A 115,343-nucleotide genomic window follows, 5' to 3' on the forward strand; every position below is an offset into this window, starting at 1 on the left:
CCGGTAAGGGGGGTTCTAAGGTTTGTTCCAAATACCCGCAACCCCTTTTTTCGGAATATTGCACTTTTTCTTCATTTCCTGAATTTTGACTTAAAATCAGCATGTTGATTGGCAAATGATGCGTTGTCTTTGGGTGTTTGGGTACGATTATTGCTCTTACCAAAGGTAAGGGTCGGGATCTTTCTGGGAACCTTTTGAGTTATCCACAGATCGCGCCGCGACTCGACCCTTCTGGGCGACCGTTTGCGCCAACATTCCGGCCTCGATTCCGGTGAATCGGCTTGGAATCGCCCCGGCCCGCCAGAATCAAATCAGATTGCCTGCCGTTTTCGGCGTTTTGGCAGCCGCAGCGCCAGCAAACCCAGAATCACAGCCATGTAGAGCAACGGTTCAACCTGAAACCCTTTGACCAGCCAGATGAAGTGCACCCCGCCTAGGATCACAGCCAGATAGGTTAGCTTGTGAAGGCTGCGCCACGTCGGCCCCAGCTTGCGGATCGAATAGCTGTTCGATGTCACAGCCAATGGTACCAGACACAGAAAGCCGGCCATTCCGATGGTGATATAAGGACGCTTGATAATGTCCGCCCAGATCTGGCTGAGGATGCCGATATCGAGAACCAGCCAGACCAGCAAATGCAGCGATACATATAGAAAGGTCATCAAGCCGATGCAGCGGCGAAACTTGATCAGGTTCAAACCTGCATATCTGCGCAAAGGTGTGATCGTCAGCCCGACAATAAGAAGTTGAAGGGCAATCTCCCCCAGCTCATGTTCCAGCGCCTTGATGGGCTCAACGCCCAAACCGCCGGTCTGCGCCTGGTACAGCAGCCACGGCACCGGCAGAACACATAGTATATAGACAGGCCATGTCGGGACCTTGCGGACAAATCCGTTTACCTGATCCACGATATGCGCCACGCCGCCTGCCTTGCCTTAAGTGTCTTTGGTCAGGTCCATGCCAGCATAGAGCGCTGCCACGTCTTCTTCGTACCCGTTGAACATCTCGGTCGGGATGCGTTTGGAGAACAGCCCGCTGCCAATTGCCCGTTCGGTCGCCTGCGACCAGCGCGGGTGATCGACCGTGGGGTTCACATTACTATAGAACCCGTATTCGCGGGCATTGGCCTTGTTCCAGCTTGTCGGGGGCTGGGTATCGGTCAAGGTGATCCGCACCACAGATTTGATCGATTTATAGCCGTACTTCCACGGCACGACCAAACGCAGCGGTGCGCCGTTCTGTTTCAGGATGTCTTTGCCATAGACGCCTGTCGCCATAATCGTCAGCGGGTGCATTGCCTCGTCCAGCCGCAGGCCTTCGACATAGGGCCAATCCAGAACCGGATAGGCGACGCCGGGCATCTCATCCGGGCGCAATGCGGTTTCAAAGGCCACATATTTCGCGCCAGACTGGACGCCCGCCATATTCAACAGATCGGCCAGTTCGAAGCCGCTCCACGGGATCACCATCGACCACGCCTCGACACAGCGGAATTTATAAAGCCGCTCTTCGATGGTCATCGCCTTCATAATGTCTTCGAACGCGTAGGCACCGGGTTTGTCGACCATGCCGTCAATTTCGACCGTCCACGGATCAATGGTCAGCGCATCTGCGTATTTTGCCGGATCATCCTTGCCGGTGCCGAACTCGTAATAGTTATTGTAGGATGTGATCTCCTCGTAGGTGTTCGGTTCCAACCCTTCGGGGGCTGCGCTGGCGCTGCTGCTGATCCCGGCCAAACCGATCCCTGCCAATGCGCCGCCCATGATCTGCCGTCGGTTCATGAACAGCCCCTCGGGGGTCACGTCTTTTTCTTTCAGCGTATTGATCCAGCGGTTGGCCATTCGGGCGCTCCTTACATCTATATATATAGTAGATAGTCCGCAGATCAGGATCGACCAAACGGTAAGCGGCGACATTTCAGCAATCACACCTTATTGTCACCAAAACGCAAAAGGGCCGCAGCAAATGCCACGGCCCTTTTATACTGTATATTATATAGTGTCGCTTAGTGAACGGTCGCGTCATCCGGTTTTGGCCGGTTGCTGGCCGCCACCCGATCACCGATGATCAGACCGTCGGCACCTGCCGACACGGGGATCAGATCACCGTCCATCACATCCCCGGCGAGGATCATCTCGGCCAGCGGATCCTGAAGCGCGCGTTGGATCACCCGCTTCAACGGCCGCGCACCGAACACCGGATCATAGCCTTCATCCGCGAGCCATTGCCGCGCACCGTCGTCCAGCTGAAGCTCGATCTTGCGACCTGCAAGACGTTTCAGCAAACGGCTGATCTGGATATCGACGATCCCGTTCATGTCAGCACGCGCCAACCGGTCAAAGATAATCGTTTCATCCAGACGGTTCAGGAACTCGGGCCGGAAGTGCCCGCGCACTGCGTCCATCACATCGCGTTTGGCCTGATCCATATCCCCGCCTTCGGGCAATTGGCTTAGCGCTTGGGCACCAAGGTTGCTGGTCAACACGATCAGCGTTTGCTTGAAATCGACCTTGCGACCCTGACCATCCGTCAGCACACCATCGTCGAGAACCTGCAACAGCACGTTGAACACATCAGGGTGCGCCTTTTCGACCTCGTCGAACAGCACAACCTGATAGGGTCTGCGCCGCACGGCTTCGGTCAGAACGCCGCCTTCGTCATAGCCGACATAGCCGGGAGGGGCACCGATCAGGCGAGACACGGCGTGTTTCTCCATGAATTCGGACATGTCGATCCGCACCATCGCGTTTTCATCGTCGAACAGGAACTCGGCCACGGCTTTGGTCAGCTCGGTTTTACCCACGCCGGTTGGCCCAAGGAACAAGAAGCTGCCCAAAGGCCGCGCCTCGTCGTTCAGACCGGCCCGCGCACGGCGCACCGCATTTGCGACGGCTTTGACCGCTTGGTTTTGGCCAATCACACGATTGTGCAACTGATCTTCCATGCGCAACAGCTTATCACGTTCGCCTTCCAGCATCCGGCCCGCAGGAATACCTGTCCAGCGTTCAACCACGCTTGCGATCTGGTCGGGGCGCACGGCCTCTTCCACCATCACGTCGGTTTCGCTTTCCTCGGCCTCGCCCAGCTTACGCTCCAGATCAGGGATCACGCCATAAGAAAGCTCCCCGGCCTTGGCCAGATTGCCTTCGCGCTTGGCGATGTCCAGCTCGGCCCGCGCACGGTCCAGCTTTTCCTTCAGCTCGCGCGCGCCCTCAAGACGGTCACGTTCGCCCTGCCATTGCGCGGTCATCGCATCGGCTTTTTCCTGAAGATCGCTCAGCTCTTTTTCCAGCTTTTCCAGACGGTCTTTGCTCGCGGCGTCATCTTCTTTCTTCAACGCCTCGGCTTCGATCTGCAGCTGCATGATCTGACGGTCCAGCGCGTCCAGTTCTTCGGGTTTGCTGTCGACCTGCATCCGCAAACGGCTGGCCGCTTCGTCCATCAGGTCAATTGCCTTGTCCGGCAGGAAGCGGTCGGTGATATAGCGATGCGACAGCGTTGCCGCCGCCACCAGCGCAGAGTCGCTGATCCGCACACCGTGGTGCAGTTCGTACTTCTCTTTAATACCGCGCAGGATCGAAATGGTATCTTCGACCGTAGGTTCCTCGACCATGACAGGCTGGAACCGGCGGGCAAGTGCCGCATCTTTTTCGACATATTTGCGATATTCATCAAGCGTGGTGGCACCGATACAATGCAGCTCCCCGCGTGCAAGCGCTGGCTTGATCAGGTTGGCCGCGTCCATCGCGCCCTCGCCTTTGCCCGCGCCAACAAGGGTGTGCATTTCATCGATGAACAAGATCACTTCGCCAGCCGCCTCGGTCACTTCGGTCAGAACGGCCTTTAGGCGTTCCTCGAACTCACCGCGGTATTTTGCGCCGGCGATCAAAGCCCCCATGTCCAGCGCCAACAAACGTTTGTTGCGCAGGCTTTCAGGCACATCGCCATCGACGATCCGCAAGGCCAAGCCTTCGGCGATCGCTGTTTTACCAACGCCGGGCTCACCGATCAGAACCGGGTTGTTCTTTGTGCGACGGCTCAGCACCTGCATGGCGCGGCGAATTTCTTCGTCCCGGCCAATAATAGGGTCGATTTTGCCTTCGCGGGCACGTTCGGTCAGATCAAGGCTGTATTTCTTCAGCGCTTCATAGCCTTCTTCGGCACTGGCTGTGTCTGCCGTCCGACCCTTGCGCACATCATTAATGGCAGCGTTCAGCGCTTGCGCCGTCACCTTACCACTGTCCAATGCATCTTTTGCACCGGATTTCACCATGCACAGCGCCATCAAAACGCGCTCAACGGGCACAAAGCTGTCACCGGCCTTCTTGGCCAGCTCTTCTGCCTCGGCCAAAACCTTGGCTGTTGTATTGTCCAGATATACTTGGGCCGCGTCGCCCGACACTTTGGGCATCTTGCCCATCGACAGGGTTAAAGCTTGGACAACTGCAGGTGCATTACCGCCAGATGCGGTAATCAGATTGGTTGCCAGTCCCTGATCGTCATCCATCAACGCTTTGAGAAGATGCTCTGGCATCAGCCGTTGGTGGCTCTCTCTGGTCGCGATGGTCTGCGCTGCCTGAATAAAGCCACGCGATCTCTCCGTGAACTTGCTCAAGTCCATGGTTCTCTCCTTTTCAGTTAAGCGCCCTATGATTTTGACGCCTGAATATCAGCACGTCAGTGTGTGGGCCTTGACCTAAATCAAGTATCGCAAGCCGATGGTTTCAAGAGGCTCGTTGTATAATACGAAGTTTTTAGTCGCAGATTCGAATTCGCGGCTTTCCGCCGGTGTGGATTGGGCGATTGGAACCCTTTGGGCCGAAGTACCGTTTTTATCGCAGAAGACAACGGACCATCCCATCGCACTGATGACAGGTGCTGGAACCAAAAAGGTACGAGACATGCAGACCCGACCAGTTCAAATGACCGATGTAATCTATAACGCAGCCGAGCAAAGCTTTGAGGCGTTGGTAACTGTCCACGACACCGACGGCTCTCGCAAATACGCCTGTTCGATCAACGCGCCGATTTCGACATCCTTCGCGGATGCCGCAGCGGGCTTGCGCAAACAGGCCGAGCGGCGTCACGCGACCCGCAGCGGAATGTTCAGCGAATTGCAGTTTCAATCCACCCCGCCGCGTGGTGGACGGCAGCGATTTGACCCAAAAACATGGCTTGCGCATATTGCCAGCCTGTCAGGCCTGCGCGCTGCCTGAAACACTTGATGGGCGGCGTGATACCTGCACCGCCAAAACTGTACCTGCCTTTTCCGGCTTGCATTATAATGGACATGAGCAGCCTGACACCGTAAAGCACAACCGTTTGCCCCTGCCCAACAACCGGAGTGTCCCCCATGTCAGATGATCGCCTTATCGTTGCCCTTGATGTTCCTCACGCTGTCGCGGGGTTGGAGCTGGCGCAAAAGCTGGGCGATAGCGTCGGGTTTTATAAGATCGGTCTGGGGATGTTGACCACGGGCGGTCTTGGCCTTGCCAACGAGTTGATCCAAGAGCACGGCAAACGCGTCTTTCTGGATATGAAGCTGTTCGATATTGGCGCAACCGTCGAAGCGGCGGTACGCGGGCTGGCCCAGTTCGATCTGGATTTCCTGACCGTCCATGGTGACCCCCACGTCGTGCGCGCCGCGATGGAAGGGGCCGCAGGATCGCGGACCAAAATCCTTGCCGTGACTGTTCTGACATCGCTGGACCGCGCAGACCTTGATGCGGCATTGATCCAGCAAGGCGACATTCCCGATCTGGTCGCGACCCGCGCCGGTCGCGCGTTCGAGGCCGGTGCCGATGGTATCATCGCTTCGCCGCAAGAAGCGGCGCTGATCCGGGCGCTGCCTCAATCGCAGGGCAAGCTGATTGTCACCCCCGGTGTGCGCCCCCAAGGTGCGGCCTTGGGCGACCAAAAACGTGTCGCCACCCCGCATCAGGCGATCAAAGACGGCGCGGACCATATCGTAGTGGGCAGACCGATCTGGCAAGCAAGCGATCCAAGCGCCGCAGCCCGCGCTGTACTGGCCGAATTGCCTTAATCCCGCCACCTTTAATCGTTGACTGTGCTTAATGGGTAACAGACCCGGCTTTACTGTCGTAATACGGGAATTCTACCTTTGTGTCCCGGCAATGGTATGGCAACCTTACTTTGGTGATACTCCCCGACGAACTGGTTCTTCCTGATGTTCGTCACCTCCCCCCGCTGGTTGCGGGGGGCTCTTTTCCTCCCCCCTCCCCGCGCGTCTTTAAACGGCCCCCTCAGATCATCTGAGGCATGCCGACGAAAGCGCCGTCGCACGTCGCAAGAACCTGCGGCCGAAGTATACCTCAGCGCACATGGGGACCCTTCCGCCCGTGTCGCATTACACTATATACTTAAGTATAAGGCCAACGCGCATGTCCCGACGCGCCATGTTCAATCCCGACGGCCTGCGGTATGTTGCCAGCACCGTCCCTAAGCCCATATATCCCTTATGCCCGCAGTTTGCCGCGATTGCCTGACCCAGATATCACCCGCGCGCCGATGTTCGGCTTGCGGCAGCCCCCGTGTGATGTCTCATCCGGAACTGTTTGACCTGTCCATCGCGCATATGGATTGCGATGCCTTCTATGCGTCCGTCGAAAAGCGCGACAACCCTGCGTTGAACGGGAAACCTGTTATTATTGGCGGTGGACGGCGCGGCGTCGTCTCGACCGCGTGTTATATTGCGCGGATCAAAGGCGTTAAGTCCGCCATGCCGATGTTTCAGGCGCTCAAGCTTTGCCCCGAGGCCGTAATCATCAAGCCGCGTATGGAAGCCTATGTCGAAGCATCCCGCGCCATCCGCGCGATGATGGAGGAACTGACCCCCGCCATCCAACCGCTGTCGCTGGACGAGGCATTTCTTGATATGACCGGCACGACTAAGCTGCACGGCGCACCGCCTGCCGTGATGCTGGCCAAGCTGGTCCGGCGCATGAAGACCGAGTTGGGGCTGACGGGATCAATCGGGCTGTCCCATAACAAGTTCCTGGCCAAGGTCGCGTCTGATCTGGATAAACCGCATGGTTTTTCAATCATCGGCCAAGACGAAACGATGGCATTTTTGCACGACAAACCGGTGAGCATGATCTGGGGTGTCGGCGCCGCCACGCTGGCATCGTTGAACAAGGCGGGCATTCAAACATTTTCCGACCTGTTGCGGTGGGAACAAACCGATCTGATCGCGCGGTTTGGCGGCATGGGCGACCGCCTGTGGCATCTTGCGCGCGGCCAAGACAAACGCCGCGTTTCATCCCATGAGCCGATGAAATCAATCAGTAATGAGACCACCTTTCACGACGACACAGCGGACCCAGAGCTGCTGGATGGCCATCTGTGGCGCATGGCGCAGAAGGTGGCGGATCGGGCCAAGGCCAAAAATCTGGCGGGGCGTGTTGTGGTCCTCAAGCTTAAACGCGCGGATTTTTCGCTGATCACACGGCGCGTATCGCTGTATGATCCGACGCAATTGGCCGACCGCATTTACCGCACCGCACGTGGACTATTTGACCAGTTGAATGATCCCGGCCCCTATCGCCTGCTGGGTTGCGGGATTTCGGACCTTAGCGATGCGGATGGCGCGGATCTGTCTGGTGACCTGCTGGACCCCGACGCCAGCCGTCGCGGCAAGGCGGAACGGGCGACGGATGCGATTCGCAACCGCTTCGGCGACAAGGCCATCGTCAAAGGCCGCGCGCTGCGCTGATTACTCCGCTGCCAAGGGAATACGGCCCTGCCCGATCAACGCAATTTCGGCCACAACCGTTTGCAGCGCCTTTTGCACATCCTCGAAATTGTCATTCGGCTGCACGAGGGCCTCGTTCATGTACAGTGACCGATCCAATTCGATCTGAACCGCATGCTGCCCGCGCAACGGCCGACCGTAAGCTTGGGTGATATAGGCCCCTGCGAAGGGCGTGTTGCGCGTGACATTGAACCCCGCGCTGGTAAATGCGGCCTCGATCCGGTCCACCACGTCACTGCCTGCCGCCGCCCCGAAACGATCGCCCAGCACGACATCTGGCCGCTTCATCCCTTGTCGTGCCACACTATCTACCGCCTCGTGGGGCATGGAATGACAATCAACCAACACGGCCTGCCCATGATGCTGATGTGCATCATTCAGCAGCCGCTGCAACATCGCATGGTAGGGCCGCCAATAGGTATCGATACGTTTTTCCGCCTCTTCCAGCGTGATCTTGCCACGGTAAATCGCACGACCATTCGCAACGACACGCGGAATCACCCCAAGGCCGGATGCCACGCGCGGGTTATGCCCCTGCCGGCGCACCCCCTCGATCAGCGCGGGGTCCAGCTCCTCGCTCGCGCGGTTCAGATCAATATAGGCGCGCGGTGCACCGGCCATCAAAAACGGCGCACCATAATGCGGGGCTGCGTTGAACAGTACATCGACGAAAGCATCCTCGGACGAGCGGATCGTATGATCGTCTAAAACGGTGGATTTCAGGAAAGAAGCACTGTAATTGCGCCCCGAATGCGGGGATGCAAACACCACACAAGACAGGTTCTGCTCGGGGTGAATGACGTCGTATGAGGGGTGTGGCATGAAGGGACCTTTCAAAAACCATACTAGCGCATGTTTTTACAAAGCCAAAACCCCTTGATCATACCTGCGACTCTATTTATAGCCCCCCTATCGGCGCGGAAATTTCGCGCCCCGTTTTTGTTTGGGGCGTCGGTTTTCGTGTTACATAGGGGGTGATTAGCTCAGCGGTAGAGCACTTCGTTGACATCGAAGGGGTCACTGGTTCGATCCCAGTATCGCCCACCACCTAATTCATTGGCCTCGCAATCGCGGGGCTGCCCGCAACCCGGCGCTGGCCCGCGCCACGACACAGGAGAACGACCATGAAGGTTCGCAATTCGCTCCGCTCGCTCAAGAACCGGCACCGTGACTGCCGCGTTGTGCGTCGCAAAGGCCGCGTTTACGTGATCAACAAAACGCAGCGCCGGTTCAAAGCCCGTCAGGGTTAAGAACTGCTTGCAGACAATTAGAAAAGGCCGCTCCTTCTGGGGCGGCTTTTTTTGTTTGGGGGGGGTGGCTTTCAGGCTGCCCTGTCCTTCAGTCAGCCCCCCACACCAAAGTCAGGCGCATGTGACCGAACCGAAGCGGGCAAACATACCGTTTCGCCTTATTTGTGGTAAAATGTTTCTGTCAAATTTATGGAGCATTCCAGATGAACGACGTGAGCGTGCGAAGAATTGATATCTTGGTATTGCTGCTTATCGGGGCGGTTCTTGCCTACTCAGCCTGGATTTTCATGTCCGCCTATCTGTCCGGATCGGACATGGGCGCATGGGTGTGGAACCGTCACCAAAACCTATTTTCGTGGTATTCCCGCCCTGTATTCATCGTTCCCGCCGCCTATTATGCGTATCGGCGAAAACTCTGGCATATCCTTGGGTTCATGGCACTTCTTCTGACCAGCTTATTCTGGTTCGATGCGCCAACCACGGTATCCCCAGCGGTGAGCGAATACCTGAAATGGGAAGAGCAGCTGTTTTTCACCAACGACAACAAATTGCCTTTGATCGCGCTGACCGTGGGTGCCACGCTCTTTCTGTTCTTGCTGTTCTACGCGTTTTGGCAACGGAACGTTTGGTATGGTCTTGCGCTCATCAATGCCGGAACGCTTCTTAAAATCGTGGTCAGTATCAGCTTGGGGCAAGAGGCGGGTTCGGCGGCCATCGCACCATCACTCAGCAGTTTACTGGTAATCAATCTGATCGCGTGGGGCGTTTATCGACGTACACGCGGCAGTGAACGCCCCTTGCGCTCCCCCCCACACAGCCTAGGTTCTGCACCAGACATAAATGACTGAACCGAGAGGGACCTCCATGACTGATCTGCCCGACTATACACCCCCTGCCGTCTGGGAATGGGAACAAGGCAACGGCGGAAAATTCGCCAATATCAACCGCCCCGTTGCTGGCCCAACCTCCGAGAAAGAGCTGCCCGTGGGCAAGCATCCGATCCAGCTGTATTCGCTGGCCACGCCCAACGGCGTCAAGGTCACTGTCCTGCTGGAAGAGCTGCTGGCCGCAGGTCACAAGGGTGCGGAATATGACGCATGGTTGATCAACATCGGCGAAGGTGACCAGTTCGGGTCGGGTTTCGTTGACGTGAACCCGAACTCCAAAATCCCTGCGATGATGGACCATTCCGGCGACAAACCGCAGCGCATTTTCGAATCCGCATCGATGATGTTGCATCTGGCTGAGAAGTTTGGTGCGTTCCTGCCCAAAGACCCAAGCCAGCGCACCGAATGTATGTCCTGGCTGTTCTGGCAGATGGGCAGCGCGCCTTATCTGGGCGGTGGTTTCGGGCATTTCTATGCCTATGCACCGGTCAAAATCAAATATTGCATCGACCGTTTTGCGATGGAAACCAAGCGCCAGTTGGACGTTCTTGACCGCCACTTGGCCGACAATGAATATATGGCGGGCGAATACTCAATCGCTGATATGGCGATCTGGGCATGGTATGGCCAGCTGGTGCTGGGGCGTCTTTACGAAGCCGCCGAGTTCCTTGACGTCGCGTCGTATAAGAACGTCATGAAATGGGCCGAAAAGATCGATGCGCGCCCCGCCGTCACACGTGGCCGCATGGTGAACCGACCCTTTGGGGAGCCTGAAATGCAGTTGCATGAGCGTCATGACGCCAGCGATTTCGACACCAAAACCCAAGACAAAATCGGGTCTGATTCCTAAGAATACTGCGTTTTGCCGCCCCTGCGGCGGCAAAACGCGCCCTACTGTTTTACTCAAGAATGCTTGATTGTAGAGGCCAAATCTGTTTCTTACTTAAATTGTAAATTTACTAAAACAGATGGATATACTCATGACCCTGACAAAAACCGCTTTTACAGCCGTGCTTTTGGCCTCAGTCGCCATGCCCGCTTTTGCCGAGGGACAGTTGAACCTGTATTCCTCGCGTCACTACGACACAGATGAAAAACTGTATTCCGACTTTACCGACCAAACCGGTATCACCATCAACCGGATCGAAGGCAAAGCCGACGAACTGCTTGCCCGTATGGAAGCCGAGGGCGCGAATTCCCCCGCAGATGTTATGATCACGGTGGATACAAGCCGTCTGGCCCGCGCCAAAAACATGGGTCTGCTGCAATCCGTCGATAGCGACATTCTTGAGGATCGCATTCCTGCCAACCTGCAAGACACCGACAACAACTGGTTCGGCTTTTCGCAGCGTTCGCGGATCATCTTCTATGCCAAAGACACGGTAGATACGCCGCCAATGAACTACCTCGATCTGGCCGATCCTGCGTATAAGGGCAAAATCTGCATCCGGTCGTCCACCAACTCGTACAACCAGACGCTGCTGGCGGCGCTTGTCACCCACCACGGTGAAGAAAAAGCAACCGAATGGGCGCAGGGCGTTGTCGACAACATGGCGCGTGCACCTCAGGGCGGTGATACCGACCAGCTGCGCGGCATTGTGTCGGGCGAATGCGAAATCGCTGTGTCCAACTCCTATTACTTTGCCCGCGCGATCCGCACCGACGTTTCAGGCGTCAGCGCCGATATCGCTAAAATCGGCTGGGTCTTTCCTGACCAAGACGGCACAGGCGCACACATGAACCTGTCCGGTGCAGGTGTTGCGGCCAACGCGCCAAACCGTGACAACGCGGTGAAGTTCCTTGAATACCTGTCCTCCGACAGCGCGCAGTCCTATTTCTCGGCCGGGAATGACGAATTCCCAGCGGTCGAAGGTGTGGAACTGGCTGACTCAGTCGCCAAGCTGGGCGAGTTCAAAGCAGATGAGGTGAACCTGTCGGAAGTGGCAGAGAACATTCCGACCGCACAGAAAATCTTTAACGCGGTTGGCTGGGAATAACCCACGCCGCCTACGGATAAAGAACAAAAGACCGCGTCGAAGCATTTTCGGCGCGGTCTTTTATTTATCAGCCCCGAAATGGCGTAACCCGTCCGTTGTTTACGAAGTTTAACGCTGCCGTCCGACCTGCCGGCAGATCAGGATCACCGGCAGCAAGCCCATCGCCACGATCACCAACGACGGCACCGCAGCACCCTCTAGGCGTTCGTCACTGGCCAGACGATATGCCTGCACCGCAAGCGTGTCATAGTTGAACGGCCGCATGATCAGCGTCGCAGGCAATTCTTTCATCACATCGACAAAGACGATCAACAGCGCGGTCAGCAGGCTGGGCGTCAGGATCGGCAAATGCACCCTGCGCAAGGTGCCAATCGGCGTTTCGCCCAGCGACCGTGCCGCCGAATCCATGTTGGCATGCACCATCGCCTGCCCGCCCTCATACGCGCCCAAGGCTGCCGCCAAAAAGCGCACCATATAGGCCGCGACCAGCAGCCAGATCGACCCTGTCACCAATAGCCCCGTCGAGATGTCAAAGGTGCTGCGCATCCACGCGTCCAACATGTTGTCAAACGCCGCAAACGGCACCAACAGCCCCACAGCGATCACCCCGCCCGGCACGGCATAGCCCAACCGCGCCACATAGGCCGCGCCGTTGGAAAGCGTGCCGGGGCGCAGCCGCTGAAAGAACCCCACGCAAACCGCCGCCGCCACAGTGACCACCGCCGCAACCCCTGCCAATGTGGCCGAGTTGCGGATAAAGCCAAGGTAACGCGGGCTAAGCAGATCCTGTTCTGACCCCAGCCCCATGAACACCAAGATCACAACCGGCAGCACCGCGCCAAGCAGCACCGGCACACCGCAGGCCACAAATGCCACCGCCGCCCGCCATCCGGTCAATTGCACCGGCGGCATTGCCACGGCGCGGCGCGAAGGATCGTGATATTTGGCCTTGCCGCGCTGAATGCGTTCAAGCATCGCCAACAGCAGTGCAAAGCTGAGCAAACAAAGCGCAAGCTGCGCCGCGCCCGCCCTGTCAAACAGGGAAAACCAACTGGTGTAGATGCCGGTGGCAAAAGTCTGGACGCCAAAATAGGCGACCGTGCCAAAATCGGCGATCGTCTCCATCACCGTCAGCAGCACGCCGCCCGCAATGGCCGGGCGCGCCAATGGCAGGCTGACCTTATAGAACGCGGCCCATGCACTGCTACCCAAGGCACGTGCCGCCAGAAATGTCGTGGCCGACTGCTGCAAAAACGCCGCGCGGGCCAGAAGATATACGTAAGGATACAGCACCAAGATCAGCATCAGGGCGGCACCGCCCAGTGATCTGATTTCGGGGAACCAATAGTCGCGCGGGCCCCAGCCCGTCACATCGCGCAACACCGTTTGCACAATGCCCGGATGATCCAAGACATGGGTATAGGCATAGGCCAACACATAGGCCGGAAAGGCCAACGGCAGCACCAGCGCGATCTCGAGGATTTTCACGCCGGTAAAGCGGGTCATCGTGACCAGCCACGCGGCCCCCACCCCCACAGAGAACGTGCCCAAAGCGACAAAAATCACAAGAAGCAGCGTGGTCCCGACATAGCCCAGCAAAACCGTATCGACCAAGTGCCGCACAGTGTCCGTGCCCCCGACCAATGCGGCCAAGACCACGGCAAGCATCGGCAAGGCGCAGGCGGCTGCAATCATGACCGCCACCGTCGCAAGCCCCCGCAACCCGTCACGTGGGGCTTTGACGACAAATTCAGCAGGGGGTTTCTGGTGCATAGTCATGAATTCGGTTTCGACTATTCTAGTCGAGAATACCAGCGGGATGGGCAAAATTATCGTCGTGCGTGGTGCGGCGTGGTGCCGCCTTCGGCGAGGATATTTAAGAGCCAGAGAAGAAGCTGGACAGCAAGGCAAGCTGCCTGAGGTGGTGCTATCCGTGATTTGCGACGCTTTAGATCACACTTCTGGGCGCATGAGATTTCCCGTTGGAAGATCACCCTCCGAACAATAGAAGAACATCAATTATTGTGCTAAAAAATAACCGCACATCGCCAGATGTCGAAGTTTATGTATATACCTACCGTAAATACAAGATGCCCGTTATTTCGGGCACACAGCGGCCCTCAGGGCTGGTTCGGTCATTCACCGTTGCCAAATCAATATCTTGCGTGTAGAATACGAAAAGCCACAAAACCCGACCAGGGGTTTCGTGGCTTAAATCAAACGCCGCATCAGGGCGAAAGACTGCTTTAACAGGGGGGTTATACCCTCAATGTGATCTTTTTGTCAACCCTGTGCCGGCTCCATTTTGGAGAACCACATGACTAAAAGTAACCGCGAACCGAGCAAACGCCTTACGGCAAATGATGCCATGATTATTAAAAAACGCTTGAAAGATGGGGAAATGCAAAGTCGCATAGCCGCAGATTTTGACGTTAATATCGGTCGTATTAGCGAAATAAACACAGGCAAAAAATTTGCAGATGTTTAAATAAATTGGGGGGCTTCGGCTCCCCTTTTTCTTGCTATCCACTGCCAAGCCCCATTCGCAGTAATGCTGACATAGACCTTTCCATCGCTCTTTCACCAACAAAAACTGTTGCAGCCCGATAGGGTTAGTCGTAGCTGCGTTGGTCTTCGATCACGAGGCCGTCTTTGGGCAGGGTGTCGGGGGCCACGATGACGATCTTGCCTTTGAGCTTCAGCACGTTGACCACGGTTTGTGCGTAGGCATCGGCATCGCCGCCGTCGGATTCGATGTGGACGGTCATCACGTCTTGTTCACCGGCACGGCTCGCGACGACGCGGGCTTTGGTGATCTCGGGGTGGTGATCGACAAGGGCGGCGACCTGTTCGGGGCGCACGAACATGCCTTTGATCTTGGTGGTTTGATCGGCGCGGCCCATCCAGCCTTTGATACGCATATTGGTGCGGCCGCAGGGCGATGTGCCGGGCAGAATGGCGCTTAGGTCACCGGTGGCAAAGCGGATCAACGGGTAGTCGGGGTTAAGCGTGGTCACGATCACTTCGCCGACTTCGCCAGCGGGCACGGGATTTCCGGTGCCGGGGGTGACGATTTCAACGATGACATTCTCGTCGACGATCATCCCCTCCATCGCGGGGCTTTCATAGGCGATGTTACCCAGATCGGCGGTGGCATAGCTTTGCAGACAAGTGATGCCGCGGCCCGTGTAATAGTCGCGCAAGGACGGGAACAGCGCACCGCCACCCACGGCAGCCTTGGTGATGCCAAGGGTCACGCCCATTTCGTCGGCTTTCTCGAGGATGATCTTGAGGTAGTCTGGCGTGCCTGCATAGGCGGTGGTGCCCACATCGCGCGCGGCGATCACCTGTAGCTCGGTCTGGCCGGTTCCGGCGGGCAGAACAGCAGCGCCAACCGCCTGCGCACCGGATTCAAAGATCATGCCGGCGGGGGTCAGGTGATAGCCAAAGCAATTGTGCACGATATCGCCAGCCCCAATTCCAACCGCATGCAGGAACCGGCCCATGCGCCACCAGTCAGGCGCGTTGGACGACGGCTCGTAAATCGGGCCGGGGGATTGGAACACATGGGTAAAGGCATGCGCAGGCTTGGTCGTGAAGCCGCCAAAGGGGGCCGAAGCCGCCTGTGCCTTGCCAATCTCGGATTTGCGCAGCACCGGCAATGCGGCCAGCGCATCGGCGCTTGTGATGGTCGCGGGGTCAACGCCGTCCAATGATCCGGCATACCCGGTCAACGCTTTGGCGCGGGCGATTTGGGCGGGCAAAGCCTGCGCCAGATCGGCGGCGCGCGCCTCGGGGCTACGGGTTTCGAGCTGATCAAAGTGGGACGTCTGTGCCATGTTGCTTACTCGCAATTCATATGAAGTTCAGGTTGGCGGCAAAGGTCGGATCAGCTGAGCCAGCGCTTGCGGCGGCGGTAGCTGCGCACGTCGCGGAACGATTTGCGGCCTTCGTCGGACATGCCCAGATAGAATTCCTTAACGTCCTGATTTTCACGCAGATCGGCGGCAGGGCCGTCCATCACCACACGACCGGATTCAAGGATGTATCCGTAATGCGCAAACCGCAGGGCCACGTTGGTGTTCTGTTCCGCCAGCAGGAAGGTCACGCCTTCGTTTTCGTTCACCGATTTCACGATCTCGAAAATCTGCTCAACCAACTGCGGGGCAAGGCCCATTGACGGCTCGTCCAGCAGGATCGTTTCGGGGCGGGACATCAACGCGCGGCCAATCGCGCACATTTGTTGTTCGCCGCCCGAGGTATAGCCCGCTTGCGATTTACGCCGTTCGCGCAGACGTGGGAAATAATCATACACCATCTCAAGATCACGGGCGATTGCCGCCTTGCCGTCGTTGCGGGTATAGGCCCCGGTCAGCAGGTTCTCTTCGATGGTGAGGTGTTCAAAACAATGCCGGCCTTCCATGACCTGTACGACACCGCGCTTTACCATCTCGGCTGGGTCCGAGCTGTGCACTGGTTCGTTGCGGTATTTGATCGACCCTTTGGTGACCTCGCCGCGTTCGGAATGTAGCAGGTTCGAAATCGCCTTGAGCGTCGTCGTTTTGCCCGCGCCATTACCGCCAAGCAAGGCCGTGATGCCACCCTTGGGGACTTTCAGGCTCACGCCTTTGAGCACCAGAATGACCGAGTTATAGATCACTTCGATATTGTTGACCTCAAGAAGGGTCTCGACCTGCGCGTCGGGCGTTGGGGTGGCGTCCAGCATGGGTGTCTCTTTCATAGATGGCGGTTGTCGGGATGCGGCGACTGTGCCGCCGCATCCCAAGTCAAAGGCTTAACTTAGCAGCCCGGCGTGATACCGGATTCAGCTGCGAATGCAGCCGCGTCTTCTGCGATCAGCGGTGTCAGCACGTCTTGGTCGGACTGCTCGTAGCCTGTGATCAAGCTCCAGCTGTCGGCAGCGGCATCCCACTGGGATACAGCAACAAGGCCGTTACCGCCGTGGTTTTCACAAGAGACCGAGAACTCGGGACCAAAGTTCGGCAGGCCCAATCCGGCCATCTTCGCTTCGGTGATCTCCAATGCTTCCATACCGTCACGCATTTGTGCAGGTGTCAGCGCCTTGGTGTTGTGGATACCTTGGGCTGTTTTTGCAGCTTCGGCGGCCAGCATCGCAGCGTAAAGACCACGGTTGTACAAAGCTGTACCGATTTGGTCGCCTGCACCGGCCGCTTTGCCGGAATCGACAACATATTTCTGGATGTCGTCAAATACCGGGAAGTCATCGCCCACGTTGTGGAACGTCAACGCTTTGTAGCCGTTGGCCTTTTCGCCAGCAGGACGCACGTCGTTTTCAGAACCGGACCACCAGATGCCCATGAACTGGTCCATTGGGTAGCGGATGTTTGCGGCTTCCTGAACGGCAACCTGGTTCATAACGCCCCAACCGTACATGATCACATTGTCCGGCTTTTCACGACGGATCTGCAGCCACTGCGATTTCTGCTCCTGACCGGGGTGGTCAACGGGTAGCAAGGACAATTCAAAACCGTGCTTTTTGCTCAGTTCTTCCAGCGTGCGGATTGGTTCCTTGCCATAGGCAGAGTTGTGGTAAACCAATGCGATCTTTTTGCCGTCAAGGCTGCCACCGTTCACGTCCAGCAGGTGCTTGATCGCGACAGATGCGCCATCCCAATAGTTCGCAGGATAGTTAAAGACGTTCTTGAACACGGAACCGTCTTTGGCAGAGGTCCGGCCATAGCCCATCGAGTGGACAGGAATGCCATCCGCCGTCGCTTTGGGGATCAGCTGATAAGTGATGCCTGTGGACAGCGGTTGATAGACCAACGCGCCTTCGCCCTTGGTGCTTTCATAGCATTCCACACCTTTTTCGGTGTTATAGCCGGTTTCGCATTCGATCATGCGGATCGGCTCGCCGCCAATGCCGCCATCGCGCTCATTCAGCAGGGTGAAATAATCCGCGTAGCCATCCGCAAACGGAATGCCGTTAGCGGCGTAAGGACCGGTGCGATAGCTCAGCGATGGAAAGACAAGCTCTGCCATTGCGGGGCCTGCGGCCAGCGTGACGCCAAGCGCCAGTGTGGTCAGTTTCAGTTTCATGTTCATCGGTGTTTCCTCCCTTGGATATGTCCGATCGTGCCGGGTTTTCCCGGTCGTCTGCTTCGGCAAGGTTTCTCCTCCCTCGCCATGTGCCACCCCCTAGTGCGGGAAGGGCCACAATCTCAGTTTTTCCTTGGCCACGCGCCACAGTTGGGCAAGGCCGTGCGGTTCTGCGATCAGGAACACGATAATCAGGCCCCCGACGATCACAAGCTGCAAATGCGCCACGATATCTGTGGGCCAGCCCAGCCAATCCACACCAACGATTTTCAGCACCACAGGCAGCAGCACCAGAAACGCGGCACCGGCAAAACTGCCAAAGATCGATCCCAGCCCGCCGATGATGATCATGAACAGCACGAGGAATGATTTCTGAATGCCGAACACTTCGCCGACCTCGACCGCGCCCAGATAGATGGCAAAGAACAACGCGCCTGAAATACCGATAAAGAACGACGATACAGCAAAAGCGGTCAGCTTGGCGCGCAGCGGGTTCACCCCGATGATCTCGGCCGCGATGTCCATATCGCGGATCGCCATCCATTTGCGCCCCACCGACCCGCGGGTCAGGTTACGGGCCACATAGGCGCTGAAAATCACAAACATCAGACAGAACAGATATGTCGCCCAAGCTTGGGTATTCGCACCGGTGATGTTGATGCCCAAGAATGTGCGCTCAGGTGCGCTGATCTGACCCGACGCCGAATAGTTGTAAAACCACGGCACCCGGTTAAACAGCCACACAAGAAAGAACTGCGCCGCCAATGTTGCAACCGCAAGGTAAAACCCCTTGATCCGTAGTGACGGCAAACCGAACAGCACGCCAACCGCCGCTGTGATAAGGCCGGACAGCAATACATGCACCAGCATGCTAACATCCGGGAAACTGGTCATCAGCTTGTAGCAGGCATAAGCCCCCACAGCCATGAAACCACCAGTACCCAAGCTGACCTGACCGCAATATCCCACCAGAATATTCAACCCGATCGCCGCAATGGCATAGATCAGGAACGGCAGGAAAAGCGAATTTACCCAATAGTCGTTGATCATAAACGGGATCACGGCAATGGCGATGAACAGCACAAAGTAATAGCGATACCGGTCAAACTTGATCGGAAACGTCTGGCTGTCTTCTGCATAGGTGGAGCTGAAATCCCCTGATTCACGATAAAGCATCAGATGCGCCCCTCATTCCAAATGGTTTTATATCCTGGGGTCCGGGGCAACGCCCCGGTCCGACGATTGCCGTGACTACACCCGTTCAATGATCTTCTCCCCAAACAAGCCCTGCGGACGGAACACTAGGAAAATCAGCGCCAACATATAGGCAAACCAGTTCTCAGTCGCACCGCCAAGGAAAGGCGCACCGATCAGGAATTCGAACAGTTTCTCACCCACGCCGATGATCAAGCCGCCCACGATGGCACCGGGGATCGAGGTGAACCCGCCCAGCATCAACACTGGCAGCGCCTTAAGCGCGATTAGCGACAGCGAAAACTGCACACCTGATTTCGTGCCCCACATGATACCCGCCACAAGGGCAACAAACCCCGCCAGCGACCACACAAGGATCCAGATAAAGTTCAGCGACACACCGACCGACAACGCCGCCTGATGGTCATCCGCCACAGCCCGCATTGCGCGACCCTGCTTGGTGTATTGCGCAAACATCACCAAACCGACGACCAGCAACGCCGCGATGATGCTCGCTACGATATCAAGGTTATCGATAAAGAACCCGTAGCCGAGGAACTCGAACGTGGTCTCATCGATCCATGTGTTAATGCCCTGCGGCAGCCCCACATCCATCGATTTGATGTCAGACCCCCACATCAGATCGCCGACGCCTTCAAGGAAATAGGCCAAGCCGATGGTCGCCATGAACAGGATGATCGGCTCTTGCCCGACCAGATGGCGAAACACAAACCGCTGCACGGCATAGGCCAGCGCGATCATCACCACCATTGTTAGCAAAATCGCCAGAAACGCCGGAACGTTCCAACCAAAGTGATGCACATCGGTGCCAAATATGGCGTTGATCAAGTGGCTAAACGGCACCTGACCGTCAATGATACCGGCCAAGGTCAAGGCCGCAAAAAGCGCCATAACCCCTTGGGCATAGTTGAAAATGCCGGATGCTTTATAAATCAGAACAAAGCCCAACGCGACAAGCGCATAAAGCACCCCCGCCATCAAACCGTTCGCGGTTACCTCTAGGGCAAATGCCAGTTGCTCAGGCATATCAGACCCTCCAATTCGCAAAATTTAGGTCAAAATCAGTCATCATGTGCGACCCCCAAATAGGCGTCGATGACGTCTTGGTTGTTGCGCACGTCATGCGGTGTGCCGTCGCCGATCTTTTTGCCGTAATCCATCACGACCACACGGTCGCTTAGGTCCATGACCACGCCCATGTCGTGTTCGATCAGGACAATCGTTGTTCCGAATTCGTCATTCACATCCAGAATAAAGCGGCTCATGTCCTCTTTTTCCTCGACGTTCATGCCTGCCATCGGTTCATCCAACAGCAAGATCGACGGCTCGGCGGCCAAGGCGCGGGCCAGTTCGACCCGTTTCTTCAAACCATAGGACAGACGTGAAACCGGCGTTTTGCGGATCGCCTGAATCTCAAGGAAATCGATAATCTTCTCGGCGACTTCGCGGTTCGCGGTCTCTTCGCGCTCCGCCTTGCCCTTCCAAAGGGACTGCCAGAACAGGCCGGTTTCCATATGGGTCAAACGGCCGGTCATGACGTTATCAAGAACGCTCATCCCCTCGAACAGGGCGATGTTTTGAAACGTGCGGGCAATGCCCTGCTGGGCGACCTGAAACGGTTTCATCGGTGCGCGACGCGCGCCCTTGTACCAAACTTCGCCATCCTGCGGGACGTAGAACCCGCTGATCACGTTCAGCATCGAGGATTTCCCCGCGCCGTTCGGCCCGATGATTGCGCGAATTTCGCCTTCGCGAATATCCAGCGAAATATCCTTGATCGCCTCCACACCGCCGAACCGCAGGGTGATGTTTTTCATCTCCATCACCACCGGGCCGATCTGGCGACCATCCGCTGTGACGTAGCCGTCAGCCTGATCCTTCATGCTACACCCTCTTTCCAAATGGTCTTAAAATCCACTGCGCAACCATTGCGCCCGAACGCGCCGCTCATGATGTTCATGCCGCGGCCTTCTTGCGATTGTCTGCGAATACTTTGGCATCGCGCACTTCCAATGTGGCCGCAATCGACCCTTTGCGCCCGTCCTCATAGGTCACTTCCGTGACCGTACTGACCGACGGTGATCCATCATAAAGTGCGTTGATGATGTCTTCGAACTTTTCTCCGATCACCTTGCGGCGCACTTTGCGTGTGCGTGTCAGTTCGCCGTCATCAGCGTCCAGTTCCTTGTGCAGCACAACAAAGCGGTGCACCTGACAGCCCGACAGCATCTCGTCTTCGGCGATGGATGCGTTGACCTCTTCCACATGGCTTTGGATCTGGTCCATCACCTGCGGATGCCGCGCCAGTTCTTGGTAGGACGCATAGCCGATATTGTTACGCTCAGCCCAGTTCCCCACCGCCGTCAGGTCGATATTGATGAACGCCGTGCATTCGTTGCGGCCATTGCCAAAGACAACCGCCTCAAGAATATTCGGAAAGAATTTCAGCTTATTTTCAACGTATTTCGGCGCAAACAAGCTGCCGTCGGCCATCTTGCCCACATCCTTGGCACGGTCGATGATGCGCAGATGGCCTGTGCTTTCCTCGATAAAGCCCGCGTCGCCCGTGGCGACCCAGCCTTCGGCATCTTTGGTATCTGCCGTGCTTTCGGGGTTCTTGTAATACTCAACGAAAACGCCGGGGCTGCGATAAAACACCTCGCCATTATCGGCGATCTTCAGCTCGACACCTGGGCAGGTCACACCAACCGTGTCACTGCGCACTTCACCATCGGGCTGCGCCGTGATGAACACAGTCGCTTCGGTTTGACCATAAAGCTGCTTCAGGTTGATCCCAAGCGAGCGGTAGAAGTCGAAGATTTCAGGCCCGATCGCCTCACCCGCCGTATAGCCCACCCGCACGCGGCTTAGGCCAAGCGTGTTTTTCAGCGGGCCATAGATCATCAACTCGCCCAGACCGTATTTCAAACGGTCCATCAAACCGACGGGTTTGCCATCCAGAATGTCCGGGCCAACTTTGCGGGCGACCTTCATAAAGCGGTCGAACAGCCATTTCTTGAAACGGCTCGCGTCCTCCATCCGGATCATCACGCTGGTCAGCTGCGTTTCAAACACCCGCGGTGGGGCAAAGTAATAAGTCGGTCCGATTTCGCGCAGATCGACATGCATCGTGTCAGCGGATTCGGGGCAGTTGGTACAAAACCCTGTCCACATCGCCTGACCCACCGAAAAGATGAAATCGCCAACCCAAGCCATCGGCAGATAGGCGAGGATGTCGTCAGTCTGGCGCAGCTTATCGAATTCAGAGGACGACTTGGCCGTCTCGATGATATTGCGGTTGCTCAGCACAACGCCCTTGGGCTTGCCCGTGGTGCCTGACGTATACAGCATCACGCCAGTGCTGTCGTAATTCAGCTTGGCCTGACGGGCCTCAAGCTCTTTGATATGCTTGTCACGTGCCTTGCGGCCCATGTCTTGCACGGCAACGTATTGGTTCAATGCGCCGTGGTCATATTTGCGCAAACCGCGTGGATCTAGATAGATGATGCGTTCGAATTGGGTCAGCTTGTCTTGGACCTCAAGCACCTTATCGACCTGCTCTTGATCCCCTGCCACGACAAACCGCGCGCCACAATGATCCAGCACATAGGCCATTTCTTCGGCGTTGGCGTCTTGGTACAGCGGCACCGGCACCGCCCCGACCATCTCGGCGGCCATCATCGCCCAATATAGATAGGGGCGGTTGCGGCCGATGATGGCGATGAAATCACCTTCCTTGGCGCCCAGCTCAAGCAAGCCAAGGGCAAGCGCTTCGACCTCGTCGCGCGTTTGCGACCAGGTCCAGCTTTGCCAAATACCAAATTCCTTTTCGCGATACGCAGGCGCGTTCGCGAATTGCTCTGCATTGCGATGCAGCAGCGCCGGCACGGACTGTGGTCCGTCGGCGCTTACAAGCTTGTAAGCCAAATATCTTCCTCCCAAGTCCTGCTCTTTATCGGCAGGTCGATCGCTGGTGCGATTCTGATGTCGTACCATGATGTTGATCGCAGTCTGTGCGTCAACTTATTCTTAATGATTGCTCAATCCTTACGAATTGTTACAGGGTTCGTTTTGCCTGCGCGGGCTTTGCGCAGCCCCAAGGATGGTGATAGCCATTGACCGACGAAAGGGGGATCAGATGCAGTTCAACGACACGCAAACAAGCGCGATGACCGCTGCCGGGCTGAACCTGATCGCCCAAGCGTTAACCATTTACGACGCGGATTTACGGCTGGTCCTGTGCAATGCGCCGTTCCAGCAAATGTTCAATCTGCCGTCCGCGTTTGTGACACCCGGCGCGACGTTTCAGGAAACAATCACCCATCTGGCAAAGGCCGGTGAATATGGTGATGTGCCCGACGTCGACGCATTTGTGGCGGAACGTGTTGTTCAGGCCCGCGCGTTCGAGGCGCATTATATGGAACGCACCCGCGCCAATGGCCGCACGATTTCGGTCGAAGGATCACCCCTGCCCCAAGGCGGTTGGGTCACCGTCTATACCGATATTTCACGCACCAAGCAGCAAGAGGCGCTGTTGCGCGCCCGCTCGGACGCGCTGTCTGGTCAGGTCATCGCCCATGCCGAAGAGCTGGCCGCGACCAACCGCGAACTGGCCGCGATGAACAGCGCGCTGGAAGAGGCCAAGCGCCAGTTAACCCTGTCAGAGGCGCGCACCCGTCTGACCACCGAAATGATGCCCGCGCATATTGCGCATGTGGATGCCCAAGGCCGCTATACCTATTCCAACCGCCGCTTGTCTGCGGTGATGCCCGGGCGGCCCACCGAACTGGTCGGACACACAATTCGCGAGATTTTGGGCCCCCAAGCCCACGATAGCATCACCCCGTCCTTGACGCAGGCCTATGCGGGCAAGCAATCAATTGTCGAGTTTACGGATGAGGCCAGCGCCCGCCGCATCCGTGGTGCCTTTACCCCCGATCACAACGGCGGTGTTTATATTCTGTCGATGGATGTGACCGAAGAAACACAAAACCGGACCGCCCTGCAACAAACCCGGCGGCGCGAATCCGCAGCGCAGGTTATTTCCGGCCTCGCGCATGATTTCTCGAACCTGCTGACCATTATTCTGGGGCTGCAATCCCGACTGGGCCGTATAGATGCCTTGCCCGCCGCTGCCGCCCCCCTGATCGAAGGCACCTTGGCTGCCGCACGGCGCGGCGGTGCCCTGCTCAGCACGATTGCGGATATGACTGGTGCCCGCCCGCTGCGCCCTACGGCCACAATGATCGACAGCATGCTGTCTGACCTTAGCCTGTTGGCCAAACCAACGCTGCCGAAAGCCGTCGAATTGCACATCAACAATCAAATGCCCGATCACCCTGTGTTGCTGGACAGCGGATTGGTGCAAGACGGGTTGCTGAATTTGATTCTGAACGCCCGCGACGCCTGCGGTATGGCGGGTGTGATCACGCTTGAGGTGCGGCTGGTCCATGACACATGGATCGAATTCATCCTTCGGGATGACGGCCCGGGGTTTTCCGCCTCCGCGCTGGAACACGGTTTCGCGCCCTTTTTCACCACCAAAGGGGCCGAAGGGTCGGGCCTTGGGCTACCCATGGTCTATGACATGACGAAATCAGCCGGGGGTGATTTGCGGCTGTCAAACACCCCCACCGGTGCACAGGTTACCATGCGGCTGCCTTACCGCATTGCCGTGCCTGCGACGACAGGTTTGGTGCTGCTTGTCGAAGACGCCGACGATTTGCGCGCCTTGGTGCGCGATATGCTGATGGGCATGGGCCACTCCGTGATCGAGGCATCCAGCGCGGACGAAGCCACCGCCTTGCTTGCCGATTTGCCCGATATATCGCTGGTGCTGTCCGACATCCAACTGATGGGGGAAGCAACCGGCCTTGATCTGGCACAACGTTTGGGACCAGATGCACCGCCCATGGTATTGATGACATCGCTTCCCGCAGATGACCCGTTGTTTCTCAAGGCGCAAACCCTTGCCCCCGTCTTGCGCAAACCGTTTGATTTGAAAGATTTGACCGCGCTGATCACGCCCGAAGGAATGGCCGCCCAATGACCCGCCCCCTTGTCACCATTCTGGACGACGAACCAGAAATCCGCAGCCTGCTGGCAGATGTCTTGGAAGAGGCCGGGTTTGATACCCTCAGCTTTGGCCGCGCTCGCGCGTTCGAGGCCGCACTGGCGACCCATACGCCCGATGTCTGCCTTGTCGATCTGTCCTTGCCCGATACCGATGGGCTGACGCTGGTGCACCGCTTGGCGTTAGAGCGCGGTGCGATCGTCATCATTATCTCGGGCCGCGCGCAGGTACAGGATCGGGTGACCGGGCTTGAGCTTGGGGCCGATGACTATATCATAAAACCTTTCGACCCGGCCGAGGTTGTCGCGCGCATCCGCGCCCGTATGCGCAGCGTCAAACCCGCAACCAAGACAGGCAATGTCGCGACATTCAACGGCTGGACCGCCCATTTCGAGCGCTACACGCTGGAAGACGAAGCAGGCACCGAAACCACATTCTCTCACGCCGAAGGCGAGGTTTTGCGCCTGTTTCTGGACGCGCCCAAGCGCCTGATCAGCCGTGCACAGATGCAATCCAGCCTTGGCGGCGTGGCGTCAGAAAGCTTTGATCGCGCCATGGATGTCCGCATTTCCCGCCTGCGCACCAAGCTGCGCGAAGACCCCAAAAACCCGCAGCTGATCAAAACAATTTACGGTGCCGGGTATATCTTTTTAGGTGACGTGACATGGACATGACCCCCTATCAAATGGGTCCTGATGATCCGGCCTTGGCCGACCTGCTGACCCTCATGCGCGACTGCTTTGCCTATATGGAAGGGCGGATCGACCCACCCAGTTCCCTTGGAACAGTCACTCAAAGCACCTTGCAAAGAACCGCATCCGAGGCCGAGATTTGGTGCATCGGTGCCCCGCCTGTTGCCTGCATGATCCTGACCCCCAAACGCAGCAGCCTGTATCTGGGCAAAGTTTGTGTCGCACCGACCCAGCAACGCCTTGGCCTCGCGCGCCACATGATTGACCTCGCAACAGACCGCGCCCGTGATATGCGGCTCACCACGCTAGAGCTTCAGACTCGGGTCGAATTGATGGACAATCACGCGACCTTCAAGGCGCTAGGGTTCAGCGAACACGCCCGCACGGCGCATCCCGGTTATGATCACCCGACCAGCATCACCATGCGTAAACCTGTCGCCTAACCGACCAAGACATTACAATTTTTCGTTGCTTTACACGCGACATGACAGCTAGATTCACAAGATGATCGAATGCCTTCTTTACCGGAACAGTACCGCACAACGACGGTTGTTCTACCGCGTTGAAATCGCGATGAATCTGTTCAGCGAAGTATCCGTGATGCGTGAATGGGGGTTGGCCGGCGGGCGGCCCAAAGCCGTGGTGCAATGCTTTAGCAACCTACGCGAAGCATCCCGCGCCGCAGACCGTCACCGCAACCGCGCCGAACGACGCGGCTACCTCCGGGCCTGATCACTGCAGCTTTCGCAAACCCAAAAATCCCCACATCTTCTCTGGCTCAAAAATATCCTAGGGAGTTTGAGGGACAACGTCCCTCATCCCCAAAATAGATCGCATGTGCCCGAAGGGCACTCAATCAGACGACGCGCTACTCGGCCGCGACGGCCCCCGCGATCCGCTCGACCTTCACAGCCGAGTATTTGAACTCAGGGATTTTCCCGTAAGGATCCACAGCCGGATTCGTCAGGATATTTGCCGCCGCTTCGACATAGGCAAAGGGCAGGAACACCATGTCAGGCGACACCGCGCGGTCCTCGCGGGCCATAATCTCAATCGCCCCGCGCTTTGTCGACAAACGCACATATTCGCCGGGGGCCACCCCAAGCTTGCGCAAGGTGGATGGATGCAGAGAACAATTCGCCTCAGGTTCCAACCCGTCCAACACACGCGACCGACGTGTCATTGATCCGGTGTGCCAATGCTCCAACTGACGCCCAGTTGTCAGGATCATCGGATAATCTTCATCCGGCACATCATCGGGTGCAATGATGCTTGCCGGTGTGAAACGTGCCCGCCCGTCTTGGCGCGGGAAACCATCGCCAAAGACAATGTCCTGCCCCGGGTCAACCGGGCTCAGCGACGGATAGGTCACCGCGCCCTCTGTCTCCAACCGGTCCCATGTGATGTTGTTCAGCGATGTCATGTTCAGCTTCATTTCGGCAAACACCTCGCTGGGGTGCGTATAGGTCCAGTCCAGACCCAGCCGTTTGGCCAGCTCAACCTCGATCCACCAGTCTTCTTTGGCCTCACCGGGCGGTGCCACGGCGGTGCGTCCCATCTGAACCTGACGGTTGGTGTTCGTCACCGTTCCCGTCTTCTCGGCAAAGGCCGATGCCGGTAAAATCACATCCGCGAAATTGGCCGTTTCCGTCAGGAAAATATCCTGCACCACCAGATGATCCAGTTGGGCCAAGGCATCGCGGGCGTGGTCCACATCCGGGTCCGACATCGCGGGGTTTTCGCCCAGCACATACAGGCTGCGGATGTCGCCATCATGGATCGCATCCATGATCTCGATCACCGTCAGACCCTTCTTACTGCTGAAATCGTCGCTTTTCCAAACCTCGGTAAAGGCCGACCGCACACCATCATCCGAAACCGGCTGATAATCCGGCAAGAACATCGGGATCAAACCCGCGTCCGACGCCCCTTGCACGTTGTTTTGCCCGCGCAGCGGATGCAAACCCGCACCCGGCCGTCCAATTTGCCCTGTCATCAACGCAAGGCTGATCAAGCAACGCGAATTGTCTGTGCCATGAATATGCTGCGACACACCCATACCCCAGAAAATCATCGCGGCGTTGGCCCCGGCAAAGGTGCGTGCCACATCGCGCAAGACCTCGGCCTCGATCCCGCAAATCTTGGCCATCTTTTCGGGGGTAAAGGTCTTAAGATGCGCCTTCTCGATTTCCCAATTCTCGGTGTAGGCTTCGATATATTGCTGATCGAACAGCTTCTCTTCGACGATCACATGCATGATCGCATTCAGCATCGACACATCGGTGCCGGGACGGAATTGCAGCATATGCGACGCATGACGCTTCAACGCTTGGCCCCGCGGGTCCATCACAATCAGCTTGCCACCGCGCTTTGCGAATTGCTTGAAAAACGTGGCCGCCACCGGGTGGTTTTCGGTCGGGTTTGCCCCGATCACAATCGCCACATCGGCGTTTTCGATCTGGTTAAACGTGGCCGTAACGGCCCCCGATCCGACATTCTCCATCAACGCCGCAACCGATGACGCATGGCACAGCCGCGTACAGTGATCGACGTTGTTGTGACCGAACCCTTGGCGGATGATCTTTTGGAACAGATAGGCTTCCTCGTTGGTGCATTTGGCCGACCCGAACCCGGCAACACCGCGCCCGCCGATCTTCCTCATGCCATTGGCGGCAAAATCCAACGCCTCGTCCCATGACGCCTCGCGAAAATGCGTGTGCCAATTGCCGGGGTCCACATTCAAACCCTTGGCTGGCGCATCTTCCCGGCGGATCAATGGCTTGGTCAGCCGGTGCGGGTGGTGGATATAGTCAAACCCAAACCGCCCCTTTACGCACAAGCGGCCCTCGTTCGCCGGGCCGTTGATGCCTTCGACATATTTGATCTTGCCGTCTTTGACCTTCAGCGACACCTGACAGCCCACGCCACAGAACGGGCAAATGCTGTCGACTTCACTGTCGAAATCCGCGCGATCCCCGACCTGATCGGCATCGACCACCGTCGCCTCCATCAAGGCCCCGGTCGGGCAAGCCTGCACACATTCGCCGCAAGCCACACAAGACGACGCCCCCATCGGGTCTGCCATATCAAAGGTGGGATAGCTGTCATGCCCCCGCCCCGACATACCGATCACGTCGTTCACCTGAACCTCGCGACAGGCGCGGACACATAGGTTGCACTGAATGCAGGCATCCAGATTGACCCGCATCGCCACATGGCTGTCATCCAGCAGCGGAATGCGCCCCTCTTCCAACTTGGGAAAGCGGCTGACCTCAACCCCCTCAAGCGCTGCCATATCCCACAAATGGCTCGACTTATCATGGGCGACATCTTGCGGCGGCTGATCCGTCACCAGCAGCTCCATCACCATCTTGCGCGCATTCTCGGCGCGCGCGTTGTTGGTGGTCACAACCATCCCCTCGGCGGGCTCGCGCAGGCATGATGCAGCCAAAACCCGCTCGCCCTCGATCTCAACCATACAAGCGCGGCAATTGCCGTCGGGGCGATACCCCGGCTCTGGCGTATAACACAGATGCGGTATTTTCAGACCGCGCCCGTTGGCAACTTCCCAAATGGTCATCCCGGCCTCGGCCTCAACCTTTTCGCCGTCCAGCGTAAATGAAATTGTTTCAGCCATTTGGGGTTCCTCCTGCAACGCGCTTGCTTAGCATAGACCGCATCGAAAATCGACGGCAGTCACAATCCCGACGCCCCACCCCGATTTTGCGCCACGGTTGTTTCCGATACGCGTCCCCCCGCTTCTCTGGCTAAAAAATATCCTCGCCGAAGGCTCCGGCCCTTTCAACCGGTGCCAGCCTTCCCTATCAAAGCTGCAACAGCAAAAGGCGCGCCAATGTCCCACATCACCCTTATCCGCCACGGCCAAGCCAATTCAGGTGCCACAGACGAGGCAGGCTATGACAAGCTTAGCCCGCTGGGTCATCAGCAAGCCGCATGGCTGGGCGACCATCTGCGCCATTCTCAGACACATCACACCCGGCTCTATACCGGCACGTTGCGCCGCCATATTGAGACAGCCGAGGGGATGAACACAGCGCTTGAGCCCGTCCGCGACGCACGCCTGAACGAGCTTGAATACTTCACCCTAGCCACGATTATGGAACAGCAACACGGCATACCGATCCCTGAAGATCAACACGGGTTCAGCACCCACCTGCCGCTGATATTCGAGACGTGGAAGAACGACGATCTCGACAACCCTCCCGAAAGCTACGCCAACTTTGAAAGCCGCATTCAATCCGTCCTTGAGGAAATCGCCCAAGGCGACGGGCCCGCGCTTGTGGTCACCTCCGGGGGGCTAATCTCGATGGCGATGGCGCAGGCGATGGGGCTGGGGCTGCCGGCGATGTCACGCATGGCCTTGGCCATCATGAACACCTCGATGCACCGGCTTTTCCCGATTGGGGGGCACTGGTCGCCGGTGCTTTTCAACGCGGTGCCGCATCTTGACACGCCAGACCGGCGCACCGCGCAAACCCATATTTGAAAGGCCAGGCAATGCTAAAACTTTATTACGCGCCGGGCACGATTTCGATTGCCGTTGCCCTTACGCTTGAGGAAGCAGGGCTGCCTTATGAGGCGGTAAAGGTAGATTTCAAATCAGCCGAGCAAACCCAGCCCGATTATCTGGCGATCAATGCCAAGGGGCGCGTGCCCGCATTGGTGTTGTCAGATAGCACGGTCCTGACCGAAACTGGGGCGTTGCTGGAATATATCGCGGATGTGGCCCCGTCAGCAGGGCTGATCCCAACGGACCCCGCGCTTGCCGCGCATATGCGCAGTGCGATGTATTATCTGGCTTCGACCATGCATGTCGCCCATGCTCATAAAATGCGCGGGTCCAGATGGGCCAGCCAGCAATCCAGCTTTGACGACATGACAGCGATGGTGCCCCAGACCATGGCCGCCTGCGCAACATATGTGGAAACTCACCTGCTGCGCGGGGACAGCGTATTGGGGCAAAGCTTTAGCATCGCCGATCCCTATCTGTTCGTTGTCTGCACCTGGCTGGAAGGCGACGGTGTTAGCATCGCAGACTACCCGAAAATTCAACACTTCATGACAAATATGGAGGCGCGGCAGAGCGTCAAAACCATCCGTGAAAAGGCCATGCTATGACACAAACGCATCTGTGGGTCCGCGCCGAACAGCGCGACAATGAAACCCGTGTCGGTATCACCCCCGCAGGCGCGGCGAGCCTGCTAGAACGCGGCTTTGAGGTCACGGTTGAGGCATCAGATACCCGCGTGATCCCCACCGACGCCTATGCGCAGGTCGGATGCACAATTGCACCGCAGTTCAGCTGGCCTGATGCGCCATCCGACGCGATCATCTTTGGCCTAAAAGAGCTGCCCGCCGACGGCCATCCGCTGACACATCGGCACATCATGTTCGGCCATGCCTACAAAGGGCAATCTGCGGGCCGTATCCTGCTCGAACGTTTCAAAGCCGGCGGTGGCACCTTGTATGACCTTGAATACCTGACCAATGATGACGGCCGCCGCGTCGCCGCCTTTGGGTATTGGGCGGGTTTCGCAGGGGCTGCTGTTGCTGTCAAATGCTGGGCCGCTCAGGCACGTGGCGAAGTCGCCGCACCCATCACGCCATCAGCCAATGCCGATGAGCTGACCCATGAATTACGCACAGCACTTGCACCGTTAGATACGGACCATCTGGACGCGTTGGTGATCGGCGCGCTTGGCCGGGTCGGCACGGGTGCCTCGGATCTATGCAAGCGCTTGGGCATTCCTGTGACTGGTTGGGATATGGCGGAAACCGCCAGTGGCGGGCCATTTCCGGAAATCCTGAACCATACGCTGTTCTTTAACTGTATCCTTGCCGGACCGAACACGCCGGTCTTTGTCCCGAAATCAGCGCTCACCGCAGAACGCCAGCTTCGCGTGGTCGGAGATATCGCCTGTGATCCCGACAGCACGTTCAATCCCGTACCGATCTATAGCGAAGCGACAAGTTGGGAAGCCCCTGCCCTGCGGGTTCATGAAAACCCGCCATTGGACGTCACCGCGATTGATAACCTCCCGTCAATGCTGCCACTGGAAAGCTCTGAAGATTACGCTGCGCAACTGCTTCCGACGTTGCAGGGGCTTGGGGAGAACACAGCGGTTTGGCAGCGGGCGAAGCGGCTTTTCAATGAGCATCTTTTGGATATTTAAGAGCCAGAGAAGCAAGGGGCCTGCAAAAGATATAGCGTCGTCGCAAGACGACAGCTTTGGATTGGTCTAGCTGAACAGGCGGAAGTACAGCGCGTCCGGCAGCAGCCTTGAAAAGCGGAACAGCAGCGAGAATGTGAAGGGGAAGCTTTTCTTGAACCGGTCGCTGTTCATGTGATCAAAGGTCTGTTGTGCGGCGTCTTCTGGCGTCATCAGGAACGGCATCTTGAAGTCGTTTTTATCTGTTAGTTGCGTTTTTATGAAGCCGGGGTTGATCACCTGAACCTGAACGCCGGTCTTGCGCAGATCTGCGTACATGCATTCTGCCAGTGACATCGTCCCCGCTTTGGATGCCGTATATCCGATTGATTTTGGCAGCCCGCGAAAGGCGGTCAGGCTAGATGTGATGACGATGTGACCGGCATTTTTCTGCACCATACCGGGGACGACTTCGCCCATCACCCGGACGAGGCCGGTCAAATTGACATCAATCACTGTCGTGGCGTGGTCTGCTTCCCATTCTTGCGCGCCGAACGGCCAATAGGCCCCGGCCAGATACACGATGCCATCGACGTCGCCCACGTTTTGGGCCGCCGCGCGCACGCTGTCGATATCTTGCACATCGATGGTCTCAAAACTGGCTTTTCCCGGCAGCGCTTTGACCAGCTCGGCAAGCTTATCCTCTGACCGTGCAGATACAATCACCTCGGCACCGGCGCGGCTAAGCTTGTGGGCCAACGCCTCTCCCAGGCCCGCGCTTGCGCCGACCAGCCAGTACCGCTTGCCCTGCCACGATTTCATTGCGTTTCCCTTTTGCGGATTGTCGCGACCAGTTCTGCGACCTTGAACCCAAACTTGCGGAACTGGCTGCGGTTGATCAGCGTCCCTTCGGGCGTCAGGTATATCCAATCGACTGTCTGCAACGTATGCCCACCCACGTCTTCGGGCAGTGTGATCGGATAGCGGATTTGTATCGTCGCCCCTGAGTTACAGCCCTTGCCGACACCGGGCACATCGGGTGCAGTTGCGGTAAAGTTTCCGCTCTCGCCCATTTGAATAGTCCAGACGCGATCCTGGGTCGATTTATCATCATAGGTGAAATGTTCGTTGATCGTCGCGATATCGCCGTCCCAGTGCACATTGAAATCCGCGACAAAGGTGCTGGTGACCCGCCCCATCGGGCCAAAGATGACACCTTCGCAAACCATCTCTCCGTCCAGATCTTTGCGCATGTCCAGCACGTTAAGATCGTCTGCGTAATCCTCGGGCCCCTGTGCGGGAAAACCCGCAATGAAGTGGCGGGCCAGCATGACGCACATGACGCATCCGGCACCGATCAAGAAGAATACCAAATCCATTACCTCTTGCCCTTTTCAAGTTCGGTTCCGGCCAACAGCCCAATTGCAAGCAGCTTGAGGATGCAGGGAAGCCCCGCATAAAGCCAGATTAATGTCCTAATGGCGGATTGTGAATGAACTGTGGCGTCGCTGCTAAATCCGGACATCTGCAGTATTGGAAGTAGCGTCACAGCAGCAAAGGCAAGTGTGAATTTCGACACAAGCGACCAAAGTCCGAAACCTTCGGCCGCAGAGGGCGAAATTGCGGCCATGCGCGCGGCAAACATCGCGGGCAGCAGCGTCAGATCAGCACCAAGCGCCGCACCAGAGCCGATACACACCAGCGCGAACAGCGCGATATCGCCCGTGCTGAGGAACAATGCGCCGCCGAATGCCACGATCGCAAGGACCATTGCGGACAACAAAACCGGTTTTGGCCCATGCTGTTCGGCCAAAAAGCCCCACAGCGGGGCCGCGGCGGCGGCGGCCAAAAAGAACAGCAGCAACAACGGCCCTTCCCAGCCCGGTGCCTGCAATGCGCTTTCCACGTAGAACAGGAATAAAGTCGAGGATACCGCCACAGGTGCGGCGTTCAAAAGCGCGATCAGCAATAGCATTCGCGCGACAGGATCCCGCAGGACAATGGCAAAACCCGGCGCTGCTGGCGCATCAACCTGTTGCCATTCGTTGCGCATCATCACGACCGACGCCAGTGCCAGCACAGCAAACCCAACGGCAAAGCCCGCAAAGGGGGCACCCATAAATGCGCCCAACCCCACGGGCGCGACAGAGGCCGCGCAGACACCCAGCAAGCCACCGGTTTCACGCCACCGCGCCAATGACAGATGACCGGCACCCGGCAAGGATGCGGCTTTGGCCACACCTTGGGCATAAAAACAGATCATCAGAAAGCTGAAGGACGAAAACACACCTGTCAGGGTTACCGCGAACCAAACCAACGGTGGCAGCGGCGGAGACACCGCGAACAAGGCGTACATCGACACGGCCATCAGGCCGCTCGCAATGGCGACCGCCACCCCGCGATGGTTCCTAAGCCGCTCAGACAACCGCCCCAGCAACGGGTCCTGGACCACGTCCAACAGCCGCAAACCAAATAAAACAGAGCCTAATGCCGCGAGAGAAACGCCGTATTCGTCAACAAAAAACTTCGGCGCATGAATATAGATCGGCAGCCCCGCTGAGGCCAAAAGCGCCGCGAACAGCGCATAGGCTGGCAAGTTATGCGGGGCGGCTTGCGTCACCTTGATACATCCTGCCGTGGCGGCTCGGGGCGTGGTCTGTATCCGCCGCCTTTCCACCACAGCTTGACCGCTTGCCAGTGGATCAACGCCAACACACGCCGTGCACCAAAAGGTCTGCGCAACATGGCCCACATGATGCCGGCATTGGTCAGCGGCTTACGCTTACCTGTCAGCGTCGCGATCAGCCCTCCCTCGGACTGCGTGTAATCAATCCAGATGCCGACGCGATCCTCGCGGATATCAAAGCGAAAGACATAACGCCCCTCGACCGGTTGAAACGGGGACACGTGAAAGACTTTGGTCGCGTGCAGATGATCATCAGGTTTAATTTCAGACAGGTCGTCGTGATGGCAAAGATAGCTGTGCCGGTCGCCAAATGTATTCGACACCTCGGCAATCACTGTGATCAGCGCGCCATCTTGCCTGCCGCACAGCCAAAAGCTGACGGGGTTAAATACGTGCCCCAGAACCCGCGGTTGGGCCAATAGTTCGATCTTGGTGACACCCGCGATTTGATGTTGCGCCAGAACATCGCGCACCCACGCGGCACCGCGCCCTGCGCCCTTGTCCCCGCCATGGTCGATGTCTTGCAACGACGTTACCCCGCGACCATTTCGGGAAAACAACAGCGGCGTTTCTAGCTGCGCATCGGCATCGACCAAAACATAGTCCACCGAATAGCGAAATGCGTTTTCAACGCTGCCTTTGCGCCCGTGATAGGTGACCCCTGCTATATGATCGACGGCAGCCGTCACTCTGCCGCCAGCGGCACCTGGATATCACCCCGGATCGCGCGCACCACGTCGACCGCGCTAGAGAGACCATCCTCGTGGAAGCCGTTTTTCATCCATGCCCCGCAGAACCAAGTGTTGTTGGTCCCGTTAAATTCGCGCACCTGTTCTTGGGCGTTCAGGGCTGCCATATCATAAACAGGGTGGCGCAGGGTGACCTGATCATAGATCAGTTCCTCACGGATCGGACGTTTGGTATTCAGGGTCACAAAATGCAAATCATCCATGGGAATGGGTTGCAGTGAATTCATCCAATAGGTCAGGTCAATCCGGTCGGACTGCTGGCCCTTATCCTCGCAATAGACCCACGACGCCCATGTTTTGCGGCGCTTGGGCATGATGCTGGTATCTGCATGCAGCACGATATCATTCGGTTGGTATTTGACCGCCCCCAATGCCGCTTGTTCCTGCGCGCTTGGGTCAGACAGAAGGGCCAATGTGTCATCGGAATGGGTCGCAAACACCACCTCGTCAAAGGCTTCCCAATCGCCACCGTTTGATTTCACCTCGACCCCGGCGGGCGTGCGGCGCACCGACTGCACGGCGGCGCTTAGACGGATATCAACGCCCTTCGCGCCCAGTGACGTGCCCAAGCGGCTAACATATTCCTGCGACCCGCCCTTGACCGTGTACCATTGGTGCTGGCCCGTATGGCTTAGCAGAGCGTGGTTTTCGAAAAAGTCGATCATCGAATAGGCGGGAAAATCCATGATCTTTTCAACCGGCGTTGACCAGATCGCGCCGGACAAGGGCGACAGATAATATTTGCGAAAATACTCGCCCGCGCCCAGCGAGTTTAGAAAACCTGCGATGGTCAGCGACCGGTCTTGGGCGATTGTGGTGGCGGTATTATTGAACCGCAAAATATCGCTAAGCATGCGCAGGAATTTCGGGTTCGCCAGATTGCGCCGCTGCGCAAAGATCGAATCCATGGTCATCAACGCATATTCCAATCGCCCGCCGTCAATCGACGCGCCAAAGCTCATGTTGGATTTCACGACCGGCACATCCAGTTCGTCGAACAGCGCGGCCAGATGCGGATAATTGGCATAGTTGAAAACGATAAAACCGGTATCGACGGGTTGATCGCCATTTTTGCCAGCCATCTTGGTGCGGGCATGACCGCCCAGCCGTGGTTCCCCTTCGAAAATCGTGACGTGATGATCGTCTGCCAACATATGCGCCGCCCCCATTCCGGAAATCCCGGCACCGATAACAGCGATTTTACGTGGGCCTGTCAGCATGCCGTGGCGTGGCGGGTCGATGGCTTCAAACGGCATGATGGGGCAAAATCCAATATATTAGGTAACGTGCATGTAGTTCGAAAAAGACCAAGGCCAACACATAAATGAATTGCTGGTCAATTATATTGACGGGTGTCCTTATGAAGGGGCCAGCACAAAGCTAGGGCGTGCCATCGTGGCCGGGCTTGGCCAATGGCACAATCGTGCTGTCTTGGTCGGAAACTTCTTCAAAATCAAAGTTGTCCAAGCGGGCAGCACGCTTTCCAGCACGTTCTGCCGCCGTTCCCAACCCTTCTAGATCGGCCCGCGCCTGCCCGAAATGGGTGTTCAGCTTGCCCACACGTTCCACGACAATCTCAACATCGCGGTGCAGCATTTTCAGCGTTTTGCGAATGGCCCCTGCCTGTTCACGCATACGCGCGTCTTTCAAAATCGCCCGCATGGTGTTCAGCGTGGCCATGCAGGTGGTCGGTGACACGATCCAGACCCGCGCGGCAAAGCCCTCGCGCACCAGTTCTGGGAAATTCGCGTGCAGCTCGGCATAAACAGCCTCGGACGGCAGGAACATCAGCGCGCCATCTGCCGTTTCGCCTTCGATGATATACTTGCTGCTGATCGCGTTGATGTGCGCTTTGACAGCGACCCGCATGGCACGGGCCGCGTCTTTGACCTCGTAGTCGGACTTGGCCTTGCGCAGCGCCTCATAGGCTTCCAACGGGAATTTGCTATCGATCACGATGGGGCCGGGCGGGTTTGGCAGATGGATCAGACAATCGGCGCGCTTGCCCGAGGAAAGCGTCGCTTGCATCGTATAGCTGTCGCTGGGCAGCGCCTTGGACACGATGTCGTTCAGCTGGATTTCCCCAAACGCGCCGCGCGTCTGTTTGTTGCTCAGGATGTCTTGGAGCGACAGCACATCGCCCGAAAGCTTGGTGATGTTGTCCTGCGCCTTGTCGATCGCGGCCAACCGTTCTTGAAGCTGGGTAAGACTGGTCGTGGTTTGTTTTGACGACCCGTGCAGGGTTTCGGTCATGCGTTCCTGCATTTCCGCCAGACTACGGGCGGACCGCGCGGCGTTCTCGGCCAGCCGGTCCTGCATCTGCTGTTGCACATGGGCCATCCGCGCCTCGATGCTTTGCACCATTTGGGTTTGCGCATTGGCCTGCGTGTCAGACACCGTTTGCAGGCCACCGCGCAATTGTTCCTGCCCCATGCCAAGCTGCTGCACATGGCCCCCCATGACCTGCATCTGCCGCGCCAACGGCTCGACCATCCGCGCTGATCTGCCAGCCGCCCGTACCGCCATGATCAGCAAGATCACGACCAAGAGTGCGAGCACCGCCGCCCCAACCCCGATCAAAACGCGCGGATCATCCAACGCATAGCTTTGCCCGCCAATCTGGATCATGTGCGCCCGAACAGCCGTTCAATATCGCTGAGTTTCAGCTCAACATAGGTCGGGCGCCCGTGGTTGCATTGGCCGGAATGCGGGGTTGCTTCCATCTCGCGCAGCAGGGCGTTCATTTCCTCGCCGCGCATCCAGCGGCCTGATCGGATCGACCCGTGACAGGCAACACGGCTTAGGATCGCCTCGATCCGGGCCTGAACGGTGTTGCTTTCGTTTTGATCAGCGAGTTCGTCAAGGATGTCCAAGATCATCGCCTTGGCATCCACCGTGCCCAAGATCGCTGGCGTTTCGCGCACGGCGATGGCGCTGCCGCCAAAGGCCTCAATGCTCAGACCCAGTTTGGCCAGTTCCTCCGCGACATCCAGCAGTCGCGCGCAATCGGATGCCGACAGATCGACAATCTCGGGGATCAGCAACGCCTGTGCGGCGACGCCGTTTTCAGCCATCTGCCGTTTCAGTTTTTCATAGACCAAACGTTCATGCGCGGCGTGCTGATCGACGATGACCATGCCCGTCGCGGTTTGGGCGATAATGTAATTCTCGTGTACCTGACCCCGTGCCGTACCCAGTGGGTAATCAGGGGCCTCTTGCGGTTCTTCGGTCACTGGATCAGCTGGGGTTTCCACCCGGCCCCACGTGCCAGCCGTCTCGGCAAATCCGGGGGATTGCGCCTGATAGGCGGCAGTGCGCGCACCTAGCGAAGGGCGGTCCATCTGATAGACGCGCGCGCCTGTTTGCTCGGGGCGCATCGCGCTCAATGTCGCGTCCGCCACCGTGGTCGAGGCGCGGTGCCCCGCATCCGCCAAGGCGTGACGCAGGCCCGATACAATCAACCCGCGCGCAAGACCGGGGTCACGAAAACGCACCTCAGACTTGGCCGGGTGCACGTTCACGTCCACCAACGTCGGGTCGCAATCGATAAACAGTGCAGCCGCCGGATGGCGGTCACGGCTAAGTAGGTCAAAGTAAGCGCCCCGCAGCGCGCCCACCAGCAGCTTGTCCCGTACAGGGCGCCCGTTCACGAACAAATACTGCGCCACCGCCGTACCCCGCGAATAGGTCGGCAGGGCAGCAAAACCTGTCAGGTGCAGCCCCTCGCGTTCGGCATCGATGGGTAGGGAGTTATCTGCAAATTCGCGCCCCAAGACCTGCGCCAAACGCCCGTGCAGTGCGGCAAACATATCGCCTTGTTCAGCCTCGGCGCGGAACACTTCGCGGCCCGGCCCGTCGCCGGACACATCGCGCAGAGTGAAGCGCACGAAAGGTTCGGCCATGGCCAGACGTTTGATGATATCGGCGATGGCCTGCGCCTCGGCCCGGTCGGTGCGCAGGAATTTCAGACGTGCGGGCGTGGCGAAAAACAAATCGCGCAGGGTGACGACCGTGCCCCCGTTCAATGCGGCGGGGCGCACAGGGCCGGTTTGACCACCATTCACGGTAATCTCGGCCCCGTCTTGGCCCGCAACGCGGCTGGTGATGGTCAGCCGGCCAACGGCACCTAGCGACGGCAATGCCTCGCCACGGAACCCGAAGGTGTGGATGTTCAGCAGATCCGAGCCGTCAATTTTGGAGGTCGCATGGCGGGACAGCGCAAGGGTCAAATCCCCCGCTGCGATGCCGCAGCCGTCATCTGTCACGCGGATCAGCGTCTTGCCACCGTCGGCATATTCCACGGTGATCTGACGCGCGCCAGCATCAATGGCGTTCTCGACCAGCTCCTTAACGGCCGAGGCGGGGCGTTCAACCACCTCGCCCGCTGCGATGCGGTTGATTGCCGATTCATCAAGCTGCCGGATAACCGGTGCTACATCGCGTATATTGGGGTTTGGATGTGCCATAGCGCTAGAACTAGCATAGTTGCACGCGATTCTGAAAGTGGCAAAGGAGCGGCGCGTGGGTTGGCACCCACCCTACGGGCGCATTGCCGCTTGGTACCATGCAACGATCTGCGCACGTTCTTCGGCGCGCATATAGCTTAGGTTTGCAGGGGGCATCGCATGGGTCACACCCGCTTGCAGATAGATTTGTTTTGCCGCTTTGGCGATCTGGTGTTCCGTCTCGAGCCGCACGCCCTTGGGGGCCCAAAGCAGGCCATCCCAAGACGGCTCTGCCGCGTGGCACATGCTGCACCGGCCCATCACAATATCATGAACCTCATCAAACCCGTCAGCAGCGGCAAAGCGCAGCGCGGGGCCTGATGCTTCCTCGGGTTCAGCGATGCGGAACATGGGGGCTGTGGACAGCCAGATGATCGTGATGAACAACAGCGCCGTGGCCAACCATGTCCATGTGGGATTGCCCGCCCGCGAATGCAGGCTGTTGAAATAATGGCGGATCGTCACGCCCATCAAAAACACCAGTGCCGCGATTAACCAATTCATTTCAGACGCGAAGGCCAATGGGTAGTGGTTGGACAGCATCAAGAAAATCACCGGCAGCGTGAGGTAATTGTTATGCGTGCTGCGTTGTTTGGCGATCTTGCCGTATTTCGCATCCGGCGTGCGCCCGGCCTTGAGGTCGGCCACCACGATACGCTGGTTCGGCATGATGATGAAAAACACATTGGCCGACATGATCGTCGCGGTGAACGCGCCCAGATGCAGCAGGGCTGCACGGCCGGAAAACACCGAGGTGTAGAAATACGCCATGCCGACAAGGATCACATAGAGGCCGATCATCAACCGGGTGTTGTTATCGCCAAACCTGCTTTTGCAGATCAGATCATAAACGATCCAGCCGAATGCGAGCGACAGCATCGAAATGCCCACCGCTTGCCAAATGGCCAGATCGGCCACGGCAGGATCGACAAGGTAAAATTCAGCGCTCAGATAATAGACAAGGATCAACAGCGCAAAGCCCGAGAGCCATGTGGAATAGCTTTCCCATTTGAACCAGACCAGATCATCGGGCATCTGCGCCGGCGCAACGAGGTATTTCTGCACGTGGTAGAACCCGCCGCCGTGGACCTGCCATTCTTCGCCATCCGCGCCGGATTTCAAATTCCGATCCCGGTGCAGCCCCAGATCAAGGGCGATGAAATAAAACGATGAGCCAATCCAGGCGATGCCCGTGATGACATGCACCCAGCGGACAGCGAATTCGATCCAAGCGCCCATGGCGGCCATATCGTACATTTTGGAATCCTTGGTTTGGCGGTTGGAATAGGGCCGCCGGTGGCGCGCTTGGTCGAAAGCGCGGATGCCTCCGGCAGGGATATTTAAGAGCCAGAGAAGACAAGACCCCCTCTGGCAGGTTTTTTAGTGTGGCAAGCTGCCTTTGGAACTGCCTGACATCCCGCCCGAAACTTCTTCGGTCGATTCCTCGGCCAGCTCGTTGGGGAGCAGAAGGTTTAGGACGATGGCGATCAGGGCTGCGGGGAGCAGGCCGCTGGTCATCAGGATTTTGAGCGTTGCTGGCAGGTGTTGAACAGCACCCGGTTCCAATTGCAAGCCCAGACCGATGGAGATGGAGATTGCAAAGATCACCATGTTGCGCCGGTTCCAGTTCACATCAGACAGCATCGACATACCCGCCGCGACGACCATGCCGAACATGACGATCACGCCGCCGCCCAGAACCTCGATCGGGATTGTGCGGATAATCGCGCCAACCTTGGGCACAAGGCCGCAGATGATCAGGAAGATGGCACCGATTGTCACGACGTGGCGGCTCATGACGCCTGTCATCGCGATCAGGCCGACGTTCTGGCTGAACGAGGTATTTGGCAGACCGCCAAAGATGCCGGCAACGGCCGTACCCACACCATCAGCATAGGTCGCCCCCTGGATTTCTTTATCCGTCGCCTCGCGGCCCGCGCCACCTTTGGTGACGCCCGATACGTCGCCCACGGTTTCAATGGCCGAGATAAAGGCCATCAAGCAAAAGCCGATGACTGCTGCTGCCGAGAATTCAAACCCATATTTAAAGGGGTTCGGTAGGGCAAAGGCTGCGGAGCGGCCCCAGGAACCTGTAATGGCATCAACGGTCAGCATGCCCACGCCAAGCGCATAGAGATAGCCGACGATCAGGCCGATCAGTACCGCCGAGATGGACAGCATGCCCTTGGTGAAGAACTTGATCCCCAAGGTAACGACAATCACCACGAGCGCCGCAGACCAGTTCAGCAGACTGCCATATTCCGGTGTGCCAATCGCAGGAACACCGCCTGCGGCGTATTGGATACCGACCTTGACCAAGGCAAGACCGATCATTGTAACCACAAGGCCCGTGACCAGCGGCGGCAGGGCAAAACGGATTTTACCGATGAACAAACCAAGGAAGGCGTGGAAGATACCGCCGATGATAACACCACCAAACAACGCGGCAAGGCCGTCAACGCCCTTGCCCGCAACCAGCGGAATCATGATCGGAATAAAGGCGAACGATGTGCCCTGAACGATGGGCAGACCTGCGCCGATGGGTCCAAGTGTAAACGTCTGCAACAACGTCGCGACGCCCGCAAACAGCATCGACATCTGGATCAGATACAGCAGCTCCGGAAAGTCAGGTGAGTTTGACCCAAAGCCGAAACCAGCGGCCCCCGCAACGATGATCGCAGGTGTCACATTCGACACAAACATCGCCAGAACATGCTGGATACCCAGCGGAATGGCACGGCTTAGGGGTGGGGTGTAATTTGGATCGCGCAGCTGTTCTGGCGTCCCGATGGCGTTACTAGTCATATGTATTTCCCTCGTTGAAAAGTGGCCGCAATTTTGCGCGGTCCGTGTTTTTTACCTTAGGTCGTGATCGTATAGGGCGGGTCCAGCGCGAATTCGTCAAGGTTTGCGGTATTTCCAATACGGTCAATCACAGCAAATATGCCGGGCGTTGCCAGCGGAGTAAGCACACCATGCCAAGTGCCGCGGGCGAAATTTATGCCCTGATGGGGGGCCGTCATAAAGGCCCGTGGGGTGCCGGGAATACCATCTTTGTCGGGGGCCGCGATGACCAGAAACGGGGCTGCCGTCATGGGAATAAAGGCTTGTGACCCCTCGGGATGCCGTTCGAGAAGGTCCAGCGTATAGGGCAGGCTGCGGGCTTGAGCGTTAAACACGCTGATCCCCGCGCGCCCGTCTGTCCCGAAATCAAGCGTCGCCAGATCGTGGTGCCGGCCACATAGCCCGCCGTTGATCATTTTGTCTGGGCTGCCAGACGCATCCACAATGTCCCCGAACGGCGCAAAGGCGTCCGCGGTCAACGGCTCAACTTTGATAACGCGGCTCATAAGGTCAGTGGCATGTGGCGGTTCACATCCTTGTACAGCAAGTAGCGGAACGGTTCGGTTCCTGTCGCAACGCAAGCTTGGGGGCAGAACGCGCGCAGCCACATGAAATCGCCCGGCACCACGGGCACCCAGTCGCGGTTCAGCAAATAGTCAGCGGTCCCTTGCAGCACGTATAGCCCGTGCTCCATCACATGGGTTTCTGCAAAGGGGATCAGCCCGCCCGGCTGGAACGTGACAATGTTCACGTGCATGTCGTGGCGCAAATCCGACGGATCAACAAAGCGCTGCGTGGCCCATGCGCCATCCGTATCCGGCATGGCGGTTTGGGGCACGTCATTGTCGTGGGTCACGAAGGCTTGCGGTGATTGCAGCCCCTCGGCCGGGACATAGCGTTTGCGTACCCAGTGAATGCCGCAAGGCACATCGGCGCTGTTCCAAAGGGTCCAGTCCGCAGCCGGTGGCAGATAGACATAGGAACCGGGGATTAGATCAAAGGCGTCGTCGCCAATGGTCAGACGTGCCGTGCCATGGGCCACAAGAAGCACCGTTTGGGCATCGGGGTCAGGTTCGGGCGTGTCGCTGCCGCCGCCCGCGGCAAGCTCTAGCGCGTATTGCGCGAATGTTTCGGCAAAACCGCTTAGCGGGCGTGCCAAGACCCAGACGCGTGTATTGGTCCAGCCAGGCAGAAAGCTAGTGACGATATCGCGCTGCACCGACGCGGGGATCACCGCATAGGCATCCGTAAACACCGCCGTGCTTTCGGGAGATTGCGATTGGTCCGGTAATCCGCCGGGGGGGAAGGCATAGGTCATAGCATAGTTTCCAATCGCAGACGTGCGATGCGTTCGACCTGCAGGCAGGCGGTTTCAAATTCGGTTTGGCTGTCATTGGATATCCGCGCCTCAAAGTGACGCAGGATCCCGTCCTTGTCGTGGTCTTTCACGGCGATGATGAACGGAAAACCGTGCTTGGCGACATAGGCCTCGTTCAGTTCAGTGAACTTTGCGCGTTGCGCATCGGTGAGCGCATCCAGCCCAGCGCTGCCCTGCTCCGCCGTGCTTTCTGCGGTAAGGCGCTTGGCTGCGGCCAGTTTGCCCGCCAGATCAGGGTGCGCGGTCAGCACGCCCAAGCGTTCATCGTGGCTGGCCGACCGGAACATACGGGCCAACGCGTTATGAATACCCGCAACGCTGTTATGGGCCGGGCCAAGCTCCAGATCATACGCACGTTCGGCGATCCACGCGGAATGCTCAAACACGCCGCCGAATTTCGCGACAAACTCAGCGCGGTTCAATTGGTCAATCCGCAGGGGATGTTTAGGCGGATGGGTGGCGCGCCAATGGTCTGCGATATCAATGCGGCGCGGGGTCCAGACCCCCTCAAAACCTTTGATATAATCGATAAACCGTTTCAGCGCCTGAATGCGGCCCGGGCGGCCAACAAGGCGACAATGCAGGCCGACCGACATCATCTTGGCCGCGCCATCGGTGCCTTCGGCATACAGCGCGTCAAAGGTATCGCGTAGATATGTGTAAAACTGATCGCCGGAATTAAACCCCTGAGGCGTGGCGAACCGCATGTCGTTGCAGTCCAGCGTGTAGGGGATAATCAACTGGTCCCCACCGGCCACCTGCATCCAATAGGGCAGATCATCGTCATAGGTGTCCGAAATATAATCGAAGCTGCCTGTTTCGGCGGCCAAGGCGACAGTGTTGACCGAGCTGCGCCCCGTGTACCAACCGCGCGGGGCAGTACCCACAACTTCGCGATGCAGGCGAATTGCTTCGGCGATATCTGCGCTTTCGGTTTCAGCGTTGTGATCCTTGTAGTCGATCCATTTCAGACCGTGACTGGCAATTTCCCAACCCGCCTCTTTCATCGCCTCGACCTGCGCGGGGGACCGCGCCAATGCGCTGGCGACGCCGTAAACGGTTACGGGGATATCGGCACCGGTAAACAAGCGGTGCAAGCGCCAGAACCCTGCCCGCGCGCCGTAATCATAGATTGATTCCATGTTCCAATGACGTTGACCCGGCCAAGGTGCCGCACCGACGATTTCAGACAAAAACGCCTCTGATGCGGCGTCGCCGTGCAGGATGTTATTCTCGCCGCCCTCTTCGTAATTCACCACGAACTGAACTGCGATGCGGGCACCGCCGGGCCATTGCGCATCGGGCGGTGTGGGGCCATAGCCCTGAAAATCACGAGGGTAGCGGTTCATTGTCCTGTCCTTTGTTCAACGCCGTTCACAGTGCATTGCCAAGCGGACCAATTGCAAGAATCCAACCTGCAAAAAATACAAAAGGCTGACCTGTTCAAAAGGTCAGCCCGTTGCCAGATCCGCGCGTATTGGCCCTGCTCGCTTGTTCTTCGGGAATTCTCGGGCGCTGGCCGATCTGATACTCTTCAAACTGGGCGGGGCTGTGGCGCTTAATGTGGACAGGGGCCGCTGATATACACGTGGTACGATCAGTCCTGCCGGTCCCCGTCCTAAAGTCACCATTTTATCATGGCGTGCTCGAATGTCGTTATTCTGTTCCCCGGCGCACAAGCCTCGGACTTATTTGGCCCCGCTGGCATGCGGCGCATCCGATCACTTGTGACATCCATATAAGCCAAGGATGATTCGCGGGTCAAAACAAAAACGAATCAGTTTGGCATTTTCCTTGCTCAACGCGTGTAACTTGGGCGTATGACAGCCATTGACGCTGTTGGTGCGGCCCCTATCCTGCACTGCAAATAACTTAACGAAAGACCGACCTCATGGCAGACGGCTACCTAACGACCCATGTCCTTGATACTGCGCGGGGGATGCCCGCCAGCGGGCTTACCATTACGCTGTACCGTATCGACGGCGACAAACGTGCCCACCTTGCCCAGATGGTGACCAACGCCGATGGCCGAACAGACACGCCGATCCTGCCAAAAGATCAATTTGCCCCCGGCACATACGAGCTGGTGTTCGAAGCAGGTGATTATCTGGATGCCATCGGAACCCCGCCAGAAACACCACGGTTTCTGGATGTAATCCCGCTGCGTTTTGGCATCTCGGACCCCGACGCGCATTACCACGTGCCGCTTTTGCTTTCCCCGTTCGGCTATTCAACCTATCGCGGCAGCTAACAGCGGCGTGACGTTGGGGGCGTTGTGGTTGCAAAGCAAGCATCACCCATGTCATTTTGCACGTCTGATTAAACAGGAAGACGCCCATGTCCACACATGTGACAACCCCGACCGACATCGCGCAAAGCCATCTGCCCCAAGTGACAGAGCCGCGCAATCCGGGCATGCCCCTAGACATGGATTGGGTCCGGTCCGTTCAAGTCAACACATCCGCCGTGGAGCGCCGTGCCACCAGCATCGCCGCACGCAGGTCTGTGAAGAAAGATCACCAAGCCGCATGGCTGCTGCGCGCCATCACTTGTATCGATCTGACGACATTGTCCGGCGATGACACCGCACGCAGGGTGCAACGACTGTGCGCCAAAGCCCGGCAACCTGTATCCCCGCAATTGATGAAAGCCTTGGGCATGGAGCCGATCACCGTCGGTGCCGTTTGCGTCTATCATGAAATGATTGCCCCGGCGAAGGCGGCCCTTTCCGGCACCAATATCCCCATCGCCGCCGTATCAACCGGATTTCCCGCCGGCCTGTCCCCGTTCGAGCTGCGCATCAAAGAGATTGAGATGAGCGTGGCCGAAGGCGCGACAGAAATCGACATCGTCATTTCGCGCCGCCATGTTCTGTCGGGCGATTGGCAAGCACTCTATGACGAGATGCGCGCCTTTCGGGCTGCCTGCGGCGACGCACATGTAAAAGCAATTCTGGCAACAGGCGAGTTGGGCAGCCTGCGCAATGTCGCGCGCGCATCACTGGTGTGCATGATGGCAGGGGCGGATTTTATCAAAACCTCGACCGGCAAGGAAAGCGTGAACGCCACCTTGCCCGTCACGCTGGTGATGATCCGCGCCATTCGCGACTATTTTGACCGGACCGGTATCCGCGTCGGCTATAAACCTGCGGGCGGCATATCAAAGGCGAAAGACGCGATCACATATCTGGCCTTGATCAAGGAAGAGCTGGGCGATCGCTGGCTGCGGCCCGATCTGTTCCGCTTTGGCGCGTCGTCCCTGCTGGGCGATATTGAACGGCAGCTAGAGCATCACGTGACCGGCAGCTATTCCGCAAGCTATCGCCACGCCATCAGCTAAGCCGCCTGTAGCGGGTGTTGAATTTGAGTATTTGAAAAAGGGTGAAGCCATGAGCGTTTCCGAAATCTATGAGACCATGGACTATGGGGTTGCCCCGGAATCCGCTGCTGATGCCCTGGCGTGGTTGGTTGATCAGGGCAGCCGATTTGGCCATTTTATTGATGGTGAGTTCACGAAGGCCAGAGACGACTTTGAAAGCCGCAATCCGGCGAATGGCAACGTATTGGCCAACCTGGCGCAAGCGACCCAGGGCGAGGTTGATACAGCCGTGGCCGCCGCCCGCAAAGCACAGCCCAAATGGGCAAAGCTTACAGGTCATGAGCGCGCGAAATACCTGTATGCGATTGCGCGACTGCTGCAAAAACACAGCCGTCTGTTTGCAGTGCTTGAGACATTGGACAACGGCAAACCGATCCGCGAAGCCCGCGATGTGGATATCCCCTTGGCACAGCGTCATTTCTATTATCACGCCGGGATGGCGCAACTGATGGAAAGCGAATTGCCCGATGCGCAGGCGCTAGGCGTGTGCGGCCAGATTATTCCATGGAATTTCCCGCTGCTGATGTTGGCATGGAAAGTCGCACCTGCGTTGGCCATGGGTAATACCGTGGTCTTGAAACCCGCCGAATATACGTCGCTTACGGCGATGATGTTTGCCGATCTCTGCCAACAGGCAGGATTGCCCAAAGGTGTCGTGAATATCGTGACCGGTGATGGGGCCGTGGGCGAAATGATCGTGAGCGCCGAGGTAGATAAAATCGCCTTTACTGGCTCAACAGCCGTGGGCCGCCGTATCCGCGAAGCAACAGCGGGCAGCGGCAAGGCACTGACCCTCGAGTTGGGGGGCAAATCGCCCTATATCGTGTTTGACGACGCTGATCTGGATTCAGCGGTCGAGGGGCTGGTGGATGCGATCTGGTTCAATCAGGGGCAGGTCTGCTGCGCCGGTTCGCGGTTGCTCGTTCACGAACCCATTGCCGATCGTTTCTATGCCAAACTGCGCACCCGGATGACGAAACTGCGCGTTGGCAATCCCTTGGACAAATCCATCGACGTCGGCGCATTGGTCGACCCCGTGCAGGTGCAACGGGTCACTGACTTGGTCGCATCGAACGACGCTGGCGACGTCTTTACCACAAGTAATATTCCCAGCAGCGGCTGCTTTTACCCACCCACGCTTATCACGGGCCTCAACCCCGCCGACACCTTGATGCAAGAGGAAATCTTTGGCCCCGTTCTGGTGTCGACAACTTTCCGCACCCCAGAAGAGGCCATCGCGGTCGCAAATAACACCCGCTACGGCCTTGCCGCGACGATCTGGTCCGAGAACATCAACCTTGCCCTCGATATCGCGCCCAAGCTGGTTGCAGGCGTGGTCTGGATCAACGGTACCAATATGCTTGATGCCGCAGCCGGGTTCGGCGGCGTGCGCGAAAGCGGCTTTGGCCGCGAAGGCGGATGGGAAGGTCTGGCCGCCTATACCAAGCCGAAAGGCGATCCGAAGCCCCTGAAAACGCCCTCCCCGATGCAAGGGAAGGGTAGCCCAGAGGGTGGTATAGACCGCACGGCCAAGCTGTATATCGGCGGGAAACAAGCGCGCCCGGACGGCGGGCAATCCGCGCCGGTCTGGGGCAAATCCGGCGGGCCGCTGGGCCATGTATCCTTGGCAGGGCGCAAAGACGTGCGCAACGCAGTCGAAGCCGCCCATGCTGCAAAAGGCTGGAGCAAAACAACCGGACATCTGCGGGCGCAAATCCTGTATTACATCGCGGAAAACCTGGCCGCCCGAAGCGACGAATTCGCAGGCAGGATTGATGCCATGCAAGGTGGCAAGTCCGGCGCAAAGGAAGTCGCGGCATCAATCAGCCGCCTGTTTACCTATGCCGCATGGGCCGACAAGTATGATGGCCAAGTGCACGGTGTCCCCATGCGCGGCGCAGCCCTCGCCATGAAAGAACCGGTGGGCGTCATCGGCACCATCTGCCCGGATGAGGCCCCCTTACTTGGCCTAATCTCCTGCATGGCCCCCGCCATCGCCATGGGCAACCGCGTCATTCTGGCCGCCAGCACGCCATTCCCGCTATCAGCAACCGATTTCGTGCAAGTGCTGGAAACCTCTGACGTCCCGGCAGGCGTGGTCAATATCCTGACCGGCCCGCACCCGGATCTTGCCGAAACAATGGCACGCCACATGGATGTCGATGCGGTCTGGAGCTTTGGTGCAGAACCGCTCAGCCAGTTGATCGAACAGGCCTCGGCGCAAAACCTCAAACGGACATGGGTCAACAATGGCCAAGCCCGCGACTGGTCCAGCGCGTCCGGCGAAGGGCATGCATTCCTGCAGGCATCCACCGAAGTGAAAAACATCTGGATCCCCTACGGCGAATAAGTCCGGATCTCTTCTCTGGCTTTTAAATATCCTCGCCGAAGGCACGCCGGACCCCTAGGGTCCGGCCAAACATCATGCGGCGCGTCAGCGCCTCAATTGGGTCCCGTCCTAGTTGGCGGCTGTTGTCTCAAGCCCCTCGGGCTGGCCGACAACGACAAACGCCAAACCCTCGGGGTCCAGCAGCTCCCCCGCGACCCGGCGCACATCTTCTAGGGTGACTGCGTCAACTTTGTCGTTGCGGGTTGCGATGTAATCAATGGGCAGGCCCAGCATCTGCATCCCAACCAGAATCCCCGCAATCTGCTGGTTTCCGTCAAAGCGCAGCGGATATGATCCGGTGATATAGGTTTTGGCATCCTCCAACTCTTGCTGGGTCGCACCATTTTCAGCCATTTTCCTCCACTCATCCCGGATCACGCTGATCGCTTCTGCAATGCGGTCATTGGCCGAACTGACCGACCCTTGGTAGGTCTCGGCCAAATCCATCGGCACCAGATAGGAATAGACACCATAGGTCAGGCCGCGTTTTTCGCGCACTTCGGCCATCAGACGGCTTTCAAATGATCCTCCGCCTAAAATGTGGTTCATCACCGTAGCCGCGAACCAATCGTCGTCTTTCTGCGCAATCCCTTTTTGCGCAAACAGCGCTACGGATTGCGGCGTGGCGAAATCAACAACAGTGACGCCGGACGGAACATTTACTTCTGCACGCGCGGGGAGTGGTGCCCCTGTTTCAGGCAGCCCGCCCAGCAGATCATCCAGCAAAATGCCCAATGCCTGAGGGGTGATATCACCCGCTGCGCCAATAAAAATGCGATCACGGGCCAGCACATCGCGATGGGCCGCAACCAGATCATCGCGCGTCAAATTGGTCACTGTCTCAACCGTGCCATTTAACGACGAGCCATAGGGATGATCCCCATAAAGCAATTCATCCATGGTTTTACGTGCAATATCACCGGGGTCTTTCGCGCTGGACCGGATGCTCGACAAGACTTGGCCACGTACCCGTTCAATCGCGTCTGCATCAAAGCTGGGGTTTTGCAGGGCTGCTTTTAACAGCGCCACCGATGCGTCCTGATTTTCGGTCAGAAACCGCGCCGATACATTCAGCTCATCATCATCGACGCTGAACCTGAAGCTCGATGCGAGACCCTCCGCCGCCCGTGCGAATTCCCGCGCGTCCATGCTACCTGCGCCCTCCTCCAGCAAGGCTGTCATCAAATTTATCGCACCGCGTTTGTCTGCGACCTCAAGGGACGCGCCGCCGCGAAACGATATATCCAGCGCCACAAAGGGGATCGACGGTTCTTCGACCAGCCAGGCCTTCAGCCCGCCGGGGGATGTGACCTGTTGAATATTAACCTCGGCCCGGGCGGGCATGGCCACCAGCACGGTCAGGATAAATGCGTATATCAGTCTCATTGGGTCACCTCTTCGCGCATCAGCCATCCTGTAACGGATGCCGCTGGGTTAAAAACGTCGCGGGCGGCTTGCATGATGTCTTCGGCGGTGACCGCCTCAAGGACATCTGGCCAGTCGTGCACGTCCTGCACGCTCAACCCGATTGCCAAGGCGCGGCCATAGCGGTTGGCCACGCGTTCTGCACTGTCGCGTGAATATATCTGTTCGGCACGCATCTGCGCTTTGATACGCTTAAGCTGTTCAGGGTCGACGCCCTCTTTCAAAAAGGTGGAGATGGCGACATCCATCGCGTCTTCGGCGGCTTTCAACGTCACATCGGGGCGCGGCACCACGACCAAATCAAAGGTTGTGTCATCCAAAGCCTGGCCTTGGTAATAGGCCGAAGAATACGTGGCGACCTGCGTATCAAACTGCAGTTTTTCCGCCAGATAGGACGTTGTCCCACCCCCCAGTATTTCGGCCAATATCGTCAAAGCGGCTGCGGTCGTTTGGTCCCCCGGATCGCGTTCGGGTGCCAGATAGGACCGGCTGACATATTCCTGCGCGACCCGCGGATCGCGAAAGATTACGCGCCGTTCAGCAGTCTGCGGCGGCTCTTGGGTGCGCAACCGCTCTGGCAGGTCGGGGTTGGCCGGGATTACGCCGTAATATTTATCGGCCAGACGGTGAACCTCTGCTGGTTCTACGTCACCGGACACCACCAAAATTGCGTTGTTGGGTGAATAATACAGCCCGTAAAAGCCAAGCGCGTCTTCCAGATCAAGCGTGCGCATTTCATGCATCCAGCCAATCACGGGTGTGCCATATCGGTGGTTCAGATATTGCGCCGCGCTCATTTGCTCTTGGAACAATGCGCCGGGGTCGTTTTCGGTACGTTGGTTGCGTTCTTCGATGATGACATCGCGTTCGGTTTCGATGTCTTCATGGGTCAGGCGAATGTTTTTCATCCGGTCCGATTCCATTTGCATCATCAGTTCCAAACGGTCGGCGGCAACACGTTGGAAATACGCAGTGTAATCGTAGCTGGTGAATGCATTATCACGGCCGCCATTCTTAGCCACCGTTGCCGAAAACTCACCGGATTCCATTTTATCTGTCGCTTTGAACAACAGATGCTCAAGGAAATGCGCGACGCCGGATGATCCCTTGGGTTCGTCCGCAGACCCTGCCCTGTACCAGACCATTTGCTGAACCGACGGGGACCGGTGATCTTCGATGACCACCACCTCCATCCCGTTGTCCAAGGTAAAATGGGTTACGGCCTCATTCTGTGCCGCAAGCGCGAACGAGGCAGGCAGTAGAAATGAAACGAACGCGGCAAAAGCCGGAAATCTGATCATGGTTGGTCCTTTAAGCAGGGTCCTGCACGACCTTACTTACGCCACCGTGCGGGGCGATCAAGAGACCTAACAGATTTGTAATTACGCCGCAGACATAAGGCGGCAGCAGGACGCGCGTATTAGATCAATCTGCCGGAGGGGCAGAAGGCGTGCGTGCACCCGCATTGCGCCAGCGTTCAGCCTCGGCCGCGGCATCAAGGGATTGCCCGCGATAGACCTGATTGTAGCGATCCGTCGAGACGATTTTGAACTGTGTGAACCGGCCCCTGCGCTTGCGGAATTCGGCGTCTGTTTCAGCCAGCTCCTGGCGGATGGCAGGTGCCACGCCAAAGCGGCTGGCCTGTTGGACCAAGGCACCATCGCTGGCCGGAATACCGCCCGCTGCCGCCTCGGGGCGGCCACCAAAGGCAACGATACCTTCGGCTATGGCGTTGCGATCTGTCAGATTGGCCTGACCGGGCGTCGGCGGTGGCAAATCGGTATAATTGGTAGGTTCAGCCAAGGGTTTCACAGGCTGGACCATGAATTCGTCAGGGCCCATGGCCGATCCACGAATGTCACGCAAACCATCGTTGGCACAGCCAGCAAGCGCTAGCGATATCAAAACAAGAGCGGCGACAATGCGCATGACGGATCTCCTTGAGGTCTGCACATACCTAACGCAGGCAGGCGGCCAATGTCACTGGCCTTTTTTAACGGGTTTGCTGGGCGCAGTCTTGGGATCAGAGGTAAAGAATATCAACCCGATCGCGCCCGCAAAGATAAACACATCCGCGATGTTGAAGACGAACGGGTTGTTGATCCCGCAGCAGGACATATTCAGAAAATCAAGGACATAGCCATATAGCAGCCGGTCCACGACATTCGCCAAAGCACCGCCAATCAGCAAGCCTGCGCTGACTTTGGCCCAATAACCCATGGCGTGCCGGTAGGCCCAAACCAGAATACCCACACATATCGCGCAGGCCAGCGCGATCAATATCCACCGGCTGGCATCGGACCCATCACCAAACAAGCCGAAATTGATACCCCGGTTTTCGCCATAGCGAAAATTGATCAGGGGCGGCAGCACATCAATCGTGCGGATACGGCTTAGCTCCATCATGTGGATCACGATGTATTTGCTAAGCTGATCCAGAATAAAGGCAGTGAAACCCGCCCAGAAAATGATACGCATGCCGACCCTTTTAGTTGTGCTTTGACCGTTAGTGCCGGAAATGACGCATGCCGGTAAAGACCATGGCCAACCCTGCCTCGTCAGCGGCGGCAATCACTTCGTCATCGCGCATCGACCCGCCCGGCTGGATCAACGCTGTGGCACCAGCCTCGGCTGCAGTGATCAGACCGTCCGCAAAGGGGAAGAACGCATCGGATGCAACAACCGACCCTTGGGTCAATGGTGCGGGCAGGCCCATGACTTCTGCCATGTCTTGGGCCTTGCGGGCCGCGATGCGCGTGCTGTCAACGCGGCTCATCTGGCCGGCACCGACACCAACGGTTGCGCCGTCTTTGACATAGATGATCGCGTTGGATTTCACGTGTTTGGCAACGGTCCAGGCAAACATCATATCGGCAAGTTCCTGATCCGACGGCTGGCGCTTGGTCACGATTTTCAGGTCGTCCATAGTGATCCGGCCCACGTCTTTGTCCTGCACCAGATAGCCACCCGACACTTGGCGGAACGCCAGCGCCGCGACTGTCGGGTCCGCCAGACCGTTGGTGGTCAGCAAACGCAGGTTCTTTTTCTTGGCAAAGATCGCTTTGGCATCATCCGTCGCACCGGGGGCGATCACAACTTCGGTAAAAATCTCGCTGATCGCCTCGGCTGTTTCACCATCAAGCGTTTGGTTCAACGCGATAATTCCGCCAAAGGCCGATGTCCGGTCGCAGTCAAACGCACGGGAATATGCGTCCACCATCGACGTGCCACGCGCCACACCGCAAGGGTTCGCATGCTTGATAATCGCGCAGGCTGGCCCTTGGGCCGGGTCAAATTCGCTGACCAGCTCGTAAGCGGCATCTGTGTCGTTAATGTTGTTATAGGACAGTTCCTTGCCCTGATGCTGGGTCGCGGTGGCGACGCCGGGGCGTTTCGATCCATCTGTATAGAACGCCGCCGACTGATGCGGGTTTTCGCCATAACGCAGGGTCTGCGCCAAGGTGCCACCAACAGTGCGACGCCGTGGCGTGCCACCAACCTGTGCTGCCATCCAAGTGCTAACGGCCGTGTCATAGGCCGCGGTGCGGGCATAGGCCGTTTGGGCCAACCGCTGACGCAAGGCATAAGATGTCTGGCCGTTGTTTTCGCCAAGTTCCTTAATCACCACATCGTAATCTTCAACATCAACGATCACATTGACAAAGCCGTGGTTCTTCGCGGCAGAGCGGATCATCGCAGGGCCACCGATATCGATATTCTCGATCACTTCGTCGTATTCGGCACCTTTGGCGACCGTTTCTTCGAACGGGTACAGATTGACCACCACCAGATCGATTGCGCCGATGCCGTGCTGATCCATCGCGGCGACATGTTCGTCATTGTCACGCAGCGCCAGCAAACCGCCATGCACGACCGGGTGCAGCGTCTTAACGCGGCCATCCATCATTTCGGGAAAGCCCGTAACCTCGGATACGTCCTTCACCGTCAACCCTGCATCGCGCAACGCCTTGGCGGTCCCGCCGGTGCTAAGCAATTCGACCCCGTGGGACACCAGCGCCCGCCCTAGTTCGACCAATCCGGTCTTGTCAGAAACAGAAAGAAGCGCGCGGGATACGGGGTGCAGGTCGGGCATAATGGGGTTCCTTGGGTCAGTCTTGGTCATCATACGGATCGTCTAGTGACAAATCTCGCACGCCAATCGCAGTTTCCTGCGCTTTGGACAAGGACCACCTGACCCGCGTTGCATATGCTGTGGCCCGCCCGGCAAGCAAAATTTGCAAAGATGCACGGGGGCGTAAACGATTGCGTTCAAGGTAAACACTTGGTTCCAAAGACAGTTTATGGGTGCCGTCATGACGGAACACCCAAATCTCTCCGCTTTTTTGTGCCATCGAAATTGCAGCACCGCCCAGATCAAGGGTCGCGTCGACATCCGGATGCAGGTGAAAACGAATCTCGAACGGGATGCCTTTCAGTTTTACCGCGTCCATTTCACGGTCAAATTGGCGCTTTTCGGAATCTTTCATGGCCAGCAGCATGTCTTCGCCAGCGACGGCGCGACCATCATAGGTCAATTCGATCGTGCGCGCATGGGTCAGACCAAAGCCCGGGACATATCCATTGTGCCCGCCCTGAAATTTCGTGCCATCACCGACGGCCTCAATCTCGACCGGGACATATGTAGGCGCTTCAATCAGCGCCTCTTGGCCCGTGTGACGATCCGGGTCCGCCAATCGTGCACTGGAATAGCCCCCCAGTGACAATGTGGAATGCGACGGCGTCGCGCGCCCCGCCCTGCGCCATTCTGCGCCAAAGGATGCGCCCGACCCACAGTTTACGATCAAGGGCCTGCGCCCCGACGTCAGCTCAAACGCGAGGGCAGAGGCATGGGCATTCATCGATTCCGCCCCGCTGGGCGGTGTGCTTGCGTCAATGATGACGCTGGTACGTCCCGCAGACAGCCGCGCATAGCCCATCGACAATCCGTCAGGCTGCCGCGTTTTGATCTTGGCCGTCGATAGCGCGTGATCCAGCCACCCTTCGGCACCGCGCCCGCCGCCATGAAAACGGGCCAGACTGCCATCGGAGTGGCGCAGGGTCCGCAGGGTTGGGGCGATGCGCTCAATCGCGGCCATATGCGCCTTGGGCGTGCCGCGCCCTGCGTCGCTTAGCGCGGCTGCGGCCCAACTGAGCAACATAAACACCTGAAGCAGTTCTTCGGGGTTTCGCGTTGGCAGCCCGCCCTGTTCGTCGATCCGGGCATCACATTCACGCGCCAATGCTTTGATCGCCGGATCAGCCAGATGTTCCAGCCCTTCCAGCGAAAGCGCCGCGTAAATCAAACCAGTCAGCGCCTCAAACCGGGGCAAACCGGGGGCCGCTGCCTGCCAACGACGGGATAGGAAATATGTCTGCCCGGCCAAAGACCGATAGAATGCATCGCTTTCATCCTGTTCGACACCGCGCAACATAAACAGGGCATGGTTGATCCAGCGGATCAGACGCCGCCCGGTCAGATCAGGTGTCCAGCCGATACCGCGCCCTTTGCCGAATTGATCGATCCAGCCCCAAAGCCACCTTTGTGCCGTTTCGCGCGCTTTGAGATCACCAACCGCAGCCAGATCATCAAGCCATGCGAACCCGTGCAATTCCTCGGCAAATTCCTGGTCCGTGATGGCGACATCCCATAGCGATACGGCATCAGGTGCTTGGATTAATGTACCAGAAAACAGCAGATTACCGGCAATAAGTTGCCTGCCACGGGCAAAGGACCCAATCGTGCGCGGCTCGGGCGACGACACGAATCCTTTGGCTTGAACGTTCATTTTGGCCGTTGCGCGCGCGTGCCATCGATTTAAAAACTGCGTCTTTCGCGCGTGAAAACTGGTACTCATCATACTGCTGTCCCTGTACGCTCTGGTGGCGTTTGGAAAACCATACGCGCAGATTTCCCCCAAGTCACCGCATTTTGACGGACAGTTTTTACAGCCTTGCCTTTTCAGGCAAAACCATCAGCCCGCTTTGCGCAAACACGCAATATAAAAGCCGTCCATGCCGCCAAGGTCCGCCCAGTAATCAGGCCGCAACCGTAGCCCCCCTTCGGAGCTGACCCACGCTGGATCAATGCCGTCGATCTCTAAGGCCGTACGGTCGACCGACATATCGGGATGACGCTCCAGCGCTTCGTCCACCTGAACTTCGCCCTCGTCCGGCAGCAGCGAACAGGTGCAAAAGACCAAGCGCCCGCCGGGGTTCAGCAAGGACCACGCGTGGTCGATCATCTCGGATTGCAGCTCGATCAGCTCTCCGAATTCGGAGCCGTCTTTGGCGTGTGGCAAGTCGGGGTGGCGGCGGATCGTGCCGGTTGCGGAACAGGGTGCATCCAGCAGAATCGCATCAAACTGTCCCTCAAACCGGCGCGCATCCACCACGACAACCTTGGCCGGCAAATGCACACGGGCAAGGTTTTCACGCACCCGCTGCATCCGCGGTTTTGAGCTGTCAACGGCAGTGACCTGCGCCCCTGCAGCCGCCAATTGCATCGTTTTGCCGCCCGGTGCGGCGCAAAGGTCCAGCACGGCCTCGCCTTTTTGCGGGGCGAGTATTTTGACGGGCAAGGCAGCGGCGGCGTCTTGGACCCACCAGTCGCCCTCGGCAAAGCCGGGCATCGCGGTCACTTGGCCCGCATCTTTCACGCGCACCGATCCGGTGGGCAAGACCACGCCGCCAACAGCCTCGGCCAAGGCGGCTGGGTCTTTCTTGGCCGTCAGATCAAGCGGCGCACCTGCAAAATGGGCAGCTTCGATGCCTGCCATCGCCTCAGGCCCCCATGCTTCGGTCAGCGGGCCGCGCAGCCACTTGGGCAAACGGGGGGATCGCAATGCCTCCCACGCCTCGGGCCCTTCGGTGGCGATCTTGCGCAACACGGCGTTGGTCAGCCCCTTGAGGTGGCCCAGCTTTCCGTGGCTCGCGACCAGTTCAACCATCGCATTCACGACACCATGTGGCGCACCGCCTTGGCATAATTCAACCGTTCCCACGCGCAGCGCGTTGCGCACCGTCAGCGGCGGGTATTTCGACAGATGTTTTTGCAACAAGCGATCCGCACGCTCCATCCCGCGTAGGGTATCCAGCGCAAGCCGCTGTGCACGGGCGCGATCATCCGGGGGCAGCTTATCCAAGACCCCCGAGGCCAACAGCTCGGACATCAGGCTTTCTTCTCCTAAAATCATATCCAGAAGATAAACCGCACTTCTGCGGGCCTGAACGCCGGTATCTGACATGCGAAACGCCTTTTTGCTTTGACCGCCCGGGTTGTCTGAGCGCATGTACGGCGTATATCAAGGGGGCCGTAGCCTCAAGAGGATGAGATGATGACCAAAGCTGGCCAAAAACCGATGCCAAGCCCGCCCCATGATCCCCAACCCATGCCGGAACCCGGCCCGGATTTGCCGCCTCAGCCAATGCCGGGGCCAAATCCGATGGTTACCCAAGACCTGCCCCCCGCAGCGCAGCGTGCTTTGGCCGAGGCCGCAGAGCGCCGCAAAAAAGCACAAGAAATGGAACTGCCGCCCGAACTAGGCGGCAGAGACGGACCAGAGCCGGTGCGCTATGGCGATTGGGAGAAAAAGGGAATCGCTGTCGATTTCTGATCAACAGCGATTCTAGCAAAGCAAAGGTTCAAAGCGTTTAGGGTTGCTTTGAACCTAAGAGATATTTCAGTCGTTCAGACCCAAAACATCCAGCATATCATATTGACCGGGTGTCTTACCCTGCCCCCAAAGCGCCGCTTTGATTGCGCCACGCGCAAATACCGCCCGATCAGACGCGACATGCCGCAATATGATCCGCTCGCCCGCCGCTGCGAACAACACGTCATGTTCACCGACGATGTCGCCGCCGCGAATCGCTGTAAATCCGATATCGCCCCGTTTGCGCGCGCCTGTAATGCCATCGCGACCGCGGTCAGAGACATCGGCCAATGCCACGCCGCGCCCCTCGGCAGCGGCTTCGCCCAACATCAGGGCCGTGCCAGAAGGGGCATCAACTTTCTGATTGTGGTGCGCCTCGATGATTTCGATATCGAAATCTTCGTCCAGCGCGGCGGCGACACGTTTTGTAAGCTGCGTCAGCAGATTGACGCCAAGGCTCATATTGCCCGCCCGCACAATGACTGCCTGACGTGATGCCGGCTCAAGCTGGGCGATCTGGGCGTCGGTCATGCCCGTCGTGCCGATCACATGAACGGTACCCGCTTGTGCAGCAATCGCGGCAAATGCCAGCGTCGCCTCGGGCGCGGTAAAGTCGATGACAGCCTGTGCAGGGCCAACTGCGGCTTGCGCATCATCGGTCACAATCACACCCAAGGCGGCACCGCCCATGGCCACGCCCACGTCCTGGCCCACCCAAGGATGCCCCGTACGTTCCACCGCGCCCACCAAATGCACACGGTCATTGGCAGAAACCTGCCCAATCAACATCTGGCCCATGCGGCCCGAAGCGCCTGTAATCGCGATGCCTGGTGTATTGCTCATGCTGTGCTCCCTTTTCATGCTTGGTTTAGCGCGTGGCGACCTGCTTGGCAAAACCTCAGCGACCCCTTAGATGAAGCATATGGCAAAGAACAGAACACATGAGGGCTCCGGCCCCACTCAACGGCAACTCCGCGTCGGCGAAACCATTCGCCGCGCCTTGTCTGATGTATTGGCGCGCGGCGATGTCCACGACCCAGAACTCAACCGGCTGTCAATCACAGTGGGCGAGGTCCGCGCCTCGTCCGACCTAAAGGTTGCGACGGCATTCGTTTTGCCATTGGGCGGTGAAGGACGTGAGGATGTCCTCAAGCTGCTGGCCCGTAACAAAGGCGAGCTGCGGCGGCTGCTGTCAAAGAAACTGGTCCTGAAATTCGCGCCCGATCTGCGCTTTCAACTGGACGAGACCTTTGACCGGATGGACGACACCCGGCGCATGTTGGCGCAAGACGTGGTCCGCCGCGATGCAGAGGCACCCGATTCAGACCCAGACGATACGAGCCAAGACGCGTCATGACACGCCTGCTGGCCATTGCTGTACTGCTGGGGTGGACAGCATGCCAAGCTGGCGCGGAAACGTGCCGGAACGAGATCTACGAGAACAACAGGTATAGTGTCTGCGAGGTCGATATGACCCGCGATAAGCTGGGCCTGTTTCTATATGCCGCCGATGGCAGCCCCTACGGGTATTTCAGCACCTTGGATAAGGCGCTGAAAGAACAGGGCAAACGGCTGGGCTTTGCGATGAATGCAGGCATGTATCACGACAATCGCGCGCCGGTTGGCTATTATCTTGAGAACGGCGAACAGGTCCAACGGGTGATCAGCAGCGCAGGGCCGGGCAACTTTGGCTTGGTCCCCAACGGCGTTCTATGCCTGCGTGCGGGCCGGGCTGACGTGTTTGAGACCAAACGGTTCATGCGCCAAGCCCCCAAATGCACAAGCGCCACCCAATCCGGGCCCATGCTGGTGATTGACGGGAAACTGCACCCAAAGTTTCTGAAAGACGGCACCTCGCGCTATGTGCGCAATGGGGTCGGGACCAGCGCGGATGGGATGAAAGCATATTTCGTAATCTCGAACGGGGTGGTGAACTTTTATGATTTCGGCGTGTTCTTCCGCGATCGGCTAAAGCTGCCCAACGCGCTGTATTTTGATGGTAATATCTCGCGGATGCGCGCACCTGAATTGGGGCGCAACGATATCGGGTTCAGCCCGCTGGGGCCGATTATCGGCGTTGTGGTCGACCAATAGCCTCGAAAAATAAGAACTATTATGCCTTCGGCGAGGATTATTTTCCATTTGGAATGAAGTCGGGCTGGGCAAAGACGACTGCGCTTTGATAGGACGCAGCCAAATCAGATAGGGTTGAAAACATGGCGCGCAGACGCAAGGGACGGGATATTTCAGGTTGGCTGGTGGTGGATAAACCTGCCGGGCCGACATCGACCACTGTTGTGAACAAGGTGCGGTGGGCTCTGAATGCCAACAAGGCCGGGCATGCGGGAACCTTGGACCCTGATGCCACAGGGGTGTTGGCGATTGCATTGGGTGAAGCGACGAAAACCGTTCCCTACATCACGGACGCGTTGAAAGCATACGAGTTTACCGTGCGTCTCGGTGTGTCGACCAATACCGATGATGCAGAGGGCGAAGTGTTGGAAACCAGCGATCTGCGCCCCGATGACGATGCGATCAAGGCGGCATTGGCGGCTTTCGTCGGCGATATTGAACAGGTCCCGCCGCAGTTTTCAGCCGTAAAGGTCGACGGGCAACGCGCCTATAAGCTTGCCCGCGAGGGCGAAGCCATGGAGTTGGCAGCGCGGCCCCTATGGGTGGAAAGTCTGTTGCTGACGGACCGGCCTGACGCCGATCATGTGACCTTGGAAATGGTTTGTGGCAAAGGCGGCTATGTCCGGTCCATCGCACGTGATTTGGGGCAGGCCTTGGGATGTCTGGGCCATGTCCGTGAACTGCGCCGCATTTGGTCGGGGCCATTCGAGGCGAGTGACGGGCTGACGATGGAGCAAATCGAAGAGATGGCCCGCACGGATGCATTGGACGCGCATCTGCTGCCGCTAGAAAAAGGGTTGCAGGATTTGCCCGAGGTAAAAGCCACGCCGGAAGGAGCCGTGCGGATGCGCAACGGCAACCCCGGCATGGTGATTGCCCATAACGTGGAATATGGTGACGAGGTTTGGGCATCCTTTGAGGGGCGCGCCGTGGCCGTTGGTCGTTTCAAAGCCGGCGAATTGCATCCCTCCCGCGTGTTTAACCACCCCCAAGACACGTGATCACCCGCCGCCATATCAAAGGCGACGCACCATCGGTCGCTGTTTACTCGGACTGTGAAAGATACCGCTACAGCCTAAGCCGGGTATGGGATCCCGCAAGACCCAAAGTCTTGTTCGTGATGCTGAACCCGTCAAAGGCGACAGAGGTGGCAAATGACCCCACCGTGGAAAGATGCGAACGCCGCGCGCGTGCGTTGGGCTACGGTGCGTTTCAGGTCTCGAATATTTTTGCATGGCGTGAAACCAGCCCACAGCTGATGCGCAAAGCAAAAGACCCTGTGGGTGCGGATAATGATGCGATATTGCTGAAAGCGGCGGCTTGGGCGGATACAGTGATTGCAGCGTGGGGCACCCACGGCGCACATCTGGGCCGCGGCCCTGCGGTTAAGGGTTTGCTAAGAAATCAACGCATACCGATGTACCATCTGGGTCTGTCCAAAGACGGCCACCCGAAACACCCCCTATATATTTCCTATGCGCAACAACCGGTTGCCTGGCTGGATTAGGACCGGGTTAACCGTAAAGTAGTTTCGGTTTTGACCTGAGGCCAGGAATCTGGGCATTTCTTGTTGGGGTGATGCGTCTTGCGCGGGTCAATGAAATTGGAATTCTGCAATGTTGTTCTTGGCCGGTTTAATGGGTTTGGTGGCAGTTGGGGCGGCGGCCTTTGTCGACATCAGCCCCGAGGGAGATGAAGACGATGATTCCTTCTCCGACGATGCGAACGGGACAAACGGCCTGATACTCTCCGGCGGTACAGGGGCCGACCTATTGAGCGGCGGTGACGGCTATGATCAAATCGGTGGAAACGAGGGTGATGATCTGATCGCGGGCCATGGTGGCGACGATTATGCACGGGGCGACGCAGGCGATGATACCGTCAATGGCGGCGCAGGGAATGACGATTTGCATGGCAACGATGGCGGCGACCTGATCGAAGGCGGCGGTGACGATGACAACCTGACCGGCCACAATGGCAACGATACGCTGCACGGCGGTATTGGAAATGATTCGCTGATGGGGTCCGAAGGGGAGGACGTGCTGTTTGGCGATGATGGCGACGACACGCTGCTTGGTGGTTTGGACGACGACACGCTAACCGGTGGGCAAGGGGCAGACGCCTTGTTTGGCGGATGGGGTGACGATCTGATCATCGGGGTCGAGGATGACGCTGATGTGGATGGCATTACAGACGAGGATACCGGCGATTTTCTGAATGGCGGCGGGGGTGATGATACGATTGTCGCGGGCCTGAATGATGTTGTCACAGCCGGGGATGGCGCAGACAATATTATCATTGGCGATTGGATCACCGACGGAAATGCCCCCATGATTGAGGATTTCGAACCAGAGGATGATAGCCTGTTGCTGGTTTGGGATGACCGCGGCGTAGGTGATGAGGAGCCCGAGGTTTCAGTCGATCCGGACCCGGAGCAGCTGGATCAAACACTGGTTCGCATGAACGGGGTGATTGTGGCCTCTGTAAAAAGCGCGGATGTGCTGACCGCCGCTGATGTTTCGATTATCCCGCTTAGTTCGGCCATCGCAGCCGGGCTTGCCCTGAGCTGATCAGCCGCGACCAAATGGGGCAAATAGGGATTCAGCAATCTGCGAATGGCACATCGAAATAAAGTCTTTGCCAAGCATCAAAAACTTTCCTATACGCGCCCATCGCCCGCTGATTCAAAACAGTGGGGGATGCTCCATGGGCCTGTGCTGGACGACATCCCGGCCTGCGCCATTAATTTAACCTTTTGAAAAGGAGACCCCGATGTCGATTACGCTAGAAGAAAAAGCACGCGTCATGAAAGAATTCGGCACCAAAGAAGGCGACACAGGTTCGCCCGAAGTACAGGTTGCCATTCTGTCCTCGCGCATTGCAACGCTGACCGAGCACTTCAAAACCCACAAGAAAGACAACCACGGTCGCCGTGGTCTGTTGAAAATGGTTGCGACACGCCGGAAGCTTTTGGATTACGTTAAAGGTAAAGATGACGCACGTTATCAAGACCTGATCAAACGTCTGGGTCTGCGCCGCTAATTCAGCGCTGCATTCCTATTGCGAATGAAGCCGCACCTTGGTGACAAGGGGCGGTTTTTTCGTTTCAAACGCACCTGCCCGACCATTTATGCGCCCCCAAACGCCAGCACATGTATTAACCCGCCGATGATCCAGAACACCGTCCGCATCCGGCCATTGAGGCCAACCGACAGCGCCCAAGCCGCGCAGGTGTTTTTCGACGCCATTCACCGTGGCACGGCGGACGTATATTCAGCGGCGCAGCGGCAGGCCTGGGCAGGTGCCCGCCCCGACACAGACGGTTGGCGCAATAGGCTTGCCGGCGTGCAGGGATTTGCCGCCGAAACCGTCGGGCAATTGGTGGGGTTCATGACAATCGACGAAACAGGCTACATCGATTTGGCCTTTGTCATTCCCGATGCCATGGGTCAGGGCATCGGCCGTAAACTTTATGATGCGGTGGAAGACCGCGCCCGAGAGCTTGGCGTGACGACCCTAAGCACCCATGCCAGCAAAAAAGCGCGACCGTTTTTTGAACGTATGGGGTGGTCGGTTGACCATGTGCAAACGGTTGAAAAGCGCGACGTCTTGCTGGAAAATTACAGAATGCCCAAGGCGCTGGCATAAGCATCGCTCCCCTCGCGCGTGACGTTAAAACCTGCGCGCCCGCCCCTTTCGCCGATCAGGAGGGCGGTAAAAGCGGCATTTCGGCACATATACCCCCCAAATCAACGCTTCTCTTCCCATCGCATGCAAACTCCTGTATGGCCGCACAATCTGAAAGCCGGCGCCCGGACTCCAGCGCCCGACAAAGAAGATACCGGAGTCAGGGGGAATATGCCCCCTACGCAAATGGCCCAACGCGGGCCGAAACAGGAAACGTAGATGTTTAATGTAACGACAAAATCCATGCAGTGGGGCGAAGAAACGCTGACACTGGAAACAGGCAAAGTGGCACGTCAGGCAGACGGCTCGGTTATCGCGACACTGGGCGAAACCAGCGTTATGGCCAACGTCACTTTTGCACGTCAGCAAAAGCCCGGACAGGACTTTTTCCCGCTGACCGTCCACTACCAAGAGAAATACTATGCCGCCGGTAAAGTACCGGGTGGCTTTTTCAAACGTGAGGCCCGCCCCACCGAGAAAGAAACACTGACTGCCCGTCTGATCGACCGTCCGATCCGCCCGCTGTTCGTCCCCGGCTTCAAAAACGAAGTTCTGGTGATGTGTACCGTTCTGTCGCACGATCTGGTGAACGACCCCGATATGGTCGCAATGATCGCCGCATCCGCTGCGCTGACCATTTCCGGCGCACCGTTCCGTGGCCCAATTGCCGCGTGCCGCGTTGGTTTTGAAGATGGCGATTACATCCTGAACCCAACCGTTGACGACATGCAGGACCTGCGCCTGAAGCCTGAACAGCGTCTTGATCTGGTTGTTGCCGGTACCAAAGAAGCTGTGATGATGGTTGAATCCGAAGCGTATGAGCTGTCGGAAGAAGAGATGCTGGGTGCGGTTAAATTCGCCCACGAACAAATCCAACCTGTTATCGACCTGATCATCGATCTGGCCGAAGACACCGCGAAAGAGCCGTTTGATTTCCAGCCTGTTGACTATTCGGACCTGTCCGCTGCCGTCAAAGCCGCTGGCGAAAAAGAAATGCGCGCTGCCTTCGCAATTGCTGACAAGCAAGAGCGTACAACCGCTGTTGCCGCAGCCCGCGAAACAATCAAAGCAGCCCTGACAGACGAGCAAAAAGAAGATGCGAACCTCGGTTCCGCTTTGAAAAAGCTTGAAGCGTCTATCCTGCGCGGTGACGTTGTTAAGACAGGCACACGCATCGACGGTCGCAAGACTGACGAAATCCGTGAAATCGTGTCCGAGACAGGTATCCTGTCGCGGACCCACGGTTCGGCCCTGTTCACACGTGGCGAAACCCAAGGTCTGGTTGTGACCACATTGGGCACCGGCGACGACGAACAGTTCATTGATGCGCTCCACGGCAACTTCAAATCCAACTTCCTGCTGCACTATAACTTCCCTCCCTATTCGGTTGGTGAAGTTGGCCGCGTATCCGGCCCTGGCCGTCGCGAAATAGGTCACGGCAAGCTGGCTTGGCGTGCGTTGCAGGCGGTTCTGCCGGCCTCCACTGACTTCCCTTACACCATCCGCGTTGTGTCCGAGATCACTGAATCGAACGGCTCTTCCTCGATGGCGTCGGTTTGTGGTGGCTCCTTGTCCATGATGGACGCGGGCGTACCGTTGAAAGCACCAGTCGCTGGTGTTGCGATGGGTCTGATCCTCGAAGAAGATGGCTCCTACGCGATCCTGTCCGACATCTTGGGTGACGAAGACCACCTTGGCGACATGGACTTTAAAGTGGCCGGTACCGAAGCAGGTATCACGTCGCTGCAAATGGACATCAAGATCGCAGGCATCACGCCCGAGATCATGGAAAAAGCCTTGGCTCAAGCCAAAGCTGGCCGCGTTCACATCCTTGGTGAGATGAACAAAGCACTGTCCGGCGCGGGTGAATTCTCGGTCCACGCACCACGCATTGAAACGATGCAGATCCCGACCGACAAGATCCGTGAAGTAATCGGTTCCGGTGGTAAAGTGATCCGTGAAATCGTTGAAGTGTCCGGCGCCAAGGTCGACATCAACGACGAAGGCATCATCAAGATCGCATCGCCAAACGGCGACTCGATCAAGAAAGCCTATGACATGATCTGGTCCATCGTGGCCGAGCCTGAAGAGGGTGCGGTTTACACCGGTACCGTCGTCAAGATCGTTGATTTCGGTGCATTCGTGAACTTCTTTGGCAAGCGCGACGGTCTGGTCCACGTATCCCAGATCGAAAACCGCCGCCTGAACCACCCTTCGGACGTTCTGAAGGAAGGTCAGGAAGTGAAAGTAAAACTTCTGGGCTTTGACGACCGCGGCAAGGTCCGTTTGTCGATGAAAGTCGTCGATCAGGAAACTGGCGAAGAAGTTAAGAAAGAGGAAGCCGCCGAAGGTTAATCCTAGGCAGCTTTTGAATAACAAAGCCCCGGTGGAAACGCCGGGGCTTTTTGTTGTGAATGGCCAAAGATATCTGGGCTTTGAAAGCCGGCGCAAACGGTCTATTTCAACGCCATGAACAGCCTCATCATCCATATGCCCGGCAGCACAGAACGCCGCCCGAACGCTGACAGACTGCTGCAGGATTTGCCGAACGCGCAGCTTGTTGATGCCGTCGATGGCCGCGACCCTGCCCAAGTGGCCGATCTTCCTGTGTTTCCCGGCAACCTGCACAAGCCGTTCTATCCCTTTGCGCTGAAGGGCGGCGAAATGGGGTGCTTTGCCAGCCACCGGAAATGCTGGCAGCTGATCGTAGATCAGGGCTGGGACTATGCGATTGTGGCCGAGGATGACGTGGCGATTTCCCTGCCTGAAATGGCGCGCAGCCTGACGATGATCACCGCCTATATGACCCCTGAAATGTTCATCCGCCTACCGTTTAAAAACCGCGAGCAAAAGGGCGCTGTCATCGCAACCGATGGCGATAGTCGACTGTTGCTGCCACGCAGGATTGGCCTACAAACCGGTTGTCAGGTTGTCGGCCGCGCGGCCGCGAAACGACTGCTAGCCACATCCGAACAGATCGACAGGCCCGTTGATACATTTTTGCAAATGCATTGGGTGACGGGCCAGCCGGTCCATACATTGCTGCCCAACGGGCTAAGCGAAATTGCGGGGCAAATCGGCGGATCCACCATTCAACAAAAAACCCGCACCAGCCAGAAACTGATGCGGGAGATCAAACGTGCGTGGTACCGCACACAGGTCAAGCTTCGGCCGCAACGGCCCTAGGCTGCGCTTAGCTAGGCGCTTTGGTCGTGCGCAGATATGGCAGCACCGTTGTGAATTCACCAAACTTGGCCTTGGCGTCGGCGTCAGACACGGATGTCGGGATGATCACATCATCGCCCACATTCCAGTTCGCAGGCGTGGCAACGCCCTTGCCGGTCGACATCTGCAAACCATCCAAAGCGCGCAGGACTTCGGCAAAGTTCCGGCCCACAGTCATTGGGTATGTCATCGACAGCTTTAGCTTTTTGTCCGGCCCGACAATGAACACCGCGCGTACGGTCGCGCTATCGTTGGGCGTGCGGCCATCGGGCATATAGGCCTCGGCTGGCAGCATGTCGAACGCCTTGGCAACTTTCAAATCTTCGTCAGCGATGATTGGAAAACCGGCCTTGGCTTTGGCAAAGCCTTCGATGTCGTTTTTCCATTTCTTGTGCTCTTCGGCACTGTCCACGGAAATGCCCATCACCTTGGTGTCGCGCTTGGCCCATTCATCCGCCAGTTGCGCCACGGCACCGAATTCGGTTGTGCACACGGGTGTAAAGTCTTTGGGGTGCGAGAAAAGGATCGCCCAACTGTCGCCGACCCATTCATGCAGATTGATCGTTCCCTGATCGGTTTCAACAGTCATATCCGGGATAGTATCATTGATACGCAAAGCCATTTTGAAGTCTCCTGTCGTTGTTAAATTTCATATTCCATATTGTATATATGTCTTTTTCAGACCTGTGAAAGGCCTCACTTGCAGGTGCGACACTGTGGTGACATGGTGTGCGCAAATGGCAAGGGCAACCCCAAGCCAAAAGATCATAAAAGGAGCTCTCGAATGTTAGAGAAACGCGAATTCTACATCAATGGTGAATGGGTTTCCCCTGCAAAGCCAAATGATTATCATGTGATTGATCCCTCAACAGAAGAGCCCTGCGCGATTATTTCCTTGGGGGATCAAGCAGATACAGACGCAGCAGTTGCTGCGGCCAAGGCCGCCCTGCCCGGCTGGATGGCGACCCCCCCCGCAGATCGCATCGCGTTGTTGGAAAAGCTGCTAGAGGTGTATCAAGCCCGCTCCGAAGAAATGGCAACCGCGATCAGCACCGAAATGGGCGCGCCCATGGAACTGGCCCGCACATCGCAAATCGGTGCCGGCACATGGCACCTCAGCAACTTCATCAAGGCCGCGAAAGAGTTCAAATTCGAACAGCCCCTTGGCGATCACGCCCCGAACGACCGCATCATCCGCGAGGCTGTCGGAGTTGCCGGTCTGATCACCCCTTGGAACTGGCCAATGAACCAGGTCACCCTCAAGGTCGGTGCCGCCGTCGTTGCAGGTTGCACCATGGTCCTGAAGCCGTCCGAGGAAAGCCCACTGGACGCGATGATCTTTGCCGAAATGATGGACGAAGCCGGTTTCCCCAAAGGTGTATTTAACCTTGTGAACGGCGACGGCGTTGGCGTTGGCAGCCAGCTGTCCTGCCACAAAGATGTCGACATGATCAGCTTTACCGGCTCCACCCGAGCGGGCACGCTGATTTCGAAAGCCGCTGCAGATACACTGAAGAAAGTGCATCTTGAGCTGGGCGGCAAAGGCGCGAACCTGATCTTTAACGATGCAGATGACAAGGCCGTCAAACGCGGCGTTCTGCACATGATGAACAACACCGGCCAGTCGTGCAACGCGCCTAGCCGTATGTTGGTGCAGTCCGATGTCTATGACAAGGCCGTCGAAGAAGCGGGCAAAGTGGCCGCACAGGTCACCGTAGGCCCCGCATCCCAAGAAGGCCGCCACATCGGCCCCGTCGTCAACGAGACCCAGTTCAACAAGATTCAGGACCTGATCCAAAAAGGTATCGACGAAGGTGCACGCTTGGTCGCCGGTGGTACCGGTCGCCCTGATGGTCTGAACCGTGGCTTCTTTGTTAAACCCACAGTCTTTGCCGATGTTACGCCTGACATGACCATCGCGCGCGAAGAAATCTTTGGCCCGGTTCTGTCGATCATGAAGTTCGACACCGAAGAGCAAGCCGTTCAGATCGCGAATGACACGGTCTATGGCCTGACCAACTATGTCCAAAGCCAGGATGGCGCACGTCGCAACCGTTTGGCCCGCCAGTTGCGGTCCGGCATGGTCGAAATGAACGGCCAAAGCCGCGCAGCAGGGTCGCCATTCGGTGGGATGAAACAATCCGGCAACGGCCGCGAAGGCGGCCTCTATGGGATCGAGGATTTCACCGAAATCAAAGCAGTCTCCGGCTGGGCTGCCGAGTAACACGCGCATCGTTTTAGGGGGCCACCCGTAGCGGGTGGCCCTTTTTCTATTGGTCGCGCGCTATGCGGCCAGAGATTTCCTATCCAGACGTCTTTTGTTAGAAACCATCTACATCACATCAGGGGTTCGCGATGATCTACGCACGACTGCACGGCCGGTTGGGAAATCAAATGTTTCAATATGCCGCTGCCCGTGGATTAGCGGCGCGTCTGGACGTGCCATTCGCCCTTGATACTCGCCGCGCCATCCACAAGGGCGAAGGCGTCTTAACCCGTGTGTTCGATCTGGATCTGACCACACCTGAAAACCTGCCCCCCGCGCAGCATGAACGTCCGCTGGCCTATTACATCTGGCGCGGCTTTGGCCTCGCGCCCAAAATCTATCGCGAGAAAGGCTTGGGCTATAACCCCGCTTTCAACTCCCTCCCTGACGGCACCTATCTGCACGGGTATTGGCAATGTGAGCGGTATTTCGAAAACATCGCCGACGATATTCGCGCGACCTTTGTTCCGCGCCACCCGATGTCGCCACAGAATGCCGAGATGGCCCAGCGGATCGCCTCTGGCCCGTCTGTATCACTGCATGTGCGGCGTGGTGATTATCTGGCCTTGGGCGCGCATGGCGTCTGCGATCAAGCCTATTACGAGGCGGCCCTTGCTGCCGTCACTGATGGCCTGAAATCACCAACGGTTTATGTTTTCTCGGATGATCCGCAATGGGCCAAAGACAACCTGCCCCTGCCGTTTGAAAAAGTCGTGGTCGATTTCAACGGCCCCGATACCGACTATGAAGACCTGCGGTTGATGTCGCGGTGCCAGCACAATGTCATCGCAAATTCGTCGTTCAGCTGGTGGGGCGCGTGGCTCAATACCAACCCCGACAAACGCGTCGCGGGACCGGCAAAATGGTTCAACGATCCCAAACTGAACAACCCCGATATTCTGCCCAGCCGTTGGATCACGGTCTGATCGTCTCGCAGTTAGAACGGTGCCTTTGATCTGATCTTGGTCGAATGACCGCCTTGCGGATGATTAAACCGCAGCTCTTCTGAATGCAGCATCAAACGTGGGAAATCCAACGCGGCACCTGTCGCATAGAACGGGTCGCCCAGTATCGGATGCCCCATGCTTAGCATATGCACGCGCAACTGATGGCTGCGGCCCGTTTTGGGCGATAGGCGAACGCGCGCCGTCGTGCCTTCGTTTTTCAACAGCCGCCAGTCCGTTTGTGCGGATTTGCCCGTTTCATGACACACCATTTGGCGGGGCCGGTTCGGCCAATCCACGATCAACGGCAGATCGATGGTGCCGGTCTTTTCCTCGGGCACGCCCCAAACCCGCGCAACATAGGTTTTGCGGGTCATGCGTTTTTCAAACTGCAACCCCAGATGCCGCTGGGCATAGGGTGTCAGCGCAAAGATCATCACGCCAGATGTGTCGCGGTCCAATCGGTGCACCAACAATGCATCCGGAAATACCGCCTGCACCCGCGCGATCAGGCAATCGGCAAGATGCGGGCCTTTGCCCGGAACCGACAGCAAACCTGCGGGTTTGTCGACCAACAACACTTCAGCGTCTTCGTGCAAAACCACCAAAGGATCTTGCGGCGGGGAATAATCTGTTTCCATCCCTGTCCGTCTCAGATGTAGAGTGGATTTTCAACCCATCTGTCACAAAGGACCCGCAATGCATCCCACAATTACCAACATGATCGACGTGGTCGCCAAGGGAGAGGCCGATAAAATCGCGCCCTTGCTGGCCGAGGATGTCACATTCATGCCGCCCACCTATTATAAAACATGGACAGGCCGCGCGCCTGTGGCAGCCGTGCTTGGGCATGTGGGTCAAGTGTTCAGCGATTTCAAATACCGCCGCATTATGGGCGGGGGCAACGATTGGGCGCTGGAATTTCAGTGCAAGATCGGCGATCTGGATGCCGTGGGTGTCGATCTGATCACGCTGGGCGACGATGGACTGATCGCGAAATTCGAGGTCGCCATGCGCCCGCATAAATCCATCGGCGCGCTGCGCGATGCGATGAATGCACGTGTGATGAAAGACCCCAGTTTCCTCGCCTTTAAAGACGCGTTGTCATAACCGCGATGGGGGCAGTGATCTGCCCCCTTAGGCCCGCCGCATCTGGCGAAACAACGAGATCGAATAGATCACCAGCGCCGCCCAGATCATCGGAAAGGCAATCATCCGCGCGCGGCCAAAGGGTTCATCGAACACCAGCACAGCGCAGAGAAAGATCATCGTCGGCGCAATGTACTGCAGGATGCCGATTGTGGACAAACGCAATCGCTTGGCCCCGTTGGCATACAGGATCAACGGCACCGCCGTGACCAGACCGCAACCAAACAGCATCCATGTGTCAAAAGGCGTCCCTTGGAAGAAATGCGTTTGGCCCGTGGCGCTAAGATAGCCCAGATAGATCAGCGCCGGGATCAGTAGGATCAACACCTCAAGCAGGAACCCTTGGTTCGGGCCAATCGGCAGACGTTTCTTGGCCAAGGCATATAGCCCGAAAGTCAGCGTCAGGCTAAGTGCTACCCAAGGGAATTTCCCTGACTCGATTGTCAAAATCGCAACCGCAACGGCAGCCAATGCGATGGCCGCCATCTGAAGCTTTGACAGACGTTCGCCCAACAGCAGCGACGCCAGCAAGATGCTGAACAACGGGTTGATATAATACCCCAGCGACGCATCCAGCGCGTGCCCCGAATTGACCGCCCAAATGTAGATGCCCCAGTTCAGCGAAATCAGCCCCGCCGTGACGCAGGCCATCAACAAAGTACGCGGCGACCGAAACGCCTCGCGCAGGGTTTGCGTGCGGCCCAGCAGGATCAGCACCAAGGCCCCCACCGGCACCGACCAGATGATCCGGTGCACCACAATTTCAGCCGCGGGAATATGCGCAATCGCCTTCATATACAGCGGCAGAAACCCCCACAGCACATAGGCCCCAATCGCAAAGCCCAGCCCTTGTGGCGTGTCTTCTGACGTTGGTTTGTGATCGGCGGAAAGCGTATCTGGATTGCGCATTTGTGTCTCCTACGCGCCTTGCTTACGCGTCAGGGGAACAGACCGCCACCCTCAAACTTTGACGCGTTCCGACGATGGATCATACATCGGTTTTAGCGACACCTCGGCCTTGACCCGCGTCCCTGCGATGTCGATCTCATAGCTTGATGCCAACACCTGTGCCGGTGTCTCGCCTGCGCAAGGCACATAGCCCATGCCGACCGCGGCACCCAGATGATGGCCATAGGCACCCGACGACAGATAGCCGACAATCTGACCATCCCGCAAAACCGGCTCGTTATGGTAAAGCAGCGGTTCGGGGTCGGTCAGCTTGAACTGCAACAGTCGCCGTTCCAGCCCGCTCTCCCTTTTGCGCAAAACCGCATCACGCCCGATAAACGCGGGCTTGTCCGTTTTCACCGCAAAGCCAAGCCCGGCCTCTAACACGTGATCCTCGCTGGTGATGTCATGGCCGAAATGGCGGAAGCCTTTTTCGATCCGCGCGCTGTCCATCATATGCATCCCGCACAGCTTGGCCCCGATGTCCTGCCCCGCTGCCATCATCGTCTCGAACGCATGGGCGGCCATGTCGGCGCTGACGTACACCTCCCAGCCCAATTCGCCCACATAGGTCACGCGGTGCACGCGTGCGGTGCCCATCCCCAGCTCGATCTCTTGGGCGGTGCCAAAGGGGTTCACCGCGTTAGAGAAATCATTCGGGCTAACCGCCTGCATCAGCTTGCGCGCGTTTGGCCCCATCACGGCCAGCACGGCCTCGCCCGCCGTCACATCTGTGATGACTACATTAAAATCACCCTGATGGCGACGCATCCACGTCTCATCTGCCAACCGCGTCGCGGCAGGGGTCACCACCAGATAAGCCGTGTCCGACAGGCGCGTGATTGTGACATCCGCCTCGATCCCGGCGCGGTCGTTCAGGAACTGCGTATAAACGATCTTGCCCACTGGTACGTCATATTGACCGCCGCCAATATGGTTCAGAAAGGCCGTAGCATCGCGCCCTTCGACACGAATTTTACCAAAGGACGACATGTCGTAAAGGCCAACATTGCTGCGCACGGCGGCCACTTCATCCGCGACATTGCCAAAGAAGTTTTGCCGCTTCCAGCTGTACTCATACTCTGGCGTCTGTCCGGGGTTTGCGAACCAGTTGGCACGTTCCCAGCCGGCCAGTTCACCCATGACGGCACCATGCTCCAACAGCTGCGCATGAAACGGCGTGCGCCTGATCCCGCGCGCCGTCGCTTTTTGCCGGTAGGGATAGTGGTCGGCATATAGCAGGCCCAGTGTTTCTTTCGCACGTTCCACCAGATAGGTTTTATTGCCCTGAAACGGTTGCATCCGCGCGATATCCACATCGCCCAAATCAAAGGGTTTTGCGCCCTCGTCCATCCATTGGGCCAGTGCCATGCCCGCACCACCAGCCGACTGAATGCCGATTGAATTGAACCCTGCGGCGACCCAGACATTGTCCATCTCGGGGGCCAGCCCCAGATGATAGGCATCGTCGGGCGTAAAGCTTTCTGGCCCGTTAAAGAAGGTATGTATCCCCGCCTCTGCCAGCATCGGCATACGGTTCACGGCGGCTTCTAGTATCGGCTCAAAATGATCGAAATCTTCGGGCAGTTGGTCGAATTCAAAACTGTCGGGAATGCCCTGCATCCCCCATGGTTTCGACACCGGTTCAAACGCACCCAGCATGATCTTGCCTGCATCGTATTTGTAATACGCGCATTCGTCCGGCACTCGCAGCACCGGCAGTTGCTCAAGCCCTTTGATAGGCTCGGACACAATATAGAAATGCTCGCAGGCTTGTAGCGGAATGCTGGTGCCCAACATGCGGCCAACCTCGTGGCCCCACATGCCCGCGCAATTAACCACGTGATCGCAGGTGATCTCGCCTTGGGTGCCATCATCCGTTGTATAGGCGACACCCGTCACACGCCGCCCGTCGCGGAGCGCTTTGGTCACCTTGACCCGTTCGAATATCTGCGCACCGCGTTGCCGTGCGCCCTTGGCCAGCGCCAGCGCTATGTTGCCCGGATCGCCCTGCCCGTCCTTGTCCAGATACACGCCGCCCGTCACACTATCGGTGTTCAGATGTGGATAGCGGGCTTTGACGTCATCGGGGCCGATCTCCTCGACATCTACGCCAAAGGCACGCGCCATCGCGGCCGAGCGAAAGATTTCCTCGCGACGCTCCTCTGTCAGCGCCACGGTGATGGATCCGCAGCGTTTAAACCCTGTGGCGACGCCCGTTTCAGCTTCTAAATCGCCGTAAAGCTCTTGGCTGTACTTGGCCAATCGCGTCATATTCGCGCTGGCCCTGAGCTGCGCAATCAGCCCCGCCGCATGCCATGTCGTGCCCGATGTCAGCTGTTTACGTTCCAGCAGCACCACATCTTTCCACCCGAGTTTTGTCAGGTGATAGGCGACAGAGCATCCAATGATTCCTCCCCCGATGATAACAACGCGCGCATGAGAGGGAGGTGTCATAAAATAATCTCCTTAGACGATTGTGTGACCGGCGGCGCGCAGCCGGTCGGCGATTTCTTTGATGTGGGCGGGGCCGACTTCGCAGCAGCCCCCGACGATGGTGGCCCCTTGATCGATCCAGCCCATGACATGATCCGCATAAATTTCCGGCGTCAGATCGCGCCGGGCGCTTAGGGTATCGACGGTGGGTTTGTCGGCCAAAAATTCTTGGGTGATTTTTTCGAACCCGTTGGCATAGGCCCCGAAAGGCAGACCAGCGGTTTTCAGGATATCCAAAGCGGGCTTGATCGCTTCGGGCGCGGAACAGTTGATCAGCAGCGCGGCGGCTTTGCCCATATGTGGCAGAACGTCAGCCAACGGTTCACCTGACCGCAGGCGCGTGCCGTCTTGATCATCGACCGACAATGCTACCCAAACTGGCAGACCTGTTTCCAGCGACGCATCCAGAACGCTGCGCGCATGCGCGACAGACACGACCGTTTCGCACAAGATCAAGTCCGACATCGGTGCCGTCATCAATGCTTTTTCGCGGTAAATCCTAAACGCTTCATCATAGTCGGGGTGTAGGTCAGGGCGGTAGCTGGCCTTGATCGGGCCAATCGCACCGGCAACACGCGCGCCTTTAAAATCAGCCGCAGCCGCCTTGGCTTCGGCCATCGCTGCATCATTCAATTCTGCAAAGCGGCTTTCATACGGGGTGCCGTCCAACCGGTCGCGAAAAATGGCGTAGGTGTTGGTGGTCGCAATGGTGGCACCCGCGGCAAAATATTCTCGGTGCACGGCCTCGACCATACCGGGGTGGTCGATCATGACCTGCGTGCCCCAAAGCGGTGTTGCCTTGTCGCCAGCACGGTGGACCAATTCCTGCCCCATGCCACCATCAAGAAGGGTGATTTCTGTCATAACGTCTCCATGCAGCGCGGAATTTTTCAAAAATTCCGGCCCGTTTTCTTGGTAAGAAAATGTTCACGCCCGCAGGCGTTCGTTTTCTGGATCCCACAGCGGTTGATCCGCCTGAACAATTGCACGGCACTTGGTGCCGAAGATGTCCACGTAGACTTCCGTTTCGGGCACGGCAAGGTCGGCGCGCAGCATCCCGAAAGCGATCGATTTATTCACGCGGTATCCCCAATCACCTGATGTGGTTTCACCAACAACCTCCCCGTTGTGCCAAAGGGTCGACATATAGGGCGCGTCCTGATCACCTGCTTCAACCACCAGCGTGACAAAGCGTTTTGACACGCCCTGTTGCTGTTCACTTTGCAATGCCGCTTTGCCCGGAAAACCCTGTGATTTGTCCAATTTCAAGAACCGATCCAGCCCACATTCCAGCACGGTGTAATCGGTGGAAAGATCCCCCTTCCACGCGCGATAGCCTTTTTCCATCCGCAGTGAATTCAGCGCCCACATTCCAAACGGCTTTGCCCCCGCAACAATCACGGCCTCGTAAATCGCTGGCATGTCAGCGTTGGCGGCGTGGATTTCCCAACCCAGTTCCCCCGCAAAGCTGACGCGCACCAAGGTGCAGTTCACCCCTGCAACGCTCGCGGCTTGATGGGAGAGCCACGGCGCAGACAGATCAGCCTGCGTCTTTAACCCTTCAAATAAGCCACGCGATTGTGGGCCCGTAACGATCAAGGTCGAATAGTCCCGCGTGTGATCGGCCAACGTCAAACCGGCATCCAAAGCCGGGCGCAAGACGTCGAAATCGTGCCACTGCGCCGAGGCTGCTGTGATCAGCGTAAAGTCGTCGTCCCCATGGCGCAGGCAAGACATTTCAGTCACGACGCGCCCGCGATCATCGGCGAAATACGCAAGGTTCATCCGCCCCACCTTGGGCAGGCCAGCGGTGATGCGCCCTCGCAGCCATTCAGCGGCCCCCGCCCCTGACAAACTGAACCGCGAGAACCCCGGCAGGTCTAACACCCCGACATGGTCGCGCACCGCCTCGCATTCCTCGCGGATGCGCGGCACCCATGGCCCGTTGCGGTCCCATGTCTGGGTTGCCTCTTCGGATACATCATCGCCGGGGTGCGCGAACCAGTTGGCGCGCTCCCACCCGTTATAGGGACCCATCTGCCCGCCAAGGGCGACAATACGGTCATGCACGGGGGACAGCTTTTTATCGCGGCCCACAGGCCAAGCGTGGTGCGGGAAATGCATGGCGTATTCGTGGCCATAAACCTCCATCGCTTTTTGGTTGGCATAGTCCTGATCGGTGTAATCGGTATAGCGGCGCGGATCGGTCGCCCACATATCCCATTCGGTCTGACCTTGGGTGATCCATTCCGCCAGCACCTTGCCCGCGCCACCACCTTGGGTGATGCCAAAGGTGAACACGCAAGCCTCGAATGCATTGGGTACGCCGGGCATAGGCCCAATCAGCGGCAACCCATCTGGCGCATAAGGGATCGGCCCGTTGATTACGCGCGACACGCCGGCAGTTCCCAACATCGGCACGCGGGCCATCGCGTCTTCGATATACCATTCCAGCCGTTCCAGATCGTCGGGGTACAGCTGGAATGAGAAATCATCGGGCATCGGATCATCGGGCTGCATCCAATGCCCTTTGCAGTTCCGCTCATACGGGCCAAGGTTCAGGCCGTATTTGTCCTGCCGCAGATAGTAGGAGCTATCCACGTCGCGCAGCAGCGGCACCTTATGGCCGTGCGCTTGGCTCCATTCCTTAAGCTCGGGAATGTCATCTGTCAGGAAATACTGGTGGCTCATCGTGGCCATCGGGACGGTCCGTCCGCCGTAGGGTTTGAACCATTCACCAACGCGCTGCGCGTAATATCCGGCGGCGTTCACCACCTTTTCGCAGCGTATATCCCCCTTGGCCGTGTGCACGATCCATTCGCCGTTCTCGCGGCTGACGCCTGTGGCGAGGCAGAACCGTTCAATCCGCGCGCCCATATCGCGGGCACCTTTGGCCAACGCTTGGGTTAATTGAGCGGGGTCAATATCGCCGTCATCCGGGTCATAGAGGCCGCCGGCCAGATCATGGGTTTCGATGAAGGGGTATTTTTCCTTGATGGCGGCAAGGTCCATCATCTCTAGGTTTAGACCCTGATAATTGCCCATGGAACAAGCGCGCTCAAACTCCATCATCCGGTTTTTACCATGGGCCAGCCGGACCGATCCGGTGACGTGGTAATTCATCGGATAATCGACTTCTTCCGCCAAGCCTTTGTAAAGCTCCAGCGAATAGCGCTGCATGTTCATCACCGCCCATGAGGTGCTGAAACTGGGGCAGTTCCCCGCCGCGTGCCACGTCGAGCCTGCGGTTAATTCGTTCTTTTCCAGCAAGACGCAATCCGTCCAGCCCATCTTGGCCAGATGGTACAGCGATGAAACGCCGACGACGCCGCCCCCGATGATGACAACCCGTGCTGTGGTTGGAAACTCAGCCATCTGTCTTCTCCTCTTGATTGGTTCCGCGCGGGATGTCGTAGTAATCCCCCTTATCCGCGACAAAGATGTGCCGCGTCAGGTGCATGCCTGTAGGACCATCAATCGCACCAAGGGAAACGCCAGTGTCAGGATCCTTGTCCGATTTCCAAAATAGAAAGCTGCCACAGGTCGGACAGAACCCGCGCCGCACGCCAGGGGATGATGTGTACCACTTTGGCGACCCTGATACGTTCAATCCGTCATCCATCACCTGCACCGATGCCCAGTGATGGCCTGATTGCTTGCGACACTGGCTGCAATGACATGCTGCGGGATCACGCGCAGCCGCGTCCGCTTTGAAAGAGATTGCGCCGCAGAGGCAGCTTCCTTTTATCATGGTCAGCCCCTTCCCGCAGGTGTTGAGGCGGCCCCAAGCAGGACGCCGTAAATGACAAAGCTCGCGGCCATAACGCGCCGCACCCAGACGTTGAACACGGCCCCCATCGCCGCCCGGCCCAGCCCCGCGCCAAGCGCGGTAAATCCGGTATAGCTCAGCGCGGTAAGCGTCAGTGCCGTCGGCACAATCACCACCATCTGTTCCCAGATCGGCACATCTGGTTGAACAAACTGACTGAACGCGGCCAGATATCCGGCCACCGACTTGGGGTTGATTGTGGCAATGGCAAATGCGCGCAAATAGATCGACCGTGTGGGGCGGTCCGCCACCGTGACCGGCGTATTCGCGTTCATCCATCCGCGTATCCCCAGATAGATCAAAAACCCCGCGCCAATGAACTTGGCCACGGTAAAAGCAGTCTCGGATGTGGCGATCAGGGCCGTGATGCCAAAGGCCGACAGAACCAGAAACAAGCTGGCTTGGGTCAGAATGCCCAGCACGCCGATCAAGGCGCGCCTGAACCCCAAATTCATGCCGTTGTTAATGCAATTGACCGCGTTTGGCCCCGGCGTGGTCACAAACACCACCCAGAACAACGCGAATATGATCCATGCCTCAAAGCTCATTAGTACACCGGCGGGGCAATGACCCAGATCGCAACAGCGGGGTCGGGGTTGGGGTTTGACCAGCGAAACGGCTCTCCGCGAACGCGGAAACTGTCGCCGGGGTTAAGGGTGTGGGTTGTGCCGTCAATCTCGAACTCAAGGCTGCCAGAGATCAGGTATCCGACTTCTTGGGTGGGGCGTGTGACCAGATCTTTGATCCGGCTAAAGGGCTGAAATGTTGAATGGACCATTTCAAAATCATCGGTCAGATCAGGGGAAAGCAATTCTTCGACCAGACCTGCCACAGAGGATCCGATGGGTCTGCGCGCGCCTTGGCGTACGATAAACCCAGCCTCATGCGCGGGGGCCGCCGCATGGCGAAACAGCATCGACACGGACACCCCCAACGCCTGTGCAATGTGGCGCAGGTCGGTGATGGAAGGCTCGGACAGGTCACGCTCGACCTGGCTCATCCAGCCGACAGAACGGTTCAGCGCATCCGCAAGATCATGCAGCGTTAAGCCGCGCGCCTTGCGCAAGGCACGCAGGTCGGCACCGAGCGTTTGAGACGTGGAAAGAGGCGCGTGTTGCACTGGGTTGCATCCGTGAAATTGCCGTTCATTTTTTCACGCTGCCCCAGCTTCGTGAAAAAATCCAGAACTATTTCACGGCTGCAAAGCAGTTTTTCAAAATCGCTTGGAATTGATCTGCGTCTTCTTGGGTAAAGGCATCAGGTTGATTGCTGTCGATATCGAACACGCCGATCAAGTCACTGGCACCATTCCAAACCGGTAAAACCAGCTCTGACCGGGTGGAGCTCGCACAGGCGATATGCCCGGGAAATGCATCGACGTCAGCGACCAACTGGGTCTGCCCGCTACGCGCCGCGGCACCGCAGACACCACGGGAAAACGGAATGACCAAGCAGCCGTGCCCCCCTTGATAGGGCCCGATCTTAAGCAATTCGGGTTCAGTCACGCGGTAAAACCCCGTCCAGTCAAACCTGTCATCGGCGTGATGAACCTCGCACGCGACGGTGGCCATCAGGGCAACTGCATCAGTTTCACCATGGGTCAGCGATTGCAGGGTTTCAGCAAGGGTAGCGTAGTCGATTGTCATGTGACACCTTTTGAAACAACGGTTGAAGGGGGGCTGTCTGCCCCCCAATCCCCCCGAGGATTTTGATCCATTTGGAATTTAGGGACGTTCGATCGCGATAGCCGTCCCTTCGCCACCCCCGATACAAATTGCAGCGATGCCGCGTTTCAAGCCGCGTTTTTCCAGCGCGTTTAGAAGCGTCACGATAATGCGAGCACCTGACGCGCCGATGGGATGGCCCAGCGCGCAGGCCCCACCGTTCACGTTCACGATGTCATGGGACAGGCCCATCTCGTGCATGAAGGCGAGCGGGACAACGGCGAAGGCTTCGTTGACCTCCCACAGGTCAACGTCTTCCTTTTGCCAGCCCAGCCGGTCGAGCAGTTTTTGGGCGGCAGGCACAGGTGCCGTGGTGAAGAGGCCGGGGGCCTGGGCGTGGCTGGCGTGGCCCATGATATGGGCGCGCACGGTCAGACCTTGGTCTGCTGCCGCTTGTTCGGAGGCAAGTACCAAAGCCGCAGCGCCATCGGAGATCGACGAAGAGTTGGCCGCCGTGACTGTGCCCCCATCGCGGAAGGCTGGTTTGAGGTTTGGTATTTTCTCAGGCCGTGCATTTGCGGGCTGTTCGTCTGCGCTGACGGTAGACGTGCCCTTGCGGGTGGTCAGTTCCATCTGCGCGATCTCGTCATCGAATGCTCCGGAGGACTGCGCCTCAAGCGCGCGCGACAGGGACGCCAGCGCGTAGTCATCCTGAATGGCGCGGGTGAATTGGAACGTCTCGGCGCAGTCTTCGGCGAAGGTGCCCATGAGGCGGCCCTTGTCATAGGCGTCTTCGAGACCGTCGAGGAACATATGGTCAATGACCTGAGCATGCCCCAAGCGGGCCCCGCTGCGCATCTTGGGCAAGACGTAGGGCGCATTTGTCATGCTTTCCATGCCGCCCGCGACCATTACATTCGTATGGCCCAATGCAATCTGGTCAAAGGCGATCATCGCGGCCTTCATCCCAGAGCCGCACATCTTGTTCAGAGTCGTTGCAGGGACCTCTTCGCCGAGGCCCGCCTTGAAACCGGCCTGACGCGCGGGTGCCTGGCCTTGACCGGCCGGCAGAACGCAGCCCATCAACACCTCATCCACGGTTTTAGCCCCGGCACCGTCCAATGCGGCCTTGATCGCGTGGCCGCCCAGATCAGCCGCGGTCATATCTGCGAAAACGCCCTGAAACCCACCCATTGGTGTGCGCGATGCACCTGCAATGACAACTTTTTGCACTTTGAACTCCCCCCAAAGACTTAAAAACCGAATCGTAAGACATCTGCCTTATCCCGTTGGGATACTGCATTATCTTTGGGACCAGAATATGAGACTTTCAGCCAGAACAGAAGAGCTACTGCAAGTTGTGACAGTCCTTGATGATCGCATCGATGCGGCGGTCGCGTTGGAATTCAAGGAAAACGTGCGGCAAATTACGGAAACTGCACCCGCGACTGTAATATTAGACCTAAGCGCAGTGGTATTTATCGATTCCAGCGGGTTGGGTGCCATCGTGGCCACGATGAAATACCTCGCCCCCGAACGTACCCTTGTGCTTGCCGGGCTGACAGCGCCTGTGGACCGTGTCTTTCGGTTGACGCGCATGGATAGTGTGTTTTCGCTTTACCCTACCTTGAGCCACGCCTTGCACGATCAATCGTAACGATGACCGCGGACAACCAAGGCGGCAAATTGGATCGTGGCACCGCCCATGCAGATATATTCGAGCTGTCCCTTGCCGGCACTACCCGGGACGTCAGGAATGCCCTGTCGACATGCCGGGCGCTGCTTTCCCCCATATGCGAAAACCCGCAAAAATTAGATGACATCGAATTGGTGATGGCAGAGACGTTCAACAACATTGTTGAACATGCCTTGGCCGGGCAACAGGGCGGTGCACCGATCCAAGTTTCCTGCACCCAAGATGGCGATCATATCTCGATCGTTTTTAAGGATTCTGGCCTCCCCTTTACCAACAACGTTCCGCCGCAGCCGAAACAAGTCGGCACAACCGCACATGCGAAATCGCTGCCAGAAGGGGGATTCGGCTGGGGCCTGATCCACCATTTGACGCAGGAAATTTCCTATGCGAGGGTCAAACAGCACAACGTATTGACTATTGTTATCAATGTGGCGGCCCCGACAACTGCACCGCACCAAAACCCATCATAATAAGGCTGCGGAACCGGCCTGCGCTGGCTGCCCTGCCACAAATGGATACGTGGCTTCATGCTTTCACCGCAAAAGTGCCGCTGCGTCATCACAGTTTTGCCCATCTTTGACATCATACGGTAGGTCGTAGCTGCAACAAAGCTTCCCTCAGCATCGTGTTTTTAGCCCCCACCCAGTACGCGATGCTGAGGACTTACCCCCCAGAAAAAATTGGTTTTCCATTCTGCAGCGCGCTAGGTTCCGTGAAAAGAACAACCGCAACAGGAACAGTTTTATCATGCGCGACTTCCAACTTCCCGGACGGTCCCCCGTTCTGGCGACAAACGGCATGTGTGCCACGTCCCACCCACTGGCCGCCAAAACCGCAATCAACATTCTTGAACAGGGCGGCAACGCGATGGATGCCGCCATTGCCGGTGCTGTTTTACTGGGGATATGCGAACCGCAAATGACCGGGATCGGCGGCGATTGCTTTGTGCTTTATTCCCCCGCTGGCAGTGACGAAGTGCATGCATTGAACGGGTCGGGCCGTGCGCCACGGGCACTGAACGCTGCGGTATTGCGCGACGCAGGTGAAACCACCGTGCCCTTGACCAGCCCGCATGCTGTATCAATCCCCGGCGCGATGGATGCGTTTTGTACGCTGTCAAACGACATGGGCAAGTTGGGCCTTGATACGTTGCTGGCACCGGCAATCCACTATGCCGAGAACGGGGTGCCCGTGGCGGCACGTGTGGCGTTTGACTGGGCCAATGACGCGGGCACATTGCAGGGCACGGCCCGCGACGTTTACCTAATGAACGGCAAGGCCCCGCAATCAGGGGCGATCTTCCGCGCGCCCGGCCAGGCCGAGGTGCTGCGCCGTGTGGCCAAAGACGGCCGCGACGCATTCTATACCGGCGAGATCGCAGAGGACATGGTGGCAGCCCTTGGTAAGCTGGGCGGTCTGCACACGGCAGAGGATTTCGCCAACACCGCTTGCACTTACGGCGACCCTATCGCGGCCACCTACAAAGACGTCGAGGTGTTGGAACACGCCCCAAATGGCCAAGGCGCGACCGCGCTTTTGATGATGAACATGCTGAGCCATTTCGACATCGCGTCGATGGATCCGCTTGGGGCGGAACGTGTGCACATCGAAGCAGAGGCCGCCAAGCTGGCCTATGACGCACGTAACCGGTTCCTTGCTGATCCCGACCACACGTCGCGTCTGGAACACATGCTTGACCCTGCCACCGCACAGAAACTGGCCGCGCTGATTAATCCGGCCAAGGCGATGGCCGACCCCACGCCGCTGTCCGAAGCGGTGCACAAAGACACGATCTATATCACCGTGGTCGACAAGGATGGCATGGCGGTTTCGCTGATCTATTCGATTTTCCACGGCTTTGGGTCCGGCATCGCGTCCGATAAATTCGGGATCTTGCTGCAAAACCGCGGCGCGGGCTTTACCCTTGAGGAAGGGCACGTGAACGAGCTGCAGGGCGGTAAGCGCCCCATGCACACGATCATTCCCGGCATGATCCGCCAGAATGGCAAGGTGCTGATGCCGTTCGGCGTCATGGGCGGGGCGTATCAACCCAACGGTCACGCGCGTCTGGTCTCGAACCTGATCGACTTTGGCATGGACCCACAGACGGCCATCGATGCACCCCGCGCCTTTACGGACAAAGGTGTCTTGAGCGTCGAGAGCGGATATAGCGACGAAGTGCGCGCCAAGCTGTCGGACATGGGCCATAAGGTCGAGATTCCACGAACAGCTATCGGCGGGGCGCAGGCGATCAAACTGCGCAGCGATGGTGTTCTAGAAGGGGCCAGCGACCCACGCAAAGACGGCTGCGCCTTGGGCTATTAACACAAGCGGGGGGCGCGGAAACGCGCCTTCCGGCTTAGTTCAGCTGGAAATGCAGGGGGTATGCGCCATCGGTCAACGGGCCGAACAAATCAGGGATGTCGGGATGTTCAACAGGTTCGCCAGAATAATCCGCGACCAGGTTCTGCTCGGACACATACGCCACGTAATAGCTTTGGTCGTTTTCGGCCAACAGATGATAGTAGGGCTGGTCTTTCAGCGGGCGACTGTCTTCCGGAATCGCTTCGTACCATTCATCGGTATTGGCGAATTCGGGATCGACATCAAAAATCACGCCGCGAAACGGGTGCTTTTTGTGGCGAACGATCTGGCCAAGATGATATTTTGCGCGTGTTCTAATCATAACATTGATGCACCTACCTTTCGTTAGTAGTCCCTTCAAGGGGCATTTGTCCAATGTCCGAGCCCAAAGATAAGGAAACAGTGCGTGAACCTGACGCTGACAGTGCTTGAGATCGTCGCCCCGGTGTTCCTGCTTGCAGGGATTGGATTTGCTTGGGTGAAGCTGGGATTTGAATATCGCATCCAATTTGTCACCCAACTGGCGATGACCCTATCGGTGCCCTGCCTGATTTTTGTGTCCCTCATAAATACGCAAATTGACCCCGCCGCGCTGACAGCTTTGTCGCTCGCGACGGTGGTTGCTTATGGGGGTGTCACATTGGTTGCGGCGGCAATTGTCTGGGCCATGGGACTGAACCGCCGGACCTATCTGGCACCGCTGATTTTTGGCAATACGGGCAATCTGGGCCTGCCCTTGGCGCTGTTTGCCTTTGGCGATGCGGGACTTAGCTATGCTGTGGTTGTGTTCGCCGTGATGGCGATATGGTCGTTTACCTTTGGCATTTGGCTGGTGGCGGGCGCGGGTTCATTCGGCAAAGTCATGCGCGAACCATTGGTCTGGGGCACATTGCTGGGCGCGCTGTTTCTGGTGCAGGGCTGGCAAACGCCCAAGTTTATGACAAACACGCTCACCCTTTTGGGGCAGATGGCGATCCCGATGATGCTGATCACATTGGGCGTTGCCGTGGCGCGATTGACTCCCGGCGGCGTTGGCCGTGCTGTTGTGCTGTCGGCGATCAAGCTGGTTATTTGTGTCGCCATCGCGTGGGCAGCCGGGGCTTATTTTGAGCTCGACCGCACGGCCCTTGGCGTTTTGGTGCTGCAAGTCGCCACCCCCGTCGCTGTCACGTCCTACTTGCTGGCCGAAAAATACGGGGCCGACGCGCAATCGGTGGCGGGGCTGGTGGTCGTATCAACATTGATGTCGGTGGCCGCTTTGCCAATTCTTCTGGCGTTTTTGTTATAAATTTTCGGTGGGCGCACCTGCGGAAATCTGGTAAACTGACAAAAATAATAAAACGACAAAAAGCGAGAGGCCAATGAGCAGAACCTTTTGCGCCCTAATAATTGCTGTGTTTTTAGCATCTTGTGGTGGAGGCGGCCCCTCCAATGCCCCAAGGCAGCTGGATAACGCCTGTGCGATTCTTAAGGAGCGCCCGAAATACTACAAAGCTTTCCGGAAAACCGAACGCCGTTGGGGCGTTCCGATGCACGTCCAGATGGCGACGATCCATCAGGAAAGCAAATTCATCGCCGATGCGCGCACGCCGTACCGCTATGTCATTGGTGTGATTCCCATGGGCCGTCAGTCCAGCGCATATGGCTATAGTCAGGCGCTAGATGCCACGTGGGATGAATACTTGCGCGAGGCCGGACGGCGCTTTGCCAAGCGTGACAAGATCGATGACGCTGCCGATTTTATGGGCTGGTACATGACCAAAAGCCGGACCAAGAACGGCATCCCCTTGCATGATGCCCAGAACCAGTACCTTGCCTACCACGAGGGCAACACCGGTTTTGCGCGCCGCACCTATAACTCAAAGCCATGGCTGATCGAGGTCGCGCGCAAGGTGCAGTTGCGTGCGGATATGTACGAACGCCAAATCGAAGGCTGCCGCCTGCGCCGCTGGTAAATAATATGGCCCGAGGAACAAATCCTCGGGCCTGTTCGCTTAGCGGTTAACGGCAGGGGCCTTGCCGCTGACATCAAATATACTGTTCGCCAGCGGGACGCCTTTTTCCAGCTCGCCCAACACAACAGTCGTCTGACTGCCGTTCCCGTTATTGATAACCCACTGACGCAGCTCGACCGGGTTACCGGTGAACTTCAGTTCGATATTGCCATATTCAGGATGTTCCGGATCTTGGGCGCGCACAGTCGTCGACGTGCCATCATAGCTGTGGCCCGTGACCATTCGGGCCTGCCCCAAGTTCACATTCGCAGCCAGAATGATCGAAAGCGGTGTCTTCGACAGCGGGTATGTTTCCGCCGGTTGGTTCGACTTTTTGTCGTAGATGACAACCGTATTGCTGCCCGCGATCACGATGCCTGTATCGGGCGCATTATATTCAAAACGCACCTTGCCGGGGCGTTTGATGTAAATCGTGCCTGTGCTGATCGATCCATCATCATTGATCTGGGTGAAATCGCCCTGCGCGGTCTTCATCGCGTTCAGATAGCTCGAAATCGCGTTCAAGGGCAGCTTTTCGGCAGCGGCGGGCAGTGCTGCCGCCAGACCAAGGCCGAACGCCAAAACAGTGGTGATCACAAAACGCATCTAAGTATTCCTATTGTTATTCAGGTGCCTCACCCCAGACATAGGGTTTCGTGCGATGATATGCGATATCACGCGGCATGATATCGCCTAACACCCCTTGAAACGAAACAGGGCTGGCGTGTTCCCAAGCCAACCCCGCATCCAAGTTATTCGTTCCGGTCAGCCTTGCTCGGGCACCAGAATTTCGCGTTTACCAACATGGTTGGCGGGGGAGACGAGGCCCTGCTCTTCCATCTGTTCGACCAAACGCGCCGCTTTGTTATACCCGATGGCCAGTTTGCGCTGGATATACGAGGTCGAACATTTGCGATCTTTGATCACGATGGCAACGGCGGTGTCATACAACGCGTCTTCGCCATCGGTGTTGCCACCCAGACCCAACACGGCATCAATGCTGCCCTCTTGATCGTCAGCCGGGCCTTCAACGACACCCGAAACATAGTCCGGTTCACCGTAAGCCTTAAGGTGGTTCACGATTTCTTCGACTTCTTCATCGGATACAAACGGCCCGTGACAACGGACAATTTTCGATCCGCCCGCCATATACAGCATGTCGCCCATACCCAGCAGTTGTTCCGCGCCCATTTCACCCAGAATGGTCCGCGAGTCGATTTTCGACGTTACCTGAAACGAAATACGCGTCGGGAAGTTCGCTTTGATCGTGCCGGTAATAACATCGACCGACGGGCGCTGCGTGGCCATGATCAGGTGGATACCCGATGCACGCGCCATCTGCGCAAGCCGCTGGATACAGGCTTCGATCTCTTTGCCCGCAACCATCATCAGGTCGGCCATTTCGTCGACGATGACGACGATATAGGGCAATGTCTCTGGCTTGAATTCATCCGTCTCAAAAATCGGCTCGCCGGTGTCTTCGTCAAAACCGGTTTGCACGGTACGGCTGAACAATTCGCCCTTGGACAGCGCTTCGCGCACGCGGCCATTATACCCTTCGATGTTGCGCACGCCCATCTTGGACATCTTGCGATAGCGTTCTTCCATCTCGCCCACTGTCCATTTCAGCGCGACAACAGCCTTTTTCGGGTCGGTCACAACAGGGGACAGCAAATGCGGGATACCGTCATAGACCGACAGTTCCAGCATCTTGGGGTCGATCATGATCATCCGGCATTCTTCGGGCGTCAGCTTGTACAGCAGTGACAAGATCATCGTGTTAATCGCCACCGATTTACCGGACCCCGTAGTACCCGCAATCAACAGGTGGGGCATCTTGGCAAGGTTGGCGACAACAGGATCACCGCCGATATCCTTGCCCAAGGCAAGCGGCAGGCGCATGGTGCTGTCGCCAAAATCACGGGCCGACAGGATCTCGCGCAGGACGACTTTCTCGCGGTTTTCATTTGGCAGTTCGATACCAATAACGCTGCGGCCGGGCACGGTGGACACACGCGCCGACAGCGCCGCCATCGACCGCGCGATGTCGTCGGCCAAACCAATCACGCGGCTGGCTTTCAAACCCGGCGCGGGTTCAAGTTCGTACATCGTGACAACGGGGCCCGGGCGCACGGCGACGATTTCGCCTTTCACGCCATAGTCATCCAGCACGCTTTCCAACATGCGCGCATTTTCTTCCAGCGCGTCATCGCTTAGGTGCAGTCTTTCGACGACATCCGGGCTTTCAAGCAGGTTGAGCGGCGGCAGTTCAAACCCGGGATGCGTATCCTCAAAGGTCAGGCCCGGCTGCGCCTCGGCTTGGGCCTTTTTGCTGGGTTGAATCACTTTGCGAACCGGTTGCTGGACAACTTTCCGCGGGGTCGCCACGGGGATCGTCATCGCGTCATCGGCGGCGGCATCTTGCAAAGGCAGGGCTTCGGCTTCGGCAAAGGCCGCGTCGGCGGCAACGTCGATTTCATGCTGTGAGACGCCCGAAGCCGTCAATGGCGGCTCGGTACGCGCGGCACCTGTCAATGGTGGTTCTTCGCGCAAATGGCTGCGCGGGGTCGCGTCAAGAACCAGCGGATCAGGGCCGCGACCGCGACCACGGGTCAGCGGTGCCGTAGTGGGCGTGTGCACGGCGTTAGCCGTACGAACACGGCTTTTGATCACGTCAGCGATCTTTGATTTGATCCGGTCATCACTAGGCGCTTGGTCAATCTCAACATCCGACCAATCCTCAACCAGTTCTGGTTCCGGCATGGGCGCGGTGCGTTTCACCAGCGCGGGCATCTTGGCCAACAGCCCCGTTTTTGGGGCCGCCACAGGGGTATCATCCGCTGAGCTGTACGACATCTGCGAGGCTGCAAATTCCGCGTTCTCCTCCGCTTCAATCCGGCTGCGTTCGCGGCGCTCGGATTGGCGCGCTTGCACCTTTTGCGCGGCCACAACCGCGCCCGACGCACCACGGCCCAACAAGTTCATCAGGCCCGCATAGACCATGATCACACCCACCAGCATAAATCGGAAAATGCGGCTCAGCTCGGCCTTGGTGAACCCCATAACGAAAGCACCAAGCGCAAGGATCGCCGTCGCCATCAACACCGACATCATTTTAATCGTAAAGATGGACCCGATCGGCAAGATCGTCAGGATCGCACCCATCACCGTATCGCCAAACAACCCGCCCAGACCAAAGCTATGGGTCTGAAGCCACTGCGCATCGGGGGTCAACGTCGCCCCATAAATCGAACACAGTGCGACCGCGATAGGCGCAAATATCAAACGGCCCATCGCGCGTTCAGCGCCACGGTGCAGCGCAAACCGCACGCCCCAGGCCAGCAGAATTGCCGCAACAGCCCAAGCGCCCCAGCCCACAATCATGAACAACGGGGCCGCCAGCGATGCGCCCATCCGGCCCAGCCAGTTTTGCGCAGGCGCGTCGGTGGATACCATCCAGTTGGGATCATCGGGGGTGTAGCTGCCGATCATCATGGCCGCCATCAGACCCAGCACAATAAGACCGACGCCCAGCAATTCCTTGCCGCGTTTTTCAATCGCCTCGGCCATTTTGCTGTCTAGTAGGGGATCACGTCCGCGTGTCTGATATGCCATTGCTCTGTTCCCTCGTCTTATTTCGGATAGAGACAGTCGCGGATCGCTTCGATCCCGCGCGTTGTCTCTTTTATTGGGGCGACCATGGCCACCCGTATATATGTCTTGCCGGGGTTTTCCCCGTTCACGGTTTGCGCCAGATAACTGCCGGGCAATACCCGCACACCGGTTTCACGCCACAGCTTCAGGGCCGCAGTCTCGTCATCTTGAACCGGTAGCCACAAAAAGAACCCCGCCTCGGGGCTGGCATATCCCGGCACATTGCCCAAGATGCGGTCGGCGACCTCGTATTTCTCAACGTATAGCGCACGGTTTTGCGCCACGTGTTCCTCGTCTGCCCAGACGGCAGCGGCGGCGGCTTGCAACGGCAGGGGCAAAGGCGCGCCTGCATAATTGCGCAGTTGCTTGATCTCGCGCATCGTATTCGGCCCGCTCGCGACAAAGCCTGAGCGCAGGCCCGGCAGGTTCGACCGTTTTGACAGCGAATGGAAAATCACAACGCGATCGGGGTCAGCACCGATTTCTTGGGCAACCTGCAAGGCCCCAACGGGCGGCGTATCGCGGTAAATCTCGGAATAGCATTCATCGGCGAAAATCTTGAAATCGTATTTTTCGGCCAGCGCCAGCAGTTCGGTCCAATACTCACGGCTCGCCACCGCGCCCTGAGGGTTCGCAGGTGAACAGATATAGGCGGCAGTGGTCCGGTTCAGCACATCCACGGGCAGGCTGGCAAAATCCGGCAGATGGCCGGTTTCCAACGTGGCCGGCACCATAATCGGATCAGCCGCAGCGGAAATCGCCGCGATCATATAGACCTGATAAAACGGGTTCGGCATCAAAATTGCGGGCTTTTGGCCGTTCTTGGTTTCGGGGCAAACCGCCATCACGGCGTTATAAAGGCCTTCGCGCGTACCGTTCAGGGCCATGACCTGCGTGTCGGCGTCCACAGCCACATCATAGCGGCGCTTGATCCAGTCGGCGATGGCACCGCGCAATTCGGGCGAACCGTCATTTGGCGGATAGCTGTTAAACCCAGCTGCGTTTTGCGCAATCACATCCGTTACCCACACCGGAAACGCATGTTTCGGCTCTCCGATGGTCATATGAATAGGCACACCGCCGCCGTCATGCGTATCAAGCAATGCACGTAGACGCGGCCACGCATGGGCCGGAAGGTTCGAAAACCGCTCGGGGTATAACATCAAAACTGCCTCGGGTTCGGGATCATAAGCGCCCCGTTTCTTCCAAACTACCCAAGGGCTTGCCTCACGTCCAGAGAATCTCGGACATCAGGCGGCTTTTGTGTCTTTTAGGCCAATGCCTCTTGCGCGGCGGCCGCAAGGCGTAACAGGCGTTCTTCGCCCCCCGGCGCGCCCATCAGCGTAATCCCGCAAGACGGCGTGCCCGTTGGCAACGTCATTGCGCAGCCCCCCATCAGATTGCCAATGCGCGTATTGCGCAATGTCATCAGATTGGACGACACATAATACTCGTGATCGCTTTCCAACCGCTCTAGTTTAGGTGGCAAAATTGGTGCCGTGGGCAGTATCACGGCGTCAAAACCGGCAGTCGCGCGGGCATACGCCTGGCGTATCCCCTCAAGCTTGGTCCAAGCGGCGATATAGTCCGGGCCGGAATGGCTTTTGCCCAAGCGGAACCGTTCAAGGATCTCTGCATACATTGCGTCTGGGTTATCTTCGATGACATCGCGCCACAGGCCATAAGCTTCGGCGGTGTACAAACAGCCGCTCAGTGGCATCGCGTCTTCCAACTCTGGAAACTCAAGGGTTTCGACGGTGGCACCGGCGTCTTTTAGCCGCTCAACAGCCGCGTCGAATGCAGCGGCTGGCGCGTCCTCGACGCCGTCCATCGCGACGGTGCGCAACACAGCCAAACGCCGCCCTTCAAGGTCGGCACTGGATAAATCAGCGGGTTTTCCGCCCTCAAGTGCTGCCAGCAGCAGGCCCGCATCCTCGACCGAGCGACACAAGGGCCCCACGGTATCAAACTGCTTTGCGAGCGGTACAACGCCATCCAATGACACACGGCCCGCCGTCGTTTTCAGCCCCACCAGATCGTTCCACGCTGCGGGGATACGCACAGAACCACCTGTATCTGACCCAATCGCAGCAGCAGCCAAACCAAACGCTACAGATGCCGCCGCGCCTGACGACGACCCGCCTGAAACGGCCCCATGATCGTTCACACATGGGGGCGTTGCCGTTGACGGATTATACCCCAACCCCGAGAATGCCAGTTCGCTCATGTGGGTTTTGCCAAGGCAAACCAGCCCCTTCGCCGTGGCATTTTTCAACACCTCTGCATCATGCTCCGGCACGCGCCCCTTCAGCAATAATGACCCTGCTTCGGTGCCGACCCCGGCGGTATCGAACAAGTCTTTCCAACTGATCGGAACGCCGTCCAAGGGGGAAATACGTTGCCCTGCTTTTGCGCGGTCCGATGCCGCACGGGCCTCGGACATGGCGCGATCGGCGGTGACGCGGGCATAGATGCGATCGCGCAACGGGTGCGCGTCGATGGCATCCAGATATGTTTTGCACAAGGCAACCGGATCAATTTGCCCCACTTCAATGCCCCGTCCCAAATCTGCCGCAGTCATTGTCAGCCAGTCTTGCATATCGTTCCCTCGTTTATCCGGTGAAACGGACGGTAGCGACGGTTGCACGCATGGACAATCCCTGACGCAAGACCATATTGAAGCACATGAAATTTGATACAGATATCGCAATCGTCGGCGGTGGGCTGAACGGCCCCGCCTTGGGTTTGGCACTGGCGCAGATCGGGCTGCGGGTGACCATTATTGACCGGCTGGAAGGCGACGTGCGCAAAGACGCCGGTTTCGACGGGCGATCCTATGCGATGGCGCTGACATCGACACGGTTGCTGGACGGTATCGGCGTGTGGGGCGACGTGGCAGAAAATGCCCAGCCTATGCTTGAGATCAAAGTGACCGACGGGCGCGCAGGCGAAGGGCCGTCGCCGTTTTTCATGCATTTTGACCACGCCGAGATTGAGGAAGGCCCGATGGGCCACATGGTCGAAGACCGCCACCTGCGCCGCGCACTGACCGACGCGACCCAAACGACCGAGAATATTACGCTGCTGAATGGCGAAACCGTCATCGCGCAGAATGTGGATGCATCAGGCGTTACGTTGACATTGGCCAGCGGCAAGACCGTGCGGGCAAAGCTGCTGGTTGGCGCGGATGGGCGTGGTTCAGGAACGGCAATGCGCGCGGGGATCAAACGGATTGGCTGGGGTTACGGCCAAACGGCGCTGGTCTGCGCAATTTCCCACGAAAAACCCCATGGCGGGGTGGCGCATCAATTCTTTATGCCCCCCGGCCCGCTTGCGATTTTACCGCTGACCGATAATCGGTCGTCAATCGTTTGGAGCGAAACCACAGAAAACGCGGCGCGGATCAATGCCTTGCCTGATGATGCTTATCTGGATGTGCTGCGGCCAAGGTTCGGTGATTTTCTGGGTGAAATCTCGCTCGCCGGGGCGCGCTATACCTATCCGCTGAGCCTGTCACTGGCGCATTCTATGGTCGCTGATCGCGTGGCGTTGCTGGGGGATGCGGCGCATGGGGTCCACCCTATCGCGGGCCAAGGGTTGAATGCGGGGATGCGCGATGTTGCGGCCTTGGCCGAGGTCATCGCTGATGCACTGCGCCGTGGTCAGGACGTTGGAAGTGCGACGGTTTTGGATCAATACCAAATCTGGCGACGCTTTGATAACACCGCATTGGCATTGGCGACCGATAGCTTCAACCGTTTGTTTTCGAACGATAATTCACTCCTGCGGATTGCCCGAGATGTGGGAATGGCAGCGATCAATGCGCTGCCCGGGGCCCGGCGCGGATTTATCCGCGAAGCGGCGGGGCTAACAGGGGAACTGCCCCGCTTGATGCGCGGCAAACCACTGTAATCGGTCAGTCTATCACCCGCGCTTCATCGACCAGCATGACCGGAATGCCGTTGCGGATCGGATAGGCCAGACCTGCCGCCTTGGACACCAACTCCTGCTTTTCGGCGTCATAGCTCAGCGTGGTTTGCGTGCGTGGGCAAATCAGCGCCTCTAGCATACGGCGGTCGAATTGTACTTCTTCACTGCTCAATTCATCATCTCCCCTTCATGGCCACCACGCAGGGTGTATTCAATCAATGTCAGCAGCGTTTCGCGGCGCGTCGAAAGCGACGGTGCTTCAAGCAGTGCCTGCTTATCCTCGGATTCAAGGTCTAGCATCATCGACAGAGAATTGATCAGCAATTCATCATCTGCTTCTTTTAACGTATCCCAATCCGCCGACAGGTTGCGCGCATCGAAATAACGGCCCAGCGTATCAAGAAAATGATCGCGGTCGAAATCAACGTCTTCTTCATCTTTGCCCAGATCGCGTTCAAAGCCGTCCCAGCTTACATCGCAGCGGCGATAGGGCGTGAACCCTTCAACCTCTTGCACCACGCGGAAGCGCGACACGCCGCCGAGCGTAATCATATAACGGCCATCTTCCGTTTCGGAAAACTGGGTAATCCGGCCCGCGCAGCCAATGGTTTGCAAGCCCGGGCCATCACGCCCCGGCACCACATTAGGCTGAACCATCCCGATCAAGCGGCCAGACGTCTTAAGGCTGTCCTCGATCATCTGAAGATACCGCGGCTCAAAAATATGCAGCGGCAACCGCGAACGGGGCAACAACAATGCCCCGCCCAGCGGAAAAATCGCGATCGTATCTGGTAGCTCTGATTGCTTTATCATGAGGCTCTATCTAGTGCGTGAAACACCTTAAGCAAATATCATTGAGCTAAGCTTGCGACGGCCATTCAGCGCAATCGGGTCATTCGCCTTGAGCGCGTCGAATATGGTGAAAAGCTGTGCCTTGGCGGCACCGTCATTCCACTCACGGTCCTTGCCAAACAAAGTCAGCAAGTGGTCAACGGCCGCCTGAACCTCTCCACGCGCATAAAGCGCCGTGGCCAGATCAAGCCGCGCTTGTAGATCATCGGGGTTGGCATCCACAGCCGCCTGCAATTCGGCAACCGGGCCAGCACCGGCAGCCTGCTTGGCCAGTTCCAGCTGCGCGTGCGCCGCTTCAAGCTCGGGGGATTTTGAGATTTCAATCGGCGCGCCGTTTAGATGCGCCTCGGCTTCGTCCAGCTTGTCCAGCGCGATATAGGCGCGCACCATGCCGCCGTAGGCACCGGCATGGTTCGGGTCTTCGCCCAGAATGGCCCCAAAGGTGTCAGCGGCATCCTGTGCTGCACCCTCGGCCAGCATGTCTTCTGCCGCCGCTACGGCCTCGTCCAGCGCGGCACCGGGGGCCTCACCGCCGCTGGCCTTGATCACACGTTCGATAAAGGCTGTGATCTCGGACTGGGGCTGTGCGCCTTGGAAACCGTCAACCGGTTGGCCTTTGTAGAAGGCATAGACTGTCGGCAGCGATTGAATTTGCATTTGCCCGACGATTTGCTGTGCCTCGTCCGCATTGATCTTGACCATCTTGACCGCGCCCTTGGCCGCCAGCACGGCATCTTCCAGCATCGGGCCAAGAGTTTTGCAGGGGCCGCACCACGGCGCCCAGAAATCAACGATCACCGGAACGTCCTGCGACGCCTCGACCACATCGGCCATGAATGTCGCCTCGGTCGTGTCTTTAATCAGGTTCGCGTCTTGCGCAGGCGAAAGGTTCAAATCCATCATATCAATATCCTCACTTGGGGTTGCTCTCTATATGTGAGCACGCCCCGCTAATTCAAAGGTCGAATGTCGCAAAGACCGGCACGTGGTCGCTGGGTTTTTCCCAACCGCGCACATCGCGCAAGATTTTGCTGGAATGCGCCGCGTTGGAAATATCCGGCGTCGCCCACACGTGGTCAAGGCGCCGGCCCTTGTCAGCCGCATCCCAATCTTTGGCACGGTACGACCACCAGCTGTACAAATTGCCCTCGGGGATGTCCTGGCGCGTGATGTCAACAAAACCACCCGCGTCTTGGGTTTCCGCCAGCTTTTCCACCTCGATCGGGGTGTGGCTGACGACCTTAAGAAGCTGTTTATGCCCCCATACGTCATCCTCGCGCGGGGCAATGTTCAGATCACCGACAAGGATGGATTTTTGCGGCTTGTCGCTGTGGAACCAGTCCCGCATATCCGCCAGATAATCCAGCTTTTGGCCGAATTTTTCGTTTACTTCGCGGTCAGGCACATCGCCGCCAGCGGGAACATAAAAATTGTGGATCGTGACACCACTTTCCAGCTTGGCCGCCACATGACGCGCATGGCCTAATGTCGCAAAATCCTGATCGCCTGCATCTTCAAGCGGTAGACGCGATAGAATGGCGACGCCGTTATACCCCTTTTGACCGCGGGCAACCATTTGGGTGTAACCCGCTGCATGGAACGCTTCGGTCGGGATTTTATCAACCGGGCTTTTGCATTCTTGCAAGCACAGCACGTCCGGTCCGTGTTCTTGAAGCAGCTTCAAAACCAAAGGTTCGCGCAGTCGAACCGAGTTAATATTCCATGTCGCTAGCGTAAATGGCAAAGAACCGTCCCCCAAATCAGATCGCGCGCACCCTAACGCGAAACGGTCCGTGGCCACCATGGCGAATTCATCTGGACGCCGGACAAAAAAGACCGGGCACAAAGGCCCGGCCTAGTCCAACAGGGAGGTATGTATCATATCCCGGATACATTAGTCGGGTTCAAACCGATTGGCGGGTCATGAAAACCCCGCCGCTCGGGGATATAACGGCGCGCGGGCCGCTTTGGTTCCAAGCTCAGGAAATTAATCTATAACCACCTGATTCAGTTACTAAAATTCGTGCGTTCGAGGGGTCAGGCTCGATCTTTTGACGCAAGCGATAGATATGGGTTTCAAGCGTGTGCGTGGTGACGCCCGCGTTGTAGCCCCATACCTCGTGCAACAAGGTATCGCGCGGCACGACGCCAGCAGCAGACCGGTACAGAAACTTCAGGATGTTGGTTTCTTTCTCGGTCAGGCGAATCTTTTTATCGTCCTCGGTCACCAACAGTTTAGCAGAGGGTTTAAACGTATACGGGCCAAGCTGAAAAATCGCTTCTTCGGATTGTTCGTGTTGGCGCAGTTGCGCGCGAATGCGGGCCAGCAGAACCGGAAACTTAAACGGCTTGGTGACATAATCATTGGCACCCGCGTCCAGACCCATGATCGTATCGGCGTCGCTGTCATGGCCGGTCAGCATCAAAATCGGGCTTTTCACCCCTTGGGTTCGCAGATCACGGCAAAGATCACGCCCGTCGATATCAGGCAGACCAACATCAAGGATGACCAGATCATACAGCGCCTCAGCCGCCCGAGATTTCGCATCGGCCCCATTTGCAGCCTCAAAGACGTCAAAGTCTTCGGTCAGCAATAATTGCTCGCTCAGCGCGTCGCGCAGATCGTCGTCGTCATCCACAAGCAGGATTTTCTTCAACTGGGCCATATTCACTCATCCTCTTTGACTGTCCTAAAGGTGTGTTCACAAACCTGTGTGACAAGGGGCACAGCCAATTATTCACAGGACCGTGCACAAAACACGGCAAATGTTTCAATTCGGGGGCAACTCACTTAAGTATCTTAAAATAACCGATGTGAAAGATTACAAGAAGATGGCATTTAGCCCTGACATCACCGAACAGCTGGCCCGCGCGCGGGCGGATTTGCGTATGGGCGTGCCCGTTGTTTTTCTGGGGGCCGCCCCCGTTCTGGTAATCGCCGCCGAAACATTGACCCCACAACGCCTTTCCAGCCTTCTGGCGCTGGGTGGGGAACCAGTTCTGGCAATCACAGCGCGTCGCGCCGAAACGCTTAAGGCACGCGCCTATGACGGCACGCTGGCCCGTGTGCTGCTGCCGCCCGATGCAACACCTAGGTGGGTGCAAGCGATAGCCGACCCTGCCGACGATCTGCGCAGCCCGATGAAGGGGCCACTGAAATGTGCGCGCGGCGGGGATGCCACGGCCCATGGTGCCGCGCTACAGCTTGTTAAATCGGCGCGCTTGTTACCCGCAGCAATTGTGCTCGACCTTCCCAATGCAGCCGCATTCGCAGCCACCCACGGGCTGACAACACTGTTGTTGCAAGCCGCCCTGCCAGTGCTTGCCATCCGCAGCCCCTTGCACCCTGTGGTTAACGCGCGTCTCCCGATAGAGGCGTCCGAGGCAGGCAGGCTGCATATTTTCCGGCCCGATGATGGTGGCGAAGAACATTACGCCATCGAAGTCGGCCGCCCTGATCGTGCCAAACCAGTGCTTGCACGGTTGCATTCTGCCTGTTTCACCGGCGATGTGATGGGCAGTTTGAAATGCGATTGCGGGCCGCAATTACACGCCGCACTCGCCCAGATGGGGGCCGAGGGGCACGGCGTTTTACTATACCTCAACCAAGAGGGCCGCGGCATCGGGCTGGCGAACAAAATGCGCGCCTATTCCTTGCAAGATCAAGGGTTTGACACCGTAGAGGCAAACCACCGCTTGGGCTTTGAAGATGATGAACGTGATTTTCGCCTTGGGTCCGACATACTTAAATCATTGGGCTTTTCCGCCGTTCGGCTGTTGACGAACAACCCCCGCAAGGTCGAGATGATGGAGGCGAGCGGCGTCAAAGTTGCCGAACGCGTTGCGCTAAAAGTTGGTGAGAACCGCCATAACACCGCATATCTTGCGACCAAGGCGGCCAAGTCCGGGCATCTTCTGTGACACCCGACGATATGGTTTTGACCCCTATGGGGTTGCGGTTTCAGGGCACGGTCTATCCCTGCACCATAGGCAAAACCGGCATCACCTCGCATAAAAAGGAAGGGGACGGGGCGACCCCGCGCGGCATCCACCGGATCGTCGGTATGCTCTATCGCCCTGACCGGATGGCCCAACCCACCGATTGGGCAAAGCCGATTGGACCGCTCGATTTATGGTCGGATGATGTAAATGATCGCTACTATAACAAGATGGTGCGCGCGCCATACTCGCACCGCCACGAACAGTTGCGCCGCGCTGATCAGTTATACGACCTGATCATCCTGACCGATTGGAACTGGCCCTACGCCGTAAAAGGACGCGGTTCGGCGATCTTTATTCACCAATACCGCAGACCCGGATTCCCGACCGAAGGATGTATTGCCCTATCACGCACGCATCTGCACCGGATCGCCCCAATGATCAAACATCACACCCGGTTGATTATTGCGTAGGGTGGGTGCCAACCCACCACCGCCTTAATCCACCACACGCTGTTAACCAGCCACCCGTTCACCAAATATCGCCGACCCGACGCGCACATGCGTCGCACCCAATGCAATCGCTTTCTCGAAATCACTGCTCATCCCCATCGAGAGACCATCCAGCCCGTTGCGTGCAGCAATCTTGGCCAGCAGCGCGAAATGAAGCGCCGCTTCCTCATCTACCGGGGGAATGCACATCAAACCGCGAACCGGTAGATCAAGCCCCTGACATTCCTTGATAAACGCATCCGCTTGGGCTGGCATGACGCCCGCCTTGTGATCTTCTTCACCGGTGTTCACTTGGATAAACATATCGGGACAACGGCCAAGCTCTTGCGCCAAGCGGGCAAGGGTTGTGGCCAGTTTCGGGCGATCCACTGTGTGAATGGCATCAAAAAGCGCCATCGCCGCGCGCGCTTTGTTAGATTGCAACGGCCCGATCAAATGCAGATCAATCCCGCCAAAATGCTGCTTGAACTCAGGCCATTTACCTTCGGCTTCCTGCACGCGGTTCTCGCCAAAACAGCGATGCCCCTGTTCCAGCACGTCCTGAACCCGCGCATTGGGCTGTACTTTGCTAACCGCGATCAACGTGACGCTGCCCGGCGCGCGGCCTGCATCTTTTTCAGCTTTTTCAATTCGTGTGGTGATGTCGTGCAAGCTCATTTTTCGCCCTCTGTTTCTGGACGCACAGAACAACAGCTTTGCACAAAAGAAAAGGGGCAGACCAAAGGCCTGCCCCAAAACTATAAGTATTCAGATCAACTTAGAAGTTGAAGCGAACACCCAAGTCTGCGCGTGTAGCACCGGACAAACGCTTAGCAACACCACCACGCAGCGATGTACCACCGCCCAGATCGTGGTTAAAGTCGATGCCGTAGCCTGTGTCTGGTTGGCTTTCCGCGTCAGCAACATATGCTTCTACGTTTGTAGCTGCGCCAACGTCAAAGCTAGCTGCCAGAACGATGTGGTCACCGTCTGTGCCGTTGTCAGCATAGGCCAGTGTGAGGTCTGCTGGACCTACTGTACCACCGATTGTGGCTGCCATTTCGGTGTCTGTCGCCAGTGTGGAGTCTTGTGCCGCCAGAGCGATAGTGAAGCCACCAACAGCGTAGGAAACGTGACCAGCAACGCGATCGTTGACGTCAGAAGCGGACAGGTGCAAGCCCAAGTCGCCCATGGAGTACATCAGTTCGAAACCGTTGGAACCGGCTGCGCCAGCACCACCGGACGAGTAAGCATCGCCGCGGAAGTTGTATGCTGTGTAGTCATAGCCAAGACCGGTCAGACCAAGGTCGATTGGGTACATGCCAGGCATGAATTCCAGAGCGCCGAAGATGTTACCAACACCAACTTCCAGACCACCGGTGCGCGCGAAGAAGCGAACGCCGTTGATACCTGTGTTAGCTGTTGTGGAAGCGTTTTGCTGAATGCGAGCGCGTGCACCGAATGTGACGCCTGCGTCAGATTCTGCTGTCGCGTCAATTTGCAAACGGAAACGGCTTGTTACGTTTGTGGTGCTTGCGCCCGTTGTTGGGTCGTCATACTGCACACCAAAGCGTGCATAGCCACCAAATGTTACGTCTGCTGCTGCTACGCCGGCGGTCGCGACCAGGGCTGTTGTAGCGAAGAGAACTTTTTTCATGAGTTATCCCTCGGTTTGAATTCATATGCCCAGACCGGGGAATCCGGAAAGGGTATGGAGGGTGTTTTCTGCCTTTGACCCTGTTTTGGCAAGGATCGTGCTTGGCTTTGAGGCAATGTTGGAGACTCTGATGCAGCTTTGCCACAGTGCTGGGCTCGCCTCGTACCCTCCAACCGCGCGGCCGCCCTGCGCCATACCGCGCTTAACACCTTATACTATTGGCATGATTACATTGCGCTTGCCGATACTACCTTGCTTGTTTAGACCAGTGTCCAAATAGGCAAAGGACGGCTGGAATGGCGCACGCTTCGGTATTTAAATGCACAATCGCCTTTATGGCGCTAGCAACGTTAGGTGCCTGTGGCGGCTTCGGCTTTGGCCCGCCAACAGGTCAGTCGGCTGAAGAAAGAGCGGGTGCCAACGTTCCGGGCAGTATCGAGACAAACACCGAGAATACGATTTGGTCGATTTTCAACCGCAAGAATACCGACACCAGCGTATCTGTTAACAAATACCTGTGGTCCGCCTCTCTCGAAGTGCTGAACTTTTTGCCGATCCAGTCGATTGATCCCTACACCGGTGTGATTGTCACTGGATACGGCACGCCCCCCGGCGGCAGCCAGTCCTACCGCGCGACCGTGCTGATTGATGATCCTGCACTTGATGGGCGGTCTCTGAACATTGCGCTGCAAACACGCGGCGGTCGCATGGTAAACAAGGCGACATCCCGCGCCGTTGAAGATGCCATTCTAAGCCGCGCGCGCGAGATGCGGATTGCCGATAACAAGTACTAAGCCCGCACTTAACACACTCTCCATTCCAACGCCGGGCCACGCGCTAGTCGCTCGCTCGGCGTTTTTCGTTTGATAAGGTCTGCCAAGATGTCCCGCTATTCCCCCGCCGAAATCGAATCCCGCTGGCAAGCAGCCTGGGAAAAAGACGATATATTCAAAGCTGTCCGTTCTGCTGACAAGCCAAAGTATTACGTGCTTGAGATGTTCCCCTATCCGTCGGGGCGCATACACATGGGCCACGTGCGCAACTATACGATGGGCGACGTGATTGCGCGCTACAAGATCGCGACGGGGCACAACGTGCTGCATCCAATGGGTTGGGACGCCTTTGGCATGCCTGCCGAAAATGCGGCCATGGCCATCGGTGGCCACCCCAAAGACTGGACATACGGCAACATCGCGGACATGCGCGGCCAAATGAAACCGCTGGGCCTGTCTATTGACTGGTCACGAGAATTCGCCACCTGTGATCCGGAATACTACGGCCAGCAGCAGGCGTTGTTCCTTGATTTCCTCGACGAAGGTCTGGTCTACCGCAAGAACGCCATCGTGAACTGGGATCCGGTCGATATGACCGTGCTGGCCAACGAACAGGTCGAGTCAGGTCGCGGCTGGCGGTCTGGCGCATTGGTGGAACGGCGCGAGCTGACGCAGTGGTTCTTTAAAATCTCTGATCACTCCGAAGAATTGCTGAACGCCCTGGATACCCTTGATAACTGGCCCGCCAAGGTCAAACTGATGCAAGCCAACTGGATCGGCAAATCGCGCGGTCTGCAATTTGCGTTCTCGACCATCGATGCGCCGGACGGTTTTGACCGGATCGAAGTGTACACAACCCGACCCGATACGTTGCTGGGTGCCAGCTTTGTCGGCATTTCGCCCGACCATCCGCTGGCCAAAACGCTTGAGAAAGACAACCCAGACGTCGCCGCGTTCTGCGCGGAATGCCGCAAGGGGGGCACAACCGAGGAAGCCATCGAGACAGCTGAGAAGCTGGGGATGGATACCGGCCTGCGCGTGCGTCACCCGTTTGATACCTCGTGGGAACTGCCGATCTATATCGCCAACTTTATCCTCATGGACTATGGCACGGGTGCGATTTTCGGTTGCCCCGCCCATGACCAGCGCGATTTTGAATTTGCGACGAAATACGGCCTGCCGATCATATCCACTTTCCTGCCAACCGAGGATTCCGATCCAAAGGTCGCCGAGGCCTTCGTTCCAGCGAAATCCGAGCGTGTCTATTACAATGGCGGATTTGCCGGCGAGAAATGGCAAACCGGCGACGAGGCCATCGCCACAGCGATTGAGGCATGCGAAGCGCAAGGCGTCGGCCAAGGCGTAACGAAATACCGGCTGCGAGACTGGGGTCTGTCCCGGCAGCGGTATTGGGGTTGCCCTATCCCCGTTGTGCATTGCGACACCTGCGGTGTGGTCCCCGAAAAGAAAGAGAACCTGCCGATCGAGCTGCCCTATGACGTCAGCTTTGATGTGCCGGGCAATCCGCTGGACCGTCACCCGACATGGCGCGACTGTGCCTGCCCGTCTTGCGGTGCGCCCGCACAGCGTGAAACCGACACGATGGACACCTTCGTTGATTCATCATGGTATTTCGCCCGCTTTACCGCGCCCCATGCCGATACACCGACTGCCATGGAAGACGCGGAATACTGGATGAACGTCGATCAATATATCGGCGGCATCGAACACGCGATCCTTCACCTTCTCTATTCGCGCTTCTTTGCCCGTGCGATGCAGATCACCGGCCATCTGCCTGAAAAAGCCATCGAGCCTTTCGATGCCTTGTTCACCCAAGGGATGGTGACCCACGAAATTTACCAGACCAAAGGCGAAAACGGCCGCCCCGTCTATCACCTGCCCGAAGACGTGACCGACGGCAAACTTGCCGATGGCACAGCGGTCGAGATCATCCCCTCCGCCAAAATGTCGAAGTCGAAAAAGAACGTCGTCGATCCGTTGGGCATTATTGCCAGCTATGGCGCGGATACGGCGCGTTGGTTTGTTTTGTCTGATTCCCCCCCCGAACGTGACGTGGAGTGGACAGCCTCGGGTGCCGAAGCGGCGTATAAACACCTTGGTCGCGTCTGGAACATCTCGAACCGGATCACCGAAATGGCGAAAAATGCCAGCGGCGACGGTGACGACGACCTGCTGCGCGCGATGCACAAAACCATTCACGATGTGACAATGGGCGTCGAATCCTTTGGCTTTAACGCGGCCATTGCCAAGCTTTATGCCTTTACCGCGACGCTGCATAAATCCAAGGCCGGGCACGCAGCGCAGCGCGAGGCCATCATGACCCTTGCACAGCTTATGGCCCCGATGACCCCGCACCTGTCCGAAGAAATCTGGGCAGCGCAAGGCGGCACGGGTCTGGTCACCACAGCGCCATGGCCCAAGGCATCGGAAAAGATGTTGGTCGATGACACCGTGACGCTGCCGATCCAGATCAACGGCAAACGGCGCGCCGAAATTCAGGTGCCCGCCGATATGTCGAAAGAAGAGGTTGAAAAGATCGCGCTCAGCCACGAAGCTGTTATTCGTACCCTTGATGGTGCCACGCCGAAAAAGGTGATCGTAGTGCCCGGACGGATCGTAAATGTCGTTGCCTAACCGCCGCCTCTTGCTGGGGCTGCCCTTGTTGGCGCTGGCCGCTTGCGGGTTTCAACCCGTCTATGGCCCCGGCGGGACCGGTACAGCCTTGCAAAATAGCGTTGCGGTGGACGCGCCCGATGATGCGTTCACCTATACGCTGGTCCGCGAGATCGAGACGCGGTTGGGCCGCCCTGCTGCGCCAAACTATGGCTTGGCCCTGACCGTCACCACCAGCGAGGAAGGTCTGGCGATTGATACGGCTGACAACACCAGACGCTATAACCTGATTGGCAAAGCCGACTTTGCCCTGCGCGACCTTGGGACCGGGCAAATCGTTTCATCTGGTAATGTTGAAAACTTTACCGGCTATTCCGCGACCGGGTCCACCGTCGCGACCCTTGCCGCTGAGCGTGATGCGCAAATACGCCTGATGACGATGCTGGCCGATCAAATCGTGACGCGGCTTTATGCGGCTGACCTGACCCAATGAAACTGCCACCCCGCGACGCCACCGCCTATTTCAAGAAACCTGATCCCAACAAGACAGGTTTGCTGATCTATGGCGGCGACGCGATGCGCGTGGCCCTGAAACGGCAAGAGTTCCTTAAGGCGCTGCTGGGCCCCAATGCCGAAGAAGAAATGCGGCTGACCCGTATCCAAGCCGCCGACCTGCGCCGCGACCCGCCGATGCTGCTGGATGCGTTAAAGGCAGTTGGTTTCTTTCCCGGCCCCCGCGCCGCTTTCGTCGAAGATGCGAACGACAATATCGCCAAAATTCTGATCGACGCGCTGGCAGACTGGCAGCCGGGCGATGCGCAGATCGTGGTGACCGCTGGCGATCTCAAGAAAACCTCCAAGGTGCTTAAGGCGTTCGAGGCCCATAAAACCGCCTTTGCCACCCCGATCTATGACAACCCGCCTGATCGCGCCGAGATCGAACGTATCTTGTCCGAGGCAAAGCTAAACCCCGAACCCGACGCTATGGGATCGCTGAGCGAGCTTGCCCGCGTGCTGGACCCCGGTGATTTCCGGCAGATGGTCGAAAAAATCACCCTGTATAAAATCGGCGACAATGGCCCCCTGACTGCCGAAGACGTTGGCAATTGCGCGCCCACCTCAACCGAGGCCGAAGTTGACGATATCCTGCATGTCGTGGCCGAAGCCCGCGCAGGTGATATCGGGCCGGTAATGGCCAAGCTGCAAGCGCAAGGTGTGAACGCCGTGACGCTGATCATTATGGCCACCCGTCATTTTCGCACGCTTTATCGCATCGCCAGCAACCCCGGTGGTCAAATCTGGGGTGTGCGCGACCGTGACCGCGCCATGCGGCAGGCCAAAAGCTGGGGCGCGGTCAAGCTGGAAACTGCGTTGACCGTGCTGACCGATACCGACCTGACGCTGCGATCAGCCGGGCAACATGCCCCCACGATGGCACTGGTCGAACGCGCCTTTATCCGGCTGGCAATGTTGGGCGCGCAACGCTAACTATGCCCCAAAGTCTTGGGAGGGACACGTAAATGTACAAAGTCATCGGAGCCACCAAATCGCGCGCGCTGCGCGTCATGTGGATGCTGGAAGAACTGGGCCAACCTTACGAACACGTCGTCTGTGGACCACGGTCGGACGAGGCAAAGAAATACAACCCGTCTGGCAAAATCCCTGCATTGGTTGATGGCGATGATGTTCTGACAGATTCCGTGGCGATCATGCAGTATCTGGCCGACAAACACGGCAAGCTGACCGCCCCCGCCGGCACACCTGCCCGCGCGCGTCAGGATGCCATGACCTTGTGGCTGATTGACGAGATGGACGCGATCCTGTGGGCCGCGGCCAAGCACAGCTTTGTCTTTCCAGAAGAACAACGTGTTCCCGAGATCAAGCCCAGCCTGAAAGCCGAATTCGCACGTTCTGCCAAGGTATTGTCAGAGCGGCTGGAAGGCCCGTTTTTGATGGGTGATGAGATCAGCGTGCCCGATCTGCTGGCCACGCATTGCATCAACTGGTCCATCGGCGCGGGGTTCGACCGCGTGGATGACAAACTGGGTGCTTGGGCGAAATCCATGCGCGACCGCCCCGCGTTCAAGGCTGCGGCAACGAAAGAAGGCTAGCCCTTTTGCGCCCAGGCGGCGGCATGTTGCCCCGCCCAACGGCCTGTCGCAAGGCAGGCCGAAATAAGATATCCGCCTGTCGGTGCTTCCCAATCAAGCATTTCGCCCGCGACGAAAACGCCGGGACGATTGCGCAGCATCAGCGCATCATCTACGGCGTCGAATTTCACCCCACCCGCCGTCGAAATCGCCTGATCCATCGGGCGCAATCCGTCATGTTTGACCGGCAGCGCCTTAAGAAGTTTGGCCAGCGTCTTGTTATCTTGTGGCAAGGGCCGTGCCATTTCCTGCAATACGGCAATTTTTACCGGATCAAGCTTGAGTGCTTTGCGCATGAAATTTGCCGTGCTCATCTTGCCGCGCGGTTGGTCCAGCTTTGCGGTCAACGCCTCGACCGATTGATCGGGCAGCAGGTCCAGCATCAGCGGATGCCCCTCGCGCACACCGCGCGACACAGTATAGACGCCGCCGCCCTCGAACCCGTCACGCGAAATCATCGCCTCGCCCCGCGAACGGTGCGTGCCAGACTTAAGCGCGATGCCCTTGAGCGCGGTGCCAAAATGCGGCTCCATATGCGACGACCATTCCATCGCGATGCCAGCGTTAGCAGGCGCAAAGGGGGTAAAGGGGGTATCGCTGGCCAGAACCTTGGCCCATTCACCGGTTGACCCAAGCCGCGCCCAGCTGGCACCGCCCATGGCTAAAACAGTGACATCGGGCTGCAGCATCTGGATGCCCTCGGGTGTATCGAACACCAGCTTGCTGTCGTCCCACCCGGTCCAGCGCCAGCGCGTGTTGAGCTGAACACCGGCCTCGGACAGGCGCACAAGCCACGCCCGCAACAGCGGTGACGCCTTCATCACCGTTGGGAAAACGCGGCCCGTTGATCCTGTGAATACCTCTTGCCCCAGCCCCGTGGCCCATGCCTGAACGGCGTCGCCGTCAAACGCTGATATGATCGGCATCAGCGGGTCTTTGGCATTGGTGAAAGCGTTCATAAAAGTACCACTGGGTTCGACCTTGGTCAGGTTCAGCCCGGATTTTCCCGCCATCAGAAATTTGCGCCCGACCGACGGTTTGTGATCGCACACCGTGACCGACATACCTGCGTCTGACAGCATTTCAGCTGCCATCAGCCCGGCAGGCCCCGCGCCAATCACGACAGCCTGCTTTTGTGTCTGTGCTACAGTGGTCATAGGGATACCTTTGCGGAAAATACGGAACTAAAGACTTGCCTTAACCCGAGTGAAGGCCGATTGCACGATGATGTGGTTAAATGAACCCAAGCAGGAGCACCCGAATGCGACTTTTCATTATTCTGACGACCCTGACCGCGCTAAGTGCATGTGGCGTGCCCTTCGTCCCGTTCATCTGACGGGCAATACCCCTAGCTGTCTGACGATCCGGGCTGCGGTGCGCACATTGCTTTGATGCCCGCCGCGATCTCGGGCGCTGCGGCAACCGTGTCAGCCGCGATCTGTTGGGCCGTCTCTAACAGGTCTTCTGGCTCAACAATCCGGTCGATCAGCCCAAACGTCAAAGCATCCTCTGCGGTGATCTTTTGGCCACCCATCAAAATCAGCTTGGTCCGCGCCGGCCCGATGAGCGCCGCCATGCGCCCGGGGTCACTGGGCTGCGGCAAAAACCCCAGTTTCATCACCGGATAGAAAAACTTGGCCTTGGGCACTGCAATGCGCAGATCACTCGCCAGCGCCATCCCCATCGCACCGCCAGCCAACGTGCCGTTCATCGCGCAGATGCTCAGCCCCGGCAGCGCTGCAATGGCCCCCGACAGCCGTTCCCAGATATCGGATGTTGCAAGACCCGCCCGGGCTTCGTCCAGATCGGCACCGGCGCTAAAAACCTTGCCTTGGCCGGTCAGGATCACGGCCCGTGCAGCCTGTGCGTCCTCCATAAACTCGGCCAGTGACACAAGCATGTCATGGGTCAGGGAATTGGCCTTTTCGGGTCGGATCAGTGTTGCCGTCCAGATTTCACCCTCGCGGGAAAAATCGATCATATCAGCCCGATCTCTTTGCGCAGGTTCTCGTCACGCAGGGATATTTCCTCGCCACAGAAACGATCTGCGGCGGGGCTGCACATCCAAAGCAGCGCACGCGCAGGCCAATCGGCAGGAATGTGATCTTCCCACGCCAGTTCGCTCACGGGGTTGATGCCGCTTGCCTTGATCTCGCGTTGCATTTGGGTGGCGACGGTGCCGGGCGACAAACCGATGACACGAATGCCATTGGCGCTTTCCTCAAGATGGGCGGATCGGCCCAGCATATTCACCGCAGCTTTCGACGCGCAATAGGCGCTCCATGCCTCGATCGCGCTATGTGCAGCACCTGAACTTACGGTCAAAATCGTACCGCCACCGGCGTCTTTCATCACAGGCAACGCCGCGCGCATCCCATTATAAACGCCCTTGAGGTTGATATCGATGGCTTGCCCCCATTGGTCGGGGTCAGAACTGGCCAGATGCGCAATCGGATCAATCACACCGGCATTGTTGATCAGCACATCAAGACGGCCGAACGCCTGCACCGTTTTATCAACGGCCGATGCCATTTCGCCAAAGCGGGCAACGTTGCAAGGGATCGCAATGGCCTGATGGCCAATCTCGCCCGCGAGATCCGCGATGGCGTCTTGAGACCGGGCCAGCAGAACAACATTCGCCCCCGCTTTGGCGAAACTACGTGCAGCTTCTGCACCAATGCCACGGCTTGCGCCCGTGATCATCACTGTCTTGCCTGTCATTTCCATGTCGATACTCCCATATCTCAGCGTTTTACGGCTCGTAAATTTACCAATCAAATGTATTTAGTCGATACTTAGCACCTGCATAAACCGATACCAGCCCAAAGCCCAACCTTGGCCAAAAGCTGCTTTGCCTTGTATGGTGGCCAATGCCAATTATCTATGAGGCGCAGGTTAACCGGTGCCGGTACGCATTCGACAAAGGAATTTTCACGATGATCCGATTTAACACCATTCTGGGCGGCTCCGCCTTTGCCCTTTTGTCGACCGTACAAATCGCATCGGCAGATATCACCCCCAATGACGTATGGCAGGACTGGCGCAGCCACGTGCAAGGTATGGGATACCTGCTGACCGCCAAGGAAAGCACGAGCGGCGACACGCTGACCGTCAGCGACATGCGAATGGAACCGGTCAATCAGGATGAACAAGGGCAGGTATCGGTGTCCCTAGGGAGCATCACCTTTGAACAGAAAAATGACGGTAGTGTCGCCGTGTTGCTGCCCGCCACGATGCCGCTATCCTTTGCAGTCACACCCAAAAATGCAGGCGCTGAGCGCGTCAACATGATGCTCACCCTCAACCTGTCGAACCACGAAATGACGGTCAGTGGCACGCCAGCCAATATGACAAGCGCCTTTTCCGCTGGCACTGTGGAGCTGGAGCTGGGTCAACTGACGGTGGGGGATGACACGCTGGACGCGGATACTCTCCAACTGAGCATGGCGATGCAGAATGTTAACAGCAGGACAGACAGCACATTGGGCGCGATGCGCGATTACGCGCAGACTGCGACGGTCGGTTCTGTGACCTATGACCTGAAGTTCAAGAACCCTGACGAACCCGCGACCGCCATGGCGCAAGGCACGTCCGCGGACGTAACCCTTAGAACCAACGGCGTTTTACCGCTGGCACTGGCGCAGGTCAGCGATATGGCAGGGCTGTTGCGGGCGGGTATGGATGTTGTGGGCACGATAACGGCGGGCAACAGCAACACGACCCTGAACATCACGGACCCGAATAGCGGGGACATGGCCGTGGCGGCCGCCGCCGAAAACGGGACGCTAACCTTTGAAACCAGCGCCGAGGGGATCAGCTATGCCGGCACCCGCGAAGGCATGACGGTATCGGTTCAGTCGACTGAATTTCCGTTTCCATTGTCCTTTGCGATGGAAAATGCCGCCTTTAACCTAAGCGCGCCTGTGATGAAGTCAGAGACACCGCAGCAGTTTGCATTGGGCCTGAACCTGACCGATTTCACGATGTCGGACATGGTCTGGGGGATGTTGAACCCCCAAGGCACCTTGCCACGTGATCCCGCCTCTGTCGCGCTGGATTTGACGGGAACCGCGACCATGTTGGCCGATTATCTGGATATGCAAAACGCCGGACAACTGGCTGGTAGCATGGAGATGCCCGCCCAACCGGAAAGCGTTAAGCTGAATTCGCTGATCATCGAGGCCCTTGGCGCGCGATTGACAGGCTTTGGCGCGGCGACCTTTGAAAACGCGGGCCCCACGGCGCAGGACAGCAGCCCAAAGCCCTCGGGGGCGGTCGATTTCAAGCTGGTTGGCGGGAACACCCTTTTGAACACACTGGTGGAGTCAGGGCTGCTGCCCGCGCAAACCGCAATGGGCGCGCGTATGGTCATGGCGATGTTTGCTGTACCCGGCGATGGGGATGACACGCTTGAAACGAAAATCGAATTCACCCGGTCCGGCGCAATTCTGGCGAATGGCCAACGCATCAAATAGACCGCTCTGCCCCTGCTGCGCGCCCCGCTCCCTTGCAGATGGGGACCGGGGCCGCTAGCTACGCTTTGAAAGCTCAAGGAACATCCACATGTCGCAATCCATTGATGCGCTGACCAAAGCGCTCTTGCACGCCGCTAAAAACGCTGGCGCTGACAGCGCTGACGCCATGGCCGTGCGCGGCACATCAGTCAGTGTCGACGTGCGCGGCGGCGCGCTGGAGCAGGCAGAACGGTCCGAAGGCGTCGATATCGGCCTGCGTGTTTTCGTGGGCAAGCGGTCGGCGAATGTGTCCGCCTCCGACACATCCGCCCGCACGATCGACGAAATGGCCACCCGCGCCGTCGCAATGGCGAAAGAGGCCCCCGAAGACCCCTATTCCGGTCTGGCTGACCCTGATCAATTGTCCACAAATTGGGACATTGACGTGTTAGAACTGTCCGACCCGACCCCCGAACCATCGCCGCAGACATTGCAAGATGACGCCGCACGGGCCGAAGCGGCTGGTTTGGCCGTCAAAGGTATCTCGCAAATACAATCGGCAAGCGCGGCCTATGGTGAACAACAGGTCTATCTGGCTGCCAGCAATGGTTTTGAGGGCGGGTATACCCGCACGGATCGGGGCCTGTCCTGCGTCGCGATTGCAGGCAGCGGCACCGCGATGGAGCGCGATTATGATGGTGACAGCCGGATTTTTCAGGCCGATCTGCGCAGCCCCGAAGATATCGGCACCTTGGCAGCGCAGCGTACCCTCGAACGGATGGACGCACGCAAACCGCCGACAGGTGCCTATCCGGTTTTGTTTGACGAACGCATTTCCTCGACCCTGATCGGGCATCTATTGGCCGCGATCAACGGGTCCGCCATCGCGCGCGGTGCGTCGTGGTTGCGGGATGCGATGGGCGAACAGGTGTTGCCTGACGGTCTTTCGATTATCGAAAACCCGCACCGCCCCCGCACATCAGGATCGCGCCCCTTTGATGGTGAAGGGTTGCCCACAAATCGGCGCGTCATCGTTGAAAACGGCACCTTGAAAGGCTGGACCCTTGATCTGGCGACGGCCCGCAAGCTGGGCATGGCCCCGACCGGGAATGCCGCACGCGGCCCCGGATCAAACCCCAGCCCCGCTGTATGGAACATTGAACTGACCCAAGGCGATGCGACACGCGACGACCTGATCAAACAGATGGGAACCGGGCTGCTCGTTACCTCGATGATCGGATCGACGATCAACCCCAATACCGGTGATTATTCGCGCGGCGCGTCCGGTCTGTGGGTCGAGAATGGCGAAATTACCCATGCGATCAACGAATGCACCATCGCGGGCAATTTGCGTGACATGCTAGGCAGCATTATCCCCGCGAATGACGCGCGCACGCATCTTAGCCGCGTTGTGCCATCGCTTCTGGTTCCGGGAATGACCCTTGCCGGTGCGTGATCTTGACCTTTTGATCGATTGCGCCCGCAAGGCCGGGCAGATCGCCACATCCTTTGCCGGGAAAACGGCGCAACGCTGGGACAAGCCCGACGACGCAGGCCCCGTGACCGAGGCCGATCTGGCGGTGAATGCAATGATGCATGAAACGCTGACGGCGGCCCGCCCCGACTATGGGTGGCTGTCCGAGGAAAGCGAAGATGGCGCAGGGCGGCTGGATCAATCCCATGTGTTTATTGTCGATCCGATTGACGGCACACGCAGCTTTATCGAGGGGGCCGATACTTGGTCGCATTCCCTTGCCATCGCGCGGAACGGCAAAATCACTGCCGCTGTGGTGTTCCTGCCCAAGCTCGACCGGCTTTATGCAGCGTCACTGGGCGGCGGTGCCACGCTGAACACTCAACCAATTGTCGCCTCCCAGACCCAAGGCCTTGAGAACGCGACGATACTTGCCACAAAACCCGTCATGGCCGAACAACACTGGATAGCAGGCGATCCCGGTTTTAAACGCGCGCATCGTCCGTCACTGGCCTACCGCCTTGGTCTTGTGGGGCAAGGGCGGTTCGATGGTATGGTCACATTGCGCAAAAGCTGGGAATGGGACATTGCCGCCGGCGCGTTGATCGTGACCGAGGCAGGCGGGCAGTGCACCGACAAATCCGGGGCATCTTTACGGTTTAACAACCCTGATCCACGACTAAATGGCGTATTGGCGGCCGGTACATCGATCCATGCGGATTTGCTTGCCAGCCTTGCCCAGACGTGACCCATTGCCTTAGATAACGGCATCGGCATTCATCCGAGAACAAAGGACTGCACTATGACCCAACGCCTACACCTCGTCTTTGGCGGAGAACTGGTATCACCCACCGGAACAGCGTTTAAAAATGTAGATGACATTCACGTGGTCGGCATTTTCCCGAACTATGCCAGCGCCTATGACGCTTGGAAAAACGAGGCGCAGCGCACAGTCGACAACGCGCATATGCGTTATTTCATCGCGCATCTGCACCGCCTGCGCGACGAAGAAGCCGCAGCATCCTCGACCGAAGAACTGGGCTAACCCCTTATGGCGCGGTCGCTTGGGCTGGCAGCGTATCGCGCCTATTCCGGGCGGGGTTCCCCGTCGCCGTTCACCCCTGTGGCGGATCGTCCGGATGATGAACTGGTGTGGTGCCACGCGCCCGAACCCGGCAGCTTGCTTGCCATTCAAGACCTAGCCACACGCTTGTGCCGCAGCCGGTCTGGCCTGCGTGTCTTGATCACCCTGCCCAAAGGTATTGCCGGGGCCGAACGTTCGGCATCCCCACATGCGGACGTGATCATTGATGTTTTGCCAGATGACCACCCTGCGTCCGTCGCGGCGTTTATGGACCACTGGCAACCCAATGCATGTATCTGGGCTTGGGGCGAACTGCGCCCAAACCTTGTTCTGGCGGCGGCCCAAAGAAACTGCCCGTTATTTCTGATTGATGCCGACAGCGGCGGCTTCGACGGGCGGCGTGACAGGTGGATGGGCGATCTCACCTTCGATCTGCTCTCGCATTTCTCGGCAATCTTCGCGCGGTCCGAGGCTGGGTTCACCCGCCTGATCCGCCTTGGCCTTTCGCGCGATCATATCGAAATGACCTCTGCGCTTCAGCCGGGGGGGCAGGCGCTTCCTTGTATCGATTCCGACATGGCGGATCTGTCCGCCGCATTGGTCGGGCGACCCGTTTGGTTTGCCAATCAGATATTAGAAGACGAGCTTGCCACCGTCCTACGGGCACACCGGCAGGCGTTGCGCTTGTCCCACAGATTGCTGCTGATTGTG

The 115,343-nt window shown here is 57.8% G+C and carries 108 protein-coding genes and 1 tRNA gene (1 of these 109 running past the window's edge); 50 read left to right on the top strand and 59 right to left on the bottom strand.

Translation table 11 applies throughout. The annotated features are described in order from the left end of the window. Window positions 1-311 precede the first annotated feature (311 nt). The 3 genes from msrQ to clpB all read right to left on the bottom strand — a co-directional run bounded on the left by msrQ (window position 312) and on the right by clpB (window position 4,624). Entirely contained in the window at window positions 312-911 is a 600-nt protein-coding gene (gene msrQ / locus AADJ11_RS00005; RefSeq protein WP_341233634.1) for a protein-methionine-sulfoxide reductase heme-binding subunit MsrQ, read from the bottom strand. Window positions 912-935: 24 nt separating this feature from the next. Beyond that, window positions 936-1,844, bottom strand: coding sequence for a protein-methionine-sulfoxide reductase catalytic subunit MsrP (gene msrP, locus AADJ11_RS00010; protein WP_341232514.1), 909 nt, complete (start codon window positions 1,842-1,844; stop codon window positions 936-938). Window positions 1,845-2,008: 164 nt separating this feature from the next. After that, complete coding sequence (gene clpB / locus AADJ11_RS00015; RefSeq protein ID WP_341232515.1) at window positions 2,009-4,624, bottom strand: ATP-dependent chaperone ClpB; 2,616 nt, start codon at window positions 4,622-4,624, stop codon at window positions 2,009-2,011. A gap of 115 nt (window positions 4,625-4,739) precedes the next feature. Here clpB and AADJ11_RS00020 point away from each other — a divergent pair, with 115 nt between their 5' ends. From AADJ11_RS00020 to AADJ11_RS00030, 3 genes are all read left to right on the top strand, one after another. Then, window positions 4,740-5,219, top strand: coding sequence for a hypothetical protein (locus AADJ11_RS00020; protein ID WP_341232516.1), 480 nt, complete (start codon window positions 4,740-4,742; stop codon window positions 5,217-5,219). Window positions 5,220-5,356: 137 nt separating this feature from the next. After that, complete coding sequence (pyrF, locus tag AADJ11_RS00025; RefSeq protein ID WP_341232517.1) at window positions 5,357-6,046, top strand: orotidine-5'-phosphate decarboxylase; 690 nt, start codon at window positions 5,357-5,359, stop codon at window positions 6,044-6,046. A gap of 435 nt (window positions 6,047-6,481) precedes the next feature. Continuing rightward, window positions 6,482-7,735 carry a DNA polymerase IV gene (locus tag AADJ11_RS00030; protein ID WP_341232518.1) on the top strand — a complete coding sequence of 418 codons (1,254 nt, stop codon included), beginning with the start codon at window positions 6,482-6,484 and terminating at the stop codon, window positions 7,733-7,735. Here the strand turns inward: AADJ11_RS00030 and AADJ11_RS00035 are convergent, their stop codons facing one another. Then, a complete protein-coding gene (locus AADJ11_RS00035; protein ID WP_341232519.1) occupies window positions 7,736-8,596 on the bottom strand; it encodes an N-formylglutamate amidohydrolase in 861 nt (286 codons plus the stop codon). It lies immediately after the preceding gene. Between the two features lie 150 nt (window positions 8,597-8,746). On the opposite strand from AADJ11_RS00035, the gene AADJ11_RS00040 reads away from it, so the two are divergent. From AADJ11_RS00040 to AADJ11_RS00060, 5 genes are all read left to right on the top strand, one after another. After that, a tRNA-Val gene (locus AADJ11_RS00040) sits at window positions 8,747-8,821 on the top strand. Between the two features lie 77 nt (window positions 8,822-8,898). Then, a complete protein-coding gene (ykgO, locus tag AADJ11_RS00045; protein WP_005850168.1) occupies window positions 8,899-9,024 on the top strand; it encodes a type B 50S ribosomal protein L36 in 126 nt (41 codons plus the stop codon). A 203-nt stretch (window positions 9,025-9,227) separates the two neighbouring features. Then, window positions 9,228-9,872 (top strand): hypothetical protein, encoded by a 645-nt coding sequence (locus AADJ11_RS00050; RefSeq protein ID WP_341232520.1) that lies wholly within the window; start codon window positions 9,228-9,230, stop codon window positions 9,870-9,872. Window positions 9,873-9,888: 16 nt separating this feature from the next. Further along, complete coding sequence (gene yghU, locus AADJ11_RS00055; RefSeq protein ID WP_341232521.1) at window positions 9,889-10,761, top strand: glutathione-dependent disulfide-bond oxidoreductase; 873 nt, start codon at window positions 9,889-9,891, stop codon at window positions 10,759-10,761. 130 nt (window positions 10,762-10,891) lie between these two features. Next, on the top strand, window positions 10,892-11,908 hold the full coding sequence (locus AADJ11_RS00060; protein WP_341232522.1) for a Fe(3+) ABC transporter substrate-binding protein: 1,017 nt from the start codon (window positions 10,892-10,894) through the stop codon (window positions 11,906-11,908). A gap of 108 nt (window positions 11,909-12,016) precedes the next feature. Here AADJ11_RS00060 and AADJ11_RS00065 read toward each other — a convergent pair whose 3' ends face one another. Beyond that, on the bottom strand, window positions 12,017-13,681 hold the full coding sequence (locus AADJ11_RS00065; RefSeq protein WP_341232523.1) for an iron ABC transporter permease: 1,665 nt from the start codon (window positions 13,679-13,681) through the stop codon (window positions 12,017-12,019). A 544-nt stretch (window positions 13,682-14,225) separates the two neighbouring features. Here AADJ11_RS00065 and AADJ11_RS00070 point away from each other — a divergent pair. Beyond that, window positions 14,226-14,396 (top strand): hypothetical protein, encoded by a 171-nt coding sequence (locus AADJ11_RS00070; protein WP_341232524.1) that lies wholly within the window; start codon window positions 14,226-14,228, stop codon window positions 14,394-14,396. Between the two features lie 124 nt (window positions 14,397-14,520). On the opposite strand, the gene AADJ11_RS00075 is transcribed toward AADJ11_RS00070, so the two are convergent. The 7 genes from AADJ11_RS00075 to AADJ11_RS00105 form a co-directional block, all read right to left on the bottom strand. Next, entirely contained in the window at window positions 14,521-15,747 is a 1,227-nt protein-coding gene (locus tag AADJ11_RS00075; RefSeq protein ID WP_341232525.1) for a phenylacetate--CoA ligase family protein, read from the bottom strand. 50 nt (window positions 15,748-15,797) lie between these two features. Further along, entirely contained in the window at window positions 15,798-16,634 is an 837-nt protein-coding gene (locus AADJ11_RS00080; protein ID WP_341232526.1) for an ABC transporter ATP-binding protein, read from the bottom strand. A gap of 74 nt (window positions 16,635-16,708) precedes the next feature. Beyond that, complete coding sequence (locus tag AADJ11_RS00085; protein WP_341233635.1) at window positions 16,709-17,989, bottom strand: ABC transporter substrate-binding protein; 1,281 nt, start codon at window positions 17,987-17,989, stop codon at window positions 16,709-16,711. A gap of 99 nt (window positions 17,990-18,088) precedes the next feature. Next, window positions 18,089-19,165, bottom strand: a complete 1,077-nt coding sequence (locus AADJ11_RS00090) for a branched-chain amino acid ABC transporter permease (RefSeq protein WP_341232527.1) — start codon at window positions 19,163-19,165, stop codon at window positions 18,089-18,091. Window positions 19,166-19,240: 75 nt separating this feature from the next. Further along, window positions 19,241-20,230 carry a branched-chain amino acid ABC transporter permease gene (locus AADJ11_RS00095; RefSeq protein WP_341232528.1) on the bottom strand — a complete coding sequence of 330 codons (990 nt, stop codon included), beginning with the start codon at window positions 20,228-20,230 and terminating at the stop codon, window positions 19,241-19,243. Between the two features lie 35 nt (window positions 20,231-20,265). After that, window positions 20,266-21,087: an ABC transporter ATP-binding protein gene (locus tag AADJ11_RS00100; protein ID WP_219580385.1), complete on the bottom strand. Its 822-nt coding sequence runs from the start codon at window positions 21,085-21,087 to the stop codon at window positions 20,266-20,268. A 73-nt stretch (window positions 21,088-21,160) separates the two neighbouring features. Continuing rightward, window positions 21,161-23,131, bottom strand: coding sequence for an AMP-binding protein (locus AADJ11_RS00105; RefSeq protein ID WP_341232529.1), 1,971 nt, complete (start codon window positions 23,129-23,131; stop codon window positions 21,161-21,163). A gap of 211 nt (window positions 23,132-23,342) precedes the next feature. On the opposite strand from AADJ11_RS00105, the gene AADJ11_RS00110 reads away from it, so the two are divergent. The 4 genes from AADJ11_RS00110 to AADJ11_RS00125 all read left to right on the top strand — a co-directional run bounded on the left by AADJ11_RS00110 (window position 23,343) and on the right by AADJ11_RS00125 (window position 26,701). After that, window positions 23,343-25,253 (top strand): PAS-domain containing protein, encoded by a 1,911-nt coding sequence (locus AADJ11_RS00110; protein ID WP_341232530.1) that lies wholly within the window; start codon window positions 23,343-23,345, stop codon window positions 25,251-25,253. Beyond that, window positions 25,250-25,951, top strand: a complete 702-nt coding sequence (locus AADJ11_RS00115; protein ID WP_341232531.1) for a response regulator transcription factor — start codon at window positions 25,250-25,252, stop codon at window positions 25,949-25,951. Before AADJ11_RS00110 ends, AADJ11_RS00115 begins: the two co-directional genes overlap by 4 nt. Then, window positions 25,942-26,412, top strand: a complete 471-nt coding sequence (locus AADJ11_RS00120) for a GNAT family N-acetyltransferase (RefSeq protein WP_341232532.1) — start codon at window positions 25,942-25,944, stop codon at window positions 26,410-26,412. Before AADJ11_RS00115 ends, AADJ11_RS00120 begins: the two co-directional genes overlap by 10 nt. Window positions 26,413-26,473: 61 nt before the next feature. Further along, window positions 26,474-26,701, top strand: a complete 228-nt coding sequence (locus tag AADJ11_RS00125) for a WGR domain-containing protein (RefSeq protein ID WP_341232533.1) — start codon at window positions 26,474-26,476, stop codon at window positions 26,699-26,701. Between the two features lie 136 nt (window positions 26,702-26,837). Here the strand turns inward: AADJ11_RS00125 and fdhF are convergent, their stop codons facing one another. Continuing rightward, complete coding sequence (fdhF, locus tag AADJ11_RS00130; RefSeq protein ID WP_341232534.1) at window positions 26,838-29,606, bottom strand: formate dehydrogenase subunit alpha; 2,769 nt, start codon at window positions 29,604-29,606, stop codon at window positions 26,838-26,840. Between the two features lie 216 nt (window positions 29,607-29,822). On the opposite strand from fdhF, the gene AADJ11_RS00135 reads away from it, so the two are divergent. The 3 genes from AADJ11_RS00135 to AADJ11_RS00145 are packed head-to-tail and all read left to right on the top strand — an operon-like array spanning window position 29,823 to window position 32,163. Beyond that, window positions 29,823-30,476 (top strand): histidine phosphatase family protein, encoded by a 654-nt coding sequence (locus tag AADJ11_RS00135; RefSeq protein WP_341232535.1) that lies wholly within the window; start codon window positions 29,823-29,825, stop codon window positions 30,474-30,476. Window positions 30,477-30,487: 11 nt separating this feature from the next. Then, complete coding sequence (locus AADJ11_RS00140) at window positions 30,488-31,108, top strand: glutathione S-transferase family protein (RefSeq protein ID WP_341232536.1); 621 nt, start codon at window positions 30,488-30,490, stop codon at window positions 31,106-31,108. Further along, window positions 31,105-32,163 carry a saccharopine dehydrogenase gene (locus tag AADJ11_RS00145; RefSeq protein ID WP_341232537.1) on the top strand — a complete coding sequence of 353 codons (1,059 nt, stop codon included), beginning with the start codon at window positions 31,105-31,107 and terminating at the stop codon, window positions 32,161-32,163. The genes AADJ11_RS00140 and AADJ11_RS00145 overlap by 4 nt, the downstream gene beginning before the upstream one ends. 66 nt (window positions 32,164-32,229) lie before the next feature. Here the strand turns inward: AADJ11_RS00145 and AADJ11_RS00150 are convergent, their stop codons facing one another. The 12 genes from AADJ11_RS00150 to puuE form a co-directional block, all read right to left on the bottom strand. Next, a complete protein-coding gene (locus tag AADJ11_RS00150) occupies window positions 32,230-32,961 on the bottom strand; it encodes an SDR family NAD(P)-dependent oxidoreductase (RefSeq protein WP_341232538.1) in 732 nt (243 codons plus the stop codon). After that, window positions 32,958-33,518 carry a DUF3833 family protein gene (locus AADJ11_RS00155; RefSeq protein WP_341232539.1) on the bottom strand — a complete coding sequence of 187 codons (561 nt, stop codon included), beginning with the start codon at window positions 33,516-33,518 and terminating at the stop codon, window positions 32,958-32,960. Before AADJ11_RS00155 ends, AADJ11_RS00150 begins: the two co-directional genes overlap by 4 nt. Next, entirely contained in the window at window positions 33,518-34,759 is a 1,242-nt protein-coding gene (locus AADJ11_RS00160) for an MFS transporter (RefSeq protein ID WP_341232540.1), read from the bottom strand. Before AADJ11_RS00160 ends, AADJ11_RS00155 begins: the two co-directional genes overlap by 1 nt. Beyond that, on the bottom strand, window positions 34,756-35,514 hold the full coding sequence (locus AADJ11_RS00165; protein ID WP_341232541.1) for a DUF1365 domain-containing protein: 759 nt from the start codon (window positions 35,512-35,514) through the stop codon (window positions 34,756-34,758). Before AADJ11_RS00165 ends, AADJ11_RS00160 begins: the two co-directional genes overlap by 4 nt. Continuing rightward, complete coding sequence (locus AADJ11_RS00170; protein ID WP_341232542.1) at window positions 35,511-36,830, bottom strand: FAD-dependent oxidoreductase; 1,320 nt, start codon at window positions 36,828-36,830, stop codon at window positions 35,511-35,513. Before AADJ11_RS00170 ends, AADJ11_RS00165 begins: the two co-directional genes overlap by 4 nt. A gap of 124 nt (window positions 36,831-36,954) precedes the next feature. Then, window positions 36,955-38,202: a DNA recombination protein RmuC gene (gene rmuC / locus AADJ11_RS00175; RefSeq protein ID WP_341232543.1), complete on the bottom strand. Its 1,248-nt coding sequence runs from the start codon at window positions 38,200-38,202 to the stop codon at window positions 36,955-36,957. Continuing rightward, window positions 38,199-40,040, bottom strand: coding sequence for a DNA mismatch repair endonuclease MutL (mutL, locus tag AADJ11_RS00180; RefSeq protein ID WP_341232544.1), 1,842 nt, complete (start codon window positions 40,038-40,040; stop codon window positions 38,199-38,201). Before mutL ends, rmuC begins: the two co-directional genes overlap by 4 nt. Before the next feature lie 72 nt (window positions 40,041-40,112). Beyond that, window positions 40,113-41,336, bottom strand: a complete 1,224-nt coding sequence (locus tag AADJ11_RS00185; RefSeq protein WP_341232545.1) for a urate hydroxylase PuuD — start codon at window positions 41,334-41,336, stop codon at window positions 40,113-40,115. Between the two features lie 123 nt (window positions 41,337-41,459). After that, a complete protein-coding gene (locus tag AADJ11_RS00190) occupies window positions 41,460-42,884 on the bottom strand; it encodes a nucleobase:cation symporter-2 family protein (RefSeq protein WP_341232546.1) in 1,425 nt (474 codons plus the stop codon). 56 nt (window positions 42,885-42,940) lie between these two features. After that, a complete protein-coding gene (locus tag AADJ11_RS00195) occupies window positions 42,941-43,429 on the bottom strand; it encodes an ureidoglycolate lyase (protein WP_341232547.1) in 489 nt (162 codons plus the stop codon). Continuing rightward, on the bottom strand, window positions 43,426-44,241 hold the full coding sequence (locus AADJ11_RS00200; RefSeq protein ID WP_341232548.1) for a bifunctional allantoicase/(S)-ureidoglycine aminohydrolase: 816 nt from the start codon (window positions 44,239-44,241) through the stop codon (window positions 43,426-43,428). Before AADJ11_RS00200 ends, AADJ11_RS00195 begins: the two co-directional genes overlap by 4 nt. Beyond that, window positions 44,238-45,650: an allantoinase PuuE gene (puuE, locus tag AADJ11_RS00205; protein ID WP_341232549.1), complete on the bottom strand. Its 1,413-nt coding sequence runs from the start codon at window positions 45,648-45,650 to the stop codon at window positions 44,238-44,240. The genes AADJ11_RS00200 and puuE overlap by 4 nt, the downstream gene beginning before the upstream one ends. Before the next feature lie 542 nt (window positions 45,651-46,192). On the opposite strand from puuE, the gene uraH reads away from it, so the two are divergent. The 3 genes from uraH (at window position 46,193) to AADJ11_RS00220 (ending at window position 50,029) form a co-directional block, all read left to right on the top strand. After that, window positions 46,193-46,552, top strand: a complete 360-nt coding sequence (gene uraH, locus AADJ11_RS00210) for a hydroxyisourate hydrolase (RefSeq protein WP_341232550.1) — start codon at window positions 46,193-46,195, stop codon at window positions 46,550-46,552. A gap of 86 nt (window positions 46,553-46,638) precedes the next feature. Further along, entirely contained in the window at window positions 46,639-47,640 is a 1,002-nt protein-coding gene (gene deoC, locus AADJ11_RS00215) for a deoxyribose-phosphate aldolase (protein WP_341232551.1), read from the top strand. Window positions 47,641-47,689: 49 nt separating this feature from the next. Beyond that, window positions 47,690-50,029, top strand: a complete 2,340-nt coding sequence (locus AADJ11_RS00220; RefSeq protein WP_341232552.1) for an aldehyde dehydrogenase family protein — start codon at window positions 47,690-47,692, stop codon at window positions 50,027-50,029. A 108-nt stretch (window positions 50,030-50,137) separates the two neighbouring features. Here AADJ11_RS00220 and AADJ11_RS00225 read toward each other — a convergent pair whose 3' ends face one another. The 7 genes from AADJ11_RS00225 to AADJ11_RS00255 form a co-directional block, all read right to left on the bottom strand. Next, window positions 50,138-51,454, bottom strand: coding sequence for a pitrilysin family protein (locus tag AADJ11_RS00225; RefSeq protein ID WP_341232553.1), 1,317 nt, complete (start codon window positions 51,452-51,454; stop codon window positions 50,138-50,140). After that, window positions 51,451-52,794 (bottom strand): pitrilysin family protein, encoded by a 1,344-nt coding sequence (locus AADJ11_RS00230; protein ID WP_341232554.1) that lies wholly within the window; start codon window positions 52,792-52,794, stop codon window positions 51,451-51,453. The genes AADJ11_RS00225 and AADJ11_RS00230 overlap by 4 nt, the downstream gene beginning before the upstream one ends. Before the next feature lie 124 nt (window positions 52,795-52,918). Continuing rightward, window positions 52,919-53,422 carry a DUF3035 domain-containing protein gene (locus AADJ11_RS00235; protein WP_341232555.1) on the bottom strand — a complete coding sequence of 168 codons (504 nt, stop codon included), beginning with the start codon at window positions 53,420-53,422 and terminating at the stop codon, window positions 52,919-52,921. A 51-nt stretch (window positions 53,423-53,473) separates the two neighbouring features. Further along, on the bottom strand, window positions 53,474-53,971 hold the full coding sequence (gene lspA / locus AADJ11_RS00240; protein WP_341232556.1) for a signal peptidase II: 498 nt from the start codon (window positions 53,969-53,971) through the stop codon (window positions 53,474-53,476). A 28-nt stretch (window positions 53,972-53,999) separates the two neighbouring features. Then, window positions 54,000-55,586, bottom strand: a complete 1,587-nt coding sequence (gene purH, locus AADJ11_RS00245) for a bifunctional phosphoribosylaminoimidazolecarboxamide formyltransferase/IMP cyclohydrolase (protein ID WP_341232557.1) — start codon at window positions 55,584-55,586, stop codon at window positions 54,000-54,002. A gap of 16 nt (window positions 55,587-55,602) precedes the next feature. Beyond that, entirely contained in the window at window positions 55,603-57,351 is a 1,749-nt protein-coding gene (locus tag AADJ11_RS00250; RefSeq protein WP_341232558.1) for a heparinase II/III family protein, read from the bottom strand. A gap of 114 nt (window positions 57,352-57,465) precedes the next feature. Beyond that, window positions 57,466-58,737 (bottom strand): RsmB/NOP family class I SAM-dependent RNA methyltransferase, encoded by a 1,272-nt coding sequence (locus AADJ11_RS00255; RefSeq protein ID WP_341232559.1) that lies wholly within the window; start codon window positions 58,735-58,737, stop codon window positions 57,466-57,468. 90 nt (window positions 58,738-58,827) lie between these two features. On the opposite strand from AADJ11_RS00255, the gene AADJ11_RS00260 reads away from it, so the two are divergent. Further along, entirely contained in the window at window positions 58,828-59,106 is a 279-nt protein-coding gene (locus tag AADJ11_RS00260) for a DUF1674 domain-containing protein (RefSeq protein ID WP_341232560.1), read from the top strand. Window positions 59,107-59,172: 66 nt separating this feature from the next. Here AADJ11_RS00260 and dapB read toward each other — a convergent pair whose 3' ends face one another. Beyond that, window positions 59,173-59,988 (bottom strand): 4-hydroxy-tetrahydrodipicolinate reductase, encoded by an 816-nt coding sequence (gene dapB, locus AADJ11_RS00265; protein WP_341232561.1) that lies wholly within the window; start codon window positions 59,986-59,988, stop codon window positions 59,173-59,175. Between the two features lie 79 nt (window positions 59,989-60,067). Here dapB and rbfA point away from each other — a divergent pair, with 79 nt between their 5' ends. The 9 genes from rbfA to AADJ11_RS00310 all read left to right on the top strand — a co-directional run bounded on the left by rbfA (window position 60,068) and on the right by AADJ11_RS00310 (window position 68,151). Continuing rightward, window positions 60,068-60,502, top strand: a complete 435-nt coding sequence (gene rbfA / locus AADJ11_RS00270; protein ID WP_341232562.1) for a 30S ribosome-binding factor RbfA — start codon at window positions 60,068-60,070, stop codon at window positions 60,500-60,502. Next, window positions 60,499-61,239 (top strand): phosphodiester glycosidase family protein, encoded by a 741-nt coding sequence (locus AADJ11_RS00275; protein WP_341232563.1) that lies wholly within the window; start codon window positions 60,499-60,501, stop codon window positions 61,237-61,239. Before rbfA ends, AADJ11_RS00275 begins: the two co-directional genes overlap by 4 nt. Window positions 61,240-61,361: 122 nt before the next feature. Next, window positions 61,362-62,279 (top strand): tRNA pseudouridine(55) synthase TruB, encoded by a 918-nt coding sequence (gene truB, locus AADJ11_RS00280; RefSeq protein WP_341232564.1) that lies wholly within the window; start codon window positions 61,362-61,364, stop codon window positions 62,277-62,279. Continuing rightward, window positions 62,276-62,785, top strand: coding sequence for a DUF1643 domain-containing protein (locus tag AADJ11_RS00285; protein ID WP_341232565.1), 510 nt, complete (start codon window positions 62,276-62,278; stop codon window positions 62,783-62,785). The genes truB and AADJ11_RS00285 overlap by 4 nt, the downstream gene beginning before the upstream one ends. A 130-nt stretch (window positions 62,786-62,915) precedes the next feature. Further along, window positions 62,916-63,848, top strand: a complete 933-nt coding sequence (locus AADJ11_RS00290; protein WP_341232566.1) for a calcium-binding protein — start codon at window positions 62,916-62,918, stop codon at window positions 63,846-63,848. 202 nt (window positions 63,849-64,050) lie between these two features. Beyond that, a complete protein-coding gene (rpsO, locus tag AADJ11_RS00295) occupies window positions 64,051-64,320 on the top strand; it encodes a 30S ribosomal protein S15 (RefSeq protein WP_093916536.1) in 270 nt (89 codons plus the stop codon). A 24-nt stretch (window positions 64,321-64,344) separates the two neighbouring features. After that, window positions 64,345-64,926: a GNAT family N-acetyltransferase gene (locus AADJ11_RS00300; RefSeq protein ID WP_341232567.1), complete on the top strand. Its 582-nt coding sequence runs from the start codon at window positions 64,345-64,347 to the stop codon at window positions 64,924-64,926. 258 nt (window positions 64,927-65,184) lie between these two features. Continuing rightward, on the top strand, window positions 65,185-67,320 hold the full coding sequence (gene pnp, locus AADJ11_RS00305; RefSeq protein ID WP_341232568.1) for a polyribonucleotide nucleotidyltransferase: 2,136 nt from the start codon (window positions 65,185-65,187) through the stop codon (window positions 67,318-67,320). Between the two features lie 114 nt (window positions 67,321-67,434). Next, a complete protein-coding gene (locus tag AADJ11_RS00310) occupies window positions 67,435-68,151 on the top strand; it encodes a glycosyltransferase family 25 protein (protein ID WP_341232569.1) in 717 nt (238 codons plus the stop codon). Window positions 68,152-68,158: 7 nt separating this feature from the next. On the opposite strand, the gene AADJ11_RS00315 is transcribed toward AADJ11_RS00310, so the two are convergent. Next, a complete protein-coding gene (locus tag AADJ11_RS00315) occupies window positions 68,159-68,812 on the bottom strand; it encodes a peroxiredoxin (protein ID WP_341232570.1) in 654 nt (217 codons plus the stop codon). 162 nt (window positions 68,813-68,974) lie between these two features. Between AADJ11_RS00315 and AADJ11_RS00320 the strand changes: the two genes are divergently transcribed. Further along, on the top strand, window positions 68,975-70,414 hold the full coding sequence (locus AADJ11_RS00320; protein ID WP_341232571.1) for an aldehyde dehydrogenase family protein: 1,440 nt from the start codon (window positions 68,975-68,977) through the stop codon (window positions 70,412-70,414). A 131-nt stretch (window positions 70,415-70,545) separates the two neighbouring features. Continuing rightward, window positions 70,546-71,382 (top strand): alpha-1,2-fucosyltransferase, encoded by an 837-nt coding sequence (locus AADJ11_RS00325; protein ID WP_341232572.1) that lies wholly within the window; start codon window positions 70,546-70,548, stop codon window positions 71,380-71,382. Window positions 71,383-71,393: 11 nt separating this feature from the next. Here AADJ11_RS00325 and AADJ11_RS00330 read toward each other — a convergent pair whose 3' ends face one another. Next, the gene (locus tag AADJ11_RS00330) at window positions 71,394-72,041 is read right to left on the bottom strand and encodes a pseudouridine synthase (protein WP_341232573.1); all 648 of its coding nucleotides are present in this window, start codon (window positions 72,039-72,041) and stop codon (window positions 71,394-71,396) included. Between the two features lie 58 nt (window positions 72,042-72,099). On the opposite strand from AADJ11_RS00330, the gene AADJ11_RS00335 reads away from it, so the two are divergent. Next, window positions 72,100-72,510, top strand: a complete 411-nt coding sequence (locus tag AADJ11_RS00335; RefSeq protein WP_341232574.1) for a nuclear transport factor 2 family protein — start codon at window positions 72,100-72,102, stop codon at window positions 72,508-72,510. A gap of 27 nt (window positions 72,511-72,537) precedes the next feature. Here AADJ11_RS00335 and rarD read toward each other — a convergent pair whose 3' ends face one another. The 9 genes from rarD to AADJ11_RS00380 form a co-directional block, all read right to left on the bottom strand. Continuing rightward, window positions 72,538-73,458 carry an EamA family transporter RarD gene (rarD, locus tag AADJ11_RS00340; RefSeq protein WP_341232575.1) on the bottom strand — a complete coding sequence of 307 codons (921 nt, stop codon included), beginning with the start codon at window positions 73,456-73,458 and terminating at the stop codon, window positions 72,538-72,540. A 51-nt stretch (window positions 73,459-73,509) separates the two neighbouring features. Further along, window positions 73,510-75,954, bottom strand: a complete 2,445-nt coding sequence (locus tag AADJ11_RS00345) for an FAD-dependent oxidoreductase (RefSeq protein WP_341232576.1) — start codon at window positions 75,952-75,954, stop codon at window positions 73,510-73,512. A gap of 12 nt (window positions 75,955-75,966) precedes the next feature. Beyond that, window positions 75,967-76,857, bottom strand: coding sequence for a homocysteine S-methyltransferase family protein (locus AADJ11_RS00350; protein WP_341232577.1), 891 nt, complete (start codon window positions 76,855-76,857; stop codon window positions 75,967-75,969). A gap of 63 nt (window positions 76,858-76,920) precedes the next feature. Then, the gene (locus AADJ11_RS00355) at window positions 76,921-79,368 is read right to left on the bottom strand and encodes an FAD-dependent oxidoreductase (protein ID WP_341232578.1); all 2,448 of its coding nucleotides are present in this window, start codon (window positions 79,366-79,368) and stop codon (window positions 76,921-76,923) included. Beyond that, entirely contained in the window at window positions 79,361-79,744 is a 384-nt protein-coding gene (locus AADJ11_RS00360; RefSeq protein ID WP_341232579.1) for a GFA family protein, read from the bottom strand. The genes AADJ11_RS00355 and AADJ11_RS00360 overlap by 8 nt, the downstream gene beginning before the upstream one ends. A 2-nt stretch (window positions 79,745-79,746) precedes the next feature. Continuing rightward, on the bottom strand, window positions 79,747-80,370 hold the full coding sequence (locus tag AADJ11_RS00365; RefSeq protein ID WP_341232580.1) for a LysE family transporter: 624 nt from the start codon (window positions 80,368-80,370) through the stop codon (window positions 79,747-79,749). Then, a complete protein-coding gene (locus AADJ11_RS00370) occupies window positions 80,370-80,942 on the bottom strand; it encodes an XRE family transcriptional regulator (RefSeq protein ID WP_341232581.1) in 573 nt (190 codons plus the stop codon). Before AADJ11_RS00370 ends, AADJ11_RS00365 begins: the two co-directional genes overlap by 1 nt. 67 nt (window positions 80,943-81,009) lie before the next feature. After that, window positions 81,010-81,468: a GAF domain-containing protein gene (locus tag AADJ11_RS00375; protein WP_341232582.1), complete on the bottom strand. Its 459-nt coding sequence runs from the start codon at window positions 81,466-81,468 to the stop codon at window positions 81,010-81,012. Between the two features lie 78 nt (window positions 81,469-81,546). After that, window positions 81,547-82,719, bottom strand: coding sequence for a thiolase family protein (locus tag AADJ11_RS00380; protein ID WP_341232583.1), 1,173 nt, complete (start codon window positions 82,717-82,719; stop codon window positions 81,547-81,549). 88 nt (window positions 82,720-82,807) lie between these two features. Between AADJ11_RS00380 and AADJ11_RS00385 the strand changes: the two genes are divergently transcribed. From AADJ11_RS00385 to ggt, 3 genes are all read left to right on the top strand, one after another. Continuing rightward, window positions 82,808-83,143, top strand: coding sequence for an STAS domain-containing protein (locus tag AADJ11_RS00385; protein ID WP_341232584.1), 336 nt, complete (start codon window positions 82,808-82,810; stop codon window positions 83,141-83,143). A 29-nt stretch (window positions 83,144-83,172) separates the two neighbouring features. Continuing rightward, window positions 83,173-83,652 carry an ATP-binding protein gene (locus AADJ11_RS00390; protein WP_341232585.1) on the top strand — a complete coding sequence of 160 codons (480 nt, stop codon included), beginning with the start codon at window positions 83,173-83,175 and terminating at the stop codon, window positions 83,650-83,652. Between the two features lie 277 nt (window positions 83,653-83,929). Then, entirely contained in the window at window positions 83,930-85,507 is a 1,578-nt protein-coding gene (gene ggt / locus AADJ11_RS00395) for a gamma-glutamyltransferase (RefSeq protein ID WP_341232586.1), read from the top strand. Between the two features lie 34 nt (window positions 85,508-85,541). On the opposite strand, the gene hspQ is transcribed toward ggt, so the two are convergent. Next, on the bottom strand, window positions 85,542-85,868 hold the full coding sequence (gene hspQ, locus AADJ11_RS00400; RefSeq protein ID WP_341232587.1) for a heat shock protein HspQ: 327 nt from the start codon (window positions 85,866-85,868) through the stop codon (window positions 85,542-85,544). An 84-nt stretch (window positions 85,869-85,952) separates the two neighbouring features. Here hspQ and AADJ11_RS00405 point away from each other — a divergent pair, with 84 nt between their 5' ends. Both AADJ11_RS00405 and AADJ11_RS00410 read left to right on the top strand, forming a co-directional pair. Next, the gene (locus AADJ11_RS00405; RefSeq protein ID WP_341232588.1) at window positions 85,953-86,834 is read left to right on the top strand and encodes an AEC family transporter; all 882 of its coding nucleotides are present in this window, start codon (window positions 85,953-85,955) and stop codon (window positions 86,832-86,834) included. A gap of 73 nt (window positions 86,835-86,907) precedes the next feature. After that, window positions 86,908-87,501 (top strand): lytic transglycosylase, encoded by a 594-nt coding sequence (locus tag AADJ11_RS00410; RefSeq protein ID WP_341232589.1) that lies wholly within the window; start codon window positions 86,908-86,910, stop codon window positions 87,499-87,501. A gap of 39 nt (window positions 87,502-87,540) precedes the next feature. Here the strand turns inward: AADJ11_RS00410 and AADJ11_RS00415 are convergent, their stop codons facing one another. The 4 genes from AADJ11_RS00415 to AADJ11_RS00430 form a co-directional block, all read right to left on the bottom strand. Then, window positions 87,541-88,146 (bottom strand): outer membrane lipoprotein carrier protein LolA, encoded by a 606-nt coding sequence (locus tag AADJ11_RS00415; protein ID WP_341232590.1) that lies wholly within the window; start codon window positions 88,144-88,146, stop codon window positions 87,541-87,543. 159 nt (window positions 88,147-88,305) lie between these two features. After that, window positions 88,306-91,155, bottom strand: a complete 2,850-nt coding sequence (locus AADJ11_RS00420) for a DNA translocase FtsK 4TM domain-containing protein (RefSeq protein WP_341232591.1) — start codon at window positions 91,153-91,155, stop codon at window positions 88,306-88,308. Window positions 91,156-91,172: 17 nt separating this feature from the next. After that, a complete protein-coding gene (locus AADJ11_RS00425) occupies window positions 91,173-92,357 on the bottom strand; it encodes an aminotransferase class I/II-fold pyridoxal phosphate-dependent enzyme (protein ID WP_341232592.1) in 1,185 nt (394 codons plus the stop codon). A 107-nt stretch (window positions 92,358-92,464) separates the two neighbouring features. Further along, entirely contained in the window at window positions 92,465-93,793 is a 1,329-nt protein-coding gene (locus AADJ11_RS00430; protein ID WP_341232593.1) for an amidase family protein, read from the bottom strand. Window positions 93,794-93,879: 86 nt separating this feature from the next. On the opposite strand from AADJ11_RS00430, the gene AADJ11_RS00435 reads away from it, so the two are divergent. Then, a complete protein-coding gene (locus AADJ11_RS00435; RefSeq protein WP_341232594.1) occupies window positions 93,880-95,106 on the top strand; it encodes an FAD-dependent monooxygenase in 1,227 nt (408 codons plus the stop codon). 4 nt (window positions 95,107-95,110) lie between these two features. Here AADJ11_RS00435 and AADJ11_RS00440 read toward each other — a convergent pair whose 3' ends face one another. The 5 genes from AADJ11_RS00440 to AADJ11_RS00460 all read right to left on the bottom strand — a co-directional run bounded on the left by AADJ11_RS00440 (window position 95,111) and on the right by AADJ11_RS00460 (window position 98,642). Continuing rightward, window positions 95,111-95,296 carry a Trm112 family protein gene (locus AADJ11_RS00440; protein ID WP_341232595.1) on the bottom strand — a complete coding sequence of 62 codons (186 nt, stop codon included), beginning with the start codon at window positions 95,294-95,296 and terminating at the stop codon, window positions 95,111-95,113. Then, window positions 95,293-95,937 carry an LON peptidase substrate-binding domain-containing protein gene (locus AADJ11_RS00445; protein ID WP_341232596.1) on the bottom strand — a complete coding sequence of 215 codons (645 nt, stop codon included), beginning with the start codon at window positions 95,935-95,937 and terminating at the stop codon, window positions 95,293-95,295. The genes AADJ11_RS00440 and AADJ11_RS00445 overlap by 4 nt, the downstream gene beginning before the upstream one ends. A 27-nt stretch (window positions 95,938-95,964) precedes the next feature. Further along, on the bottom strand, window positions 95,965-96,879 hold the full coding sequence (locus AADJ11_RS00450) for a co-chaperone YbbN (protein WP_341232597.1): 915 nt from the start codon (window positions 96,877-96,879) through the stop codon (window positions 95,965-95,967). A gap of 52 nt (window positions 96,880-96,931) precedes the next feature. Beyond that, on the bottom strand, window positions 96,932-97,720 hold the full coding sequence (locus AADJ11_RS00455; protein ID WP_341232598.1) for an exodeoxyribonuclease III: 789 nt from the start codon (window positions 97,718-97,720) through the stop codon (window positions 96,932-96,934). 235 nt (window positions 97,721-97,955) lie between these two features. Beyond that, on the bottom strand, window positions 97,956-98,642 hold the full coding sequence (locus AADJ11_RS00460) for a response regulator transcription factor (protein WP_093916504.1): 687 nt from the start codon (window positions 98,640-98,642) through the stop codon (window positions 97,956-97,958). 166 nt (window positions 98,643-98,808) lie between these two features. On the opposite strand from AADJ11_RS00460, the gene ribA reads away from it, so the two are divergent. Continuing rightward, window positions 98,809-99,897 (top strand): GTP cyclohydrolase II, encoded by a 1,089-nt coding sequence (gene ribA / locus AADJ11_RS00465; protein ID WP_341232599.1) that lies wholly within the window; start codon window positions 98,809-98,811, stop codon window positions 99,895-99,897. Next, window positions 99,894-100,388, top strand: a complete 495-nt coding sequence (locus AADJ11_RS00470; protein ID WP_341232600.1) for a L,D-transpeptidase family protein — start codon at window positions 99,894-99,896, stop codon at window positions 100,386-100,388. Before ribA ends, AADJ11_RS00470 begins: the two co-directional genes overlap by 4 nt. A 42-nt stretch (window positions 100,389-100,430) precedes the next feature. Here AADJ11_RS00470 and AADJ11_RS00475 read toward each other — a convergent pair whose 3' ends face one another. Both AADJ11_RS00475 and AADJ11_RS00480 read right to left on the bottom strand, forming a co-directional pair. Then, entirely contained in the window at window positions 100,431-101,084 is a 654-nt protein-coding gene (locus AADJ11_RS00475) for a YggS family pyridoxal phosphate-dependent enzyme (RefSeq protein ID WP_341232601.1), read from the bottom strand. A gap of 100 nt (window positions 101,085-101,184) precedes the next feature. Further along, window positions 101,185-102,063 (bottom strand): porin, encoded by an 879-nt coding sequence (locus AADJ11_RS00480; protein WP_341232602.1) that lies wholly within the window; start codon window positions 102,061-102,063, stop codon window positions 101,185-101,187. Window positions 102,064-102,359: 296 nt separating this feature from the next. Here AADJ11_RS00480 and AADJ11_RS00485 point away from each other — a divergent pair, with 296 nt between their 5' ends. The 5 genes from AADJ11_RS00485 to AADJ11_RS00505 all read left to right on the top strand — a co-directional run bounded on the left by AADJ11_RS00485 (window position 102,360) and on the right by AADJ11_RS00505 (window position 107,581). Further along, window positions 102,360-102,857 (top strand): DUF3576 domain-containing protein, encoded by a 498-nt coding sequence (locus tag AADJ11_RS00485; RefSeq protein ID WP_341232603.1) that lies wholly within the window; start codon window positions 102,360-102,362, stop codon window positions 102,855-102,857. An 87-nt stretch (window positions 102,858-102,944) separates the two neighbouring features. Further along, on the top strand, window positions 102,945-105,491 hold the full coding sequence (leuS, locus tag AADJ11_RS00490) for a leucine--tRNA ligase (RefSeq protein ID WP_341232604.1): 2,547 nt from the start codon (window positions 102,945-102,947) through the stop codon (window positions 105,489-105,491). Next, window positions 105,478-105,963, top strand: coding sequence for an LPS assembly lipoprotein LptE (gene lptE, locus AADJ11_RS00495; RefSeq protein WP_341232605.1), 486 nt, complete (start codon window positions 105,478-105,480; stop codon window positions 105,961-105,963). Before leuS ends, lptE begins: the two co-directional genes overlap by 14 nt. Then, window positions 105,960-106,958 carry a DNA polymerase III subunit delta gene (locus AADJ11_RS00500; RefSeq protein WP_341232606.1) on the top strand — a complete coding sequence of 333 codons (999 nt, stop codon included), beginning with the start codon at window positions 105,960-105,962 and terminating at the stop codon, window positions 106,956-106,958. Before lptE ends, AADJ11_RS00500 begins: the two co-directional genes overlap by 4 nt. 32 nt (window positions 106,959-106,990) lie before the next feature. Further along, window positions 106,991-107,581, top strand: a complete 591-nt coding sequence (locus AADJ11_RS00505) for a glutathione S-transferase family protein (protein WP_341232607.1) — start codon at window positions 106,991-106,993, stop codon at window positions 107,579-107,581. Here the strand turns inward: AADJ11_RS00505 and AADJ11_RS00510 are convergent. From AADJ11_RS00510 to AADJ11_RS00520, 3 genes are all read right to left on the bottom strand, one after another. Then, the gene (locus AADJ11_RS00510; RefSeq protein ID WP_341232608.1) at window positions 107,578-108,777 is read right to left on the bottom strand and encodes a TIGR03862 family flavoprotein; all 1,200 of its coding nucleotides are present in this window, start codon (window positions 108,775-108,777) and stop codon (window positions 107,578-107,580) included. The two genes, AADJ11_RS00505 and AADJ11_RS00510, sit on opposite strands and share 4 nt — an antisense overlap. Before the next feature lie 191 nt (window positions 108,778-108,968). Continuing rightward, on the bottom strand, window positions 108,969-109,601 hold the full coding sequence (locus tag AADJ11_RS00515) for an enoyl-CoA hydratase/isomerase family protein (protein ID WP_341232609.1): 633 nt from the start codon (window positions 109,599-109,601) through the stop codon (window positions 108,969-108,971). After that, a complete protein-coding gene (locus AADJ11_RS00520) occupies window positions 109,598-110,347 on the bottom strand; it encodes an SDR family oxidoreductase (RefSeq protein WP_341232610.1) in 750 nt (249 codons plus the stop codon). The genes AADJ11_RS00515 and AADJ11_RS00520 overlap by 4 nt, the downstream gene beginning before the upstream one ends. Window positions 110,348-110,556: 209 nt before the next feature. On the opposite strand from AADJ11_RS00520, the gene AADJ11_RS00525 reads away from it, so the two are divergent. The 5 genes from AADJ11_RS00525 to AADJ11_RS00545 all read left to right on the top strand — a co-directional run. Next, window positions 110,557-112,095 (top strand): DUF2125 domain-containing protein, encoded by a 1,539-nt coding sequence (locus AADJ11_RS00525; RefSeq protein WP_341232611.1) that lies wholly within the window; start codon window positions 110,557-110,559, stop codon window positions 112,093-112,095. 88 nt (window positions 112,096-112,183) lie between these two features. Continuing rightward, a complete protein-coding gene (locus tag AADJ11_RS00530; RefSeq protein ID WP_341232612.1) occupies window positions 112,184-113,530 on the top strand; it encodes a TldD/PmbA family protein in 1,347 nt (448 codons plus the stop codon). Beyond that, window positions 113,517-114,296 (top strand): 3'(2'),5'-bisphosphate nucleotidase CysQ, encoded by a 780-nt coding sequence (locus AADJ11_RS00535; RefSeq protein WP_341232613.1) that lies wholly within the window; start codon window positions 113,517-113,519, stop codon window positions 114,294-114,296. Before AADJ11_RS00530 ends, AADJ11_RS00535 begins: the two co-directional genes overlap by 14 nt. 54 nt (window positions 114,297-114,350) lie before the next feature. Next, window positions 114,351-114,593: a DUF4170 domain-containing protein gene (locus tag AADJ11_RS00540; RefSeq protein ID WP_037228020.1), complete on the top strand. Its 243-nt coding sequence runs from the start codon at window positions 114,351-114,353 to the stop codon at window positions 114,591-114,593. 6 nt (window positions 114,594-114,599) lie between these two features. Continuing rightward, window positions 114,600-115,343: the 5' portion of a glycosyltransferase N-terminal domain-containing protein gene (locus AADJ11_RS00545; RefSeq protein WP_341232614.1), read on the top strand. 486 nt of this gene lie beyond the right edge of the window; the window shows 744 of its 1,230 coding nt (coding positions 1-744); it begins with the start codon at window positions 114,600-114,602; its stop codon lies off the right edge, out of view.

Origin of the sequence: uncultured Sulfitobacter sp. (genome assembly GCF_964021855.1) — a bacterium.
GTDB lineage: Bacteria > Pseudomonadota > Alphaproteobacteria > Rhodobacterales > Rhodobacteraceae > Sulfitobacter.

Bases quoted from the DNA above. Each gene is read 5' to 3' on its own strand.
- msrP (WP_341232514.1), bottom strand. From the start codon at position 1,844: ATGGCCAACCGCTGGATCAATACGCTGAAAGAAAAAGACGTGACCCCC.
- clpB (WP_341232515.1), bottom strand. From the start codon at position 4,624: ATGGACTTGAGCAAGTTCACGGAGAGATCGCGTGGCTTTATTCAGGCA.
- pyrF (WP_341232517.1), top strand. From the start codon at position 5,357: ATGTCAGATGATCGCCTTATCGTTGCCCTTGATGTTCCTCACGCTGTC.
- AADJ11_RS00030 (WP_341232518.1), top strand. From the start codon at position 6,482: ATGCCCGCAGTTTGCCGCGATTGCCTGACCCAGATATCACCCGCGCGC.
- AADJ11_RS00035 (WP_341232519.1), bottom strand. From the start codon at position 8,596: ATGCCACACCCCTCATACGACGTCATTCACCCCGAGCAGAACCTGTCT.
- ykgO (WP_005850168.1), top strand. From the start codon at position 8,899: ATGAAGGTTCGCAATTCGCTCCGCTCGCTCAAGAACCGGCACCGTGAC.
- AADJ11_RS00050 (WP_341232520.1), top strand. From the start codon at position 9,228: ATGAACGACGTGAGCGTGCGAAGAATTGATATCTTGGTATTGCTGCTT.
- yghU (WP_341232521.1), top strand. From the start codon at position 9,889: ATGACTGATCTGCCCGACTATACACCCCCTGCCGTCTGGGAATGGGAA.
- AADJ11_RS00060 (WP_341232522.1), top strand. From the start codon at position 10,892: ATGACCCTGACAAAAACCGCTTTTACAGCCGTGCTTTTGGCCTCAGTC.
- AADJ11_RS00065 (WP_341232523.1), bottom strand. From the start codon at position 13,681: ATGCACCAGAAACCCCCTGCTGAATTTGTCGTCAAAGCCCCACGTGAC.
- AADJ11_RS00070 (WP_341232524.1), top strand. From the start codon at position 14,226: ATGACTAAAAGTAACCGCGAACCGAGCAAACGCCTTACGGCAAATGAT.
- AADJ11_RS00075 (WP_341232525.1), bottom strand. From the start codon at position 15,747: ATGGCACAGACGTCCCACTTTGATCAGCTCGAAACCCGTAGCCCCGAG.
- AADJ11_RS00080 (WP_341232526.1), bottom strand. From the start codon at position 16,634: ATGCTGGACGCCACCCCAACGCCCGACGCGCAGGTCGAGACCCTTCTT.
- AADJ11_RS00085 (WP_341233635.1), bottom strand. From the start codon at position 17,989: ATGAAACTGAAACTGACCACACTGGCGCTTGGCGTCACGCTGGCCGCA.
- AADJ11_RS00090 (WP_341232527.1), bottom strand. From the start codon at position 19,165: ATGCTTTATCGTGAATCAGGGGATTTCAGCTCCACCTATGCAGAAGAC.
- AADJ11_RS00095 (WP_341232528.1), bottom strand. From the start codon at position 20,230: ATGCCTGAGCAACTGGCATTTGCCCTAGAGGTAACCGCGAACGGTTTG.
- AADJ11_RS00100 (WP_219580385.1), bottom strand. From the start codon at position 21,087: ATGAAGGATCAGGCTGACGGCTACGTCACAGCGGATGGTCGCCAGATC.
- AADJ11_RS00110 (WP_341232530.1), top strand. From the start codon at position 23,343: ATGCAGTTCAACGACACGCAAACAAGCGCGATGACCGCTGCCGGGCTG.
- AADJ11_RS00115 (WP_341232531.1), top strand. From the start codon at position 25,250: ATGACCCGCCCCCTTGTCACCATTCTGGACGACGAACCAGAAATCCGC.
- AADJ11_RS00120 (WP_341232532.1), top strand. From the start codon at position 25,942: ATGGACATGACCCCCTATCAAATGGGTCCTGATGATCCGGCCTTGGCC.
- AADJ11_RS00125 (WP_341232533.1), top strand. From the start codon at position 26,474: ATGATCGAATGCCTTCTTTACCGGAACAGTACCGCACAACGACGGTTG.
- fdhF (WP_341232534.1), bottom strand. From the start codon at position 29,606: ATGGCTGAAACAATTTCATTTACGCTGGACGGCGAAAAGGTTGAGGCC.
- AADJ11_RS00135 (WP_341232535.1), top strand. From the start codon at position 29,823: ATGTCCCACATCACCCTTATCCGCCACGGCCAAGCCAATTCAGGTGCC.
- AADJ11_RS00140 (WP_341232536.1), top strand. From the start codon at position 30,488: ATGCTAAAACTTTATTACGCGCCGGGCACGATTTCGATTGCCGTTGCC.
- AADJ11_RS00145 (WP_341232537.1), top strand. From the start codon at position 31,105: ATGACACAAACGCATCTGTGGGTCCGCGCCGAACAGCGCGACAATGAA.
- AADJ11_RS00150 (WP_341232538.1), bottom strand. From the start codon at position 32,961: ATGAAATCGTGGCAGGGCAAGCGGTACTGGCTGGTCGGCGCAAGCGCG.
- AADJ11_RS00155 (WP_341232539.1), bottom strand. From the start codon at position 33,518: ATGGATTTGGTATTCTTCTTGATCGGTGCCGGATGCGTCATGTGCGTC.
- AADJ11_RS00170 (WP_341232542.1), bottom strand. From the start codon at position 36,830: ATGCCGTTTGAAGCCATCGACCCGCCACGCCACGGCATGCTGACAGGC.
- rmuC (WP_341232543.1), bottom strand. From the start codon at position 38,202: ATGATCCAGATTGGCGGGCAAAGCTATGCGTTGGATGATCCGCGCGTT.
- mutL (WP_341232544.1), bottom strand. From the start codon at position 40,040: ATGGCACATCCAAACCCCAATATACGCGATGTAGCACCGGTTATCCGG.
- AADJ11_RS00185 (WP_341232545.1), bottom strand. From the start codon at position 41,336: ATGTACGATATGGCCGCCATGGGCGCTTGGATCGAATTCGCTGTCCGC.
- AADJ11_RS00190 (WP_341232546.1), bottom strand. From the start codon at position 42,884: ATGACTAGTAACGCCATCGGGACGCCAGAACAGCTGCGCGATCCAAAT.
- AADJ11_RS00195 (WP_341232547.1), bottom strand. From the start codon at position 43,429: ATGAGCCGCGTTATCAAAGTTGAGCCGTTGACCGCGGACGCCTTTGCG.
- AADJ11_RS00200 (WP_341232548.1), bottom strand. From the start codon at position 44,241: ATGACCTATGCCTTCCCCCCCGGCGGATTACCGGACCAATCGCAATCT.
- puuE (WP_341232549.1), bottom strand. From the start codon at position 45,650: ATGAACCGCTACCCTCGTGATTTTCAGGGCTATGGCCCCACACCGCCC.
- uraH (WP_341232550.1), top strand. From the start codon at position 46,193: ATGGCAGACGGCTACCTAACGACCCATGTCCTTGATACTGCGCGGGGG.
- deoC (WP_341232551.1), top strand. From the start codon at position 46,639: ATGTCCACACATGTGACAACCCCGACCGACATCGCGCAAAGCCATCTG.
- AADJ11_RS00220 (WP_341232552.1), top strand. From the start codon at position 47,690: ATGAGCGTTTCCGAAATCTATGAGACCATGGACTATGGGGTTGCCCCG.
- AADJ11_RS00225 (WP_341232553.1), bottom strand. From the start codon at position 51,454: ATGAGACTGATATACGCATTTATCCTGACCGTGCTGGTGGCCATGCCC.
- AADJ11_RS00230 (WP_341232554.1), bottom strand. From the start codon at position 52,794: ATGATCAGATTTCCGGCTTTTGCCGCGTTCGTTTCATTTCTACTGCCT.
- AADJ11_RS00235 (WP_341232555.1), bottom strand. From the start codon at position 53,422: ATGCGCATTGTCGCCGCTCTTGTTTTGATATCGCTAGCGCTTGCTGGC.
- lspA (WP_341232556.1), bottom strand. From the start codon at position 53,971: ATGCGTATCATTTTCTGGGCGGGTTTCACTGCCTTTATTCTGGATCAG.
- purH (WP_341232557.1), bottom strand. From the start codon at position 55,586: ATGCCCGACCTGCACCCCGTATCCCGCGCGCTTCTTTCTGTTTCTGAC.
- AADJ11_RS00250 (WP_341232558.1), bottom strand. From the start codon at position 57,351: ATGATGAGTACCAGTTTTCACGCGCGAAAGACGCAGTTTTTAAATCGA.
- AADJ11_RS00255 (WP_341232559.1), bottom strand. From the start codon at position 58,737: ATGTCAGATACCGGCGTTCAGGCCCGCAGAAGTGCGGTTTATCTTCTG.
- AADJ11_RS00260 (WP_341232560.1), top strand. From the start codon at position 58,828: ATGACCAAAGCTGGCCAAAAACCGATGCCAAGCCCGCCCCATGATCCC.
- dapB (WP_341232561.1), bottom strand. From the start codon at position 59,988: ATGAGCAATACACCAGGCATCGCGATTACAGGCGCTTCGGGCCGCATG.
- rbfA (WP_341232562.1), top strand. From the start codon at position 60,068: ATGGCAAAGAACAGAACACATGAGGGCTCCGGCCCCACTCAACGGCAA.
- AADJ11_RS00275 (WP_341232563.1), top strand. From the start codon at position 60,499: ATGACACGCCTGCTGGCCATTGCTGTACTGCTGGGGTGGACAGCATGC.
- truB (WP_341232564.1), top strand. From the start codon at position 61,362: ATGGCGCGCAGACGCAAGGGACGGGATATTTCAGGTTGGCTGGTGGTG.
- AADJ11_RS00290 (WP_341232566.1), top strand. From the start codon at position 62,916: ATGGGTTTGGTGGCAGTTGGGGCGGCGGCCTTTGTCGACATCAGCCCC.
- rpsO (WP_093916536.1), top strand. From the start codon at position 64,051: ATGTCGATTACGCTAGAAGAAAAAGCACGCGTCATGAAAGAATTCGGC.
- AADJ11_RS00300 (WP_341232567.1), top strand. From the start codon at position 64,345: ATGAAGCCGCACCTTGGTGACAAGGGGCGGTTTTTTCGTTTCAAACGC.
- pnp (WP_341232568.1), top strand. From the start codon at position 65,185: ATGTTTAATGTAACGACAAAATCCATGCAGTGGGGCGAAGAAACGCTG.
- AADJ11_RS00310 (WP_341232569.1), top strand. From the start codon at position 67,435: ATGAACAGCCTCATCATCCATATGCCCGGCAGCACAGAACGCCGCCCG.
- AADJ11_RS00315 (WP_341232570.1), bottom strand. From the start codon at position 68,812: ATGGCTTTGCGTATCAATGATACTATCCCGGATATGACTGTTGAAACC.
- AADJ11_RS00320 (WP_341232571.1), top strand. From the start codon at position 68,975: ATGTTAGAGAAACGCGAATTCTACATCAATGGTGAATGGGTTTCCCCT.
- AADJ11_RS00325 (WP_341232572.1), top strand. From the start codon at position 70,546: ATGATCTACGCACGACTGCACGGCCGGTTGGGAAATCAAATGTTTCAA.
- AADJ11_RS00330 (WP_341232573.1), bottom strand. From the start codon at position 72,041: ATGGAAACAGATTATTCCCCGCCGCAAGATCCTTTGGTGGTTTTGCAC.
- AADJ11_RS00335 (WP_341232574.1), top strand. From the start codon at position 72,100: ATGCATCCCACAATTACCAACATGATCGACGTGGTCGCCAAGGGAGAG.
- rarD (WP_341232575.1), bottom strand. From the start codon at position 73,458: ATGCGCAATCCAGATACGCTTTCCGCCGATCACAAACCAACGTCAGAA.
- AADJ11_RS00345 (WP_341232576.1), bottom strand. From the start codon at position 75,954: ATGACACCTCCCTCTCATGCGCGCGTTGTTATCATCGGGGGAGGAATC.
- AADJ11_RS00350 (WP_341232577.1), bottom strand. From the start codon at position 76,857: ATGACAGAAATCACCCTTCTTGATGGTGGCATGGGGCAGGAATTGGTC.
- AADJ11_RS00355 (WP_341232578.1), bottom strand. From the start codon at position 79,368: ATGGCTGAGTTTCCAACCACAGCACGGGTTGTCATCATCGGGGGCGGC.
- AADJ11_RS00360 (WP_341232579.1), bottom strand. From the start codon at position 79,744: ATGATAAAAGGAAGCTGCCTCTGCGGCGCAATCTCTTTCAAAGCGGAC.
- AADJ11_RS00365 (WP_341232580.1), bottom strand. From the start codon at position 80,370: ATGAGCTTTGAGGCATGGATCATATTCGCGTTGTTCTGGGTGGTGTTT.
- AADJ11_RS00375 (WP_341232582.1), bottom strand. From the start codon at position 81,468: ATGACAATCGACTACGCTACCCTTGCTGAAACCCTGCAATCGCTGACC.
- AADJ11_RS00385 (WP_341232584.1), top strand. From the start codon at position 82,808: ATGAGACTTTCAGCCAGAACAGAAGAGCTACTGCAAGTTGTGACAGTC.
- ggt (WP_341232586.1), top strand. From the start codon at position 83,930: ATGCGCGACTTCCAACTTCCCGGACGGTCCCCCGTTCTGGCGACAAAC.
- hspQ (WP_341232587.1), bottom strand. From the start codon at position 85,868: ATGATTAGAACACGCGCAAAATATCATCTTGGCCAGATCGTTCGCCAC.
- AADJ11_RS00410 (WP_341232589.1), top strand. From the start codon at position 86,908: ATGAGCAGAACCTTTTGCGCCCTAATAATTGCTGTGTTTTTAGCATCT.
- AADJ11_RS00415 (WP_341232590.1), bottom strand. From the start codon at position 88,146: ATGCGTTTTGTGATCACCACTGTTTTGGCGTTCGGCCTTGGTCTGGCG.
- AADJ11_RS00420 (WP_341232591.1), bottom strand. From the start codon at position 91,155: ATGGCATATCAGACACGCGGACGTGATCCCCTACTAGACAGCAAAATG.
- AADJ11_RS00425 (WP_341232592.1), bottom strand. From the start codon at position 92,357: ATGTTATACCCCGAGCGGTTTTCGAACCTTCCGGCCCATGCGTGGCCG.
- AADJ11_RS00430 (WP_341232593.1), bottom strand. From the start codon at position 93,793: ATGCAAGACTGGCTGACAATGACTGCGGCAGATTTGGGACGGGGCATT.
- AADJ11_RS00435 (WP_341232594.1), top strand. From the start codon at position 93,880: ATGAAATTTGATACAGATATCGCAATCGTCGGCGGTGGGCTGAACGGC.
- AADJ11_RS00445 (WP_341232596.1), bottom strand. From the start codon at position 95,937: ATGATAAAGCAATCAGAGCTACCAGATACGATCGCGATTTTTCCGCTG.
- AADJ11_RS00450 (WP_341232597.1), bottom strand. From the start codon at position 96,879: ATGATGGATTTGAACCTTTCGCCTGCGCAAGACGCGAACCTGATTAAA.
- AADJ11_RS00460 (WP_093916504.1), bottom strand. From the start codon at position 98,642: ATGGCCCAGTTGAAGAAAATCCTGCTTGTGGATGACGACGACGATCTG.
- ribA (WP_341232599.1), top strand. From the start codon at position 98,809: ATGGCATTTAGCCCTGACATCACCGAACAGCTGGCCCGCGCGCGGGCG.
- AADJ11_RS00475 (WP_341232601.1), bottom strand. From the start codon at position 101,084: ATGAGCTTGCACGACATCACCACACGAATTGAAAAAGCTGAAAAAGAT.
- AADJ11_RS00480 (WP_341232602.1), bottom strand. From the start codon at position 102,063: ATGAAAAAAGTTCTCTTCGCTACAACAGCCCTGGTCGCGACCGCCGGC.
- AADJ11_RS00485 (WP_341232603.1), top strand. From the start codon at position 102,360: ATGGCGCACGCTTCGGTATTTAAATGCACAATCGCCTTTATGGCGCTA.
- leuS (WP_341232604.1), top strand. From the start codon at position 102,945: ATGTCCCGCTATTCCCCCGCCGAAATCGAATCCCGCTGGCAAGCAGCC.
- lptE (WP_341232605.1), top strand. From the start codon at position 105,478: ATGTCGTTGCCTAACCGCCGCCTCTTGCTGGGGCTGCCCTTGTTGGCG.
- AADJ11_RS00500 (WP_341232606.1), top strand. From the start codon at position 105,960: ATGAAACTGCCACCCCGCGACGCCACCGCCTATTTCAAGAAACCTGAT.
- AADJ11_RS00505 (WP_341232607.1), top strand. From the start codon at position 106,991: ATGTACAAAGTCATCGGAGCCACCAAATCGCGCGCGCTGCGCGTCATG.
- AADJ11_RS00510 (WP_341232608.1), bottom strand. From the start codon at position 108,777: ATGACCACTGTAGCACAGACACAAAAGCAGGCTGTCGTGATTGGCGCG.
- AADJ11_RS00515 (WP_341232609.1), bottom strand. From the start codon at position 109,601: ATGATCGATTTTTCCCGCGAGGGTGAAATCTGGACGGCAACACTGATC.
- AADJ11_RS00520 (WP_341232610.1), bottom strand. From the start codon at position 110,347: ATGGAAATGACAGGCAAGACAGTGATGATCACGGGCGCAAGCCGTGGC.
- AADJ11_RS00525 (WP_341232611.1), top strand. From the start codon at position 110,557: ATGATCCGATTTAACACCATTCTGGGCGGCTCCGCCTTTGCCCTTTTG.
- AADJ11_RS00530 (WP_341232612.1), top strand. From the start codon at position 112,184: ATGTCGCAATCCATTGATGCGCTGACCAAAGCGCTCTTGCACGCCGCT.
- AADJ11_RS00540 (WP_037228020.1), top strand. From the start codon at position 114,351: ATGACCCAACGCCTACACCTCGTCTTTGGCGGAGAACTGGTATCACCC.